Below are 114213 nucleotides of genomic sequence, written 5' to 3'. Positions count from 1 at the left end.
GATCGTCGACACCGATGAGGGCCCCCGCCCCGACACCACCCTGGAGTCGCTGGCTAAGCTGCGGCCAGTGGTGCGCGGCGGCGAGGTCGTGACCGCGGGCAATGCCTCCTCGCTCAACGACGGCGCCTCGGCTGTGTTGGTCGCCTCCGAACGCGCCATCGAGAAATACGGGCTCACCCCGCGGGCGCGCGTGGTCACCGGCGCCTCCGCCGGACTGGCACCCGAGATCATGGGGCTGGGCCCGGTCCCCGCCACCGAGAAGGTGTTGGCCCGTGCCGGCTGGTCCGTGGACGATCTGGGGTCCGTGGAGATCAACGAGGCCTTCGCCACCCAGTCCATCGCCTCGATCCGCCGGCTGGGCCTGGACCCGGAGATCGTGAACAACGACGGCGGTGCCATCGCCCTGGGCCACCCGCTGGGCTCCTCCGGTGCGCGCATCGTGATCACCCTGCTGGGCCGCATGGAACGCGAGGGAACCGACAAGGGACTGGCCACCATGTGCATTGGCGTCGGTCAGGGCGCCGCCCTACTCGTGGAGCGGGTGTGATGAACGTGACCGAGCTGAACCAGGACTTCACCGCACTGCGGGTGCTGCTCGATGACGCCCGCCCCGACCGCGTCGTCGTGCGCATGGACCGCCCGGCGGTGCGCAACGCCATTGACGAGACCATGGTGTCCGAATTCCACGCGCTGGCCGGCTGGTTGGAGCGCGAGCCGCGCATGCTGATCATTACCGGGACCGAGATGGAACACCCGAAAACCGGGAAGCGCCAGGGGATTTTCGCCTCGGGCGCCGACATCGGCCAGCTGCGGGAACGCCGACGCGACGACGCGCTGCGCGGGGTGAACTCGCAACTGTTCGACCGGCTGCACCGACTGCCGATGCCGGTGATCGCGGCCATCGACGGGTACGCCCTGGGCGGCGGGGCCGAGCTGGCCTACGCCGCCGACTTCCGCCTGGCCACCCCGCACCTGAAACTCGGGCAGCCGGAGACCGGGCTCGGCATCACCGCTGCGGCCGGGGCCATGTGGCGGCTCAAAGAGCTCGTCGGGGAACCAGTGGCCCTGGAGCTGTTGCTCGCCGGGCGCATTCTCACGGCGGAGGAAGCCCTGGACTTGCGTCTCGTCTCGGAACTACATGCCCCCGAGGAGCTGCTGGACGCCGCCCACGGGCTCGCCGACCGCATCGGCGCCCAGGATCCGCTGGCGGTGCGGTTGACCAAGCGGGTGTTCCACCTGCCGCGGGAGGCCCACCCTCACGTGGACGAAATAGCTCAGGCCATCGCGTTCGAGTCTGATGCCAAATTCGAGCGGATGGACGCGTTCCTCGCGAGGAAGTCCGCTCGTTCTACCGACTCAGGAGAGACCCGATGACCATCAAAACATCTGGCACTGTTCCCGCCCAGGTGGGGGTGCTGGGCGGCGGGCGTATGGGCGCCGGCATCGCCCATGCATTCCTGATCTCCGGCGCCAGCGTCGTCGTCGTGGAACGCGACGATGCTTCGGCAACCGCAGCGCGAGAGCGCATTGAGCGCGATGTGGCGAAGTCCCTCGAGCGCCAGGTCATCACGGGCTCGGCCGAGGAGTGGCTGGACCGGCTCACCGTGTCTCTGCAACACGCCGACTTTGGGGCGTGTGAGCTAGTGATCGAGGCGGTGCCGGAGGACTTTGACCTCAAGGTGTCCTCGCTGACCGAGGTGGAGTCGCACCTGGCTGACACCGCGTGGCTGGCTTCGAACACCTCGTCGCTGTCCATCGACCGGATCGCCGCTCGCCTGCGCCGCCCGGAGCGATTCTGCGGCCTGCACTTCTTCAATCCGGTTCCGGCCTCGAAGCTGGTGGAGATCGTCAACGGCGAGGCCACCGGTGAAGAACTGCGCGGACTGTCGGTGCAGTGGGTGGCGGGGATCGGCAAGACCCCGGTCGTTGTCAATGATGCACCGGGTTTCGCCTCTTCACGCCTGGGGGTGGCTCTGGGCCTGGAGGCGATCCGCATGGTGGAAGAAGGCGTGGCTGCGCCGGAAGACATCGACAACGCGATGGTGCTCGGATATAAGCACCCGGTGGGGCCGCTGGCACTGACCGACATCGTGGGATTGGACGTGCGGCTGGGCATCGCCGAATACCTGGCCGGTGAGCTGGGTGAACGCTTCACCCCGCCGCAGCTGATGCGCGACATGGTGGCCCGCGGCGAACTCGGCCGGAAATCGGGCCAGGGGTTCTACCGCTACGAGTGATCCAGCCTGGACTGGGTTGCTGGCGCGGCTACGTGGGCCGGGCGCGTTCCGGGGTGTGCAGCCGGGCGAGGACCTCATCAGCGGAGACCGGAGGGGCAGTGGGCCCGAAACGGCTGACCAGCACGGTCACGGCGAACGCGAACGGGATGCACCACAGGGCCGGATAGCGCAGCGGCACCGCCAACCCCGACTCCCCCGCACCCGGCGTCTGCGAGTCCAGGGCGATCCCGATCACCAGGGCCACCAGGCACATGCTGGCACCGGCGAGCATGCCCGCGAGCGCGCCCGTCGTCGTCAATCCGCGCCACCAAATGCCCAGCAGCATCACCGGGGCCAGGGAGCACGCCGTGAAGGTGAACACCATGGCCACGGAGCCGGCCAGGGCCAGATCACTGGTGAGACCAGTGAGGATGAGCGGGAGCACGATCGCGACCATCGCGCCGATCCGGAACCCGCGCACCGTGCCGCCGAAGAACTCCTGGGAGACCACCCCCGAGATCGAGACGACGAGCCCGGAGGCGGTGGACAGGAACGCGGCGAAGGCGCCCCCGGCCACGAGCGCGGTGAGCATATCCCCGGTGGCGCCGTCGAAGACCGTGGCCGGCAAGTGCAGAATGGCCTGGTCGCTGGAGTCGGCGGAGGTGGTGGGCAGCACGGCGCGGGCGGTCACCCCGAGCACCACCGGCAACAGGTAGAAGCCGACCAGCAGGGCCAGCAGCAATAGGGTGGTGCGCCGGGCCGAGGGACCATCCGGGTTGGTGTAGAACCGCACCAACACATGGGAGAGGCCGAGGGTGCCCAGCATGAGCGCGGCCACCAGGGAGAGAATGCGGTACAGGTGCGCCGTGCCGTCACCGCCGGGGCCCTCCACCAGCCCGGACACGAACACCGCGGAGGCGTCCGGCAGCGCGGGCGCGTCCAGCAACCCCAGCCGCAACAGGATGAACACGGTGGGGATCAGCAGCGCGGAGAGCTTCAGCCAGTACTGCACCGCCTGGGCAACGGTCACCGAGCGCATGCCCCCGGACATCACAATCGGGAGCACGACGGCGACGACGATCACCGGGCCCACCCACCCGGGCAGATCGGTGGTGGCGCGCAGGGCCAGGGAGGAACCGTGCAGCTGCGGCACAATGTAGAACCACCCGGTGAACACGACGATCATGGCGGTGAGCCGGCGCAGCGGGGCCGAGGGCAGGCGCAGGGTGACGAAATCGGGGATGGTATAGGCACCCGATCGGCGCAGCGGGGCAGCCACGAACACCAACAGCACCAGGAATCCGGCGGTGTAGCCCACGGGGAACCACAGCCCGTGGGTACCGTAGGCGAGGATCAGGCCGGCCACACCCAAGAAGCTGGCGGCCGAGAGGTACTCGCCGGCGATGGCGGAGGCATTCAGCCACGGCGGTACCCGGCGCGAGGCCACATAGAAGTCGCTGGTGGTGCGGGACAGCCGCAGCCCATACACGGAGATCACCCAGGTCACCACGCACACGACGCCGATCACGGCCAGGGAGATCGTCATGGGCGCTCCCCCGCGGTTCCGGCGGCAGCGGGGGCGGAATCGGGGCCGGTCTCACGGGCCCACCGCGCCTCGCGGGCCTCGGTGCGCCGCACGAACATCCACCCCAGCCCGAGGAGCAGTCCCGGCAGCACCGCCGCCGGAATCAGCCACTCCAGCGGCACGGACGCCACGGTCCACCGGTCGGCCGCGCCCGTCCCGATGAGCACCACGGTCAGCACGACGACGGCGAAAAACCCGCCTACAATGCCCACGGCCAGGCGCAGCTGGTGGCGGATCAGGGCGCGCAGTGCGGCGTCGTCGGCGTCCTCACGCAGATGCCCGCGGGTGGGGTCGAGCAGCACCTCGGTCAGGCTCGGCGCCCGGCGAGGACCCAGCACCCGCACCCGGTGGCCGCGCAGCGGGGCGAACACGTCGGTGGGCTCGGCGGGGTCGGCCGGGGCGAGTCGGGGCGGCAGCTCAGGCATCGGCGCCACCAATGTCGTCGCCTCCCCCGCGAGACCGGGCCCGCACCGTGAGCTCCTCGAGCCGCTCCCGCACCTGGGGCATCGAGCGTCGCGACACCTGAAGTTCCGCGGCCTCGGCTCCGTGCAGCTGCACCGACATCCGCCCCTGTCGGTGCAGGATTCGGCGCACATGGTTCAGGTTCACCGCGTGGGAGCGGTGGATGCGCATGAACCCCTGCTCCGCCCACTGGTGTTCCAGCTCGTTGAGGGTGATCCGCAGCAGGTAGGATCCGGTCTCGGTATGCAGCCGGGCGTAGTCCCCCTGTGCCTGGGCCCACCGGATCTCGGCGATGTGGATCAGCAGTGTGGAATCCCCCTGCAGCACCGCCACCCGGGTGTCTTCCTCGCCCGTGCCGTCCACCTCAGACCCGGCGCCGTTCGCACCCCCATACCGATCCGCCGCCACTTTCAGCAGCGCGGCATGCAGGCGCTCGGCCCGCACCGGTTTGAGCAGGTAGTCCCGGGCCTCCAGTTCGAACGCCTCCACGGCGGGCTGGGCATCCGCCGTCACGAAAATAATCTGCGGCGGGTCAGACGCACCGGAGCGCAACTGCCGGGCCAGCTCCAGCCCAGAGGGGCCGGGCATGTGAATATCGAGCAACACGACGTCGACGGGGTGGTCGGCCAGCACCCGCAACGCCGCGGTGGCGGAGGCTGCCGTGTGCACGGTGCCGGCGCAGGGCTCGTCGCGCAACATCCACTCGAGGATGGCGACGGCGGGGGCTTCGTCGTCGACGACGAGGATCTCCAGGGTGCTGGGCGCGTGTCGATGCGGGGTCATCCGGCGGTCACCGTCCTAAATTTCGGGATCCGCAGCCAGACGCGCATGCCGGCGTCCGGGGCGGTATCAATGGTCAGCCCGTGGTCGCCACCGTAGGCCTGGCGCAGCCGCAGGTCCACATTGCGCAGCCCGATGTGCGACCCCTCGGCCTCACCGCGCAGCACCTGTGCCATGTACTCCGGGTCCGCCCCCACCCCGCCATCTTCCACACTAATGACGGCGTGGGTGCCCTCATCGCGCACGCTCAGATGCACGTAGCCGACCTCATCGGTGTCCTTCAGTCCGTGCCGCATGGCATTCTCCACCAGCGGCTGCACCGCCAGAAACGGCACCTCCATGCCCAGCACTTCCGGGGCGATCGACAGCGACACCTGGATCCGGTCGGCGAAGCGGGCCTTCTGCAGCAGCACGTAACGCTCGACGGCGTCCAGCTCCTCAGCCAGGGTGGTGAAATCGGTGTCCGAGCGCAGCGAGTATCGGGTGAAATCGGCAAACTCCAGCACCAGTTCCCGCGCTCGCACCGGATCGGTGGGGATCAGCGAGGCGATCACGTTCAGGCTGTTGTAGATGAAGTGCGGGGAGATCTGGGCGCGCAGGCTGCGCAGTTGCGCCTCCACCAGGTGGTTGTGCGTGTCCTCGGCAAGCTTCCGGTAATGTTCCTCGGCGGACGTCTCAGCCTCGGCCACACCGACTGCTCCTGCGACGTCGGCGTCATCGGCGCCGTGCACCCGCCGAAAATGCTGCGCGGACCGGCGTCGTGTGAACACCAACAGCACGACGACGAGGATCAGCCCACCCAGCATCAGCAGGGCAATGCCGAGAGGAGTGAGCTGGATCATGAACACCATGGTAAGCCAGGAGCCCAGCTCACCGACCGTTCAGCGCCTGACGTCCACCGTTCACCGCACCACCTCACCAACGCGCTTCTCATTCACCCAAACCGTGCGGCAGTGTGGTCCACGTCACACCCATTCATACTCTCGCACGCGAAGGAGCAGTCGATGAGTTCAGCTCACGCCCCCACCTCAGGGCACGTTGACTATCAGGAGGTGCAGGCCCGGCCTCAGTTCCAGCAGCTACGGAAAACACACCGCAGCTTCGTCTTCCCGATGATGGCCATCTTCCTGATCTGGTACCTGGTCTACATCCTGTTAGCGGCATTCGCCCCAGAATTCATGGCCATCAAGGTCCTCGGCAACATCAATGTCGGCATCGTGATGGGGCTGCTGCAGTTCGTCAGCACCTTCGTCATCACCGGCATCTACGTGTCATTCGCCAACCGCAAGATGGACCCGCCCTCCACCGAGATCCGCGAGGAACTAGAGGCGGCCGGCGTCGGTCTTCCCGATGACGAGCCCGCCGCACCCGCACCGAAGGAGGGACGCGCATGAGCACCCTGACGACTCTCGCCTCCGGTCAGCTCCTGGCCCAGGAGGAAACTCTCAGCACCCATGTGGGCAACCCGTGGGCGAACATCGGCATCTTCCTGGTGTTCGTGTGCATCACCCTGTGGCTGGTGCTGCGTGCCTCGAAAAACACGAAAACCGCAGCGGACTTCTACGCGGGCGGCCGGTCCTTCTCCGGCACCCAGAACGGCGTGGCCATCGCGGGTGACTACCTCTCGGCCGCCTCGTTCCTCGGCATCGTGGGCGCCATCGCCATCTACGGTTACGACGGCTTCCTGTACTCCATCGGCTTCCTGGTGGCATGGCTGGTCGCCTTGCTCGCCGTCGCCGAGATGCTGCGCAACACCGGCAAGTTCACCATGGCCGACGTGCTCAGCTTCCGACTGAAGCAGCGCCCCGTACGCATCGCCGCCGCTGCTTCAACACTGGCGGTCTGCGTGTTCTACCTGCTCGCTCAGATGGCCGGTGCTGGCGCGCTGGTCTCCCTGCTGCTCGGCATCGACAGCCGGGCCGGCCAGTCCCTGGTGATCACCGTCGTCGGAATGCTGATGATCGTCTACGTGTTCATCGGCGGCATGAAAGGCACGACCTACGTCCAGATCATCAAGGCCACCCTGCTCATCGCCGGCACCGCCGTGATGACCGTGTGGATCCTGGCCCTGTTCGGGTTCAACTTCTCCGAGGTGCTCGGCCAGGCTGTGGAGGTCTCCGGTGAACCGGGCCTGCTCGAGCCGGGTCTGCAGTACGGGGCGGACTTCATGACCAAGCTGAACTTCATCTCCCTGGGCATCGCCCTGGTCTTCGGCACCGCCGGCCTGCCGCACGTGCTGATGCGGTTCTACACGGTGCCCACCGCCAAGGAGGCCCGCAAGTCCGTAGTGTGGGCGATCGTGCTCATCGGCGCCTTCTACCTGTTCACCCTAGTGCTCGGCTTCGGCGCTGCGGCCCTGCTCACCCCCGAGCAGATCAACAACGCACCGGGCGGTCAGAACTCGGCGGCTCCGCTGCTGGCCTACGAGCTCGGCGGCACTTTGTTGCTGGGACTGATCGCGGCCGTCGCGTTCGCCACCATCCTCGCGGTGGTTGCCGGACTCACCATCACCGCCTCCGCCTCGTTCGCTCACGACATTTACGGTCAGGTCATCAAGAAGGGCCAGATCGATTCGAAGGGCGAGGTCCGGGTTGGACGCATCACGGTGATCGTCGTTGGCTTGCTGGCGATCGCCGGCGGCATTGGCGCCCAGGGCCAGAACGTGGCGTTCTTGGTGTCACTGGCGTTCGCGGTGGCGGCCTCGGCGAACCTGCCGACCATCCTGTACTCGCTGTTCTGGCGCCGGTTCACCACCCGCGGTGCACTGTGGTCGATGTACGGCGGACTGGGTTCTTCAGTGGCGCTGATCTTCTTCTCGCCCGTGGTGTGGGGCGCTCCGACCTCGTTCTTCCCCGAGATCGACATGGCGCTCTACCCGCTCACCAACCCCGGCCTGGTGTCGATCCCCCTGGCCTTCTTCCTGGGCTGGCTCGGTTCGGTCACCTCCAAGGACAACGAGGATCCGGCGAAACAAGCCGAAATGGAGATCCGCTCGCTCACCGGCGTTGGCGCCGAGAAAGCGGTCGAACACTAGACCGGCCGCGAGGCCGATACGCAGGCCAGAGCCTGCATCACCTCAGCGCCCCCGCACGGATCCCTACCGTGCGGGGGCGCTGCCCTGTGTAGTTAGCGCAGTCCGCGCGGATCAGAACGTGAGGATCAGCGGGCGCCGGGGCGATCCTTCACGAAGTTCGTGATACGGGCGGTGCAGAGCCGGTCACCGTTTTCGTGCTCCACGATGACTTCGTGGGTGGTGAGGCTGCGTCCCAAATGAAGAGCCGTGGCGGTAGCGGTGACCAGCCCGGCGCGCGCGGACCGGTGGTGGGTGGCGTTGATATCGACGCCGACGGCGACCTTGCCCATCGAGGAGGCGTGGATGACGGCAGCCCAGGAACCGACCGCCTCGGCGATGGCGACCATGGCCCCGCCGTGCAACAGACCGAGGGACTGACGGTTGCCCTCGACCGGCATGGTGGCGACGACGCGCTGCGCGGACTGTTCGAAGACTTCCACGCCCATCTTCTCGTCGAGCTCGCCGAGGGTGATGGTCCACAGCGAGTGCTGGTCTGCTTCGCGGGGCGCTTCGGGCTGCAGATCAGCCACGGACACCCGCCGTCGTCGCGCTCACAAGGTCTGCCTGGGCGTCGGCCAGCGCGCGGGAATGCGGAGGCCGGTGCACGCCGTCGAGAATGCCCTCCGCCGGGTCTCCCCCGGTCTCGACGATGCGGTTCTCGGCGTCCACGTGCACCACCGAGGGCACGAAACTGCGCGCCTCGGCGTCCTCCATATGCGCGTAGGCGATCAGGATGACGAGGTCACCTGGGTGGATCAGATGCGCGGCAGCACCATTGATACCGACCACGCCCGAACCGCGATCACCGGCGATGGTGTAGGTCTCCAGGCGGGCGCCATTGGTGATGTCCACAATCGACACGAGCTCGCCCGGCAGGATCCCTGCGGCGTCGAGCAGATCCTGGTCCACCGTGACGGACCCGACGTAGTGCAGGTTCGCTTCGGTCACCGTGGCGCGGTGGATCTTCGCGTGGAACATGGTGCGCAGCATGAGGCATCCCTCTCGTAGACAGCGGGTCCATTCTAGCCGCCCCGGGTGAACGGTGCGCGGGTATCGCTCACAGCGTTGGCGCGGTCAGTGTGACGTGGGTTATGGTGAGTACATTACCGACCGATCGTTCAGAAACGTTCAGAAACGTTGCACCGTCCGGAGGGGACCCATGACCGCCACGCCGTCAACCACCACCTCGATCCTGCCCTCGTACCTCGCTGGCTCCTGGTGGACGCCGGAGAATCCGCAGCGCAGCACCGAGGTCCGCGATGCCTCCACCGGGGAGCTGATCATCCGGGTCTCCACAGACGGGATCGATCTGGCAGAGGCTATCGAGTACGGCCGCTCCGTGGGCCAGCGCACCCTCGGCGAGCTCACCTTGCACGAGCGCGCGCTGAAACTCAAGGAACTCGCGCTGTACCTGACCGAGCACAAGCAGGAGCTCTACGAGATCTCCTTCCGCACGGGCTCCACCCAGCGCGATCACTACATCGACGTCGACGGCGGCATCGGCACCCTCTTCACCTTCTCCTCCAAGGGTCGGCGCGAGCTGCCCAACGCGAATGTCATTCTCGATGGCGCCACCGAACCACTCTCGTCCGACGGTTCGTTCATCGGCACCCACGTACACACCCGCATGCCCGGGGTGGCCGTGCAGATCAACGCGTTCAACTTCCCCGTCTGGGGCATGCTGGAGAAGTTCGCGCCGTCTTTCCTGGCCGGCATGCCCTCCCTCGTCAAACCAGCCACCCCCACCGGCTACGTGGCCGAAGCCTGTGTACGGCTCATGCTCGATTCCGGGATCCTGCCCGAGGGCTCACTGCAGCTGATTTCCGGTTCGGCGCGGGATCTGCTGGACCACCTGGACTATCGCGACCACGTGGTGTTCACCGGCTCGGCCGCCACCGCCCAGTCGCTGCGCACCCACCGCAACGTCATTGAGGGCGGGGTGCGCTTCACCGCGGAGACCGACTCGCTCAACGCTACTATTTTGGGTGCCGACGCCGCCGAGGGCACCCCCGAATTCACTGCGTTCATCAAGTCCGTGTTCGTGGAGATGACGGCGAAGGCCGGGCAGAAATGCACCGCCATTAGACGGGTGATTGTGCCGCATAACCTCATCGAGCCCGTCGTGTCCGCGCTGACCGAGCAACTGGAATCGAAGATCGTCGTCGGGGATCCGCGCGCCGAGGGCACCACCATGGGCGCGTTGGCCTCGGTGGATCAGCAGCGCGACGTCGCCGCGGCTGTCCAGCGCCTGGTCGACGCAGGCGGCCGGATCCGCCTGGGCGGAGCCGGCCCGGTGGAATCCGACACCGACGCAGCATTCTTCCCGCCCACCATCCTGACGTTCGACGACGCCAACACCGCTGAAGTGCACTCCGTGGAAGCCTTCGGACCGGTAACCTCGGTGATCGGCTACTCCGGAGCGCCCGACGAAGCCGTCCGCCTGGCCGCGCTGGGCTCCGGCTCACTGGTCGCCACCGTCTGCTCCAACGACGCCGACACCGTGCGCGCCATCGCCACCGGCATCGCTGCCCATCACGGCCGCGTGCACGTGCTCAACCGCCAGACCGCCAAGACCTCCACCGGCCACGGCTCCCCCATGCCGCACCTGGTGCACGGCGGACCGGGCCGCGCCGGCGGCGGCGAAGAGCTCGGTGGCGTCCGCGCCGTCAAGCACTACATGCAGCGCACGGCCTTACAGGGCTCCCCCGATATGCTCACCGCCATCACCGGGGTGTGGCATGCGGGGGCTTCCGCTAACACCGTGACCCGCGACGACGTCGAGTCCGGCACCGGCGTTCACCCGTTCCGCAAATCCCTGGAGTCCCTGCGCATCGGCGACCAGTTCGCCTCCGAGTTGCGCACCGTGAAGCTGGAGGACATCCTCGAGTTCGCCGAGAAAACAGGCGACACCTTCTACGCACACACCGATGAGGAGGCGGCGACTGCGAACCCGTTCTTCCCACGCCGCGTGGCCCACGGCTACCTCCTCGTTTCCTGGGCCGCCGGATTGTTCGTGGAGCCGGCACCCGGCCCGGTGCTCGCCAACTACGGACTGGAGAACCTCCGATTCATCACCCCCGTGACCTACGACGACGCCGTCCGCGTCACCCTGACCGCCAAGCAAATCACTCCGCGCGTTACCGATGAATACGGCGAAGTCCGGTGGGATGCCGTGCTACACAACCAGAACGACGAGATCGTGGCGACCTATGACGTACTCACGTTGGTAGCCAAAACATGGCCGTCTGCGGCAGATTGAGCCCATGGCGACACTTCACGCCTCAGCTATTTGGGGCACCTGCACCGTGCGCCTCAGTGCGCGCCATCCAGTCCCAAGTCTCCTTCCGCGTCGCGCGCCAAGTGCAGACCGGGCGACTCGCTCAACGCCCCACCGGCAACGAGCGTTCGATAGATCCGCGCACATTTCAGGGTCCCACCACAACCACCTCCTCCTTACTGCACCCGCAGTCTCGCGCCGCTCACTGACACCGCGCGACTCCATCAGTAGATCAATAACCCTCTATATTACGCCGATCTGGCCCCTTACCTGCCCCGCTGACCACCCCCTGTGGACGACACGCCCGAACCTTCATGAAATCTGTGGATAATACGCCTGTACTATTTGGATTCGATGGTGTAGCGTTTCATCATCGAACCATTCGAGCGGCGACGGCGCAGGGAGGTGTACGCGGTGACGACGACGATCAACCAGGCTTCGCCTGCGCCCTCTACTCCGGGCACCGACCCCGAGAACACACCGCACCCGCTGACTGCGCTCGTCGAACTCAGCTTCGGCGACATGTTCGCCCGCACGCTGGGAGACCTGAATCTCGGATCCGCACTGGAGGCCATTCAGAAGGGGCTCGTCGCCGTCGCCGAACGCCTCACGAACCCCGATCTCGAGCGCGAGTTCACCCAGTTTGAACTGAATGAGAAGCTGCTGCCCGAGGTGCAAGAGCCCCTGGCCGTGGGCGATCCGCGCGCCACCCTGCCGGCGCTCATGAAGACGGCACAGCACCTCACCACCCTCGTTCAGGGGGTGCAGTCACGCCTGGATGGCACCATGGCCGATGCCTACCGCACTCCGGGGCAGAAGTTCAGCCTGCTCGGCATTCCCGAGGGGCGCGACGGCTACCGCGGTCCTGATCATCTGCTGCAAGACACCGTCGATATCTCCCCCGGGGAGGCTCGACGTCGCGCGCAGACGGCCCAGCATTTCCAGCCACATCGCCCCACAGTTCACCCCGATGACGGCGCTGGCGCCCCAGAACCGAACAGCCCTCAGGGCAGGTTGGCGAGGCTGTTCCCCCAGTTCACCGCAGCATTCCATGCCTCGCGGATCAGTCAAGCGCACCTGCATCAGCTCCTCTACGCGGTCAACGCCATCGACCGGCGGGCCCGCGAATGCGGCTACCCACGAGAAAAGCTCGAAGCCCGCTATCGGAAGCACGACGCCGAACTGACCGATAAGGCGCTCACTACCTCGTACACCGAATTCCAGCGCTTCCTCTATGCCTGGCGCACCGCCGTCATCACCGACATCACGCCTGACGCCGCCGCCACCTCCGAGGAGCACATCCACGCCCGCCGTGGCTTACACTTCACCGGTGAGGAGGGTGGGCTGAAGCTCTGGACGCTCGGCACTGACGACGAGGGCCATGAACTGCTCTCCTGCATCCGCGGAGCGGCCAACAATCCGCGCCAGCGCACCGAAGAGGCCGATCCGACTCTGGTTGTTTTCGACGACGACGATGCGGATTCCGATCGTATTCGTGACGGACGCACGCCCACTCAGCGCGCCCATGACGGCCTGCTCGCTGTGCTGTCCGCCGGGCTGCGCGTGACCGAAAACGGGCTGCCCGATCAGGGTGGCCAACGACCGCAGATCATCGTCACCGCCGGACTCACCGCCCTACTGAAAGTCGCCCACAGCTCCGGGCTGCTGCCCAACACTTTCAACACCGCGCTACTCGACGGCGGCTCCACCCGCGACCTGCTCATCTCCGCGGGCTACACCGGGCCCACCGGCCCTGGCATGCTCCGGCGAATGGTCTGCACCGCTGACATCACTACCGCGGTACTGGGAACCCAAGGTGAAGTGCTCGACGTCGCCATCGCCCGGCGCCATTTCAGCCTCAAGCAGCGCCGAGCCCTCACCGCCCGCGACGGCGGCTGCGCCGCACCCGGATGCACGTTCCCTGCGAGCTGGTGCGACGCCCACCACGTGAAGGAATGGTCCGAAGGTGGGCCCACCACCGTCGACAACGGAGTCCTACTCTGCAACCATCATCACCGCAGCGTGCACCTGGGCATGTGGGTCATCGAGATGCGCGACGGGATCCCGTGGTTCGCGCCCACCGCGAAGCTGCGGCCCGAATTTGCCGAGAAACCACCGGGATTCGGACCATCTAACTCCGGCTCATCCCCGCCGGTCGAGTCCCGGCGCAATACCTCCTGGGTACCGCACCCGGTATCGCATCGCGCCCTGGACACAGCCACGCGCCCACAACCGCCCCGCTCCACAACGCGACAGCGCAATCCGGCCCGCGAACAGGATCCAGACCCGCCGTTCTAGCGTTCCGCCAACACGCCGTCGAGGGCCAGGCGCAGGATCGATTCCTCAAGCTGAGCCGGTTCGGCCGCCGATTCGCCGGGCCGGTACCAGTCCACAATCGAATTCACCATGCCCAGCACCAGCCGGGCGATGCGCCGCGGTGGCTGCGAGGTCACCAGCGAGCCATCTTTCTGACCAGATTCCACGATCCGGCCGAAGCGCGAGGTGATGTCACGACGGCGCTGCAGCGCAGCAGTCTCCACCGGCGAATTTCCGCGCAACCGCAGCAGCAGGGTGACCTGCGGCATCTGCTCGATCAGCACCTGCACCGTCGAACGCAGCGCCTTCTCCAACCGTTTCGCCCCCGATTCGTCCAGCTGCTCGGCCTCGGCCAGCACCGCCTCGAGCGCGTCGAGGGCCTGACCGAGCGCCATCTCCAGGATCTCCTCCTTCGAGGAAACGTGATGGTAGATGGCGGACTTTGAGACACCCAGTTCGGCGGCGAGCATCCCCATCGACGTCGCATCGTAGCCATGCCGGTTGAAGGTCGCCACGCAGACGGCGACCAGGGTCGAACGGTCGTAGCCCGGACGGCCGCGCCGCGGAGCAGTCGTGGTGGTCATCGCCCTATCGTATATCCCGGCCTCATTTCCCGCCGTCGCGCAGGTCATAGACCCGGCGCAGCTTGCCGGACGACCGCGCCAGGGTCCCCGGTTCGGCGATGGTAATGGTGCAGGAGGAACCGATCTTCGTTTTGATCTCCTGCTGCAGCTTCTTCCCGCCCGCGGTGGCGTCCTCCACACTGGCGTCGTCGCGACGTTCGATCGTCACCGTCATCTGGTCCATCCGATTCGGCCGCGTGATCTCCAGCATGAAGTGCGGCGACAGCGTCGGAACCTGCAGTGCCAGCTCCTCGATCTGGGACGGGAACAGATTCACCCCACGCAAGATGATCATGTCGTCGGAGCGCCCGGTAATCCTCCCCATGCGCCGATGTCCGGGCAGGTCGTTGCCGGGAAGCAACCGAGTCAGGTCGTGGGTGCGGTACCGAATAATCGGCAGCGCCTCCTTGGTCAGCGAGGTAAACACCAGCTCACCGTGTTGCCCGGTTTCCAGCACCTCGTCGGTGAAGGGATCAATGATCTCCGGGCGGAAATGGTCTTCCCAAATATGCGAGCCCGCCTTCGTGTCCACGCTCTCCCCCGCCACCCCGGGGCCCATCACCTCGGACAAACCGTAAATATCGCAGGCGTCGATGTTGAAAGTCTGCTCGATTTCCCGCCGCATCTCCTCGGTCCACGGCTCGGCCCCCAACACCGCGGTGCGCAACGAGGTCTTCCGCGGGTCCAGCCCCATGGCTTTGAAACCGTCGGCAATCGTCAACAGGTAGGTCGGCGTGCAGAGAATGGCCTGCGGCTCGAAGTCGCGGATCATCTGCACCTGTTTCTCGGTCTGCCCGCCCGACATCGGAATCACCGCACAGCCGAGCCGTTCCGCACCATAATGCGCGCCCAACCCACCGGTAAACAGCCCATACCCGTAGGCGTTATGCACCTTGTCGCCGGGCTTGATCCCGGAATTGCGGAAGCAGCGCGCCACCAGAGTGCCCCACACCTGCAGGTCATTTTCGGTATACGCGACGACGGTCGGCTGACCGGTGGTACCCGACGACGCATGGATGCGCCGAATGTCCGCCATGTCGACGGCGAACGACTTGAACGGGTACGCCTTCCGCAGAAACTCCTTATCGGTGTACGGGAAGAGCCGCAGGTCCTCCAGCTGCTGGAAGTCCCTGGGATGCACACCGTGGTCATCGAACAACTCGCGATAGGCGTCCACGTTTTCGTAGGCGTAGTGCAGGGTCCACCGCAGTCGCTCAAACTGCAGCGCCTCGATCTCATCGCGACTCATCAGCTCCTCGGGGTCCGGCTGCGAGCGGTCAGCCGCGGGCGGCCCGGGAACAAAAGGTTGGGGAATGGAGCAGCCGGCGGGGCTGGGTGCGGACGTCATGACAAGAATCCTTAGTGCGAGTGGATAGGTGCGCGGCGGGCAGGCATCACTTCAGGCCCGGCGCTTGTTCGGGATAGTGCGGGACCGTCCCCGGAATTCGGCGACGAGGCCCCCCTCGTCGTCGGTGATCGTGATGTCGTAGATCCCGGAGCGCCCCGTGGTCGAACGACGGACGCCGACGGCGGTGAGCCGGGTGCCCGCCACGGGTGAGGAGATGAAGTTGATGTCCACTCCGGAGGCGACGGTAATGGTGGAGCCGTCGCCCCGCGGGTCGTTGCACGACCAGGCGAAGCAGGTGTCACCGAAGGCGAAGATCATTCCGCCGTGGGCGATCTTGAATCCGTTCAGCATCTCGTCCCGAAGCACCATGTGTGCCCGGGCGTAGCCGTCCGCGTACTCGGACACCTCGTATCCCAGCCATTCGGCCGCGGCATCCACACCGAGGGTGGGGTGATCATGGGCGCCAAAGGAGCCCCGCACCACCGAATCGGGGTCGATGCCAGCGGGCAGTTCTGGGTGCACAGCATTCAGGGCCGCGTCGGTCATAGGACACCTCCGGGGTGCGAGTCACGGATGGAATTACCGAACGATCATTAGGTAATCGTACTTTACCCTGTGAGTCAAGCCACATTCACGACGATGACGAACTTGACGCACCTCACCCGTCAGCATATCCTGAACGAACGGTCGGTAAATCCGATCGCCCGTCGTCATCATTGAGGTGAGCACCATGACCGCACCAGACCGTCTCGCCGAGCCCGCGGCCTCCGAGGAGGAGCGCGCCGGCCAGGACCATTTCGATCGCATCATCGCCGAGGACTCCCGTATCGAGCCCCGCGACTGGATGCCCGCCGCCTACCGCAAGACCCTCACACGGCAGGTCTCCCAGCACGCCCACTCCGAAATCATCGGCATGCAGCCCGAGGCCAACTGGATCACCCGGGCGCCGAGCCTGAAGCGCAAGTCGATCCTGATGGCGAAGGTGCAGGACGAGGCCGGTCACGGGCTCTACCTCTACTCGGCCGCCGAAACACTGGGCACCCCCCGCCACGAGCTCAACCAGCAGTTGCTGGAGGGCCGGGCCAAGTACTCCTCGATCTTCAACTACCCGGCCCGGACCTGGGCGGATATGGGTGCGATCGGGTGGCTCGTCGACGGCGCCGCGATCTGCAACCAGGTGCCGCTGTGCCGCGCCTCCTACGGCCCGTACGGCCGCGCGATGGTCCGGATCTGCAAGGAAGAATCGTTCCACCAGCGCCAGGGGTGGGAGATCCTTTATGAGCTCTCCCACGGCACCCCAGAGCAGAAGCAGATGGCCCAGGACGCCGTCAACCGTTTCTACGGCCCTGCCCTGCAGATGTTTGGCCCCCCGGACGGCGACTCCCCGCACTCCCAGCAGTCGATGGCGTGGAACATCAAGCGGTTCTCCAACGACGAGCTACGCCAGCGCTTCGTCGACATGATGGTCCCGCAGGCCGAGGCCCTGGGACTCACCCTGCCCGACCCTGATCTGAAGTGGAACGAGGAGCGCGGCCACTACGATTACGGCGCGCTGGACTGGAACGAGTTCAAGACGGTGCTCTCCGGGGCTGGGCCCTGCAACGTGCAGCGCATGCAGCGCCGTCGTCAGGCTCATGCCGAGGGGGCCTGGGTCCGAGAGGCGGCCGTCGCCTATGCCGCGAAAATGGCCGAGCGCGCCGCCGAGCAGACAGAGCAGACAGAGCGCACCGACCGCCAGCTGATCGGAGCCTGATCATGACCACTGACATCACCAGCACCGAGGGAACCACCGGCACCACCACCGAATGGCCGCTCTGGGAGGTATTCGTGCGTTCCTCGCGCGGACTCTCCCATGTGCATGCCGGCTCACTGCACGCCCCCGACGCCACCATGGCACTGCGCAACGCCCGCGATCTCTACACCCGCCGCAACGAAGGCACCTCCGTGTGGGTGGTTCCGTCTGCGGTCATCGCCTCCTCGGATCCGGATTCCAAGGGCGGCTACTTCGAGTCCGCGCAGGGCAAGGCTTACCGTCACGCCACCTATTACACCAAGTCTGAAGGGGTGAAGCACCTATGAGCTTCGCATCCCACGACTCCGCCACCAAGATTTCGGCTGGCTCCGCGATCAGCGCCGAGGAGATCGCCGCCTCAGGTGCCACTGCGGAACCCGACGTCGCCACCTACGCGCTGTATCTCGGCGATGACGCCCTGATGCTCGCACAGCGCCTGGGCTGGTGGATCGCCCGCGCCCCGGAACTGGAGGAGGACATCGCTCTCTCCAACATCGCCCTCGACCAGCTCGGCCACGCCCGGTTCTTGCTCACCTATGCGGGCACCGCCTGGGGCAAAACCGAGGATGACCTGGCATATTTCCGCGACGAGGAGGAGTTCCGTTCCTGCCGCCTCGTGGAGCAGGAGAACGGCGATTTCGGGCAGACCATCGCCCGTCAGCTGATCTTCTCGTACTACCAGCATGAGCTGTTCCGGCGTCTGGTGGACTCGAATGATGCCACGCTGTCGGCCATCGCGGACAAGGCGCTCAAAGAGGTGCAGTACCACCAGGATCACGCCGCCCAGTGGGTGCTGCGCCTCGGGATCGGCACCCCAGAGTCGCACGAGCGCATGCAGAAGGGACTGTACTACCTGTGGCCCTACGTGGATGAGCTGTTTCACGACGACGACCTCACCCGAGACCTGTCCGAACGGGGCATCGCGGTGCTGCCGTCGAGCCTGCGCGCGGACTTCGACCGTCGCATTGCTGAGCTGCTGGCCGAGGCGGAGCTGGAGGTCCCGGATCTGCCCGGTGCCTGGGGCGGGGACCGTTCCGGGGAGTTCAGCGAGCACCGCGGCCACATCCTGGCCGAAATGCAGGTGCTGGCCCGCCAGCATCCCGGCGCCACCTGGTAAAGAATTCCGAGGGGAGAGAGACCGATGACCACCGCCACCACGCTGCGACCCGCCGACGTCGACGCCGCCCGGGTGTGGGACGTTGCCGCCCGGGTGCCGGATCCGGAAATTCCGGTGCTCTCGATCGCCGACCTCGGGATCCTGCGCGCCGCCCGAGTGGAAGCCGACGGGACCGCCGTCGTCGTCATCACCCCCACCTATTCCGGCTGCCCCGCTATGGGCACGATAACCGAGGATGTGGGTCATGCCCTGCGTGCAGACGGTTATCAGAATGCCCGGGTAGAGCTGGTGCTGCAGCCGGCGTGGACCACCGACTGGATCACCGAGGAGGGACGACGCCGACTGGAAGAGTACGGGATCGCTCCACCGTCGGGCGCCTCGGCAGTGCGCCAGGGACCGGTGCTCATGGGGCTGAGCGTGAAGTGCCCGCGCTGTCATTCGCTCAACACCCGAGAGCTCACCCGTTTCGGCTCCACCGCCTGCAAAGCGCTCTACAGCTGCCGGGATTGCCTGGAGCCGTTCGACTACTTCAAGGTTCACTGAGGGGACCATCATGACTGAGACACTCACCAAACGCCGCGCCTCCTTCAATTCGCTCACGGTGTCCGAGGTGCGCAAGCTGACCGCCGATTCGGTGGAGGTCACCTTCGCGATTCCGGAGGAACTGCAGGACGACTACGATTATCTGCCGGGCCAGTACGTCGCGCTGCGGGCCACCCTCGACGGGCAGGAGGTGCGCCGGTCGTACTCGATCTGCACGGAGCCGGTGCCCGGGGAAATCCGCGTGGCTATTAAAAAGGACCTGGGCGGGATCTTTTCTACCTGGGCCAACGAGGAGCTCGCCGCCGGAGACACCCTGGAGGTCATGAATCCCCAGGGCGCGTTCACCTCGAAAATGCAGATCACGTCGATGAACGACGCCGAACAGCTGGCGGAGGCGGAAGTCGCGAAGAACCCGAACACCCACCTGGTGGCGTTCGCGGCCGGCTCCGGAATCACCCCGATCATGGCGATCGCGAAGGCGGTACTGGGGGCCTCGGCGTCGTCGTCGTTCGATTTGGTCTATGCCAACCGCTCCGCCATGGATGTGATGTTCGCTGAGGAACTGGGCGATCTGAAGGACAAGTACCCCTCCCGGTTGGCCATTCACCATGTGCTCTCGCGCGAGCAGCGCATCGCTCCGCTGATGTCGGGACGGATCGACGAGGAGAAACTCAACGAACTGCTAGATCAGATCATCCCGGTGGCTTCCACCGACGAGTGGTTCTTGTGCGGTCCCTTCGAGCTGGTGCAGATGTGCCGCGACACCCTGGCCGCGCGCGGGGTGCCTGCGGAGAAGATCCGGTTTGAGTTGTTCACCACCGGCAAGCCCGATCGCCCGGCCGGGCATCAGGGCCGGGCTGTCGTCGCCGACCCCGAGGGTGAGAACGTGACGATCGAGTTCAACCTCGACGGTCAGTCCTCCCGCATCGAATCACCCGCCTCGGCCCGGGAGACCGTGCTGAACGCCGCGCTGCGCGTGCGCCCCGATACCCCGTTCGCCTGCGCGGGCGGGGTGTGCGGCACCTGCCGCGCCAAGGTGATCTCCGGGGACTTCGAGATGGAGGAGAACTACGCGCTGGAAAAAGACGAGGTCGACCACGGCTACGTGCTGACCTGCCAGACCCGCCCCACCTCGGACACCCTCGTCGTCGATTTCGACGCCTGACTGGAGATCATCATGATCGAGCTGACACTGCACGACGACGCCGGATACGCCGAGGTCGTGCTCAATGCCCCGCAGAAGATGAATTCGCTGGACGAGGCCGCGCTACAGGAACTCTCCGAGGCTTACGCCCAGGCCGCCCGCGCGGTAGAGGCCGGGCAGGTGCGCGCCCTGCTGCTGCGCGGTGAGGGCCGCGGATTCTGCGCGGGCCGGGATATCTCGAACGTCACCCCCGCCACCGACGACGCCTACGGGTATCTCAGTGAACGGGTCACCCCGGTGCTGAAGCAGATGGCGGGGTTCCCGGCGCCGACCTTCGCCGCCGTGCAGGGGGCGTGCCTGGGAGTCGGCCTGGGGCTAGCGATCGCCACCGACGTCGTCTACGTGGGCGAGGGCGCGAAGATCGGCTCGCCGTTCGCGAATCTCGGCGCCACCCTGGATTCAGGCGGACACGCGCTGTTCACCGAGCGGCTCGGGGCGCACCGCACCCTGGATCTGATCTACACCGCCGAGCTGATGTCGGGGGCGGAAGCGGTGCGTTCGGGATTGTTCTCCCGTGCGGTGGATGACGCCGAGCTGCTGGACTTCACCCGCGCCACGGTGGCAAAGGTCGCCCGGGGCGCCACCGCTGCTTTCCTCGCGTCCCGCGAGCTGGTGGCCCAGGTGCGCGATCAGCGGATCGGACTGTGGGAGTCGGTGGAGCACGAGAACCGGCTGCAGGGCGAGCTGTGCGGCACCGAGGACTATGCCGAGGGGTTCGCCGCGTTCCAGCAGAAGCGGAAACCGGCATTCACCGGGCGCCCGCTGCGCTGACGTTCAGCCCAGCGGCCGCACGGTGAGCGCCTGGCTCACCGCACCCACCGGACCCTCGACGTCGTGGAGGACACTGTAGGTGAGCCCGTGGCCGGTGGCGCTCACCGGTTCGTCCGCCACCAGCTCCACTGGGGTGCGCGCCCAATAGTGCGCGCGCCCGGGACGGATCACCCGGCAGCTGATCTCCATGGGGTCGGCTACTGTCAGGGTGCCGAGAATGTCGAAGGAGATCCGGGTGATCGGCAGCGGCTCCTCGCCCGTGCCTGCGCCGCGCCGACTGTCTCGATCCGTCTCCAGCGCGTGGGTGAGCAGGCCGAACACCGGGGCGATGTGCTGCTCGGTCACGTTCCAGGCACCGGAGGTGTGTGGTGTGGGCTGGAAGGTGTGCGCATCGATGCGTTCGAAATAGCAGGGGCTCATCGGGGTCTCCTCAGAATTCTCGGGGCGATGTCCGGGGCCGGCGGTAGTCGTCGACGTCGCCGGTCGCACCGCTGGCCAGCAGGGCAGCGGCGTCATCGCGCATCTGCACCTTGCGCACCTTGCCGGTGACCGTCGTCGGGAATTCGTCCACGATCTTCACGTACCGCGGGATTTTGTACCGGGCCAGCTGGCCATCACAGAACGCGTGCAGCGCCTGGGCGGTCAGCGGTTCGGCGCCTGCGCGCAGCCGCACCCACACCATCACCTCCTCACCGTATTTTTCATCGGGCACACCGATCGCCTGGGCATCAATGATGTCGGGGTGGGTGTACAGGAACTCCTCGATTTCGCGCGGGTAGATGTTCTCGCCGCCGCGGATCACCATGTCCTTGATGCGCCCGGTCACGCGCACGTAGCCTTCCGCATCCATGGTGGCCAGATCACCGGTGTGCATCCACCCCTCGGCGTCGAGTGCTTCGGCGGTCTTCTCCGGCTCGCCCCAGTAACCGTCCATCACCAGGTAACCGCGGGTGCACAGCTCCCCGGTCTCGCCCACCGGCTGGATCTCCCCGGTGGCGGGGTCGATGATCTTAACCTCGGCGTGCGGGGACACCCGGCCCACCGTGCCGACCCGCAGCTCCAGGGCATCGTCGGGTCGGGTTTGCATGGACACCGGTGAGGTTTCGGTCATCCCGTAGCAGATGGTCACTTCCGCCATGTGCATGGTCTCGATCACCTGGCGCATCACCTCGGCGGGGCAGGGCGAGCCGGCCATGATCCCGGTGCGCAGAGTGGAGAGGTCATAGTCGACGACGGTTTTTTCGCCGTCCAGCTCCAACTCCGCGATGAACATGGTGGGGACCCCGTACAGGCTGGTGCAGCGCTGCTGCTCGACGGTGTCCAGCACGGCACCGGGGTGGAAGACCGGCCCGGGAATGATCATGGCCGCCCCGTGGGAGGTGGCCGCGAGGTTGCCCATCACCATGCCGAAGCAGTGGTAGAACGGCACCGGGATGCAGATGCGGTCTTCCTCGGTATACCGGCAGATCTCGCCCACGAGGAATCCGTTGTTCAGGATGTTCCGGTGCGTGAGGGTCGCGCCCTTGGGGAAGCCGGTGGTGCCGGAGGTGTACTGGATGTTGATCGGGTCGTCCGGGGACAGTTGGGCGGCGGTCGCGTCGAGGCCGGCGTCGTCGGCCTCCACTTCGGCGACCTGGCGCCAGGAATCCTCCCCCATGATGATCGTGTGCTTCAGCGCGCCCAGGTTCATCTCGGCGCGGGCCAGCATGCCGGGGTAGTCCGCCGTGGGCTGGGCATCGGCGGCGACGACGACGGTGATCCCGGACTGTTGCAGCACGTATTCGAGCTCATGCTGCCGGTATGCCGGATTGATGTTGACCATGATCGCGCCGATTTCGGCGGTGGCGTATTGGGTGAGAGTCCATTCCCAGCGGTTCGGCGCCCAGACGCCCACTCTCTCCCCGACCTCCACGCCGGCGCGCAGTAGCCCGGTGGCCAGGCGGCGGACATCGCGGCGGAACTCGGTGTAGCTCCAGCGACGCCCGGCGGCGACGTCGACGAGCGCATCCCGGTCACCGAAACGCTGGACGGTGGCGCGGAGGTTTTCGCCGATGGTCTGCTCGATCAAGGCCGGTTCGGTAGGTCCGACGTCGTGGGACATCGTGAGGTGGGTCTGGGGTGTGGTCATGGGGCACTCCCGCCGCTCGGTTCAGTTACTGAGTTGTAACTCGATTCCGCCTCGAACCTAGCAAAACGTGACCTAGCTCACAAGGTCCCGGGCGATGGTGTCCCGCAGCACTTCGGAAGTACCACCGAAAATCGTGAACAACCGCACCGCCAGATAAGCCTTAGCCACCGGGTATTCGAGGATGTAACCGTACCCGCCGTGCAGCTGCAGGCACTGGTCGATCAGCTCTTTCGCCCGCTCGCTCGCCCACATTTTCGTCTTCGATGCGTCCGTCAGGCTCAGCTCGCCGTCATTAAACCGGGTGACCGCTTGCGCCACATAGTGCTGAGTCACCTCGAGAGAGACCTGCATGTCCGCCAGCCGGAAGCGGGTGTTCTGGAACTCATCCACCGACCGGTCGGACACCTGCCGCTGACTCACGTACTCCCGGGTGGCGCGCAGCGTCTGGGCGGCCAGCGCCACAGAAGACGTGGCGACGGCAAGCCGGCCCTGCGGTAGCAGCTCGTGCACGTAGCGCAGCCCTGCCCCGAGCTCCCCGATGAGGTTCGCGCCCGGAACCCGCACCCCGGTGAAGAACAGCTCTGCGGTATCCGAGGCGGTGAGACCCATTTTTTCGAGCGGGGAGCCGACGTCGTACCCTGCCGTTTTTTCGACGAAGAACAGGCTGAACGAGTTTGCGCCGCCGCGCTCGGTGGGACTGGAGCCGTCCGTGCGGGCCAGCACCAGGGCGGCATCGCCGGTGATCCCGTTGCCGATGAACGTTTTCTGCCCATCGAGCACCCAGACCTCGCCGTCGGGCACGGCTTTCGTGCGTACTCCGCGCAGATCGGAGCCGCAGCCGGGCTCGGTCCACGCCACCGAGGTCACCAGCGAGCCGTCCACCATGCGCGGCAGCCACCGGCTCTGCTGTTCATCGTTTCCGTAGCGCAACAGGGCGGGCAGCACCCAGTCGTCATGCAGGTGGAAGGCCAAGCCCACCGATTCGTGCCCGGCCCGGCAGAGCTCCTCGTCGAGCACCATGCGGAACCGGTAGTCATTCAGTCCCATGCCGCCGAACTCCTCGGGCACGGCCAACCCCAGCAGCCCCTGCTCTCCGGCGGCGGTCCAGAGGGATCGGTCCATGCGGTGCGCTTTCTCCCAGTCGGCGTAGTGGGGGGCGACCTCGCGGGCGGAAAACTCCCGGGCGAGCTCGCGGAACTCCTCGTGCAGTTCTTCGTAGAATCCGGCAAACATGCTGCCTCCTTCGCGGTTCGGGTTCGGGTGCACTGCGGGTTCGGGCGCGGGTGCGGCCGGGTCACAGCCGGGCGGACACCGCGGCCTGGGCCATCTTGATCAGGGCGCGCTGGCTGTCGGCGCGACGTCGCGGATCCACCCCGGGGCCATACCGGGATTTCAGCGAGTGACTGGTGGAATTGATCAGCCCGATGACGCCGTGCACGCGGGTGTGCAGCTCATCGCGGGAATCTTCAGGATGGAGAGCAGCCAGCGCTGCCGACCAGTGATCCAGATACTCGCGCTGCATGCGACGCACCAACCGCCGGTCCGCCTCGGCCAGCCGAGCCAGGTCTTGGTCCTGCACCCGGATCACCTCGGGGTTCCCGAGCGCGAACTCGACCTGAAACTCGATCAACGGCCGGGCCCGCGCCGACACGTCGGGCACCGAGGCGCGAATGTCCTGCGCCCCGGAGAGCAGTCGTTCACTGACCCCGAGCAGCAGCTGTCCGAGCAGATCCTGCTTGCCCTTGAAGTGCCGGTAAATCGCCTGCCCGGTCACGCCAACCTCGCTACCAACGTCGTCGAGGGACACCGCATCGTAGCCGCGCGCCCCGAAGAGCACCCCGGCGGCATCGAGCAGATCCTGACGACGCTGATTCTTCTCCGCCTGACGACGGGTGGCGGGTGCACTCGGCCTGGACAAATGTGATCTCCCTCACTAGCCTGGATTTCAGTGAGTCATCATTAACTGGATGTCCACCATCGTACCCGACCGGGGCACCACCGAACACCCCGCCGAACAACTCACCACCAGCCCGAGATTCCCAGGGAGGCCGCATGGAGACGCTGCCCAGCACCGTCGACCGGCACAGCGACACCTTCGCCCAGCGCCGCGAGCACAACGGCCAACTGCGCGCCGAACTCACACAGCGGCTGGGACGCGCCGCCCTCGGCGGACCAGAGAAAGCACGACGGCGTCACCAGGAGCGCGGCCGGCTGTTGCCCCGGGAACGTGTGAACCGGCTGTTGGATCCGGGCAGCCCGTTCCTGGAGCTGGCCCCGCTGGCCGCGGAGGAGATGTACGACGGCGCGGCCCCGGCGGCCGGGCTGATCACCGGGATCGGGCTGGTGCACGGCCGGCTGGTGATGATCGTCTGCAATGACTCCACCGTGAAGGGCGGCACCTACTTCCCGCTCACCGTCAAGAAGCACCTGCGCGCCCAAGAAGTGGCCGCCGAGAATCGGTTGCCGTGTTTGTACCTGGTGGATTCCGGCGGCGCGTTCCTCCCCATGCAGGACGAGGTGTTCCCGGACCGCGACCACTTTGGCCGGATCTTCTACCACCAGTCCCAGCTCTCGGCCCGCGGCATCCCGCAGATCGCCGCCGTCCTCGGCTCGTGCACCGCCGGCGGGGCGTACGTGCCCGCCATGAGCGACGAGACCGTGATCGTGCGCAACCAGGGGACCATCTTCCTGGGCGGCCCGCCCCTGGTGAAAGCGGCCACCGGCGAAGTGGTCACCGCCGAAGAGCTCGGCGGCGCCGTCGTACATACCGCCCAATCCGGGGTAGCGGATCACCTCGCCGAGGACGACGACCATGCCCTGCAGATCGTTCGCGACATCGTCTCCACCCTCCCTGCCCCCGGCCCGCGCGCCTGGCAGCGTCAGGATCCGCTCCCGCCGCGGCTGCCGGTCGAGGACCTCGACGGCATCATCCCCACCGATGTGAACCAGCCCTTCGAAGTACGCGAGGTCATCGCCCGGATCGTCGACGACGGCGCCTTCCACGAGTTCAAGCGCGACTACGGCACCACCTTGGTCACCGGGTTCGCCCACATCGACGGGCACCCGGTGGGCATCGTCGCCAATAATGGCATCCTGTTCTCCGAGTCCTCCCTGAAGGGCGCGCACTTCATCGAGCTGTGCGACCAGCGCGGGATTCCGTTGCTGTTCCTGCAAAACATCTCCGGGTTCATGGTGGGCCGGGATTACGAATCCGGCGGCATCGCGAAAAACGGGGCAAAAATGGTCACCGCCGTCGCCACCACCCGGGTTCCGAAGATCACGGTGATCATCGGCGGCTCATTCGGGGCCGGCAACTACTCGATGTGCGGGCGGGCCTATTCCCCCCGATTCTTGTTTATGTGGCCGAACGCCCGGATCTCCGTGATGGGCGGGGAACAAGCGGCAGGGGTGCTCGCCACCGTCAAGCGCGACCAGCTCGAGGCTGCGGGTGAGACCTGGAGCGACGACGACGAAGCCCGATTCAAAGACCCCATCCGGCAGAACTATGAGGACCAGGGTCAGCCTTATTACTCCACCGCACGGCTCTGGGACGACGGAATCATCGACCCGTGCGACACCCGTCGTGTGGTGGCGATGGCGCTCGAGGCCTGCGCCCACGCACCCCTGCCCGACCCCGGCTTCGGCCTGTTCAGGATGTAGCCCCCATGACACGTCAGACTCCGACCCCGCACCCGACCACGATGTTTGACACCGTGTTGGTGGCCAACCGCGGCGAGATCGCCTGCCGGGTGATCGCCACGCTGCACGCGATGGGAATCCGCGCCGTCGCCGTGTATTCGGACGCCGACGCCGACGCCGCCCATGTGCGCCTCGCCGATGAAGCGGTGCGGCTGGGTCCGGCACCGGCCGCCGAGTCCTACCTGAACATCGAGGCGGTGCTCTCCGCCGCCCGCGTCACCGGTGCCCAGGCGATCCATCCCGGCTACGGGTTCCTCTCCGAGAACGCCGAGTTCGCCCGCGCTTGCGCCGAGGCCGGGGTGGTGTTCATCGGCCCGGACGTCCCCGCACTCGAGGTGATGGGCAGTAAGATCCGCTCCAAGAACCACGTCGCTGAAGCCGGTGTTCCCGTGGTGCGCGGCGTGTCCGAGCCCGGGCTGAGCGACGCCGAACTGATCGAGGCGGTCAGCAATTTCGGCACCGAGATCCGCTACCCGCTACTCATCAAGCCCTCCGCCGGTGGTGGCGGCAAGGGTATGCACGTGGTCGAGCGCCCCGAGGACCTGCCCGACACTCTGCTCACCGCGCGTCGGGTGGCCCTCGCTGCCTTCGGGGACGATTCCCTGCTGATCGAGCAGCTCATCCGCTCCCCGCGCCACATTGAGGTGCAGGTGCTCGCCGACGCCCACGGTGCGGTGATCCACCTCGGTGAGCGCGAGTGTTCGCTGCAGCGCCGGCACCAGAAGGTGATCGAGGAGGCGCCGTCGCCCCTGCTCGACGCCGACACACGACGCCGCATCGGTGAAGCTGCGTGCAATACCGCGCGCTCCGTGGACTACCGCGGGGCCGGTACCGTCGAGTTCCTGATTTCCGATGAGGACCCCGGCACGTTCTACTTCATGGAGATGAACACCCGCCTGCAGGTGGAGCACCCGGTCACCGAGGAGGTCACCGGGGTCGACCTGGTGGAACAGCAGGTGCGCATTGCCGCCGGTCAGCCGCTACACCTCACCCAGGACGACGTGGTGCTGCGCGGGCATTCCGTGGAGGCCCGGGTCTACGCGGAGGTGCCCGAGGCGGGGTTCCTGCCCAGCACCGGGGAGATCCTCGCCCTGCACGAACCTTCCGGGGCCGGAGTGCGCGTGGATTCCGGTCTGCGCATCGGCTCGGTGATCGGCACCGATTACGACCCGATGCTCGCCAAGATCATCGCCACCGGGGAGGATCGCGGCCAGGCGCTGGCCCGGCTGCGGCGCGCCCTCGAGGAGACCGTGGTGCTCGGTGTGGAGACCAATATCTCCTACCTGCAGCAGTTGCTCGACGACGACGATGTCCGCGCCGGCCGACTCGACACCACCCTGATCGAGCGGCGGCTGCCGGCTCTGGTGTTCCCCCGCCCGGATGAGCACACCGCGCGCCTCGCGGTGGAGGCGGCGCTCACCGAGAACCAGGCGGGCGACGCCATATGCCACAACTCCGCCTGGCGCACCGACGGCTGGCGCGCCACCGGATCTGTGCCCACCAACTACCTGGTCACTCATCGGGCACCCGAGGGCGATCTCACCACCATCGCGGTGCCGCACCTGTCTGACCCGGCCACCAGCCCCGGTGACATCGTTCCCGGAGCCGTCACCACAGCCCGGCAGCGCACAGTCGTCGCCTCCCGAGCCCCGGAGGGCGCCGTCGTGTGGGTGTCCACCCCGGGCTTCACCGGCACCGTCACCGTGGCCGACCCGCACGCCCAGACTCTGGCCCGGCTATGTCAGCGCGAGGCCGAACTCACCGAAGCCGCCCCGGAAATCACCGCGCCACTGCCCGGCACCGTCATCGAGGTTCACGCTGACCACGGCGCCAAGGTTGAGGCCGGGGCTGCACTGGTGACCATCGAGGCGATGAAGATGGAGCACCGGCTCACCGCCCCGCTGCCCGGCGCCGTCACCCTGAACGTGCGTGTGGGCGAGACGGTCAAGCTCGGCCAAGTCCTCGCCGTCGTCGCTGCCTCAGACCAACCAGACCACACAGAAGATCCCGAGAATGTCGAGGAGACTGCATCATGAGCCACCAGCTCAGCGACGAAGAACAGGCGCTCGTAGAAGCGGTGCGCGAATTCACCCAGGAGGTGGTCGCCCCGGTCTCGGCCCGGCATGACGCCGAGCACAGCTTCCCCTATGAGGTGATCTCCCAGATGGGCGAGATGGGGCTGTTCGGACTGCCTGTCCCGGAGGAGTACGGCGGTCAGGGCGGGGACTATTTCGCCCTCTGTCTGGCACTGGAGGAACTGGCGAAGGTCGACCAGTCCGTGGCGATCACCCTGGAAGCCGGCGTCTCCCTCGGCGCGATGCCCCTGCTGCGCTACGGCACCGAGGAGCAGAAGCAGCGCTGGTTGCCGGCCCTGGCCGCCGGTGAGCAGCTCGCCGGGTTCGGCCTCACCGAATCCGAGGCCGGCTCCGATGCCGGGGGCACCCGCACCACCGCCCGCCTCGAGGACGGCCACTGGGTGATCAACGGGACCAAGGAGTTCATCACCAATTCAGGCACCGACATCACCTCGCTGGTCACGGTCACCGCCGTCACCGGGGAGACCACGCGCGACGACGGCAGCGTCAAAAAAGAGATCTCCACCATCCTGGTCCCGGCCGATACCCCCGGATTCACCGCCGAACCGGCCTACAACAAGGTGGGCTGGAACGCCTCCGACACCCACCCGCTGACCTTCGACGACGTCCGTGTCCCGGAGGAGAACCTGCTCGGGGTGCGCGGCCGCGGCTATGCGAATTTCCTGGGCATCCTCGACGAGGGTCGCATCGCCATCGCAGCCCTGGCCACCGGGGCCGCGCAGGGATGTGTGGATGAGGTGGTCCGCTATGCCCGCGAGCGCCACACCTTCGGTAACCCCATCGCCTCCTACCAAGCGGTGTCCTTCAAGATCGCCCGCATGCAAGCCCGCGCCCACACCGCCCGGCTGGCTTACTACGACGCCGCCGCCCGCATGCGCGCCGGGCTGCCCTTCAAAACCGAAGCCGCCATCGCCAAGCTGGTCGCAGGAGAAGCCGCCATGGACAACGCCCGCGACGCCACCCAGGTGTTCGGCGGCTACGGATTCATGAACGAATTCGTCGTCTCTCGCCACTACCGCGACTCGAAGATCCTGGAGATCGGCGAGGGCACCACCGAGGTGCAGCTGATGCTGATCGCCCGCAGTCTGGGGTTGGACTCATGAATCACGACGCCGCACGCCCGGTCATCCAGCAGCGCGGCCTCTACGTCAACGAGCTCCAGGTCGGCGCCCTCTACCGCCACGCCCCCGGGCGCACCCTGACGGAAGCCGACAACGTCTCGTTCACCACCATGACGATGAACACCCAGTCGTTGCACCTGGACGCGCACTGGGCCGCATCGCAACCGTTCGGCCAGCCCTTGGTGAACTCGATGATGACCCTGGCCATCATCGTGGGCGCCTCCGTGGCGCAGCTGACCCAGGGCACCATCGTGGCGAATCTCGGATTCGAGGAGGTCCGCTTCCCGCACCCGCTCTACCACGGCGACACCCTGTACTCGGCCTCCGAGATCCTCGGCACCCGCACCTCGTCGTCTCGGCCCGGTCAAGGGATCGTGCGTATCCGGCACACCGGGGAGAATCAGGACGGCGTGCTGGTGGCCGAGTGCATTCGCTCCGTGCTGATCTGGGAGTCCGAAGCCGCCCACCGTTCCGGGAGCACCTCATGACTATTGGGTCCACTCCGCCACCGTTCACCCTCGGCCCCAGCATCCTGTTCTGCCCGGCCGACCGTCCCGAACGCTATGCCAAGGCCGCCGACCGCGCCGATGCGGTCATTGTGGACCTGGAGGACGCGGTCGCCCCCGCCGACAAGCCCGCCGCCCGCGGGCACCTGGTCCGCCACCTGGCTACCCTCGCCGAAGACGCCGCGCTGCTCGAGCGCACCATCGTCCGAGTCAACCCGGCTGGGGATGCGACGCGCGCTGAGCTCGACGCCGACCTGCAGGTGCTCGCCGGCACCGGGGTGCGCCACGTGATGCTGGCCAAAGCTGAATCCGCCGACGACGTCGACAAGGTCGTCCGGGCGCTGGGCCCGCGCGTCGGCATCATCGGGCTGTGCGAAACCCCTGCCGGGATCACCCGAGCAGACCAGCTTGCCGCCCATCCCTCGGTCACCGCCCTGATGTGGGGGGCGGAGGATCTGGTCGCGGCCCTCGGCGGCAGCTCCTCACGCCACAGCACCGGCACCTACCGGGATGTCGCCCGCACCGCCCGGTCCCTGGTGCTGCTCGCCGCCGCCACCCACGGCACAGCCGCCATCGACTCCATCTATGCCGATCTCACCGACCTGGACGGGCTGAGCGCTGAAGCCGAGGACGCCGCGGCCAGCGGTTTCGCCGCCAAAGCCTGCGTTCACCCCAGCCACGTCGCCCCCATCCGCGCCGCCTACACCCCCACCGACGCCGAGCTCGAGCACGCCCGCGCCCTGCTCGCCGAAGTGCCCCAGCACACCGGGGCCTTCCGGTTCCGCGGCGCGATGGTGGACGCCCCTTTGATCCGCCACGCCGAGCGCGTCGTCCAGCGCGCCGAACGTACCGAAGGAGAGACCTCATGACCGCCCTGCACCTGATCGTGTTGGTGAAGTGGGCCCCGGACGCCCAGCAGGCCCGCCACCTCACCGACTCCCACCACATGGACCGCGGTGAGGGCATTCTCTCCGAGCTGGACGAATACCCCCTGGAGACCGCCCTGCAACTGCGCGAAGCCCTCACGTCCCCTGACGCCGCCGACTCCGCGCCCACCGTGCGCATCACCGCACTCACCATGGGTCCCGCCGGTGCCGCCGCGGCCGTGAAAAAAGCGCTTCAGATGGGCGCTGACGACGCCGTGCACCTCAGCGATTCTGCCCTGACCGGAGCCGACGTCGCTGCCACCTCGCTGGCCCTGCGCCACGTCGTCGAGACCCTTTCGTCCACGACCGAGGAATCGATGCAACAGCTGGTGCTCACCGGCATGGCCTCCACCGACGGCGAGACCGCAGCGGTGCCCGCCCAGTTAGCCGAGCGCTTGGGCTGGACACTCGTCACACGCACCACCGAGGTATCACTGGACCCTGCTTCCGCCACCCTCATCGCGGTCCGCCACACCGAGACCGAGACCCAGCGGGTCAGTGCTCTCCTACCTGCCGTCGTCACCGTGACGGACCAGGCGAACACCCCGCGCTACCCCAGTTTCAAGGCGATCATGGCGGCGAAGAAGAAACCCTCCGAGACCTGGTCACTGTCCGATATCGGGCTCGACGCGGCCGAACTCACTAACCGCGTGCAGGTGCTTGAGGCCGCACCTCGTCCGCCGCGAGAAGCCGGGCGGATTCTCACCGATGAGGGCGACGGCGCCGCCGTCACCGAGCTGGTCGAGTTTCTCTCCGCCCGCCGGCTGATCTGATCCGACTGATACCTCTCACCGAGCAGGAGTACCCGCGATGTCACCGAATTCTGCACCCACCGTCCTCGTCGTCCTGGATCGGATCGGCGCCCCGTTGCGCTCCACCGATCAACAACTACTCGCGCTGGCCCACACCGTGGCCGGATCCCCGGAATCGGTGCACGTCCTTACCGCTGCCGACGCGGACACCACCCGCAACGCCCTGGATGGCCTACACCTGGGATCCGTATTCTGCGCGGATACTGACAGCAACGCCCACGACGCAGCGGTGCCGGCAGAGCAACTCGCCGACCTGATCGAGCACGCAGCGCGCCAGACCGGAGCCACCGTGTTGCTCGCCTCCGATGCGGGCGAGGTCTCCGATGCGCTGGCCCGCGTTGCTGTGCGCCTGGAGGCCGGGCTGATCACGCACGCGGTCGGAGTGGACGCCGCCGAGGCCGGGATCAGCGTACAGAAGTCGGTGCTGGCCGGCGCCTACACCACCCGATGCGCCGCAGAGTCAACCGTGTGCATCACCGTGAAACCCAACGTCGTCGCCGTGCCCGAGACCGGGCTGCCTGCCGGAACCACCCCGAAACCACAGCCGGTGGAGGTACCGGTCTCCGGCCCACGGGTCACCGTGATCGAGCGGTCTCCGGTAGAGTCCACGGGACGCCCGGCCCTGACCGAAGCTGCCGCCGTGGTGGCCGGTGGCCGGGGGCTGAACGGGGACTTCAGCCTCGTCGAGCAACTGGCCGATGCTCTCGGCGCCGCGGTGGGCGCGTCCCGTGCCGCGGTTGATGCCGGCTGGACGGAGCACGCCGCACAGGTGGGCCAAACGGGCGCCACCGTCTCGCCGCAGCTGTACGTGGCTCTGGGCATCTCGGGTGCACTGCAGCACCGGGCCGGAATGCAGACCGCGCAGACTATCGTCGCCATCAATAAGGACCCGGACGCCCCGATTTTCGAGATCGCCGACCTCGGCATCGTCGGAAACGTGACCTCGGTGGTGCCCGATCTCGTTCAGAGATGCGAAAAGGCTCGTCAGTGAACCGCTCACGAGTCATATCCCATCACTAAGCCCGGACCGAGGGACTCCGTGAAGCGAAACAGCGCGTCAGCCAACCGCTGACGCGCTGTTTCGCTTCGCTGAACCGCTCACAGCAGCAAGGCGCGCGGGTCTTCGAGGGCGCCGCCCAGGTCGGCGAGGAATTGGGAGATCGCGACACCGTCCACCACCCGGTGATCGGCCGAGACCGACAGAGTCGCGACATCGCGCACGGCCAGCTCGTCGTCGACCACCCAGGGGCGGCGCTTGATCTGGCCCATCGCCACGATCGCCGATTCGCCGGGATTGATAATCGGAGTGCCCGCATCCACCCCGAACACCCCCACATTGGTGATCGTGATGGTCCCGCCCCGCTGGCATTCAGGGGTGGCCTTGCCCGCCCGCGCGGTCTCGGAGAGCTCGGTGAGTTCTCGGGCCAGTTCGGTCACGGTCAGCGCGTGGGCGTTCTTAATGTTCGGCACAAGCAGCCCACGGTCGGTGTTCACGGCGATGCCGAGGTTCACGTGGCCGTGCACGGTAATGAATTCCTCGCCCCAGCTGGCGTTGATCTCCGGGGTGCGTCCGACCGCCCAGCACACCGCGCGCGAGAGCAGGGTCAGCGGTGAGACCTTCACGCCCTCGGGGAACACGCCCTGGGACTTCCACACTCGGATCAGCTCCACCGTGGCGGTGACGTCGACGTCGAGGAACTCGGTGACGTGCGGCGCCGTGAAAGCAGAGGCAACCATGGCATGGGCAGTGGCCTTGCGCACCCCCTTCACCGGGATCTGGCGGGTCTCGCCCAGCGGCGATGCTCCGACCGCTGTCGTTGCACCCTGACCGGCAGAGTCACGTGCGGAGCTGGCCTCCAGGTAGGCGAGCACGTCTTCGCGGGTGACGTTGCCGACTGGCCCGGTCGGAGGTACCAGCGTCAGGTCCACTCCGTGGTCCTTGGCGAGTTTGCGCACCGGCGGCTTCGCCAGGGCGAGACCGGTAGCCGCAGGAGATTCCGGCGCTGCCTCCGCTGTCGTCTCAGTGACCGGAGCGGGTGCAGGTGGAGCATCAGCCCCGCGCTGAGCACGACGGCGAGCCCGGCGCGACGTCGAGGCCCGGGTGCCGTAGCCGACGAGGGTGGCCCCGCTGGATTCAGACTCGGACTCGGATCCGGGCTGCGCCTCCGAATCAGATGCCGTCTGCCCTGCTGACTCCGGCGCGGGTTCATCCGCCCCACCGTCCGTGCGGAATTCGATGATGGGGGTGCCGACCGTGACCGTCTGCCCGGCCTCCACCAGTAGTTGCTGCACCCGCCCGGCCGTCGGGCTGGGCAGCTCCACCACCGATTTGGCGGTCTCGATCTCCACGATGATGTCGTTCACGCCGATCTCATCACCCGGATGCACGGTCCAGGCGAGAATGTCGGCTTCGGTGAGACCCTCTCCCACATCGGGGAGGCGGAACACGGTGGTGGTCATAGCGGGATGGGCTTCTTTCCGTCGTTGTTAGCTTCGGGCCGTTGTCAGTAGTCGAGAACCCGGTCGATGCCGTCGAGCATCCGGTCGGCGTCCGGAATGTAGTGGTGCTCCAGCCGGGCCGGCGGATACGGTCCGTGCGGAGCACCCACGCGTAGCACCGGCGCGTGCAGGTGGTAGAACGCCTGCTCCTGGATCCGTGCGGCCAGCTCGCCGCCGAGCCCCAAGAACACGGGGGCCTCATGGGCGACGACGACGCGGCCGGTGCGCTGCACGGAATCGACCACCGGGCCCAGATCCAGCGGCGAGACGCTGCGCAGGTCTACCACCTCCACCGAGGTGCCCTCTTCGGCTGCGGTCTCAGCGGCCTCCAGCGCAGTGGGCACCAGCGGTCCATAGGTGACCAGCGTGACGTCGGTGCCGGGCCGGGCGATCACTGCGCGGTCCCCCGGTGTGGCCGAGGCCGGGTCCAGATCCACCTCACCCTTCATCCAGTACCGGCGCTTGGGCTCCAGAAAGATCACCGGGTCGTCGCGGGTGATCGCTTCCTGAATCCCCCAGTACGCGCTGTGCGCGTCCGAGGGGGCCATCACTCGCAGCCCGGCGTGCTGGGCGAACGCCGCCTCGGGTGATTCCGAGTGGTGCTCGGGCGAGCCGATGCCCCCGCCGAACGGAATCCGGATCACCATCGGGATCCGCAGGTGCCCGCCGGTGCGGTAGTGCTGTTTGGCCACCTGGTTCACGATCTGGTCGTACGCGGTATAAGAGAACGCATCGAACTGCATCTCCACCACCGGCCGGAATCCGCGGGCGCACAACCCCACCGCGGTGCCGATGATGCCGGATTCGGCCAGCGGCGTGTTCATCACCCGCTGCCCGCCGAACTCCTCGTGCAGCCCGTCGGTAATGCGGAACACCCCGCCGAGCTCGGCCACGTCCTCACCGAGAATGAGCACCTTCTCGTTGTCGGCCATCGCCTGGCGCAGCCCCCGGTTGATCCCGGCGGCCAGCGTCATGGTCGTGGCGGACACGCTCGCTTCAGCGGTCGTGTCCGCGGTGGCGGTGGTCATGCTCCCTCCTCCACGGTCTCACCGAAGCTATTCTCATAGGCGCGGAACTCGGCGCGCTCCTGCTCCACCAGCGCGTGCGAGTCGGCGTAGATGTGGTCGAAAAGGGCATCCAGTCCGGGGGTCTCCAGGCTCAGGCAGGCCTCGCGCACCCCGGCGCCCCACTGCTCGGCTTCGGCGTCGAGCACAGTAAAGAAATCCTCGTCCGCCGCGCCGATCTCCAGCAGGTGGCGGCGCACCCGCTCCAGCGGATCGGCCCGTTTCCAACGCTCGACCTCCTCGGCGGAGCGATAGCGGGTCGGATCGTCAGCGGTGGTGTGCGCGCCCATCCGGTAGGTGTAGGCCTCCACGAACAGCGGTCCGGCCCCGGAACGCACCCGGTCCAGCGCGAATCGAGACACCGCGTAGCTGGCGAGCAGATCGTTGCCGTCCACGCGGATGCCGGGAATGCCGTATCCCTCGCCGCGGCGGTAGATCGGCGACGGTGTTTGAACCTGCTTGGGCACCGAAATCGCCCACTGGTTGTTCTGGCAGAAGAACAGCACCGGTGCCTGGAACGAGGCGGCAAAAGTGAGCGCCTCGGCCACATCCCCCTCCGAGGTCGCACCATCACCAAAACACGTGACGACGGCGACGTCGGAGTCCACGTCCCCGGTACCCGCAGCCCCCTCCAATTTCACGCCCATCGCGTAGCCGGCGGCGTGCAGGGTCTGGGCGCCGATCATGATCTCGTAGGCACTGAGGTTGTGTGCGTGCGGGTCCCAGCCGCCGTGGCTGACCCCGCGGAAGATCCGCAGCAGGTCCCGCGGGGCGAGCCCGCGCTGCAGGGCCACCCCGTGCTCGCGGTAGGAGGTGTAGGCGAAATCCTGGGAGCGCAGCCCCCGCCCGAGGCCCACCTGCGCGGCCTCCTGGCCGAGGCACGGCGCCCACAAGGCCAGCTCGCCATGGCGCTGCAGGGCGGTGGCTTCCTGGTCGAACCGGCGCAGCAACACCAGGTCGCGGTACATCTCCCGCAACTCGGCGTGGCTGAGCGCGTCAGCGATTCGCCCGAACACCCCGCCGGTATGCCTGTGCCCCTGCTCATCGAGCAGCTGGACGAACGTCGTGCCCTGGTCCGAGGTCCGCAGGTCGTCGCCGTCGTGGCCAATGATCGCCTCACGCAGTTCGTGGCTGATGCCGTCGTGTTGCTGTGCATGCAGAGTCATGTCGCCCCTCACCATAGTGGTGATATATCTCCGGTATGATGTGATCTACATTACATTTTTCGAACCGTCGAGACAAGACCCCTAGGATCGACACAGGCGCGCCGATGCGCCGGGCAACCACAGGGAGAACCAGTCATGACCACCTCAGGGATCGACCGCGCGGCCCCCGCCCGCCGTGGCGCCGAGCGCAACCTCAGCGCCACCGACCGGGTGTATTTGGCACTGAAGGAACAGATCCTCACGGTCCACCTCGCCCCCGATTCGGTGGTGCTGGAACAGGATCTGGCCGAGGAGTTCGGGGTGTCGAAGACCCCGGTGCGCGACGCGCTGCGGCTGCTCGCCCACGAAGGCTGGGTGACGATCATCCCCCGGCGCGGCTACCTGGTGCGCTCACTGCGCCTGGAGGATGTCACCGAATTGTTTGCGCTGCGGCAGATGATCGAGCCACCCCTGGCCGGCCAGGCCGCAGAGCGCGGTACTCCGGCACAGAAAGCTCAGCTCGCCGAACTGCTGGACCGGCAGAAAGAGGAAACCGACCCGGAGGCGGCGTTCCAGACCGCGGTCGCCTTCCACCTCAAGATCGCGGAAATGGCCCGCAATTCCCGTGCCGAGAAGGTGCTGCGCGATCTGCTCGAGGAGCTCTACCGCATCCGCAACATGCTGCCCTGGCTCGACGCCGCCATCCAGCAGCCCGACGAGATCATCGGCCACGGCGGCATTCTGCAAGCCATTCTCGACGGCGACGCCGAACAGGCAGTGCACCGCATGAATCAGCACTCGCGGGAGTCCCTGGTGCAGAAGTTCCAGGGGCTGAGCTCCCTACGGTGAGCTTGAGTGACGGCTAGCGGTAGACCCCGCGCAGCGTGACCAGCACCAGGTACTCCTCGGCAATCCAGCAGACCTGCCGTCCACCCGGGATCCGCGCCCGGGTCAGAATCCGCGCCCGCTCCAGCTCCGCGAGGGCCCGCTGGGCTGCCGTCGACGAGATCCCGTGGTGCTCGCGCACCGATTCCACCGTCACCACCGGATCGGCCGGCAGCCGCCGCAGCATCTCCAGCAGCACCGAGTCGGCCCGGGGCACCACCGGCGAGCGCCCGTCCTCCGCCCGCGAGGCCAGCAGGCGCTCGGTAAGCGCTCCCCGCAGTGCCTCCACCGCGGCGTCGAGCTCCAGCGCCAGCCGCGCACTGTGTTCCAGCGCCGCGCAGAAACTCTCCAGCCAGTCCTCGACTCCTTCCGGGCCGCGGCGGAACCGGTGCATACCGCGCTCGAAATCCGCCAGCGGGCGGGCGAATCCGGTGCTCACCGGAAGCAGGGTCCAGCGCAGCACCCCGGTGCGGCGCAGCAGCGCGTGCAACACGACTCTCGCGGTGCGGCCGTTGCCCGATTCAAACGGGTGCAGCGAGTCCAACTGGGCGTAGCTGATCGCGCATCGCACTAACCCGCTGCCCTCAGTGCCCGACATGTAACGGGCCACCTCATCCATCAGTCCGGGCAGCCGGTCGGCGGGGGCCGGTGCCACCGCCACGCCGTCGCCGACCTGCCCGGAGCGCACCAGCCAGCTGGGCTCGTGGCGCAGCCCGGGCGCTTCCGGTTCAATCCGGTCGTGCAGCGACACCAGATCGGACACCCCAATCCGACGACTCGGATCCCCCAGCGACTCGACCGCGTCTCGGGTTGCCTGCATCACCCGGATCGAGGTCAGCACCTCTGCGTTGATGCCGGCGGCGCTGCGGGAGAACACTTCCGCCACCATCACGTTCTGCGGTCGCACCCAGACCCCATCCACCCAGGTGGACCAGCCGCCCTCACCAGCGGCCACGAGCCCCTCCAGCCCCCTCCCCCGGTCCCCGATACGCTCATCGGCGCGTGCCACGGCGACGGCGGTACGCTCCAGCCGGTCGCGCGTCCGGTCGGAGAACGACGATGTGCCGTGCATTCAACCACCTCGTTCCCCGTGCGTTCACCTCGAAAACCCCTCAAAAACACTTTAGCCGCCCCAGCCGGGATTTAGTTCGTGTCCGGGGTGCGCCAGCCCCCGGCACCCGGCCTACACTCGGGCCCATGTCTTCCATCAACACCCCCACCGCCGCACGCACCAGCCTGCCCACCGGTGAGGACATCGTCCAGTCCCTGCCCTGGCGGTGGCGCGCCCAGGGACGGATCTTCCTCATCGGCGGGCTCGGCTTCATGTTCGACGCTTGGGACGTCTCCCTCAACGGCGTGCTGATCCCGCTGCTGCGTGAGGAGTGGGCACTCACCGCCGGGCAGGCAGCCTGGATCGGCACCGCCAATCTCATCGGCATGGCCGTGGGCGCGTTCTTCTGGGGTACCGTGGCCGACCGCATCGGCCGCCGCTCGGCCTTCGCCATCACCCTGTTGGTGTTCTCCATCTTCACCCTGGCCGGGGTGTTCACCGGCGACATCGTCTGGTTTGCCATCTTCCGGTTCCTCGCCGGCTTCGGTCTCGGCGGGTGCATCCCCGTCGACTATGCCCTGGTCGGCGAGTTCACTCCGCGCAAACAGCGCGGCACCGTGCTCACCGCCATGGACGGGTGGTGGCCCATCGGCGCCGCTCTGTGCGGGTTCGTCTCGGCCTGGCTGGTGGCCACCTGGGGCGACTGGCGTCTGCCGCTGCTGGCCATGATTCTGCCCGCACTGCTAGTGTTCTTCGTCCGCCTCTGGGTGCCCGAGTCTCCCCTGTTCCTCCTGCGTCAGGGGCGCGACGCCGAAGCCCGCAAAGTCATCGACCAGCTCGTCCGCCAGACCGGCGCCGAGCCGCGTGAGTACGTGTTGCCCCCGGTCCCCGAAGCGCCGCGGATGACCGTGCTCGCCCTGGCCGATCAGCTGATCCGGCTGTGGCGCTATTCCTGGCGCACCACCCTGGCCATCTGGTGCCTGTTCCTCACCATCATGTTCGTCTACTACCTGGGCCTACAGTGGTTGCCGACCTTCATGATCGACGCCGGCTTCGAACGGACTCAAGCGTTCCTCACCACCGGCGGCATGGCTGCCATTGGCCTGTTCGGGGTCATCCTGGCCGCCTGGCTGGTGGAGAAGACGGGGCGCCGCTGGCTGCTGGGTGTCTCCGCCGTCGTCTCCTCCGCGCTGATCACCGCGCTGGCCGCGTTCCTGCACGTGCCCTCCGCCGTGCTCCCGCTGGTGCTGGTCTACGGGTTCGTGGTGCAGGTGGCCATCCCGGTGCTCTACGCCTACGCCTCGGAGCTCTACCCTACCGAGCTGCGCGGATCTGGGTTTGGCTGGGCGTCCGCGGTCTCCCGGATTTCCGCGGGTGTGGGCCCGCTGCTGTTCGTCACCTGGATGGTTCCGGCGCTCGGACTGACGACGTCGTTCGCTGTGGCCGGAGGCCTGGTGCTGGTGGCGGTGGTCCTCATGTTCTGCTTCGCCCCGGAGACCGCAGGAAAGAAACTGACCCTGACAGGAGAGTGATCGAACCTCCGCGATGACGGGCGCGTGGCGGATTATTCACCGAATTCCCAGACACGCTCCCGTTCCATACCGCTGATCGCCGCTGTATCGTTAGACGCGTTTTGACGAGTGCGAGGAGCACACCAACTCATGGTGACGATCAACCACGAAGTCCAGACCAAACCCCGCCGGACCGGCGGACAGAAATTCTTCGCTGTTGTGAGTCTCGTGCTCTTTATCGTCGCCGGCTGGCTGTTCCTGTCCCCGACGTCCTATTCCCTGATGGAGGATGCTGGGACCGTCACCTGTGGACCGCTCGGCTTCGGAAACTCCGATATTTCGCCCGACTTCACCCAGAACGAATCGAACCTGGAGGCCAGAGGTTCCTGGATCGAGACGACCTGGCCGAGCCTGGATCTCGAGAACAACGAGGATCCCGCGTACACCCCTGAGCGCATCGAAAGCATCCAAGAAGAGACGAATACTGCGCTGCAGGATCAGTGTGTTCCCACGCGCCAATCCCGGATGGCGACACTGACAGTGACCCTGAGTCTCGCACTCGGCGCACTCATCTTGGCACGACGCACCCGCTAGAGGATCGCGGCCCTGACATAGAGACGCGGGGCACCACAGTGATGAACTGTGGTGCCCCGCTTTCGTGGCTCTTCGCATTTAAGGGGGTAGATCAGCGTTGAGCTCGAGGTTGGGCGTGGCGGTCCGTGGATAAAGGTCGAGGCCTTCCGATGATGGAAGTTCCTACACCGTCCATCCGAAAGACCTCGACATGTCCCAGCATAAGTTCTCAACCCCTGACCTGACGAAATTTTGCCGACTCAACGAACTCGGCCTCGAAGCCACCGGCCAGCACCTGACCCGAGGCAGGGCCGTGCTGGAATGTCGACGGGTTGATCCTGACCCGTGGTGCCAACAGTGCGGGGCTGAAGCGATCTCTCGTGGAACGATCTCTCGGCGTCTGGCTCATGAGCCCTTCGGGCACCGACCCACGACACTGTTGGTCCGGGTCCGTCGCTGGCAGTGCCTGCATTGCGGGCATCAGTGGCGTGAAGATCTGAGCCAGGCAGCGATCCCACGATCAAAACTCTCCCACCGAGGGACCCGGTGGGCATTGGAAGCGATCGTGATCGATCACCTCTCCATCTCTCGAGCTGCTGCAGGGCTGGGCGTGTCCTGGCATACCGCGAACAACGCGATCCTGGCAGAAGGCAAACGACTATTGATTGATGATCCGGCCCGGTTCCAGGATGTGAGCACTATCGGGGTCGATGAACACGTCTGGCGCCATACCCGGTACGGAGACAAGTACGTCACCGTGATCATTGATCTGACACCGATCCGTTCTGGTACCGGACCAGCCCGGTTGCTAGACATGATCGAGGGACGCTCGAAACAAGTCTTCAAGTCCTGGCTGGCCGGCCGCCCCGAGGCCTGGCGGAAGCGCGTTGAGGCGATCGCGATGGATGGGTTCTCAGGGTTCAAGACCGCCGCTGCGGAGGAAGTACCCCACGCGAGTGCGGTGATGGACCCGTTCCATGTTGTGCAACTCGCCGGGCATGCCTTGGATGAGTGCCGGCGCAGGGTCCAGCGTGTCATCATGGGCCGGCGTGGTCGTTCCGGGGATCCGCTTTATGGTGTTCGCCGGGTTCTGCACACTGGAGAAGTCCTGCTCACGGAGAAGCAACGTGACCGGCTTGATGCGGTGTTCGCTGATGAGCGTCATGTCCAGGTGGAAGCCACTTGGGGTGTCTATCAACGCATGATCGCCGCCTACCGCCACCCCGAGCCGGGCCAGCGTGGGGAGTTGATGAAGAAACTCATCGCCGACATCAGTGCCGGTGTACCAGCGCCGTTGACAGAGATCCGGAAGCTGGGGCGTACTTTGAAAAGACGTGCGGTTGATGTTCTGGCGTATTTTGATCGTCCTGGCACCAGCAATGGACCTACTGAGGCGATCAATGGTCGACTCGAGCACTTACGTGGAACAGCCCTAGGATTCAGGAATCTGAGGAACTACATCGCCAGAAGTCTTCTCGAAGCCGGTGGATTCAGACCCCTGCTACCCCCTTAAATGCGAAGAGTCGCTTTCGTGTGGGGACCGGATCCTTCCGTCAGGCTCACCCCTCGGGGTTCTAGTCCTTGCCGGGATCCGTCTGACCGGACTGACCGTCGGTCTTCGGCTTCCAACCATCCTGGGCGCGGCGCCAGACGCTGCGCACCGGATGCTCGTCACGTTTCGGTTTCTCCGGTTTCGTCTGGCCCGGCTTGCGGTCGAAGGCACCCTTGCTGCGCGTCAGGCGGTAGTCGATGCGCTCATCGACCTGCGGGCCGAAGTGCACGCCGAAGTCCTTCTTCAGCATACGGCTCAGTCGCTTGTACCGGTCCTGCAGCACCTGTTCCTCGCGCCGTTCCTGATCGGCACGCAGGTTGCGCAGCGTCGCCCAGCACATCAGCAGCAGGATCACGCTGAACGGCAGCGCTGTCGCCAATGAGGCAGCCTGCAACGCCTGCAGTCCACCGGCGAGCAGCAGGCCGATCGCCAGGGCGCCCTCCAGCGCGGAGAACAGGATACGCGACCAAGTCGGCGGGTTCGGGTGACCACCGGAGGCGAGCATATCGATCACCAGCGAACCGGAGTCCGAGGAGGTGATGAAAAAGATCGCCACGAGGATGATCGCGAGGAACGAGAAGATCGTCCCCAGCGGCAGCCCACCCAGCACATCGAACAGCGACATGTCGGCCGCGAATTCTGCTGGATCTTCCGGAACGAGGTCGCCGTCGCCGTAGAGCTGGCGGTGAATACCGGTACCACCCAGCACCGCGAACCAGATGAAGCCGACAATGGACGGCACCAGCAGCACGCCGGTGATGAACTCGCGCACGGTGCGTCCGCGGGAAATGCGGGCGATGAAGATGCCGACGAAGGGCGCCCAGGAAATCCACCAGCCCCAGTAGAACAGAGTCCACGCCGAGGCCCAGGTGCGACCTTCCTCACCGGTGTAGGCAGCGACGTCGAAAGTCATGTTCATGAAGTTCGCCAGGTAGGCACCCAGCGACTCGATGAGGTTCTGGAACAGGAACAGGGTGGGTCCGAGCATCAGCACGGAAATCAGCAGGATGCCGGCCATCGACAGGTTGATGTTGGACAGCCATTTCATGCCTCGTCCCACACCCGAGACCACCGAGATGGTGGCAATGAAAGTGATGACGACGATGAGGATCACCAGCAACAGGTTGTCCGACTGGTCGACGATGCCGATCGAGGTCAGGCCGGAGCCGATCTGCTGCACGCCAAGGCCCAGCGAGGTGGCGACACCGAAGATCGTGCCGAAGATCGCCAGCACGTCGATGACGTCGCCGGCCCAGCCTTTGACCTTGTCGCCGAGCAGCGGCTCGAAGACCCAGCGGATGGACACGGGACGTCCACGCCGGTGGATCGTGTAGGCCACCGCGAGACCGATCACGGCGTAGATGGCCCAAGGGTGCAGACCCCAGTGCACGAAGGTCTGCGCCATGGCGAGCTTGGCGAGATCTGCCTCGTCGCCTTCCCAGCCGGGCTTCGGGTCGATGGTGGCGTAGGTGAGCGGCTCGCCGACGCCGTAGAACACCAAGCCGATGCCCATGCCGGCGGCGAAGAGCATGCAGAACCAGGTCAGCACGCTGAATTCGGGGCGGTCGTCATCGCGACCGAGACGGATCTTGCCGTACTTGGAGAAGCAGATGAACAGGGAGAACCCGATGAAGAACGCGATGGCCAGCACGTAGTACCAGCCCAGGTGCTCGACGATCCATCCTTGAATGCCCTGCAAGACCTCGTCGGTAGCTTCGGGCAGGAACATGCCGGCCAGGGCAATGGCGGCCACAATGGTCATGGCGGGCCAGAACACTCGCGGAGTGATGTTGCCCTTGCCGAGCTTTACGCCCTGCCGACGCAGCTTCTCGGTGATCTGCTCGTCGGTGTCGTCTTCCTCGATCTGGAGGTGAGCCGGGAGCTCTTCGACGCGGTGCACCTCAGGCTCGGTATGCGCCTCGGTCTCGGGCGCAGCCGTCGTCGTCGCTCCGGTGTCGATGGCGGACTCACCGTCGCCCGGCGGGGACTCGCCAGGGTCTGTGGATTCGTACTCAGATGTGCTCATACTTCTCTTCTTTTCGGTCGATATCGCATTCGCGTTTCAGCCAACGAATCGTTGTGATAAGAATTCAACAGTACGTAATCATTGAAACAGCCTCAAAGCGACCTGTCATTGATCCATTCCCCTCGAGGAGCTCTTTCGCCGCGCGCGATTGCATATCGCTCCTCACAGGCGTAAGGTTTTTCAGTTCCCCTCCCATACTTCTCGTCTCTTGAGGTGTACTGTGTCTTCTTCCGCCGAATCCCGCTCGATTCAGACCGATGCGTCCGCCTTGCCGGCGGGCGTCAGCCGGCTGATCTCGCTGCTGGTGGCCGCGGCCTTCGTCGTCATCCTCAACGAGACGATCATGTCGGTGGCGCTACCGGACCTGATGGCCGAATTCGAGGTACCCGCGGCGACCGCGCAGTGGCTGACCACCGCGTTCATGCTGACCATGGCCGTGGTCATCCCGATCACGGGTTGGCTGCTGACCCGGCTGAACCTGCGTACCGTGTTCATCATCGCGATGTCCACCTTCACGGCCGGCACGGCGATCGCTGCCGCGGCCACCGCATTTGAGATGCTGGTGACCGGGCGCGTGGTCCAGGCGGTCGGTACCGCCATCATGATGCCACTGCTGATGACCACAGTGCTCAATGTGGTGCCGGCGGATCGCCGAGGCCGCACCATGGGCGTGATCTCCATTGTGATCGCGGTGGCCCCGGCCATCGGCCCGACGGTGGGCGGGGTCGTGCTGGATGCGCTGACGTGGCGCTGGATGTTCCTGCTGGTGCTGCCGATCGCCGTGCTGGCTCTGGTACTGGGCGGGATGATGATCCGCAACGTCACCGAAACCAAGCCGGTGCCGCTGGATGTGCTCTCGGTGGTGCTTTCTGCCGTCGGTTTCTCCGGACTGATCTACGGTCTGTCGTCCATCGGCGAGGCGGCCACCGGGCACGCGATCATCGCACCCTGGATTCCGGTGGTGATCGGTGCCGTTGCGCTGTTGGTGTTCACACTGCGGCAGCTCTCGCTGAAGGATTTCGCACTGCTGGACCTGCGTGTGTTCTCGGTAGGCACCTTCACGATGGCGCTGCTGCTGATGCTGATCTCGATGATGTCGCTCTTCGGCACCATCATCCTGTTGCCCATTTATATGCAGCAGGTACTGGGCCACACCACCCTGGAGTCCGGTCTTGCGCTGTTGCCAGGTGGGCTGCTGATGGGTGTGCTCGGCTGGTTCGTGGGCCGGGCCTTCGACCGCATTGGTGCTCGCCCGCTGGTGATCCCGGGTGCACTGCTAGCGTCCAGTGGCCTGTGGCTGATGACCCTGTTCGCGGAGAACACGCAGCTGTGGATGATCGTCGGTGCGCACTCGGTGCTGACCACCGGGCTGGCGCTGCTGTTCTCCCCGCTGATGACCACCGCTCTGGGCTCTCTGCCGCCGCGGCTCTACCCGCACGGCTCGGCACTGATGTCGACGCTGCAACAGGTATCCGCCGGTGCCGGCACCGCCCTGTTCATCACCGTGATGACGGTGGCCACCATGGTGGGCGCCGGCTCAGGCCAGGATGCCGTGACCGCTCAGATGAGCGGAGTCCACAACGCGCTGGTGATCGGGGCGATGATCTCGCTGGTCACCATCGTGGGGGTGTTCTTCCTCCGCAACGGCGCGCAGACTCAGGCCCCGGCCGCAGAGGCCGACGACCTGGCGGAGGCCGAAGAGGCCACGGAAACGCACTGATCCGGACGCGGATTCGCGTCCAACACCACCGACAGCAGGCGGGAGAGTTCCGCGCGCTCGGAGTCGTCGAGCACCGCGAAGAACTCCTCCGCCTGTTGTTGTCTCTGGCCGCGGACCTCGACGTAGAGTTCGTGCCCCTTCTCCGTGGCGGTAACCCGGGTGGCCCGCCGGTCCCGCGGGTCAGTCCCGCGTTGCACCAGGCCTTTGGCCTCTAACAGGTCCACCACCTCGGTCGCCGACCGCGGCGCAATGCGCAGTCGCTCCGCCACCTCATTTAGCCGCATCCCCTCCGGGTGCGTGTCGCGGTCGTGCCCCGCAGCATCGACGACGTCCACCGCATGGCGACCCGAGCGCACCACGGCGACCAGGGCACGGAACTGGTGCGGACTCAGATCGTAGGGGGCCAGCTCGGCGGTCCACCGACGACGCAGGCGATGGTTGATCGCATGCAGTTGGTCCGCTAATTCGGGGAGCGGGGAAACGTCAGACATGCCCTCAGTCTAGCCCGAGTTTTGCGCAGTAACCTCTTTATGAGGTAACCTCAGCAATGTTGGATTGCGAAAGGAGTCATCATGGCCTTTCCTTCACCCCCTGCCGGAGGCCCTGCGCGCGGCCCGGCCAAAATCAACCCTGATGACCGGAAGCAACTGAAGCAGTATCCCGTCTCCCTGCGGCGCATCGCCGGCCTCTTCTCCCCGCACCGCGGCACCATCGCTGTCGTCGTCGCATTGATTACCATGTCTTCTGTCATCACCATCGCCCAGCCATTCTTGTTGCGCGGCGTCATTGACGACGCCCTGCCCAACCAGGATGTGCCGCTGCTGCTGTGGCTGGCCGGGGCCATGATCGCTGTGGCGGCGGTGACCGCCGTCATCGGCGTCATTCAGACCTGGATGTCCACACAGATGGGTCAGCGGGTGATGCACACGCTGCGAACGAAGCTCTTCACCCACCTGCAGGCGCAGTCGCTGGGATTCTTCACCCGCACCCGCTCCGGCGAGGTGCAATCCCGGCTGATGAACGACATCGCCGGGATGCAGTCGGTGGTCACCTCCACTGCGACGGGCGTGGCCACCAACCTGACGACGGCGGTAGCCACCTTCATCGCGATGTTCGCCCTCTCCCCCACCCTCACACTGATCTCCCTGGTGGTGCTGCCACCGGCGGTGCTGCTCTCACGCCAGGTCGCGCTGCTGCGCCGATCCATCACCGATGAGCGCCAGAAGGCCCTGGCCGCCCTGCACACCCAAGTCGAGGAGGGGCTCAGCGTCTCCGGGGCCCGGCTGGCCAAAACCCTGGGCACCACCGACCGCGATGCGGCCCGGTTCACCGAGACGTCCCAGCGGCTGATCGGCCTGGAGGTGCGCAGTCAACTGGCAGGGCGGTGGCGGATGGCCACCATGCAGATCGTGTTCGCGGCCATTCCTGCAGTGATCTACGTGGCGGCCGGGTTGCCGGTCACCTCGGCCGGCATGACCATCGGCACCGTGGTGGCGTTCACCGCCCTGCAGGCCCAGGTGTTCCGCCCGATGATGGGCCTGCTGAACATCGGGGTGCAGTGGGTCTCGGCCATGGCGTTCTTCTCCCGGATCTTCGAATACCTCGACCTGGTCCCGGAGCTGACCCCGCCGGAGCGGCCGGTGGAGCTCGACGCCGAGACACTGCGCGGCGACGTCGACTTCCGCGACGTCACCTTTGCGTACGATTCCACCCCGGTGCTGGATCGGATCAACCTGAGTCTGCCGGCGGGACAGACCGTTGCCGTCGTCGGTGCCACGGGTTCCGGAAAATCCACTCTGGCCGCCCTGCTGCCTCGGCTCTACGCACCGCAGTCGGGAGCAGTAACGATCGACGGCGTCTCCGTGAGCGACCTGGCTCCAGACTCCCTGGCCCAGCTGGTGGGGGTGGTCTCGCAGGAGACCTACCTGATCCACGCGAGTGTCCGCGAGAACCTGCTGCTGGCCCAGCCTGACGCCACGGACGCCGAGGTGTGGGCGGCACTGGACCATGCCGCACTGGCCGAGACCATCCGCGCCCTGCCCGAGGGGCTCGACACCGTGGTGGGCGCGCGCGGCTACCGGTTCTCCGGAGGCGAGCAGCAGCGCCTGGCCATTGCCCGCACGATCCTGCGCAACCCGCCGATCCTGGTGCTCGACGAGGCCACGTCCGCCCTGGACAACACCACGGAGGCCCACGTGCAGGCGGCGCTGGACCGGCTGGCCGAGCACCGCACCACCCTGATGATCGCCCACCGCCTGGACACGGTGATGACCGCCGACCGGGTGGTGGTGCTCGACGCCGGGCGGATCATCGAGTCGGGTGCCCCGGCCGAGCTGTTGCAGCGTGACGGGGCCTTCGCCGCCCTGGCCGCACATAGCACCGCCGTCGACGACGAGCTGGTGTCCTGACCGGGCCGGGTTGCTAGGGTCTCAGCATGAGTGACTCAGCTGGCACGGTATCTCCACAACCATTAGTGGACCTGGAGCTGTCCACCGAGGACCGGGTGCTGTGCATCGTCGCGCATCCGGACGATATGGAGTACGGCACCTCAGCTGCCGTGGCCCGGTGGACCGCGGCCGAGATCCCGGTCAGCTACCTGTTGCTCACTTCCGGTGAAGCCGGCATCCGTAACCTGCCTCCGGAACAGACCGGACCGATGCGCGCCGAGGAGCAGCGCCGCGCCTGTGCGGAAGTCGGCGTCGAGGATCTGCGCATCCTCGACTTTCCGGACGGCATGCTCGAACCCACCCTGGAGTTGCGCCGCGCCATTGCCGCCACGATTCGCGAGCTACGACCCACCGTTCTCGTGACCATGGGCTGGGCGGAAGAAGTCGCGTGGGGACTCAATCAGGCGGATCATCGCGCGGCCGGGATCAGCGTGCTCGATGCCTTGCGCGACGCCGACAACCCCTGGGTGTTCCGCGACCTGGCGGAAGAACAGCACCTTCCCGCCTGGCACGTCGGGTCACTGCTGGTCTTCGGAGCCGAGCACCCCACCCACCGGGTGGAGGTCACCGGCGAGCCCCTGGAGCGCAGCATCCGCTCCTTGGAGGCCCACCGCGGCTACCTTAATGCCCTGCCCGATCACCCGGATCCACGCGCCATGCTCACAGAATTCACGCTCGACGACGACGCGACCGCGCGCACCGGGTCCCCGGTGCACGCGGTCGTCTTCCGCTGCTATCCGATGTAGTCCAGGGGCCGGGGCCTAAGCTGGTGGGGATGAGAGCTGAGGATTACGAGCCGAATTCCGACCATTACCGCGTTGCCGTGGCGGCACGACACGGGCGGGCCCGGCTATGGCTCCCCTATGTGGTGACCCTGGTGATGCTCGGCGCCGTTTTCGTGTGGGGCGCGGTGATTTATGACCAGCTGCCCGAGTTGATGCCCACCGGGTGGGGACCCGATGGCGAGGTGCGCGGCTGGACCGAGAAGAGCTTCGGCTCGGTGTTCACCACGGCGATCATCGCCTCCGGGCTGTTCATCCTGATGGCCGCTCTCGGCGCGATGGCCCCGATGATGAGCCCGGGCTCCCCCGATCTCTCCGCGTGGGAACTTCTCCGGTTGACCGCGGGCCACCGTGGCATCACCGAATATCTGGGATGGGTGACCGCGCTGATCACCCTGATGATGGTGGGCTTCAACGCACAGTCGTGGCGTCTCGCAGCCTCGGACGGAACATGGTCGGCTCCCGTCACCATGTTGCTGGTCGTGGCCCTGGTGGTGGCGATATTCGTCATCCTATCCCCGGTGTTTCGGTCACACCTGCGCTGGGCGGATCGCACCGCGGAGCAGCTGGGGATCCACCCCACGGAGGAGGAGGCTGCCGAGGATGCGCTGTGGCTGCCGTCGGGACTGTACAACGACCCGAGCAATCCGGCGATGATGGTGCCGAAACGTGAGGGCTACGGCATCGGAACCACGGTGAACGTGGGCTCGCGCAAGGGACGGATCGCGGTGATCGTTTTCGCCGTCGTCATCATCGCCCCGCTGCTCATCATCGGGTTCACCATGTAGACGACTCACGCTCGACGACGAGAACCCGCCCCCGGCGAGGTATCCGTCGCTCGAATTCTCTTCTGCGGTGACTCACCGGCGTGACGATAAGGTGGTCCGATGGCACGAGAACCGTCCGAAGAGTACACCACAGCGGTGTTGGACCTGGTGGCGCAGATCCCCAAAGGGCGTGTGATGACCTACGGGTTGATCGCTGAAATCGTCGCCGAGACTCTCCACCGCGGTGGGCCGCGCCAGGTCGGACACGTTCTCGCTCGAGGTCCGGGCGTCGATTCCTCGGGCGCGACCGTGCCATGGTGGCGCGTCGTCAACGCCGCCGGCTCCCCGCCGCAGCACCACCGCGAGACCGCCCTCGCACTGCTGCGCGATGAAAAGTGCCCGCTCACCACCGATGGACAACGCGTGCGGGTTCGTCGGGCCGTGTGGTTCCCTGAACTCGACGTCACCACGGCCAGCAGTAGGCCACCGCGGCAAGGCTGACCACGACTCCGGCGACGACGTCGACCGCCCGCAGCCGCACGGGACGGTAGACGGTGCGCGGTTTCAACCCGAACCCACGGCTCTCCAGCGAGGTGGCAATCCGTTCCGAGCGCCGCAACGCCACGATCAGCACGGTAAACGCCAATCGGCCTGCCTCTCGGACCCGCAGTTTCGGCGCGCGTCCGTCGCTCAACTGCACCCCGGTGCCACTGCGCATCAGCTGCGCAGCCCGGATGGTCTGCCATTCCCGCGGCAGATCCAGCAGTAGCTGATACCCGGCCAGCACGGCGAAGGTGATGGGCGCGGGTAGTCGTAGATTCTGGTTCAGCGAACGCATCAGCTCCACCGGGGCCGTGCTACACAGGAACAGGATTGAGGCCACCCCGATTGCCAAGGTGCGGCCGGCCAACGCCAACCCGATGAGCACCCCGTTGTCGCGGGTGAATACATTCACCAGAAACAAACCCAGCGCGAAGGCAATAAACGGGACGTGCGCCAGCGCCAGCCAGCGCCATGGCACCTTGCCGAGGGTGAGCGCTACCGCCACCAGCCCCAGCCAGAGCGCTGCTGGTCGCCACGGGTCCCACACCATCAGCAGCGCCAGCGACGCCACGAACAGGGTCACGAGTTTCACCGACGGGTTCCACCGTGTGAGCACTCCCGGTTTCACCAGGGTGGAAGGGTGCACAATGCGCAACCGCTTCACCGTCTGTTGTTGCTGCGTCATGATCGCACCCCCGTGTCCTGCGAGACGTCGACCCCAGGGAGGCGCAGCACTCGGCTGGCCCAGGCCGCAGTGAGGTCGTCGTCGTGAGTCACCACCACGACGGCGCCGCCTGAAGCCGCGTAGGCGGCCAGCTCGGTCATCACCGCCACCGTGCTCGCCCGGTCCAGACCGAACGTCGGCTCATCGGCCAGAAGTACCGTGGGCTCGTCACGACGGCGCACCGCCAACAGTCCCAGAGCCACCGAGAGTCGCCGCTGCTCCCCGCCGGAGAGCCGGAACGGGCTGAGCTCGAGCAGGTGCTCCAGCCCGAAGAGCCGCGCCAGCTCGGCACCGTGGTCGTCGTCCCCGAGCTCGTCGCGCACCGTATGGGCCAAAAACTGGTGCTCCGGGTTTTGAAACACCATCACCGGGACCACCCCGGTGAGCTCACCCGAGTTTCCACCGGCCCGACCAGGGCGTAGCGGAACCAGGCCCGCGAGCGCGGTGAGCAGGGTGGTTTTACCAGAGCCGTTGGGCCCGCGCACCACCACCCGCTCCCCCGCCCGCACGGTGAGATCCAGTCCCCCGAATACGGGGAGAATCTCCGGGTCATGCGGGTCCGGCTTGACGGTCAGCCCGGTGGCGCGCAGCAACTCCGATGGCGCCGGCTGGGCCTCGGGGAACGTCCCGATCGTGGCACCCGGAACCCAAACGCCACCGGCGTCCAACCGGTCTGCGTGTTCCTGCAACAGCTGATCCGTGGGGCCATCGGCCAGAATCCGTCCGGCTTCCATGACCACGGTGCGCGGCGGCAGTCCCGGCCCGCCCGATTCTTCGGCCAACTCGTTGAGTCGGTGCTCCACCAGAATCAGGGCGCCGTCGTCTCCGGTCAGCCGGGTGAGCAGTTCCATCACCTGGGCCACCCCGGCACCGTCGAGCATCGAGGTCGGCTCGTCCGCCAACACCAGCCGCGGTCGTGCCGCGAGCGCGGCCACCGTGGCGATCCGCTGAAGCCACCCACCCGAGAGCGTCCGGGTGCGCTGATCCTTCAGGTGCCCGGCACCCACCTCGTCCAGCACCTCCGCAATCCGCCACCCGATCTGTCCGGGCTTCATCCCGTGGTTCTCCAGGGTCAGGGCGATCTCGTCCTCCACCGTCGGCAGGCAGATGCTGGCGTGCGGGTCCTGTGGCACGGTGCCGATCATCCGCGTCAACTCGGCTACCGTGGAGCCCAACACCGGCGCCCCGTTCACCAGGCATTCCCCGCTCACGTCCAGGGGCACCGAGTGCGGCACCACCCCGCGGATCGCATCCAACAGGGTGGATTTCCCGGCTCCCGAGGCACCCAACAGCAGCACCCGCTCGCCCGGCGCCACACTGAGGTCGATGTCCTCCAGCAGCACCCGGCCGCTGCGCGGATCCACCGCCGTGAATCCGCGCAGCTCGACCAGATTCTCCATGGACGTCATCGCGCACGCCCGATGGCGTAGTTGTCCACGACGCCGGTCGCTTTCACCGCGCGCACCAGCACCCAGGCCAGAATCCCACCCAGAATAATTCCGGAGGCGCACTGGATCCCCAGACGCAGCAGCAGAATGTCCTGCCCGAACCAGCCCGAGCGCAGGGCCGAAAACCAGAACACGAAAAACGCACCGCAGAGCCCGCTGAACGCGTAGCGGCTGATCCCGAAACGCCGGTAGCCGCCGAGGGCAAACGGCAGCTCCGAACCCAGCCCCTGCAGCAGACCGGTAATGAAGAGCATCGGCCCCACCGGAGAACCCAGAAAAACGAACTCGATGGTGGCGGCCAGCACCTCCGCCAGAATCCCCGATCCGGCCTTGCGCGTGATCGCCACCGCCAACGGCGCCACCAGCAACCAGGTTCCGAGCATCACGTGTCCCGCCAGATCACCGGCGGGACCCATCAGCACAGCTAGTCCGTTCCAGGCCTGGACCAGCGCCCAGTAGATGAACCCGAACACGACGCCCAGCACCACCACCATCACCAGGTCTTTGAGCTGCCAGCGCCACGGGCTGTCATAGGGGTTGGTCACGCGTGCGCCTGCCCCAACAGATTTCTGCTGTGTTGAGCTCATCGGGCACCCGCCCATCCCGCACTCGGCGAATCCAGCGAAATGCTCACGTGGCTGACCACATGCGGCACCTGTTCACCCACCCGACCCCAGGCGTTGACCACCAGCGCCAGCACCTCGGCTAGGTCCCCGCGCAGCACGGTGGCGTAGTGTTCGCTCACGACGTCGATGCCGCTGGATTTTGCCGCCTCGATCGCAGCCATGATGGGCTCCATGTGCGGCAGACCGTCGTCGGCCAGGGGGTACAGCGACCAGGCTGCGACGGCGGGCAGTCCGGTGAGTTCCAGGTCGACGCGCGTCTCCGCCGGCATCTCTCCGGGCACCAGCTCACAAGCGGCCTCCCCCGGGCAGCCCCGAGAGAGCAGCAGGTGGCTGGTCAGATGCGCCCGCCCGGAAGCACGGGACGCCGCAGCGATCAGGGTGGTGGCGTACTCGGCGAGCTGCTGGGCTGCGGCTCCGGAGCGCACGCCCACGTAGGTAGAGACCTCCCCGGTCTCGATCACCAGGTTCTCGAGGATGCCGCGCTCCCGTGCCGCCGTCGTGGTCTCCTCCAGGGCGGCGAGGATCACGTCCACGAAGGCATCGGTGTGGGGGTGGATGCTGATGCGCATCCCGATCCCGATCTGCTCGGGGGTGAGTGTCTGGCCCGTCACGGTGGGCACCTTTCCGACCACCGGAACTCTGACATAGAGCTAACGGACCACTCCCTACGCCAGTACGAACTGGATCAGGTGGATTCGGGTCTGCGGCATCTCCGCACTCTCAGCACCAGTATCGGTGCACCCCGGGGTCTACGATCCTCTACCTTAGTGCCTGCACGACGGCGTTGACCAGTGCTTTCGCACCATGCACACACCAACCTGGTCATTCATCCAGGTCAGATTCCGTCGAAAGTTCGACCAGCTTCCTCGAAAAGTGGAGACCGCGACTTCTCCCACCGTGGAAGCGATTCAGCGAGCGTGCGCCACGTCAGTTCCCGAACAATGACGGAATAGTGATGAGCGATCTTCTCGCGATTCTTGGCCGCGTCACTCCAACGGACCCCAGGAGGTGCTGTAGCACCCAGCGCGACAAGCGTCGTAAAGGCCTCACCGATGTTCATCATGACTGACTCCCCCGCTTCTTGTGCGATTGGATCTTCGTCGTAAGCCGCCTTGCCGTGAACGACCATCGACGCCGATACAGACAAACATCGCTGAATATGCAGAAGCTCTTTGACCACTCTGACCTCCATCAAACCAAGACCTTGTCTCGAAGAATGTCCTGGTCGAGATGCAGGTCCAGTCCGCGGTAGCTCACGATGTCGGAGATGTCTGCGTCGACGGGCGGTTGAACCAGTAGATCAAGGTCTGACGCGGGCCGATCATCGCCGCGATGAGCTCGCTCAGGCGGGCCCCGTCGGTGCGTTCTCGGGCAATCTGGTAGCTGATGGCCGGCTGGCTGCGACGCAATCGCGCATGCTCTGCGTGCCGCAGTGCCTCGTCATACTCCAGCTACAGCGTCATAACACAATTTAATCACCCCGAAATCAGGGCGACCATGACCATCGACATCACCAGCGCCAACGGGGCACAATCGGTGGGAGACACACCCCCGAGGTCCCAGGAGTACCATGAGCCCGTCCCGTCCCGCACCAGCCCATCCAGCCGTCGCCTCCTTCAGGACGATCGTGGGCCGCGCGCACGTGCTCACCACCCCGCGCGCCACCGCCCCCTACGTGAAAGGCAACCGGTTCGGCTCCGGTCGGGTGCTCGCGGTGCTGCGCCCCGGCACCCTCACCGAGATGTGGCGCGCCCTGCAGGTGTGCGTCGAGCACGGCCTCGCCGTCATCCCTCAGGCCGCCAACACCGGACTCACCGGCGGCTCCGGTCCGGCAGACCAAGGCGACGATCGCGACGTCGTCGTCTTCTCCACCCTGCGCATCAACGGGATTCACCTCCTCCACGACGCGCGTGAGGCGGTGAGCCTGGCCGGGGCCACCTTGATGGATCTCGAGCAGACCCTGGCCCCGCACCATCGTGAGCCGCACTCCGTGATCGGCTCGACCTCCATCGGCGCATCGGTGGTGGGCGGCATCGCCAACAACTCCGGCGGTAGCCAGGTGCGCAAGGGGCCAGCGTTCACGGAACACGCCGTCTACGCCCGGGTGACCGAGGCGGGAGAGCTTGAGTTGGTCAATCACCTCGGCATCACTCTCAGCGAGGATCCCGAAGAGCTGCTGGACGCCCTGCAGCAGGGACGGTGGGATCCGGAGGACGTTTCCCCCGCTCCAGAGGACACCCGCGCCACCGGCTATGCCGATCACGTGCGGCAGATCGCGCCCAGCCCGGCCCGGTTCAATGCGGACCCCACGTTCCTCAAGGAGGCGTCGGGCAGCGCTGGGAAGATCATGATTTTCGCCGTGCGCACCCGCACCTTCCCGCGCGAGGAGAACACCGCCACTTTCTACATCGGAACCAACAGCCCTGCCGAGCTGGAACGACTGCGCCGCGAGATCCTGGCGTCCGAGAATCAGCTGCCAATCTCCGGGGAATACATGGGCCGCGGCGCCTTCGACCTGGCCGCGGAGTACGGCAAAGACACATTCATGGGACTGAAGCACGCCAGCAGCCGTCAGGTGCGGCGCCTGTTCGCGCTGAAGAGCTGGGCCAACGGCGTGTTCGCCAAGCTGCCGTTCTTCGGGCCCACCACCGCCGACACCATCGCCCAGAAGGCTTTCGCTCTGTTGCCTCAGCAGCTGCCCCAGCGACTGCTCGAGTATCGCGAACGCTTTGAGCACCACCTGGTGATGGTGGTCAGCGGTTCGGATCGCGAGGCGACGACCGAGCTCCTCAGCAGCTTCTTCCACGATGCCGAAAATCTGGGCGCATTCTTCGAGTGCACTCCCGATGAGGCCCAGTCAGCGATGTTGTTGCGTTTCGGTGCCGCCAGCGCCATGACCCGGTACTTCAATCTGAATCGCAAGCGCTCCTCCGACATGATCACCTTCGACGTCGCCCTGCGTCGCGACGACGAAGACTGGCTGGAGGTCCTGCCCGCCGAGATCGCCGACCAGCTGTCGGTGAGCTCCTATTACGGGCACTTCTTCTGCCACGTGCTACACCAGGATCACGTGGCGAAGAAGGGTGTGGACCCGGTGGCGTTGAAGAAGCAGATGACGGCGCTGCTCGAGGCCCGTGGGGCGGCGATCCCGGCCGAGCACAACTACGGGCGTCTCTACGAGTTGCCCTCGGAGCTGGAGGAGCATTTCCGCGCCCTCGACCCGACCAACACGTTCAATCCGGGCCTCGGCGGTACCTCGCCGCACCGCGACTGGGCCCGGTGAAATCGGTAGCCAGGTCCGGTGAAATCGGCAATGGACGGGGACATCACGTTACGTGGATCACCGGACCATGACGCGCTGATCTGAGAGTATGCACTCATCACACCTGCAGACGCTCAAGGAGAGACGATGACGCACCCGGTTCCACCCAGCACCGATACCGGCGCCCCGGCCCCACCGGCATCGCGCGACGGCGAAGACCGTTCCGCACGCATTGCGGTCACCCTGTTCCCGGCGATCATCATCGTCGCGTTCCTCATCGGTTTCCTCTTCCCGGCCCAGACCGCGCCGCTGGCCCAGTACACCTCGGTGGCACTGGGGATCATCATGTTCGCCATGGGGATCACCCTGACCCTGCCCGATTTCGCCCTGGTGGCCAAGCGACCGCTGCCCGTGCTGCTCGGCGTGGTGGCCCAGTACGTGATCATGCCCAGCATCGCGGTGGCCCTGGTCTTCGTGTTCCAGCTGCCGGCCGAGCTGGCCATCGGTGTCATTCTGGTGGGCTGCGCCCCGGGCGGCACGTCGTCGAACGTCATCACCTATCTCGCCAAGGGCGACGTGGCGCTGTCGGTGACCATGACCTCGGTCTCGACGCTGCTGGCCCCAATCTTCACCCCGCTGCTGACCCTGTGGCTGGCCGGAACGCTGCTGCCGGTGGACGCCGGGGCGATGGCGATGTCCATCGTGCAGATGGTGCTCATCCCGATCGTGGCGGGACTGCTGGTGCGCTGGCTGCTGCGCTCCTGGGTTGCCCGGGTGCTGCCAGCGCTACCGTGGGTGTCCGTGCTGGGCATTTCCTACGTGGTGGTGGCTGTCGTCTCCGGCTCGGCGGACAGCATCGTGGAAGCCGGGCTGCTGGTGCTGCTCGTCGTGGTGCTGCACAACGCTTTCGGCTACATGCTCGGCTACGTCGCGGCCCGGCTGTTCCGCTACCCGGAGCGGGTGGCACGCACGACGGCGGTGGAGGTCGGCATGCAGAACTCCGGTCTCGCCGCCACGCTGGCCGCCGCACACTTCAGCCCGGTGGCGGCCCTACCGGCCGCGGTGTTCAGCGTGTGGCACAACATCTCCGGCGGTTTATTGGCGCTGTTCTTCCGCGCCCGCTCCGCCCGCCAGGAAAAGGCGGCAGCGCAGCAGCCCACCGTGCAGAGCTAACGCGGGCTGTTCCGCAGTTCCGTGGTCACTTTCTGAATGCTCACGAACCATTTTTCAACGTCCGGATCGATTTCTCTGAGTACCGTTCGCATGTTCTCGAACTGTTTGCGAACATTGCCCTTGTTAAGAAGCGGTTCAAGATGCGCGACTCGGTTCCGGAGTCTATAGATACCGTCAATGGACTTCACGAGTTCAGCGGGGCTCCGCTCCAAGTACGGAAACGCGTCTTTGGTTGCTTCTTCCCAAAGCAGCTTGCGCCCGGCGTCTTTGTCAGGCAAGAGAAAGCGCCATGTTCCGAACGACAACTGCGCCAGTAAGTCAGCATGAGCTACAGGGCGCTTTTGCTGGCGAACAGCTTGTTCAGCGCGCCTCCGGGAAACATCAAGTTCTTTCGCGCGAACGAGTCTTGTCAATAGTGGGGCCGGGTCAAGAAGCCATTCGGAACGTAATGGTGATCCAGTTCGAGAATTGATTTGAGTGGCGTTCCAACGGCATAACTGCTCATCGATAGCGTTGCGGAGCACAACCTCCACAACGTGCAACGCCTGATACACCGCACCAGATAATTCAATGTTCCACTGGTAGAGGCGGATTGCGTTCTTACGGTGGCCCTTCTCAGCAGCCAGATAAGGCGTGAGTCGCATTGCGGTGAGGTGTGGTTCAAGAGTGTCGTACAACAGCCGTCTCCGCTCAATCGACCTGCTCGCAGATTCCGCGTATACTTGAGGGTGAAAGCAGGGGCAGGTCTCCCTGTTAGATTTTTACCAGAGGTCCGGCGGTTTTCACCGACCGGGCCTCTGGCATATCCACGACCCCTCGACGTCCCGACGAAGAATCAGCTAGCCCAGCACCAACGGCAATCCCCACAGGGCCAACAGGGTCACCAGCACGAACCCCACCGCGTTCATCCAGAGCCCGGTGCGCACCATGTCACGGATCTCCATCGACCCGGTCGCGAAGACGATCGCGTTCGGCGCCGAGGCCACCGGGAGCATGAACGCGCACTGGCAGGCCTGGGTGACCATGATCGCGAAGATCACCGGGTCGTGGCCCAATCCCGCCGCCACACCAGAGACCAGCGGCACGAAGGTGGCGATGGTGGCCATCGATGAGGTGAACTCGGTGAAGATCAGCACCAGAATCACCACGATCGGGGCCAGCACCCACACGGGCATCCCGCCGAGCACGCCGAGGGATTCCCCGATCCAATCGGCCAGCCCGGAGCCGGTGACCTGAGCCGAGAGCGCCAGACCGCCGCCGAAGAGGATCAGCACTCCCCAAGGGGTGCGCAGCCCGGTGTCCCAGTTCATCAGCATCACTCCGCGCCGGGGCGACGCGGGGATGAGGAACGTCGTCATCCCGCCCATCATCGCGATCACCGCGTCGGTGGCCCACGGCTCCTCGAACAGCACCGGCACCAGGATCCAGGCCAGAGCCGTCATCGCGAAGACCACGCTGATCCCCACCTCGCCGGCGCTCATCCGGCCCAGCTTCGCCAGCTCGCGGGCGAAGAGTTCGCGCCCGCCGGGCAGATCGTCCACCTCCGGCCGCCACAGCCACTTCGCGATGACCAGCCAGCCGAGGAACAGGAACACCACCAGCAGCGGCATCCCGAACAGCATCCACTGCAGGAAGGTGACCTCGTAGCCCAGCGTGTCGCGAATATACCCGACGACGAAGATGTTGCCCGGAGAAGCGATGATCGTGCCGAAGGCGCTGAAGGTGGCCGAATAGGCAATCGCCAGCATCAATCCGATGCCGAACCTGGAGTGCTTGCGCTGATCCGCCGCGGCGTTGTCGGCGGTGCCGTCGGTGTCTGCTCCCCTGCCCCGCCGCGCTTCCTGCTCCACGAGTGCCACGAGCGAGGTGCCCAGCGGCACCATCATCAGCGCGGTGGCGGTATTGGACACCCACATGCCCAGCACGGCGGTGGCGATCATCAGCCCGGCGATCATCCGAGTGGGCCGGGTGCCCACCGCCAGCACGATCAGCAACGCGATGCGCCGGTGCAGGTTCCAGCGCTGAATCCCCAGCGCCAACAGGAATCCGCCCAGGAACAGGAAGATGATCTGGTTCGCATAGGAGCCAGCCACCTCTTCCATCGCGGACACCCCGAACATCGGAAACGCCACCAGCGGCACCAGGGCGGTCACCGGCAGCGGCACCGCTTCGGTCACCCACCAGGTGCCCATCAGCACGACGACGCTGGCGGTCACACGCGCGTCGAGCTCCAGGGATTCCGGCAGGGCCAGCCCGCTGAGCACCGCCAAGGCCAGGCCTAGGGCCAGCCCGGTGAAGCGCACGGTGCGCGCCCGCTGTCCGGGGCCGGCGTCGAGCTGGCCCTCCGAAAGATCGTGCAGGTCAGTGGCCCTCATGGGTGTCCCCTTCGGTCTGGATGCGCGAAAACCCTTCGAGCCTACCCAGGTCGGTACCCGAACGCTCACCCGTGTCCTCCGGGCGACTCCTGCCGTCATGTTCGAGTGCGGGAATGGCCGACGTCGTGAACAATGGGAGGAGATCACCCCACGGAAGGATCCACATGGCAGAGCACCAGTTCGGTTTCCGCACGCGAGCACTCCACGCCGGGGCCGTCCCCGACGCCGTCCACGGTTCGCGCGCCGTCCCGGTTCACCAGACCACCTCCTACGTTTTTGAGTCGGCCGACGACGCCGCCAACCTGTTCGCCCTGCAGAAGTACGGCAACATCTACTCCCGCATCGGCAACCCGACAGTGGCAGCCTTCGAGGAGCGCATGGCGTCTCTGGAGGGCGGGATCGGCGCGGTCGCCACCGCTTCCGGCATGGCCGCCGAATTCGTCACCTTCGCCGCCCTCGCCGGCGCCGGGGACCACATCGTGGCCTCCTCCCAGCTGTACGGCGGTACCGTCACGCAGCTGGATGTCTCCCTGCGCCGCTTCGGCATCGAGACCACCTTCGTCAACTCCACCGAAGCCGCTGACTTCGAAGCAGCCATTCAGGAGAACACCAAGGCGGTGTACACCGAGATCGTGTCCAACCCCAAAGGCGACATCGTGGACCTGCGCGGGCTGGCTGACGTCGCGCACGCCGCCGGAGTGCCGCTGATCGTGGACTCCACCCTGACCCCGCCGTACCTGATCCGCCCCTTCGAGCACGGCGCAGACATCATCATCCATTCCGCCACCAAGTTCCTGGGCGGCCACGGCACCACCCTGGGCGGCGTCGTCGTCGAGTCGGGCCTGTTCCCCTGGGACAACGGCAAGTTCCCGGCCATGACGGAACCGGTGCCCTCCTACGGTGGCGTGTCCTGGTGGGGCAACTTCGGCGAGTACGGCTTCCTCACCAAGCTGCGCTCCGAGCAGCTGCGCGACTTCGGCCCGTCGCTGGCACCGCAGTCGGCGTTCCAGCTGATGATCGGCATCGAGACCCTCGCCCAGCGCATGGACGCCCACCTGGCCAACGCCCAGCGTGTTGCCGAATGGCTCGAGGCCGACGAGCGCGTGGCCTACGTCAACTACGCCGGGCTGCCCTCCAGCCCGTTCCACGAGCGCGGCAAAGAACTGCTGCCGCTGGGCGTGGGCTCCGTGTTCAGCTTCGGGGTGAAGGGCGGCCGCGCTGCCGGCGAAGAGTTCATCGCGAACCTGCAGCTGGCTAGCCACCTGGCCAACATCGGCGATGCCAAGACCCTGGTGCTGCACCCGGGATCCACCACACACCAGCAGCTCACCGCAGAACAGCTCGAGCAGGCCGGCATCCCCGAGGACATGATCCGCATTTCGGTGGGCATCGAGGACGTCGAGGACATCCTGTGGGATCTCGACCAGGCCCTCACCGCTGCCGTGAACGCCGACGCTTCCACCCACGACGACGAGGAGGTCTCCGCATGAGCACCGCGATTCCCGACCGCACCTGGACCGGCCCGTCCGCCCCGCAACGACTGGACATCCTGCGCCGCACGAAGTCCATCGCCATCGTGGGCGCCTCGGACAAGCCGGCCCGCGCCTCGTACTTCGTAGCTACCTACCTGCTGAGTTCCACCACCTACGACGTGTACTTCATCAATCCGATTCTGGCCGAGAAGGGCGGAACGATCCTGGGCCACCAGGTGTACCCCTCACTGGCGGATCTGCCGGTCGTGCCAGACCTGGTGGAGGTGTTCCGCAAAGCCGAAGACACCCCCGGCATCGTGGAAGAATCCCACGCCGTCGGTGCCAAGACCGTGTGGCTGCAGCTGGGCATCTGGAACGAGGACGCCGCCCATCTGGCCGAGAGCTACGACATGGACATCGTGATGGACCGCTGCGTGAAGATCGAGCACGCTCGGTTCCACGGTGGTCTCAACCTCGCCGGATTCAACACCGGCGTCATCTCCTCAAAGCGCCAGCAGCTGGACCGCTGACCGAACCACGTGAGGACAAGAACGGAGCCCCGGTGGTCGATCGACCACCGGGGCTCCGTCTATTCATCACTCACACCTTGAAGAGGTAGTACCTACTCTAAGAATCGAACCTGGGACGGGGCTTGGGTTCGGCTGTTCACTGCCTGCCAATGTCCGGCGATGGCCGATTCGTCAGTCCGGTATGGTCCTGCGTCCGGGTTCACGCATGAGCAGAGCCCCGAGGTCTATGGACCGTCGGGGCTCTGCCTGTTCATCACTCACACCTTGAAGAGGTAGTTACCACTCTAAAGATCGATGCTGAGCACCACCATTGGTTCACCTGGAGAACGAGGGTGAGATTCCTGAGAGAAGCGTGGGAACGATGAACGGTGGGCGTCTGCAGGGCAGACAATCACGCCGCAAAACCCGCCAGCAGTCCGGTCTGCACGTGGCAGTTTCGGTAGCGGAAGATCGCCTGCCCGCGCTCGATCACGAACACCCCGTGGGTGAGCTTAAGGTGCCCGCCGCCGTGCTCCAAAAATTCGCCACTCAGCCCGGTGGCCGCTTCCGCCACGCCCTGAATGTGTTCGGATGAGTATAGGGTCTTCGCCCGATCCACGGTGGGCCAGAGCTACTCCGCAAAGATTCCGAGCTGGTCGCTGACATTTCCCTCGGCTAACCAGAGATTGGCCAGGTGTTCGGCGGCGTCGAAGGAGTGGACTGAATCAGTGACGTAGCAAACAACGATGCGGTTGAGTAGCCCGGCAGCACCGATATATTCCGCTTGATCACGAAACTCGATCTCGGGGTGCGCACCCGGCGGGGAGCAACGGGCCCAGACATGACTGCGGGTCGTTGATGATTTCTCATCAACGACCCGCAGTACTCACTCACTCACACCTTGGAAGAGGCAACTCCAGTCTAAAAACACCAAGGTGTGCACAGGCTGATGTAGGGCTGGGACGGACGTCAGAAAATCTGGCGAGTCCCCTGGACGCCTCAGCCGGCATGGTGCCCGTGGCGGCGCCTCCGCAGGATCAGGATCGCCGCACCGACCACCAGCAGCAGGACCGCGAGCGCCGTCATCATCAGTGCGCCGCTGGATCCGGTGGCAGCCAGATCGCCGCGGTCCGAAGCGGACACGTCATCAGCGCCGGGGTCCGTGGCGGAGGGCTCCCCTGGATCACTCGGCGCCGTCGAAGGGGCCTCGGTCGGTGTCGGCGTCGCCGTCGGATCGTCCGTGGGATCCGACGAGGCCGAATCCGTCGGGTCGGTCGATTCGGCTGAATCAGTCGGGCTAGGCTCAGCTGTCGCGGTTGGGCTCGGTTCCGGATCGACCGGCGCCTCGGCTGCACAGGCGAAGCTGTCCGCAGACTCCACGTCACCGTCAACGTAGTACGCCACGTCGGGGTAAGCACACAGCGGGCGGCTGCGCTCGGTGGACCACTCGGCTGGCAGCGAGGCGTTCTCCGGGTTGACCCAGGCCGCCAGCTGCTCCGGACGGTTTTCTTCCTCAACCCAGGAGATCAGGGCGGCCAGCGAGTTGTGCTGATCGGTGGAGGGTCCGCCGCGGACATGGGCCATGCCGGGGATTTCAAAGTAGCGGATCGACTCTGCCGCAGCACCCTCGAGTTGGGCGTACCAGTCAGCGGTGTCCTGCATGGAGAACACTCCGTCGGAGGCGCCGTGCATGACGATCATTTTGCCGCCCTGCTCTGCCAGATCCTGGTAGGTGAGATCCGGCGGCGTCATGAACTCCATGGAGCTCTCCTGGTAGACCTCGCTGGAGGCGTAGAGGGAGCTATCGGCCTCATCGATATCGACACTGAACACGAAGTCGCGCAGCTGGGGCAACTCTGGGGCGTAGGGCGGCGAGGAGAAGATGTAGCCCAGCGCAGCGGAGTCACGGGTGATCGGTGCGTTGAACTTCCAGTCGGCCCAGTTCGCATCGGCCAGCCCCGGATCGTACGGGAAAGAAGAGTAGATCGGGTCACCGGTGGAGGTGGTGGCACCGGCGAAGACCGTGGTGACGACGGCCTTCTGCTCGTCGGTCAGGCAGGTGCCGTCGCGATCGGCTTCACAGGTGGGCACGTGCTCGCTGACCGAGAAGGTGTCCTGGCAGTCTGATTGCGCCTGGACCATGCCGTCGGCGAGCCCGTCGAGGTCGTCACATTGTTCCAAGATAGCCCCGGCGAGCAGCTCGCGCTCTTCCGTGGTGAGCGCGGTGGACAGGTCGGCCTCGTCGGTGGCCACGGTGATCCACTGTTGCGCACCCCAGATCTGGGCGGTAGCCGCTTGGGGCAGATTGAACCCGGGGGCGATGGCGAGGAAGCCGTCGTAGTCCTCGGCATAGCGGGAGGCGGCGACCATGGCGTGTCGACCGCCGTTGGACCCGCCGCCGAAGTACGAATAGGCGGGAGCTTCACCGTAGGCGTCTTCGATCAGCTGCCGGGCCATCGGGGTCAGGGTACCGACGGCCTGGTAGCCGTAGTCGAGGCGTGCCTGCGGATCCAGCCCGAAGGTCGGATTCTGCGCGCCGCTGTGTCCGGCGTCGGAGCTGATCACGGCCATGCCGAGCTGCAGGGCGCTCTCGCTTCCGCCGACGGCGCCCAGTGCAGGGGTGACCGCACCGTCGAGACCGCCGTTGGCCTGGTAGAAGTACCGGCCGTCCCAGTCGTGGGGCAGTCGCATCTCGAAGCCGATGGCGTAGGTTTCACCGTCGACGTCGCTGACGCGCTCGTTCATCCGTCCGGTCACCAGACAGTGCGCATTAACCGGGGAGCCACGGTGCGAGAGCTCGCCCGCGGCCACCGCCTCCACCGCTTCGATGGTGGTGTTCTCGAATTCGAACTCGACCAGAGCTGCGCAATCCAGGTCGGAGGTGGGAGCGTTGTCGGTGGGGGTGGCGCCGGCGGGAGACAAAGCTGCGGCGGAAATGATGCCCGTCAGGCCCGCGGCGAGGAGCCGACGGAGGCGTCGAGGGCGTGCAGAGAATGGCATGGCGAATCTTCCTTCTACAGGAGCAAACGAGTGCTACCACGCCCAGGGGCCTTGTGAGCCACATCACAAGCGGGTAACGGTCGCCATGTTACTCAGGGCTCTTGATTCGGCCAATAATTTGCAGTGACAACGATCGGCAGAGAAGATGCCTTGACGCGAGCCGAAACTTAAAGGAATAGGGCCCCGGTCTCGACTGCGTGAGGGGAACGCATATTGTCGAGGCCGGGGCCCTGTCATCACTCGCACCTTGATGAGGTACTTACAGCCTAAGGGCCCGGGAAGCCAAGCACCAGGGGTTAACCTGAAAGAACCCTGTGAATTCTGCTTAGGTCACCCTAAGCGCTATTTAGCAAATTCACGTTTCCTTAATAACCTGTGCCTAAACAAGGCTCTGACCTGGAGCGATGCCGTGGCGTCGAGAGATGGCCTTCCGCCCTTGAGTCGCACCGTGCGCTCTCACCCTCCCCTCACGTCCAGCGGATAGAGTCGTAAACGTGAACACTCTTGCGCGCAGCCCCGGACATGTTTCCGTGGTGGGATCCGGCCCGAACGGACTCACCGCCGGCGCCCTGTTGGCGCGCGCAGGATGGGACGTGCAGATCTTTGAGCAGTCCCCCCACCCCGGTGGCGCAGCGGCGTCGACGACGTCGATCTTTGGCGACGGCGTGGTGGTGGACCAGGGTGCAGCCGGGCATCCCTTCGGCGTCGCGAGTCCCGCATTCCGTGAACTGGAGCTGACGAATCACGGCCTGGAATGGTTGCACCCCGAGTTCCCGATGGCACACCCGCTACCGGATACACCCGCCGCACTGCTGAGGCAGAACCTCAACGCGACGGCGTCGGGGCTGGGCGAGGACAAGACTGCGTGGACGCGGCTGCACCGCGGACTGACCGAGCACATCGGCGATCACGTGGAGAATCTACTGGCGCCGATGCTGGGTTGGCCGGCACATCCGCTACGGTTGGCCGGGTTCGGCCCGCTGGCGCTGCCGCCGGCGACGGTGACCGCTTCGATGTTCCGAACCCCGGCAGCCAAGGCGCTCTTCATGGGTTCCGCGGCGCACGCGATTGCACCCCTGCAGCATCCGTTCACCAGCGCGTTCGGCGCCCTGTTCGGCGCACTGGGGATGACCTCGGGCTGGCCGGTGGCCCGCGGCGGCACCGGCGCGGTGGTGGATGCGTTGGTGCGAGTACTCGAGACGCACGGCGCCCGACTGCACCTGAATACCCCGGTGTCGGATCTACGCGAGCTACCACCGGCGGACGCCGTCGTGCTGAACCTGACCCCGGGGCAGGTCATGCAATTAGGCGGCCTCCCCGATCGCGGGCTCAGCCGCGGCACCCGCCGTCGTCTCTCCAGCTGGCGCTACGGCACCGCCGCCTACAAGCTCGACTTACTGCTGGACGGGCCGTTGCCGTGGCGGGATGAGCGTGTGGCCGGAGCCGGCACCGTGCATGTGGTGGGCAGCCCGGAGGACCTGGTGGCCGCAGAGCGCGAAGCCGCACGCGGCCGGTTGGCGCGCCGCCCCTTCGTGATGGTGTGCCAACAGCAGGGCGCCGATCCGACGCGGATGCCGTCCGGCGCCCGGGCCGGCCAGACTGTTGTGTGGACTTACGCCCACGTGCCCCACGGTTACCGCGAGCAACGCCCGGGTGAAGTGGCCGAGCTGATTCTCGACCAGCTCGAGCGTTTCGCCCCCGGCACCCGCGACCGCATTGTGGCCCGGCATGAGGTGAGCCCGGCCCAGCTCGAGGCGTGGAACCCAAACCTGGTGGGCGGGGATATTGCTGGAGGGTCCATGACGGGACTCCAAGCCCTGCTACGCCCGGGACTGACCGCGGAACCGCACCGGCTCGGCGAGATACCGGGCGGGCCGCGACTCTACCTCGCTTCGTCGTCCACTCCTCCGGGTGCCGGCGTCCACGGGATGCCCGGACTGTGGGCCTCCCGTGCGGTGCTGGCCGATCACACCAACTAACTCAGTCGATACACGCGGCCCCTGGGGCGATAACCTGGTCAATGCCCGATCACTGTGATTCCATGAGGTGCATCACACACACCATCGGACGGCACACCACGCCGTCCGCCGCACCGCAGGAGGATCCCCCATGCCCACCGCTGAGACGGGCCCCAGCACCACGACCACCCGTAAAGAGGGCACCGTCATTTCGCGGGCCATGCGCCCCATCAATCACGTCGTCGAGCGCTTCATCCCCTCGGCGCTGGTGTTCTCCATCCTGCTGACCTTCATCGTCGCGATTCTGGCGCTGATCCTCACCGATACGGCACCCGGAGACCTGGTGGTGTATTGGGGCGACGGCCTGGCCGGACTGCTGGATTTCATTACCCAGATGGCGCTGATCTTGTTGCTGGGCCACATTCTGGCCAACACCGGACCGGTGCGCCGAGGACTGGCGTTTTTGGGTAGCGTTCCACGCACCGAGCTGACCGCTTATGTGTTCGTGTTCTTCGTGGCGGCCGTCGCCAGCCTCATCACCTGGGGACTGGGTCTGGTGGTTGGCGGATTGCTGGCACGTGAAGTCGCCTACCAGGGCCGCGAGCGCGGGCTGCAGCTGCACTTCCCCATGCTGGTGGCCGCCGGGTTCGCCGGGTTCGTTGTCTGGCACATGGGTTACTCCGCTTCGGGCCCGTTGACGGCGGCGACCGAGGGCTCGTTCCTGCAGGAGTCGCTGGGCGGAACCCCACTGCCGATCACCGAGACGGTGTTTTCGCTGTGGAACATCATCGCCGCCGTGGTGACCGTGCTGGTGGTGGGCCTAGCGCTGTATCTGGTGGCCCCACGCAAGGGCGACAAGATCAATCAGCTCTCCGTGGATGCCCGCGAAGCCATTGAAGACGGGCAGGAAGAAGTGGTCACCCCGGCCGACCGCCTGGACGCTAGCCGCATCGTGACCCTGCTGCTGGGGCTGATGCTGGTGGCCTACCTGGCACTGCATTTCGCTGGCGGCGGCACCCTCACCCTGAACACCGTGAACTGGTCGTTCCTGGCGCTGATTCTGCTGCTGGTGCGCAACCCCTTCGAGCTGATCCACCTGACGAAGAACGCGGCGTCGAATGTGGGCGAAATTCTGTTGCAGTTCCCGCTGTACGCGGGGATCCTGGGACTGATGGTCGGCTCCGGATTGGTACAGATCTTCTCGGATATGTTCGTGCAGATCTCGACGCCGACCACGTTCGGTGTGCTCGCATTCCTCTCCGCCGGGCTGGTGAACTTCTTCGTGCCCTCCGGTGGGGGCCAGTTCGCCGTACAGGGGCCGATCATGCTCTCTGCGGGCGCCGAGCTGGGCGTGGATCCGGCCATCACCGTGATGGCGGTGTCTTACGGCGACCAGTGGACGAACATGATCCAGCCGTTCTGGGCCATCCCGTTGCTGGCGATCGCCGGACTGAAGATGCGCGACATCCTGGGCTACACCACCATCGTGCTGATCGCCTCCGGGGTGGTGTTCGGGGCCACGCTATTCATCGTGTCCCTGTAATCAGGAGCGCAGGTCCTCGACGTCGGTGCGGCGGTTCTCCAGCAATGGCAGGAATTCCCGCACCTCGTCGAGGCGCTCCCGGTCCACCTCGGCGGTGGCGATGGCCTCGGTCTCCTCATCAAGGGTGGCCACGGGCAGTGCCAACGGGTCAACGATGCCCGAGTACCCGATGGTGTTGTTGCTGCAGGTTCCGGCAGCCACGACCCACACGGTGTTCTCGACGGCGCGCGCCTTGAGCAGGGTCTTCCAGTGGTCGATCTTGTGGTCGCCTTTGAACCAGGCGGCCGGCACCAACAGCGCGTCAGCTCCACGCACCGCCAACGCCCTGGCCATCTCGGGGAAGCGCAGGTCGTAACAGGTCATCAGCCCGAAACGCAGCCCACCCAGCTCGACCACAGTCACCCCGGCGTCCCCGGGGGTAATTCGGTCGGATTCCTTGTGTTTGAACGCGTCGTAGAGGTGCAGCTTGCGGTAGGTGCCGGCAATTCGGCCGTCGGCGCCCAAAGCGACCAGCGTGTTAAAGGGCCGCTCGGAGTCGGAGGGCTCATAACCTCCGGCGACCAGCGCGATATCGAGCTCGGCGGCAATCTCGCCGAGCCCTGAGACGAAGAGCGACCAGCCCCCGGCCACGGCTTCCTCCAGCGGGCCATCCACGTGGCGCACCGTGAACATCGACTCTTCCGGCAGCACCAGCAGCTCGGCGTCGTCGTCCACCGCGCGCTCGGCCAGGGATCGGATCGTCGCCAAATTTTCGGCCACGACGCCGGTGGGGCTGAACTGTCCAACACTGATGCGCATGCTGCTCCTCGGATCGTCGATGTCAGTCCTACTCTATCCACCTCGACGTCCAGCACGGCACCCCTGTCGACTGCGGTCCACGTCGTCATAGAATGTCTTAAAGGTGCCGCTTCAACAGTTGAACCAGATTGCACTTATGATCTGACCATGACTCACTCTTCACCTCGTCTCCAGCACGTTCTGGGGACTGTGGCACTCGTGTGCGCGCTCGCGGTTTCCACCGTGGTTCCGGCTCAGGCAGCCGTGTCTTCTGCTCCACTGTCGGCCTCGACATCCACCCCTGTTTCCTCCACCACGGCCGAGCCCGTGACCGTCTCCGTACAGGGCAACACCGTGCTCGGTCAGACCCTCTCCGCTCGGGCTGAGGCTCCTTCCGGCAGCACGTATCAGTGGCTGCGCGACGGAGCGGCCATTTCTGGCGCCACGTCCACCTCGTACCGCCTCGTTCACGCCGACGTGTGCAAGCGGATGTCGATGCGGGTCACCCCGCCCGCCAACTCTGGCGCGGACACCACGACGAGCGCGGAAACCGAGCGCGTCGGCTACCCCGTCTCCGCCGTCGTCGCTCCGACCGTTTACGGCACCGCCACCGTGGGCAAGACCCTGACCGCCCGGACCGGCACCTGGCCTTCCGGCACCAAGCTGAGCTACCAGTGGCAGCGCAACGGCTCAAACATCGCGAAGGCGACGTCATCGTCCTACAATCTCACCGCTGCAGACCTGGGCAAGAAGGTCACCGTGCGCGTCACCGGTAGCATCGCCGGTTGTTTCACGCACCAGGTCTCCAGTGCCGCTGCCGGTTCCACGACGGTCAAGGGTGCAGCCCTGGCCGCTGCCACCCCGGCCATCATAGGCACCGCCGCGGTGGGCAAGACCCTGACCGCCCGCGTCGGTTCTTGGACCTCCGGCACCAGCTTCAGCTACCAGTGGCTGCGCAACGGCAAGCCCATCGCCAAGGCCACCAACCGCACCTACAAGGCGACCGCCAAGGATCACAACTCCTCCCTTTCGGTGAAGGTCACGGGCAAGAAGTCCGGCTACACCACCGTGTCGAAGACCTCGTCCAAGACCAAGAAGACTGCCGGCGCCAAGCTCGCCACGTCCACACCGACGATCGTGGGCACCGCCATGGTCGGCCGCACCCTCAATGCTCGGGTGGGCTCCTGGACCTCCGGTACCAGCTTCAGCTACCAGTGGCTGCGCAACGGCAAGCCCATTACCAAGGCCACCAAGCGCACCTACACCCTGACCGCAAACGACCGGGGTAAGGCCCTCTCTCTGAAGGTCACGGGCAAGAAGACCGGCTACACCACCACGGCGAAGACGTCTGCCAAGACCAAGAAAGCAGCGGCCGGAACCCTCAGCGGAGCCACCCCGCGCATCACGGGGACCACCACCGTGGGCAAAACGCTCACCGTCACCCGCGGGACCTGGACGAAGAGCACCACGCTCAGCCAGCAGTGGCTGCGCAACGGCAAGCCGATCGCCAAGGCCACGGGCACGAAGTACAAGCTGACCTCCGCTGACGCCGGAAAGCGCATCTCGGTGCGGGTCGCCGGCAAGAAGGGCGGCTACACCACCCTCACCAAGACCTCGGCGCGCACCGCTGCGGTGAAGGCGGCCCCGAAACCGAAGGCGGCCGCCAAGAAGAAGGCGACGACTTCCAGCCGGATCACCGCTTCCGGCAAGAGTTGCCCGGCGAGCCATCCGATCAAGGGCAACCGCCCGACCGATGGCACCGATTGGAAGTACCACGTCCCCTCGGGCGCGTTCTATTCACGCACCACCCCGGAGGAGTGCTTCAAGACGACGTCCGCCGCCGCGGCAGCCGGCTACCGCGCTTCGAAGCGCTAAGGCCCTTCGGTTCAGCCTGTTTCCGGAGCCGAGGACTGGTCGCCGCCATCGATCGACAAGGCGGCGGCCGCCGGCGGCCACGTGGCCCCCGTCCATCCCCACAATTTGGTCCGCGTCGACCACCGTGGAAAGGCGGTGAGCAATGGTGAGCACCGCTCCGAGGGGAGCCTGGCGCTGAATGTTTTCGGCTGGTGGCTGCAGCCTTTCGACGACGCCTCCGGAACGGAATCGACAGACACTGCATCGGAGACTGACGATCTCTACGACCCGGCAATCGACGCCGTGGTAGCCCGCGGTCACAACGACGGTTCCATCGACCCTCAGCTACCGTCGGTCTGGATCAACACCCTGCTGTGGTCGATGCTGTATTCGGTGAACGCCCTGTACCAGCATGCCCCCATGACTTTGGGAGAAGCGCGCGCATCTGCTGCGCACGATGGAAAAGTCCCTGCGCTCCGCCTGAAGGGGTGCCAAGGATTCTTCGCATTCTTGGTCAGAGGCGAGCCTCAACGGGTGGCGACATCTTCGTCTCCGGTTAATGATCAGCTCACCTTTTGCGACATACTGTCTGCTCATGACCACACCAGCGGCAACCTCTCCCCCGGCCACCAGCGAATCCAGCTGGCCAGTACCAGACCGCACCACCAACCTTGTCCTGACACTGTGCTGGGCCACCATCTTGGCCGAAGGCTATGACGTCGGCGTCTTGGGTGCGGTGATGCCCTCATTGATGGCATACGAACCGTGGGGTTTGGATCCCCTGCAGGCCGGCGCGCTGGGCTCAGCCGCCCTCTTCGGCATGATGATCGGCGCGATGCTCATCGGCAGCCTCTCCGACCGTCTCGGCCGTAAGAAGATGCTCATCACTGCGGTAGCCATCTTCACCACCACGCAGCTCGGAGCCGCACTGGCCCCCACACCCGAAATTTTCGCGCTGTTCCGCTTCCTGGGCGGGCTTGGCATGGGCGGCCTGATTCCGGTCGCCGCCGCGCTCACCATCGAATACTCGCACCCGAAGAAGCGGTCACTGAACTACGGTCTGATGTATTCCGGGTACTCACTTGGCATTCTGGTGGCGGCGCTGATCGCACTGGCCACCGTGGAGCACTTGGGCTGGCGCTGGGTGGTGGGCTTCGGGTCGATCCCCGTCCTACTCATTCCGCTGCTGCTGTGGAAGTTGCCGGAATCGTTGGAAACCCTGGTCGCCAAAGACAAGCATTCTGAAGCCGCCTCTCAGGCGAAACGACTGGGCATCGCCCCGTTCCGGGTTTCCGATTGGAGCGTGGCCACCGAGTCAGGCGAGAAAGCGAACTGGAAGAAGTCCTTCTCCGTGATGTTCTCCGGCCCCTTCGCCCTGGCAACGGTCGGTTTCTGGATCGCCCTCTTCTGCGGCTTGTTGCTGGTGTACGGACTGAACACCTGGCTGCCTAACATCATGCAATCGGCCGGCTATGAGCTGGGTTCTTCACTCACGTTCCTCGCCGTGTTCTCGCTGGCTTCAGCCATCGGTGGGGTCTTCATCGGAGGCGCCGCTGACAAGTGGGGTAAGAAAATCATCCTGGTGACGTTTTACCTTCTCGGTGCACTGGGCATCCTGATGCTGATGTTCCCGAACGGCATCGTCATTAACTACCTCTTCGTGGCCGTCGCCGGCGTCGGCACCATTGCCACCTCACTCGTGCTCACGGGCTGGGTGGCCGACTACTACCCGCCCTACGCTCGGGCTACGGCCACCGGATGGGCGCTGTCCTTCGCACGCATCGGCGCGATTGTTGGGCCGCTGTTGGGAGGCTGGATCGCCTCTCTCGAGTTGCCCTTTGAGTGGAACTTCATCGTGTTCGCCATCGTCGGCGCGATGGCCGCCCTGTTCGTCGCGATGATCCCCAAGAAGGCAAAGACGCACCAGCACGTCTGAGCTGGCCGGTCGAGGTTAGGCGTTCTCTGCCAGGGCCAGCACCCGGGTGGGGCTACCGGTGCCACCGGTGATCGGTAGGGGTGCCACCACGAGCATCGCACCGGTCGGCGGTAGCTGATCGAGGTTCTGCAGCGAGGTGATGCCGTACTTGTCGTTGCCCAAGAAGTGATAGTGCACCGGGAACGGCGGATCCAGTTCCGCACCGCGTCCGGCGTCGATACCCACGGTTTCGACACCGACGCCGGACAGCTTGGTCTCCGTGGCTAGCCACAGTGCTGCCTCGGCGGAAATTCCGGGAGTGTGAGAACCGGTCTCGTCGGCATTCAGAAAGGCTTCTTGGTCCTGAGAGTAGCGGTCCCAGCCGGTGCGCAGCAGCAGCCATCCATTCTCCGGCAGGGGTCCGTATTCGGCTTCCCAGGCTGTGACATCGTCAGTCTCGAGCAGAAAGTCGGGGTTCTCGTCCACCTGCTCGCTCACATCGATCACGACCGCGGGTCCCATCAGACGCTCGACCGGGATGGTCGAGACGTCGTGTCCTTCGCGACCCGAAATCCAATGGATCGGTGCATCAAGGTGGGTGCCGATGTGCTCACCAGTGTGGATGTTGTGGTGCTTCTAGAAGGGCCCGGGATCGTTGTAGGCGCTGACCTCGTCCAGGCTGAAGTCGATGAGATTCTCGAAGGGCTCCGGGAGCCGCAACGTCGGGGTGGAGGGTGAGAGCTTGTTGGTGAGATCGATGACGCGGATGGAGCCATCGGACAGGCCAGCCATCAAGGAATTCAGTGTGGTCATGACGTTTCCTCTAGGTGAAGGAGTAGGACGGTGTCGGTCGGTCGTGTCAGTGCCCTTTGAAGGCTTCTTTGAGCCACCAGGAGCCGCCATCACTAGCGATCTTCGCGTCAATCACGAAGGGACCCTGAGGGTTCGAAGCCACCCAGTGCTCGAGCGGTTTCAGATCATCAACGGAACGAACGGTGATAGCTTCGGCTCCGAATCCGCGCGCAATGGCGGCGATGTCGGTGTCGGGGAACGTCACCGCGCCCATGTCCTGGTCCGGCCCGAAGTGATGGACTTCTGCTGAGTAGGAAGCATCGTTGTAGACCACGGTCACCAGGGGAAGACGCAGGCGAACTGCGGTCTCAAGTTCCTGAACCGACATCAGGAAACCACCGTCTCCGGTACCGAGCACGGGCATCCGTTGCGGTTGGGCCAGGGCTGCGCCGATGGCGGTGTAAAGCCCGAGACCGATGGCTTGGAACGCTTGGGTGAAGCAGAACCCAAATTCGTCGGGGACGTCGAAATACTGGCTCGGGTAGCCCATGAAGTTGCCCGAATCGATGCTGACGATCCGCTCGGCCGGAAGCATGTTGTTCACCGCTTTGCTCAGTTCGCGGGGGTCGATGGCGGAGCCGTCCTCCCCCAGGTCCTCGGTCTGCACGTCCTTCCAGCGGGCGCCGTTGCTGATCTCTTCACGGACCGCCTCAGTGCGGTAGCGGATTCCACCGTGGTCGCGCAGACGGCTCAGCAGGGCCGCGGCGGTGGCTGCGGAACTGCCGAGCACCGGGATCTGCACGGGACGGTGCGCGCCCAGAGCTGAATCTTCAATATCGATTTGGGCGACCGTCGTATCGGCTCCGATCAGGTTCCCGTGGCGCGTGGTCCACATGTTCAGCGCCGATCCGAAAGCGACGATCAGATCCGCGCCGGTAATCAGGCTGGCCGTCACAGGCGACGAGAAGCCGCCGGAGATCCCCAGGTCGAAGTCATCCTCGTTGAACAGCCCTTTCGCCACCGCCCCGGTGGCCACCAGCGCGCCCACGTGGCGGGCCAGCTCGAGAATCTCGTTCTTTGCCGTCCGCCCACCGCGTCCGGCGATGAAGACGGGACGCTCGGCGCGGGCAATAGCGTCCGCGAGCGCGGTGAGCTGTACTTCCGAGGGAACGACTTCTGCCCGGGGTTCCACGGTGAGCTCGGGAACTTCGCCGACCGCTTCAGTGGCTTGCACATCCAGTGGCAAGTTGAGCACCACGGTGCGGCGCTCCCGCACCGCGGTGCGAAACGCTCGCAGAGTATCCGCAATGGCGGACTCGGCCGAATGGATGCGCTCCGGAGTGGCCGTCAGGGACCGGGTGTAGTCGCGCTGGTCCATCGCGAAATTCGAGTGAATCTGGTGCGCAACCGTCTCCGCGGCCAACACGATCATCGGGGTGCGCGATTTCGCCGCCTCACCGATGCCCGTGCCGGCGTTGGTCAGCCCGCATCCTTGATGGACCGACACCACCCCGACCTTACCGCTCATTCGCGAGTAGGCATCGGCCATGGTCGCCGCTCCACCTTCGTGGCGGGTGGCGGTGAAGGGCACACCGGCAGCTCGCAGGGCGTTGGTGACGGCGAAATTGCCGCTGCCCACCACACCGAAAACGTGCCCGACTCCCAACCGAGCCAGGAACGTCCCGACCTGTTCGGCCACTGTCACCATGTGCGCTCCGATCAACGATGCTGAGACAACCGGACCAGACCGGGTGCGTGCGAAAGGTCAGCCCTCGTCGACGACGAGGTCGCGGATCTGGACCACTTCGTCACGCCCCGGGCCCACGCCGATAGCGGAGATCCGGGTGCCGGAGAGCTCCTCCAGGGCCAGCACATAGTCGCGGGCGTTCTGCGGCAGGTCCTCCAGGGTGCGGGCGCCGGAGATATCCTCGGTCCAGCCCGGGAAGGTCCGGTACACGGGCTTGGCATGGTGGAATCCGGTCTGGGTCATCGGCATCTCATCGTGGTGCACGCCGTCGACGTCGTAGCCCACACACACCGGGATCTCTTTGAGCCCGGTGAGCACATCGAGCTTGGTGAGGAAGTAGTCGGTGAAGCCGTTCACGCGGGATGCGTAGCGGGCCATCACGGCGTCGTACCAGCCGGTGCGGCGCGGGCGGCCGGTGTTCACACCGAATTCGCCGCCATTGATGCGCAGTTGCTCACCGATCTCGTCGAAGAGCTCCGTGGGGAACGGGCCGGCACCCACGCGGGTGGTGTACGCCTTGACGATGCCGATGGTGCGGGTGAAGCGGGTCGGGCCGATGCCCGCCCCCACCGAGGCGCCGCCGGCGGTCGGGTTCGAGGAAGTCACGAATGGATAGGTGCCGTGGTCGACGTCAAGGTAGGTGGCCTGACCCCCCTCCATCAGCACCAGCTCGTCGCGGTCGAGCGCGTCATTGAGCAGGATGGTGGTGTCGACCACCATGGGGCGTAGCCGCTCGGCGTAGGAGAGGAAGTATTCGGCGATCTCGTCCACGGTGATGGCGCGGCGGTTGTAGAGCTTCACCAGCAGCTCGTTCTTCTGGCGCAGCGCCCCGTCGATCTTCTGCCGGAGGATGGACTCGTCGTAGATATCTTGGACGCGAATGCCCAGTCGGGCCACCTTGTCCTGGTAGGTGGGGCCGATGCCGCGGCCGGTGGTGCCGATGGCGCGCTTGCCCAGAAACCGCTCGGTGACCTTGTCGAGGGTCTGGTGATACGGGGCGACCAGGTGCGCGTTGGCCGAGATCCTCAAGTGGGAGCAGTCATGTCCTCGGGCTTCGAGGCCGTCGATTTCTTCGAAGAGCGCCTCGAGGTTGATCACCACGCCGTTGCCGATCACCGGGGTGGCGTTCGGGGACAGGATGCCAGCGGGCAGCAGCTTCAGCTCGAACTTCTCACCGCCGACGACGACGGTATGACCGGCGTTGTTGCCGCCGTTGGGCTTGACGACGTAGTCGACACGGCCACCGAGCAGATCGGTTGCTTTACCCTTGCCTTCGTCGCCCCACTGGGCACCGACGATCGCTATTGCTGGCATTGACTATCTCTCCCTTTGGGCCGCACGGGACGCCGTTTCGGCGACCTCACGGTCCTCGACATGCGAAAGCCCTCGAGACGAAAGCGCCCGAGGTCTCTCAGAACTCGATTTTACCAGTGGTGGCCGACACATGCTGGCTCACACGTAACCCCGACGTGCAGCCTCCTCCAGGGCTTCCTGCCGACTGGACGCCCCGAGCTTGCGGTAGGCGGAAGACAGCTGCGTTTTGATGGTGTTCACCGACAGGAACATGGTCCGTGCCATTTCCGTACGGTCCATGCCCCGGGCCAGGGCCCCGATAATTTCGCGTTCGCGTTCTGTGAGCTGCGGGCGCACCTGGGGCGGGATCTCCGTGCCACGGCGGATTCCGCGCAGGCGGGCACGGCGTTCGTCATCGAGATCGAAGATGCTGGTGATGTCTTCTTCGGACGCGCCCATCACCCACAAGTACAGCGTGACGAACAGCGGCATATCGCTGGGCAGGCGCCCGTCGAGCGATTCGGCCGCATCGGTTCCGTCAGCGATGTGGTCGGCATAGGCACGCAGGACGTCGATGGTGGTGGCGGGCAGCAGAGCATCGTCGTCGCGCATCGCGGGTCCGGGCAGGCGCACCCGGCGCACGGAATCAAAGTCGCCGAGCGCCATTTGTGCGGCGGTGCGCGCCGCGAGCATCACCGTTGCCCGGCGGGCGTCGATGTGGCGCGTGAGGTCGATGACTTTTGCGTGGGAGCCTTCCATCAGCAGGTACACCACTTCGGCGCAGTCGAGGAGCTGCGCCCAGGTGCCCTGGTCGTTTCCACGGGTAGGAGCATAATCCCGCAGCAGGCGGCGGGCGCGCACCTTGTCGCCAAAAATGGATTCATAAACGACCGTGAGAAAAGCACTGAAGGGCCAGAGCTCACCGGATTGCGCGGTGGGGGCGAAGTCATCGAGCACGGCGTGCAGCCGTTCGCCGTCAAGGTCCCACAGCGCGTCGAATCCCTGGGCCAGCAACACCGCGTCGTGACCGGCCCGAGTAAAGTATCCGCCGGCATCCTCCAAGTTCAGTGCCGTGAGCGCCCCCACCATGGTTTGGCCGGGGAAGAGCATTTCCAGCGAGGACTGGACCAGCCGCAGTTGGGCCAGGCATTTCTGCCGCAGTTCGCCGAATCCCTGAGCCGCGCTGATGTGAATGGCGCGGCGGTAACAGTTCAGCGCACGCGGGCCGTCTGAGGTGAGCAGGAACGTGTATCCGAGCTGCTGCCAGATCAGGGCCAACTCCGCGTGACGCAGCTTCGAGGAGTTTTCGGATGGCGCCGCTTCGTACTGCAACAGCTCGGCCAGCTCGACGGCGTGCTCATGTGCCCGTTCGGCCGTGCCCGTTGTTCTGGTGACCAGAAGCACGAGCAGCCGCGACAACAGGGGCGAGATGCCCTGTCCGGCAATGTCCCGTTCCTCAGCATCAGCGCTGGCGAAAGCGGAGCGGAAACGTTCGAACACCGACTCGTCGCTCCCCGAGAAGGCTCCGGCCAGAAAGGCGCCGAGATGCTGGACATCCATGCGCGAGGCCGAGACGGACCCGTTGCTGAAGTACGTCCGGAGGTTCCCCAAGAACCGTTCCTCATCGTCGATGGCCGCAATCGCCCAGTACTCGAGGATCAGTGCGGTGCCGGTGTCTACAGCGTGCCATTCGACGGCGCGAGTGATGGCTTCATTCCATCCGCCTCCTGCGGCCAGGGCCATCAGGGCATCATGTCGGTAGTTCATGCCCAGCTCAGGATCGACCGTTCGCATCCGACTGCGCAGCGCCTCGGCCATCATCGGGGGCATGGCCCACCAACGGCCGGAGGGCTGATCATCATGCATCGTCGTCGTGTCAACGCGACGAGCCAGACCGAGATTTTCCAGCACCTGTGCCGACTCGATGCTCATGTGCCTCGTCGTGCTCAGTTCCTCGCAGACCGTCCGATTGAAGCGAGGAATATAGGCCAGCTGGAAAATCAGCTCACGACCGGCCAGTGGTAGCGGGCGCACCCAACGTGACATGGCCAAAGCGCAGGCGCGCATCAACGGGAACGCTGAATAGCCTGGGTCCTCCCCACGACGGCGCCAGATGCGCACCGCGGCCGGCCAACCGAGGGTGGCGTGGAAGCACTGCTGGCCGAGATCGGCATCACCCAGCATCTCGGTAAGCTCAGATGCGGTGAAGTATAGCGACTCGGGGAACAGGATCACCGTGTCATCTCGCGAATAGAGCTTTTCGGAGGATTCCACCGCCACAGCGGCGATGGTCACGATGAAGGCGATGCGCGCCTTCGGCAGGGCGTCGAGCAGCTGCTCCATGTGGTGGCCGGTGATCCCGGTCTGTTGGGTGTGCAGCACGAGAGCGCCGGGATACTGATCCACGAGCGATTCTTCCACGGTCGAGCCCGTGTCTGCCAGAAATGAGACGATAGCAGGATCTTGAACATCCACCGGCTCCAGCGGTGCGCTGGCATTCAGCCATGCCTCAACCACCGGCTCGAAGTCACTGCCTTCCGGCGCATTGAGACACAGCACGCGGGCGGATGAGGATATCTCCGCCAAGACGCGCTCCACACGGAGGTCGGTCTCACGGTCCACTCAGTCAACTACTTCCGGGATTGCGCTCGGAGCAGGTGTTCTTTCCTTGGTATTGTCTCCCGCCGTAGGAACACCCTCGTGGTCCTAGAGTATTCCGTTCCCTTCAGATCTGCAGATTTGTGTCCGTCGTCATGTGGATGGTGGCGCGAAGAATTCATCCGCCGTCGCATTGGGGTGCTGTGCGAGCGGAGTTACTTGCACCTTCATATAGGGGAACATCGGGAACCCTTGGAAGATCGCGTGTAGCTCGTCGTGACCGTCGACGTCGTAGATGGAATAGTTCGCGTACTCCCCCACCACGCGCCAAATCCCTTTCAACACGCCGCGGCGCTGAAGGTCCGCGGAGTAGCTTTTCTCCTGGGCTTGGTAGTCAGCTTTCGTCTGCGCATCCATGGATTCAGGGAAGCGCACGTCCATCCGGGCAAGAAAAAGCATGGGTGTCCTTTCGTTGAGGAAACGTGTGGTGTCGGCGATGTCGGAATTACAACGAGATACCGAACACCATGGGGACCAAGGTGTACATGACCACCATGATCAAAGCCAGGGAGATCAGGTTCAGCCAGAGACCAGCGCGGACCATCTGCTTGATAGTAATCTCTCCAGATCCGAAGGCCACTGCGTTTGACGGGGTTGCCACCGGGAGCATGTAAGCGGAGCAGACGGCCAGGGTCACCGCGATGGTCATGAACAGTGGATCGATACCCACACCGATGGCCACGGCACCGAAAATCGGCAAGAACGCCGCGGCAGTAGCCGTATTGGACGTGAGCTCGGTGAGGATCAGGCCGACAACGATGACGGCGACGATGATCACCCACGACGGCATAGCAGTCAGACCGCTGACCTGCTCGCCGACCCACTCGCTGAACCCGGTAGCCGTGAACATGGCAGACAGTGAGAGGCCGCCGCCGAAGAGCAACAGCAGCCCCCAAGGGATTTCCTTGGCCGCAGACCAGCGCAGCAGCGGGGCGCCGGTGCGGTCGTCACGACGACGCTGGGCGGGCACCATGAAGCACGCGATGGCTGCGGCCATGGCCACTTGGGCATCGTTGATAGTGCCCAGGAAGCTCACGTTATCGGCGACCCACGGGATCTCGGCGATGAAGGGCACGCATATCCAGAAGAAGATGGCACCGGCGAAAATCCAGGCCACCCGGCGCTCGGGCGTCGTCATCGAGCCGAGCTTGGCCAGTTCGTCGCGGATCAGCTCGGACCCGCCGGGCAGAGTATTGATTTCGGGACGGTAGACGATCTTAGTGAGCGCGATCCAGGCGATGATCAACATCACCACGGCCCAGGGCACACCAATCAGCATCCAGGTGCCGAAGGCCATATCGAAGCCGTGCGACTCCATCAGGTACCCCTTCATCAGCGCCATGGGCGGCTGGCCGATCAAGGTGGCAGTGGAGCCGATGGTCACGCCATAGGCGACACCAAGCAGCAGCGAGGCGGCGAATTTGCGTCCTGCGGCATTCGGGTCGATCTTCCGCACCAGGCTGAGGATGGACACAGCGATGGGGACCATGATGACGGCGGTGGCGGTATTGGACACCCAGGCGGAGATGAACGCGGAGGCGATCATCAACCCCAGCACGATCTGCGAGGGTTTGGTGCCCACCAGACGGATGGTCAGCAGCGCCACGCGCAGGTGCAGGTTGGATTTCTCGGTGGCCAGCCCGAGGATCACGCCACCCATTACCAGGAAGACCACAGTGTCGGCGTAAGGTGCGGCGACTTCGCCCATCGTGGCCATGCCGAACAGCGGGAACAGCACCAGCGGCAGCAGCGAGGTCACCGGGATGGGCGCGGCCTCGGTCATCCACCAGATCGCCATCCACAGGGCACAGCCGGCCACGGCACGCCCTTCGAAAGCGAGCGAGCTCGGCAGGACCAGTGCCAGCACCAGCCCTGCCACCGGGCCGAGCGCGACCAGCCACCAGTTGCGTTTACTGGCGCGGTCCAGCGCATCAGCCTGTTCCGGTGTGGCCGTGGCCGGAGCCGTTGACGACTCGTGAGTGCTCGTCTGCACGATGAATCCTCCGTGAGGGTGTGTGACGTCACCATCGGTGACCCGACTCACTCTAGGCCCGCTCATCAAGATCCAGAAGTACATGTATTGACACATTTGAGATGCTGTAGATATGAATCACTGCAGAACAGGTCTTTCACACCGCCGCCCTCCCGCTCATACGCTGTTGCTGTCTGCGCTACACGCGTCGACGTCGAGCATTCATCCACACCGTTCCACCACAGCAGAGGAGGTAGCACCATGGAGCTGAGGCATCTGCGCTACTTCCTGGCCGTGGCGGAAGAGAAGCATTTCGGCCGCGCCGCCGAGCGACTGCACATGGCCCAGCCACCGCTGTCGAGCCAAATCAAGCAGCTGGAAACGGAGCTGGGCACCACCCTGTTCGAGCGCACCACCCGCAAAGTGGAGCTCACCTCGGCCGGCATCCTATTTGTCGATCGCGCCCGCCAAATTCTCGCCGACGTCGAGGCCGCGGCGTCGGATGTGGGCGAGATCGGCCGCGGAGCCGCCGGGGTGCTGCGCATCGGCTTCTCGGGCACTGCAACATACCGACTGATGCCGGAAATTGTGCGGCTGGCCCGCGAGCAGATGCCGCTGGTGCGTCTCCAGATCTCCGGGGAAATGCTCACCCCGCAGATGGAGCAAGCCCTGCTCGACAACCGGCTGGACGCCGCCGTGCTCCGACCGCCGGTTCAGTCGGCCGAGCTGAGCCTGGACGAGTTCGAGCAGTCGCCCCTGGTGGCGGTGCTACCGCTGAATCATCGCCTCGCCGGCTCCACGGAACCGCTCAGCATTGCGGATCTCGCCCACGACGATGTCGTCAGTTATCCGCGAGGCTCCTCCGTGTCCTCCGTGGTGGCCGAGCTAAGCCGCCAGGCCGGATTCCGCCTCCGCATTGTTCAGGAAGCCACCGAAACCTCCACGCTGATCGCCCTGGTCTCGGCCGGGCTCGGCGTCGCGTTCGTACCCGGCAGCGCCTCGTTACCGCTGCATTCCTCCATTGCCCTGCGCCCGCTGAGCGAAGAGATCACCCTCGGACTCGGCACGGCATGGAAGCCCGGCGCCGCCACCCCACTGCTGAACTCCTTCCTCGGCCTGGCCCGCACGGCCTCGGAGAACCTGCATGCCCACGACCGTCCCCCATCCGCATCCGAAACACCCCCGGAGACCCCATGATGATCACCGCCGTCGAGGCCATCCCCTACGCGATCCCCTACACGCACCCGCTGACATTCGCTTCAGGTTCGGTGGCCACCGCCGACCACGTGCTGGTGCGCATCCATACCGATGAGGGTCTCATCGGCGAGGCCGACGCCCCACCACGCCCCTACACCTACGGCGAAACCCAAACCTCGATCGCGAACGTAGTCCAAGACCTCTTTGCCCCCGAGATGATCGGCTTGGACCCCCTGGATCGGCAGAAGGTGCACGCCATCATGCATCGCACCATCCACAATCAGGTAGCCAAGGGGGCCGTCGACATTGCGCTGTGGGACCTGGCGGGCAAGGCGTTCGGGGTGCCGGTCCATAAGATGCTCGGCGGGTGGACCGATTCGTTGCGCGTCTCCCATATGCTCGGGTTCAAGCCGGCCGAGGAACTGTTGGAGGAAGCCCATCGCTTCGGCGAAGAGTATGGGATCACCACCTTCAAGCTCAAGGTCGGCCGCCGCCCGCTGCACCTGGACATCGAGGCGTGCCGGGTGTTGCGCGAAGGTCTGGGCGACAACGTCGAGATCTACCTCGACGCCAACCGCGGCTGGAGCGCCAACGAGGCCATGGAGGTGCTGCGCCGGACCGACGGCCTGGGGCTCACCCTGTTGGAAGAGCCCTGCGATGCCAAGGAGGCGATGAGCCGTCGCCGTCTCGTCGAGCGCTCCCCCATTCCGGTGGTCGGCGACGAGTCGGTACCCACCGCCGGGGATGCCTCGCGCGAACTGCTCTCCGGTGGCTGCAACGCCATCTGCATCAAGACCGCCCGCTCCGGATTCACCGAGGCCACCGAGATTCTGGGGCTGTGCACCGGCCTGGGCGTGGACGTCACTATGGGCAACCAAATCGACACTCAGGTGGGATCGATGGCCACCATCGCCTTCGGCGCCGCACACCGCGCCACCGCAGCACGGGCCGCGGAGCTGTCGAACTTCCTGGATATGGCCGATGACCTGCTGGCCCATCCATTGCAGATTATCGACGGGCGCATTGCCGTGCGCGACCTTCCCGGCGTCGGAGCGCCCATCGACGAGGACAAGCTCAACCGCTACCGCACCGACCGCTAAACGGTTCCTGGGCGCGTCTCGGTCTAACTGAACAGCCCCTCCACGGTCGACCCTGGAACCTGGGTTTCCATTGGAAAGACCGCCGATGAGTTCCCAGATGTGCCGTTCACCGCCGTCGCCGTGAAGGCAACCAGCTCCAACGCAGAGTCGGTTCCGTCCGCGGATCTCGATATGGCCGAGGAGATCACCTCAGATGAGGACCGCCTCACCTGATCCCCCTCCCGCTAGTGTTGCGCCCCTGCCCCGTGCCGGGGCGTAGCCGTGCCTCGTCCGTGCACCCACCAATAGACGACGACGCCGACCACGGCCAGCACGGCGCCCGCGAGAAACAGCCCCGGGTATCCGGTCAGCGCGATCAGCGGGCCCAGCACCACCGGGCCGATGGCAATGCCGCCGTCGAGCATCAGATAGTGCGTGGAGGTGGCAATGGCCACCCGATCCCCGGACACCCGGTTCACGCCCACCACCTGCAGGCACGGCAACAGTCCCCCGAAGCCGATGCCGGCCAGCACGGCAGACACCACCACGGCCCACCACTGCTGCGACACGGCCAGCAGCACCAGGGCGCCGGCGAACGTCAGAATCGTCGCCGGGATCACCGCATTGTCCCCGCGGGTGTCCTGTAGCCTGCCCGCCACCAGGCGCACCAGCATCATCACGACGGCGAAAATCATGAAGAACACGGTGGCAGCCAGCGCCCGGTCCTCGAGCACCAAAAACGGCGTCAGGTACGTCATGATCATCGAATAGCCGCCCGAGCACAGCAACACCACCAGGGCAATGGGCAGGGCCTGCGGGTCGATCAGGTCACGGCCCCGGATCCGCCACATGCCGGCCCGTTCCACGGCGGTGATGCTCCGCTCGGGCACCCGCATCAGCGCCAGGCAGATCAGGGTGAGTAGCGAGCAGCCGCCCACAAAAGCGAACATCCACACCGGGTCCAGGTACAGACTCATCGGCACCGCGACCAGAGGACCCACCGCCGTGGCGATGGTGGCGGACAGGCCGAAATAGCCGAGCCCCTCGCTGCGCCGTGCCGGCGGAATTAACGAGATAGCGACGGCGGTAATGGCGGTCGACGCCGTCCCGAAAGCCGCACCGTGCAGCAACCGCACCCCCAGCAGCGCCGGATAGCTCAGCGCCACCGGGTAGAGCAGGCTACACAGCAAGAACACGGTCAGGGCGATGAACAGCGTGCGGCGTCGTCCGATGACGTCGATGAACTTGCCCAGCGCCATCCGCACCACGGCCGCACCCAGAATGAAGGAGCTGGCCGCGAAGCCGGCGGCGGTCTCGGAGACGGCGAACAGGCGCACCGCGTAGAGCGCCATGTAGGTCATCAGGGAGATGAAGACGATGGAGATGCCCAGCTGCACGCCGTTGGCCAGCAGATAGCTGCGGCCGAACAGGCGGGCACCGGACTCCGTCGCTCCCTCATCCCGCGTCACCATTCGTTGACAATATCAACAACGGTGAGCTGAGTCACTCACAAGTAAGTCAGTGACGCGCCTCGATGGCGGCACTTGCGCTCGGGTCAGAGTCGTTGAGGAAGGTGGTAATGCGCTGGACCTCTTCGGATTCGCCGATCGCGGCTGCGGCACGGCCCAGTGCGTAGAGGGCGCGCAGGAAGCCCTGATTCGGCTCGTGTGAGAACGGCACCGGACCGGCACCGCGCCATCCCGCTCCGCGCAGGGCATCGAGTCCGCGGTGGTAGCCCACCCGCGCATAAGCGTAGGAGTCCAAGGTGCGCCCCTCGTCCCAGGCGTCCTCGGCGAGCATCGCCCAGGCCAGCGACGACGTCGGATGCTTCGGCACGATGTCCTCGGGCAGGTCGCCGGCCTCAATCTGTGCCAGCACCTCGGGCTCTTCGGGCAGCAGGGTCGGTTCGGGCTCCATCAGGTTCTTGCCGATGATCGACATCAATGCTCCTTGGTCTTCACGGGTATTCAGGGGCGGATTCACCGGACAGTCTATCGGCGTAGCACTTACTGGCCCTCTTCGGTCAGAGCGATGTCGCGCCAGGCGTCGCGCCGGTCACCATCAGCCGAGGTGTCTTCGGCGAGCGCGGTGATCAAACGATCGAGCTCCTCGGTATCGTAGGGCGGCTCGGAGTCGCCCTCGCTGGACTCATAACCAAAGGTTTGCACCACCATGGAGGATGCGTCTTCGGAGCAGGTGATGTAGGTGTGGGTGACCAACGTTTCCCCCTCACCCAGGGTCCCGGAGTTCACGTACTCGCTGATACCCTCTTCGTCTTCGCGCAGGGCTTCACCCGCCGCCACGGGCGATTCACATTCCGCCAGTGGCGTTTCCTGGTCATCAGCCGTGTACACCTGGGTGCTGCCCGAGCGAATCTCGGCCGGATTCACCCCGGTGGTGAATGAGCACCCGAATCCCTGGGCTCCGGACATCTCGGGCTCGGCCGGGCGCAACTGCACCGGTCCCATATCGGCAGCATCCGTCGTATTGAGGTGCTGGGCAGAGAAAGTCAGCAGGTCGTCGCCCCACATCTCGTCCAGGCAGGCTTGCACCGCGGGCTGTTGCAGGGACTCCCCCATCAGCTCAATGACCGCATGCGGGTCCGCATCAGCAGCAGGCCCGTTGGACTCGGAGGAACTTCCCGCCGACGCCGTCCCCTCGGCCGTTGGTTCCATCACCGCCGAGGGGTCCTCCTCGATCCCCGAGCTGCAGCCCGCGAGGGCGAAAACGGCGACGGCGGTCAGCGCGAGACCACGCAGCGCGCGTGACTCGATCGTGCTCAGTGACATGGGGTCCTCTCTGCATTCGGCATCGGCCGGAACCACTACTGATTCCGAACCTCCGGCCAGGATAAACCCGGACGCCCTCGTGAGACGGACATGTAAAAGATCCGCGGAAATTTTCTCAGGTCGACCAGACGTGTCAAAACCCTTGCCATGTTTCTCAGAGCTGGTCGAGGGTGAGCACCGGGATCACATGGTACGCCGGCTCCTCATAGGGGTGTCCGGCCAACATAGCCTCGACGATCTGGCGCGCGCGGCTGCGCGGTGCAACCACCTCGATTCGGTCTTCCGCCACTTGCTCTGGCTCCCCCACGGCACCGATGGTCGGCTGGGCACCGGCCAGGGGCGTGAACCGGCCGGTGCCCGAGGTGGACCAGGAGCATCCGCGGTAGTCACCGATGCGCCCTGCGCCGGCCTCATCGAGCACGCGGCGCACGGCGTCGGAGTCATGGTGGGGCACATAGACCACGATGACGACGAGAGGTTCTGCCATCACTTCCCCAGTTTGGACAGGATGGCCGCGAGCGCGGCGCGGGTTCCGGTGGTCAGCGTGGGCTCGATCTCCGGGGCGAAGAACGGCGAGTGGTTCACCGGCACGTCGGGGGCGTTCAGGGTGTCCTGACTGTGCCCGCCGAACATCCAGAACACGCTGGGCACCTCGATGGCCTGGGCCAGAGCACCAAAGTCCTCGGACCCCATCAGCGGTGCCACCTCGGTGACGGCATCCTCACCCAGCTCGGACCGCAGTGCGGCCATCACCTGTTCGGTCTCCTCCGGGTCGTTGTAGTTGCGCGGGAAGGCCGAGATCTCTTCGATGATCGGTTCCGGCGCTCCCGACACCGCGGCTTCTCCCACGATGATCCGCCGAATCGCCCCCAGCACCGTGTCGCGCACCTCGGGGTCGAGGGTGCGCACGTTCAGCGAGAACTCGGCGGTGGCCGGGATGATGTTCTCCTTCAGTCCCGCGTGGAACGTCCCCACGGTGACGACGGCGGACGCCCGCGGGTCCACCTCGCGGGACACTACCCCCTGCAACCGCGTGATGATGTGCGCCCCGAGGACGATAGGGTCGATGGAGTCCTGGGGTTGCGAGCCGTGGGAGCCTTTGCCGCGCAGGGTCACCTTCCAGGAGTCCGCCTGCGACATGGCGTCCCCCACGGAGTAGGTGATGGTTCCTGCCAGACCGGGCATCACGTGCTGGCCGTACATCACTTCAGGCCGAGGGGCCTTGTCCCAGAGCCCGTCTTCCACCATGGCTTTCGCCCCAGCGGCCGTTTCTTCGCCGGGCTGGAAGATGATCACCAGGGTGCCCGACCAGGCGTCGCGTTGAGCGGCGAGCACCCGCACTGCGGTCACTGCGGTGGCTATGTGGGTGTCGTGGCCGCAACCGTGCATCACCGGCACCTCGGTGCCATCCTCCAGGGTGCCGCGGGCGGTGGAGGCGTACTCGACGCCGGTGTCCTCGGCGATGGGCAGCCCGTCGGTGTCGGCGCGGAAGCCGATGACCGGCCCCTCGCCGTTGCGCAGGATTCCCACCACCCCGGTGCCGCCGGAGCGGAAGTGCTCGATGTCGAGCTCGTCGAGGATCCCCTCAAGACGCTCGGCCGTGGCATGCTCCTGCATCGACAGTTCCGGGGCAGCATGAAGCTCGCGGTACAGCTGATGCATGTGATCGATCAGCGTGGAATCAATTGCGGGAAGCGGGCTCATCGTTCGGTGACCTCCTGGTCGTGGTGACGGGTTGCGGGGGCATCTACATTCTCGTTCTCGGCGTCGGCCGTGTCTGCGGTCGAGGAACGGGTGCGCAAGAACCAGGCCAGTGCGGCGGTCGCAAAGACCACGATGAAGGTCCCGTAGAAGGCCATCGCCGGGAACACCGGGATGAGCACGAACGTCATCACGGTGGCCAGCACGAAGGCGATCACCGTGGTGCGGGGCGCTTTCTGCGAGACGATGGCCTGGATCAGCACCCCGCCGAGCACCGACGGCACGATGAACGACTGGATGACGCCGATGACGTCGGCCGGGATGATGCTCACCACCCAGGTGCCGAGAATGCCGACGAAGATCAGCAGCGAGAGCAGATGGACGACGACGGCGCCGCTGATCGCCATCAGCGCGGCCAGCTCTCCGCGCCGCGTGCCGGCTTTCGCGCCCACGGTGGTCTGCGCCATCATCGCTGCGGGCAGCAGCTTGTTGGAGATGTTGCCGATCATGAACACCTGGTACATGGCGGACTGGCCCAGGATCGGAAAGTAGGTCAGCGGCTCCACGATCCACAGCACACCGAACACCGCGGCCACCGCGAGGAACGCGGTGAGAATGCGGGTGGTGTTGAGATCGAGTCCGGCGAAGAACACCAGGTACAGCGGAGCCGACAGCGAGACCATCAGCCCGATGATCATCGTGATCCGGCCCCAGCGGGCGGTGGTGCGATCGAAGGTGGCCAGCGCGGGGCTGGACTGTTCAGCGGAGAGTGTCATGGGGAATCATCCTTGAGAAGTTCAGGGAGCCGGCGGGCTCAGGCCGCGGGGAACCACTGGAGCTGGGTGCTGGTGTAGGCCATGGCCAAACCGGCGATGATGGCGAAGCCGAGGGACCATTCGCGGATCCAGCGCCGATGCAGGCGGGCAGAGAGGAACAGGCAGATACCCACCACCAGAGCAGAGGTGATGAAGGCGATCACGTGCGTGCCCGACTTGGGCAGCTCCGCGAATCCGAGGCTGAAGAAGGCGCCCAGCAGCGCCGCTCCCGGGATAATGGTCATCACCAGCGGGCTGACCTGGCGCATCTTGCTGTCGCCGCGCTTGAGGATCGGGGTGAGGATCAGGGTGCTCAGAATCCACATGGCCCCGCCGAGGCTCATGGCAGTGAACGCGACGGCGAACACTTCCTGGGTGTAGGTCGGCCCGCCGAGCTCCGCGCCCATGGTGCCGGCCGCAATGGCGGCGGCACCGGTCTCAAAGGAGACGGAGCCGATGAGGCCGATGCGCATCAGGGTGGCCGGGGTGCCGAAGATGGCCAGCAGGGCGACCGCGACCAGCGCTACGGCCAGGGAGGGGCCGATCGAGGTGATCGCGCCGGTGCGGAAGGAGGTGCGCAGATCGGCCGAGGACATCCCGACCTCGGGGGCGACTTTGCGTGCGGCGCGCACGTAGATCAGGGTCTGGACGATGATCACGGCGAAGACGCCGAAGGCCAGCACCCACAGCAAGGGCGTATTGGCCAGCGCCAGCACATTCGTCGAATCGGCGTTCGTGGCAAGGGTCATGGGAGGCTCTTCCGTGTTCGGAGAATATGAACAAGAACGTTGCGAGCCCCTCTGTTGCTAACCTGAGAGATTGGCGGCTGAGGATGGGCCGCTTGCCCCGTCGGTGAGACGCGTTCAACGCGCCTGCTCTCCAGAGTCCGCACGGTCGCTACTGTCCGGGTGCCTGAGAGTTTTTCGGGCAATTGCTCCTTCGGCGCCCCTGCTCAACAGCAGGGATCTCTCCAGCAGCGATGTGGCGGATTGATGATCAGCATACACCGAATTATGGCGTGCGTCACACAATTATTTTTCCGCTGATAATCCGTACCACACCAGCGGATACCCTCGTTGGCGCAAAATCCAAGATAAACAGCGAGGTCGAGAGCCCGTGACGAGCCCCCGACCTCGAGAATCTATTATTTCAGCGCAATGTTCAGCGGACGTCAGGATCCTGTTTCTTGGTCTCGGCAGAGAGCTCCTCGGCACGGCGCAGCCAGTCGTCATGCTTCTGCGCCTGGTCGTCGCGCTTCTGCGCACGGATCTCGAGACGTTCGAGCCGGGCCTCCAGCTCGGCACGGACGTTATCGTCCCCACCAGCACCAGCCTCGATCGCTCCGGAACCGACCTGGGATTCCAGTTTCTTGACGCGCTTCTTCAGCTTCTCCAGCTCTTCGGAGGAACCGCTTCCCGGTAGATCACGGCCGGTCAGCGTTCCGACCACCATCGTGATACCCCAGACGATGATCGCCACAATGGCGATCCAGGCAAACCAAGGAATCATGCCCATCGTCGATCCACCTACTTACTTGATGCTCTTGCCGGCCGAGCCCAGGTTCTGGCACGCCTCGACGATGCGTGCAGCCATAGACTCTTCGGCCTTGGCACCCCAGGTGCGCGGATCGTAGAGTTTCTTGTTGCCGACTTCGCCGTCGACCTTCAGCACACCGTCGTAGTGGGTAAACATGTGCGCCACCACCGGACGGGTGAAGGCGTACTGGGTATCGGTGTCGATGTTCATCTTGATCACACCGTAGGAGACGGCGTCGGCGATTTCCTGCTCGGTGGAGCCGGAGCCGCCGTGGAAGACCAGGTCGAAGGGGCGATCCTTGCCCAGCTTGGCACCGACCTCGCGCTGGATCTCGTCGAGGATCTCCGGGCGCAGCTTCACGTTGCCGGGCTTGTAGACGCCGTGCACGTTGCCGAAGGTCAGCGCGGTCAGGTAGCGGCCGTTTTCGCCGGAACCGAGGGCCTCCACCGTGGCCATGCCGTCCGCCACCGAGGTGTAGAGCTTGTCGTTGATTTCGTTGGCCACTCCGTCTTCTTCGCCGCCGACCACGCCGATCTCGACTTCGAGAATCTGGTGGTTGTCACGGGTGCGGGCCAGCAGATCCTGGCCGATGCGCAGGTTCTCTTCCAGCGTCTCGGCCGAACCATCCCACATGTGCGAGTTGAAGAACGGGTCGCGGCCAGCCTTGACCTCGGCCGCGGAGGCCTCAAGCAACGGCATGACGAAGCCGTCGAGCTTATCCTTGGGGCAGTGGTCGGTGTGCAGGGCAATGTTGACGTCGTAACTCTTGGCCACTTCGCGGGCGAAGGCCACCATGGCCAGTGAGCCGATGACCATGTCCTTCACAGACGAACCGGAGAAGTACTGCGCGCCACCGGTGGAGGCCTGGATGATGCCGTCCGAACCGGCCTCGGCGAAACCGCGGATCGCCGCGTTGAGGGTCTGGGAGCTGGTGACATTCACCGCCGGATACGCATAACCGCCGTTCTTGGCGGAATCGATCATCTCTGCGTACTTGTCCGGGGAAGCGATAGGCATGGAGGTCTCCTTGATCAGATCGTCGACGATTCCTTGTCAGTCTATCCAGAGGAGCCCTCAATGTAGACCGCTCCGGTGTCCGCGACGCCAGATCCAGATACCCGATACCGAACGACGCAGGTAGACGCGAACGTGACTTGTCGGTAGCGTCGGGGACATTGTGTCGTGAGCTGCGTCACATCTACGCCGGAGAAGAGGTTCCCTGATGCCCCCACACATCCAGCACTCTGCCCGCACGAACAGACGCGCCCGCTGGCGCACACTGGCCGGAACGGCGGCAGCCTTCGCGCTGATCGCCACCGCGCTGCCCACCGCACAAGCGGATGAGGTTGTCTCCGACACAGAGGCGCCCCAGGATGCCACGGCTCCTCAGCCGGACGCCGCAGCACCGGCCCAGCCAGCACCTCAGATGCTCGACACCGATGGCCCTGACGCCCTGCCGTCCGCGTTCTATGCGCAGCCGGAGACCCTGCCCGCCTCACCCGGCGAGCTGATTCGCCAGGAAGACGCCGACTTCTTCCTGGGCCCGACTCGCGCCGTCCGGCTGGGTTCGTCCGCCACACGCATCATGTACTCGTCCACCACCTCCCACGGCGAGCTGGTCGGCGTCACCGGCACCGTGCTCGAATCCAAGAGCAGCTGGCAGGGAGAGGGCCCGCGCCCGCTCGTCACGTACGCCGTCGGCACCCAGGGCGCAGCCAATCAGTGTGCCCCCAGCGTTCAGGGCGAATCAGGGACCAACTACGAGTCCGCCGCGGTCAACGCCTTGCTGCTGGCCGGCTACAACGTGGTCGTCACCGACTACATCGGTCTCGGCACCGCAGGCGTTCACACGTACATGAACCGTCTCGACCAGGGACACGCTGTGCTCGACGCGGCGCGCGCCGCCACGCAGGCGGGCATTGACACCATCGACGCCGAGTCTCCCGTTGCCGTGGTCGGATACTCCCAGGGCGGTGGCGGCGCGGGTGCCGCCTCGGAGCTGGCCGACGACTACGCTCCGGAGCTGCCTTTGACGGCTGCCGTGGTTGGAGCACCCCCGGCTGATCTTCAACAGGTCGCGGCGAAGATCGACAACTCTATCTACTACCCCTTCCTCGTGTTCGCACTGGAGGGATTCAGCGATCGATACGGCATTGATCGCAGCAGCATCCTGAACGAAGACGGCGAGCAGCTTTTCGATGAGATCGCGTCCAAGTGCACCCTGCACGCACTCTTCTCCAGCACCCCCGTGGATTCGACGACACTGACACAGGATGGTGCGTCCTTCACCGAGGTCGCCCAGCGCGCACCCTTCGACGAGATTCTGAACGCCCAGAAGCTGGGCATCGACGCGGCTCCGGCGGTGCCGACGCTGATCAACCATTCCCTGACCGACGACGTAATCCCCTACCGCACAGGACGAGAACTAGCGGGACGCTGGTGCTCTGCGGGAACTGAGGTCACTTTCCATCATTCGCTCATGCCGACTCATCTTGGTGGATATGCGGGGTCGTTCGTTCCGATGCTGACCTTCTTGAACCGTCAGTTCGCTGGGAAATCCTCGTCGAATCACTGCTGGCAGTTCTGATGATCCGACGCTGAAAGGTGGCTCAAGGCCGCGGTCCGTGATGCGATGAAGTTATGGAGACCGTTGCCGGCAATACTGACGCCACATCGCACAGCTCCCAGCACCGGCATCCGGCACTGACGGTCACGATGTTGATCGTATTCCTGCTGGTTCCGCTGCTGGTGGGCTTCGTCGGCAGCCTGCTCACCGCAGACCAGGTCGACGGCTGGTACGCCTCGGCCAATCAGGCCCCCTGGACGCCGCCGAACGCGGTGTTCGGTCCCGTCTGGACGGCGCTGTACCTGACCATGGGTTTCGCAACCTGGCTCGTCTGGCTTCGCCCGGCGTCGTCGGGACGCCGCACCGCGCTGGCCTGGTTCATCATTCAGCTGGCACTCAACGCGGTATGGAGCCCCACTTTCTTCGGCGGCTATCCCCTTCTGGGTGCCGCCGCCCTGTGGCTCTCGTTCGCGATCATCGTCGCCCTGCTGGTCGGTCTGGTGATGACGATCCGCAGTTTCTGGAACGTACGCACCCTCGCCGCGGTGCTGTTCCTTCCCTATCTGCTGTGGGTGACCTACGCCAGCACGCTCAATCTGTATATGGCGATCTTCAACTGAGGGGCTAGGGACCTCCGGGGATCTCGGCGTGCTGTCGAACCCAGGAATGCATCGCAATGCCGGCAGCGACCCCGGCATTAATCGATCGAGTGGAGCCGAACTGGGCAATCGACAATGTAGCCACCGCACCCTGGTGAATCTCCTCTGAAAGCCCCGGACCCTCCTGGCCGAAAACCAGCACGCACCGCTCTGGGAAGGAATAGGTTTCGATCGGCACCGAGTCCGGGAACAGGTCCACGCCCAGCACGGGTAGGTTCTCGGCCTTGGCCCAGCGCAGGAAGTCCGCCACAGTCGCGTGGTGGTGCACGTGCATGTACCGGTCGGTGACCATGGCCCCGCGCCGGTTCCAGCGGCGGCGACCGATGATGTGCACCCCCGCGGCGTTGAAAGCATTCGCCGCACGCACGACGGTGCCGATGTTCATGTCGTGCTGCCAGTTCTCGATCGCCACGTGCAAACCATGGCGTCGCGTGTCCAGATCGGCCACGATCGCGTCGAGTGACCAGTACCGGTAGTGATCAAGGACGTTGCGCCGGTCTCCCTCGCGCAACAGCTCAGGATCCCAGTGGTCCCCTTCGGGCCACGGTCCTTCCCACGGCCCCACCCCGACTTCGCGGGGCTCAGCCTCCTCAGGCATGCGGACGGTCAGACAGTGCCCATGCGGCACCGGAAGCCACCCCGGTCACGGTCAGCACGGCAGGCCACGCGCCGATCTTCTTGGCCAGCGGGTGCGAGAGGCCGAAGCCGAGCAGGTACACCGCCGACAGTGCGGCGGTGGTGCCAGCACCGCGCTTTGCGGCCCAGGTGCGCCCGGCGTACACACCGGCAGCACCGAGGACCACACCGCCCAGAGCGCGCACCTTGGTCACACGAGCGGCGGCAAATCCGCCGATCAGTCCGGCGATCACCACCGGAGCGGTGTCGACAGTGTCGGCAGCGGGCAACAGGCTGGTGTCGTTCTTCTCAGTCATGATTTCAGCCTATCTCTTCAGTCCAGACCGAGGTCGGACTTGGAGTAGGCGAACAGGTAGGGCACCCCGGCTTCATCGGCGATGCGCTCGGCAGCACCGGTGTCACGGTCCACAATCACCGCCACGGCTTGGATGTCGCCGCCAGCAGCGCGCACCCCTTCTACCGCAGTCAGTGCGGAACCGCCCGTCGTGGAGGTGTCTTCCAGCACGACGACTTTGCGTCCGTCCACACCCGGGCCTTCAACCTGGCGACCCATGCCGTAGGACTTCTGCTGCTTGCGCACCACGAACGCGTCGAGCTCGCGCCCGGCCGCACCCGCGGCGTGTAGCATCGAGGTGCCCACCGGGTCGGCGCCCATGGTGAGCCCCCCGGCGGCTTCGAACTCAATGCCGGCCTCGTCGAGGAGGTTTAGCATGACCCGACCCACCAGCGGCGCAGCTTCGTGGTGCAGGGTGATGCGGCGCAGATCGATGTAATAGTCGGCCTCTTTGCCGGAAGAAAGCGTGACCTTGCCACGCACCACGGCCAGCTCACTGATCAGCTGGCGCAAGCGTTCACGGTCGGCGGCATGGTCGTGCACGGCGGAGTTCTCAGTAGTCATAGAACCATCCTAAACTCCCCTCGATCCTGCGTCCTGATCTACGGGCTTACACGAGCGCGGGCGGGACCCGGCCTCATCGGGTTAGACTATTGGCCAGATCACCGCAACCGGTTGCAAGCCGTTGTGCTGTCCTGTCTGCACCTTTGAGAAAGGCAACCTTATGAGCACTGTGTCCGAGTCCTACCTGGTCGGCCTCATCGGCGACGGCATCACCGCCTCGCTGTCCCCGCCCATGCACGAAAAGGAAGGACGCGAGCACGGACTGCTCTACCTGTACCGCCCGGTGGATCTGACCGCCCTCGAGCTGAGCCCGGAGCACGCCTCCCGCCTGCTGAAGACCGGCGTCGAGCTGGGATTCAACGCCTTCAACATCACTCACCCGGTCAAGCAGCTCATCATGGAGCACCTCGATGAGATCGACGACGACGCCCGCGCCCTGGGTGCGGTGAACACGGTGCTGATCCGCGATGGCAAGACCATCGGCTACAACACCGACTTCTCCGGATACACCACCGGGCTGGAGCACAACCTCGACAACCCCGACTACGGCAACGTGGTGCAGCTGGGCACCGGCGGCGCCGGAGCCGCCGTCGCCTATGCGCTACTGCGCGCCGGGGCCGAAAAGCTCACGCTGATCGACCTCGACGCCGATCGTGCCCGCGAGCGCGCCGAAGCCCTGCAACAGCTGTTCCCGCAGCAGCAGGTCGTCGCCGTCGAGCACGGAAATTTGGAGACCGCCCTGAAAGACGCCACCGGCTTCGCCCAGTGCACCCCGGTGGGCATGAACATCCACCCGGGCCTGCCCGTGGATCCGACCTGGCTGCCCGAGAACTCATGGGTTTCGGACGTCATCTACCTGCCCCGCAACACCGAGCTCATCGAGGCCGCACGCGCCCGTGGCCTTCAGGTCGCCGACGGCGGCGGCATGGCCGTGGGTCAGGCAGTGGACGCGTTCAAACTGATCACCGGCATCCTCCCAGACCAGGCTCGGATGAACGAGCACTTCCAGCGGCTCTCCGCCGGACAGCAGGGTTAGTCCACGCCTCCGGTTTGCCCAGTACGATGGCAGAAGCAGCCACCAGGCCACACGCCGAATGAGGAGTACGATGCGCACGTCCATTGCAACCGTCTGCATTTCCGGATCTCTGGAAGAGAAGATGCGGGCCGCCGCGGAGGTTGGCTTCGATGGCGTCGAGATCTTCGAGCAGGACCTGATGACCTCGCCACTCTCCCCCGAGCAGGTGGTGGACCTGGCTCGGGAGCTCGGCATCACGCTGGACCTCTACCAGCCGTTCCGTGATCTCGAGGGTGTGAGCGAAGAGGTCTTCGCCGAGAACCTGTACCGCTTGGAAGAGAAATTCCGGCTGATGCAGCGCCTCGACATGGACCTAATCCTGATCTGTTCCAACGTCGGTACGGCCACGGACTGGAACGACGACGTCGCTATCGACCAGCTCGGCCGCGCCGCCGACCTGGGTGCGAAGTACGGCATCCGGCTCGCCTACGAAGCGCTGGCGTGGGGGCGCTATGTGAACACCTACGAGCACGCCTGGTCGCTGGTTGAGCAGGCCGACCGCCCGAACCTGGGCGTGTGTCTGGATTCGTTTCACATCCTCTCCCGGCGCTCGGACCCCTCGGCGTTCTCCACCATCCCGGCCGAGAAGATCTTCTTCCTCCAGTTGGCGGATGCCCCCGAGATGATGATGGATCTGCTCTCCTGGTCGCGCCACTACCGCAACTTTCCCGGCGAGGGTTCCTTTGATCTGGTGAACTTCATGGTGGAGCTGACCCGCGCCGGCTACACGGGCCCGGTGTCTCTGGAGATCTTCAATGACGTCTTCCGCCAGACCGACGTCGTGCGCACCACCCGCGATGCGCTGCGCTCCCTGGTGTGGCTGGCCGACGCCACCTGTGCCGCCCTGCCGGCCGCTGGCATCGATCCGCAGTCCGAGGCCAACACGATGGCGCTCGAGGCCCTGGAGCCGGTGGCCGCACCGACTGGCTGGGACTACGCCGAAATCAAGGCGGAAGAGACCGAGGAGATCGCCACCCTGCTCACGCAGCTGGGCTTCACCGATCGCGGCATGCACCGCACCAAGGATGTACGGCTCTTCGCCTCCGGCGACGCCCGGATTGTGCTCAACGAGCTGCCGCTGGGCGTCTCCGGCTCGGTGATCGCCGGCCTGGGCTTCCAACTGCCCGACCCGAAGACCTCGGCCGACCGAGCCCGCCACCTGCAGATCCCGCCAGCCCACCGCGCCAACCGCGCTGACGAGATGGTGCTGCGCGGCGTCCTCGCCCCCGACGGCACCGAGGTGTTCTTCGCCCCCGAACAGAACGGCTCGGCCCCCGGCTGGCTCACCGAGTTCGGCGATCCGGAGCAGCCGGTCGGCGAACACGAGCTGGTCACCGGACTCGACCACGTGAACCTGGCCCAGCCGTGGCAGCACTTCGACGAAGCGATCCTCTTCTACACCGCGGCCCTCGGCCTGGGCACCCAGCCCCCGGCCGAGGTGCCCTCTCCGCAGGGGCTGGTGCGCTCTCAGGTGATGCGTACGGAGGACGGCACCATCCGCCTGCCGCTGAACATGGTGCCCCAGGTGCTCGATGTTGCCCCAACCCACAACCAAGGAACCGAGCGGGTACCCACCGGCAGCCACGATCAGATGCGCCGCTCCGCCTACCCGCAGCACCTGGCCTTCGCCACCGATGACATCGTGTCGCTGGCCCGCAATGCTGCCGCAGCCGGCCTGCGATTCCTGCCGGTCCCGGACAACTACTACGAGGATCTGCAGGCCCGGTTCCGGCTCGACGAGAAGTTCATGGACACCCTGCGTGAGCACCACCTGCTCTACGATCGCGACGATGAGGGCGAGTTCCTACACTTCTACACTCGCACCATCGGCACCGTGTTCTTCGAAGTGGTGGAGCGGCGCACCGGCTACAACGGTTACGGTGCACCGAATGCCCCGGTGCGCATGGCCGCCCAGTACGCCATCGAGCGCTACTGATCGAGCGCCACTGCGAGTAGCCTGGCTCGATGACCACGCACTATTACACCGCGACCAGCCTCGACGGCTTCATCGCCAGCAAGGATCATTCTCTGGACTGGCTGTTCCGGCAGGAGTTCGACCCCGAGGGACCCATGGGGTACCCAGGCTTCATCAAGAACATCGGAGCGCTGGTTTTGGGTGCCTCCACTTATGAGTGGGTGCGGCAGCAGCAGGACGAATGGGTCTACGAGGAACCAACATGGATCTTCAGCCACCGGGACCTCCCGACCCCTAAGGGCAAGGACGTGCGCGTCGTACAGGGTGAGATCAATGAGGTGTTCCCGCAGATCGAGGCATCGGCCGGCGACAAAGACATCTGGGTGATGGGTGGCGGTGACCTGGCCGGCCAGTTCGCCGATGCCCAGCTCTTGGACGAGGTGTGGGTGCAGTACGCGCCCGTCACCCTCGGGACGGGCGCGCCACTGCTCCCACGCCAGTTACAGCTGGACTTGGTGGATACCGTGCAGAACCGCAGTTTCGTCTGCGCCCGGTATCAGGTCAATTACACGGCGGTGTAGCCACCGTCCACCAGGTGGTAGCTGCCGGTGATGAAGGATGCTTCCTCCGACAGCAGGAAGCGCACCAGCGTAGCCACCTCTTCAGCGCGGCCCAGGCGACCCAACGGGTGCTTCGCGATCAATGCGGAACGGAACTCCTCCGGCAGCCCCTGCAGCAGCGGGGTGTCAATGTAGGCCGGGCCCACGGAGTTCACGCGCAGACCCTGCGGCCCATACTCGGCGGCCGCGTTCTTTGTCAGGCCCACCACACCGTGCTTAGCGGCGGTGTAGGCACCGTTGCCCAGTGCCGCCACGGTGCCGTGGATGGAAGCCATATTCACGATCGAGCTTTCCGTCGCGCCTGCCTCCAGCATGGCCGGGATCTGGTAGCGCATGCCGTAGAGCACCCCGTTGAGGTTGATGTTGATGACGTTGTTCCAGTCGTCAATGTCCACCTCGCCCGCGGGCGCCTGGGCGCCACCGATGCCGGCGTTGTTCACCGCGTAGTTCAGCTGCCCGAAGGTCTCGACCGTAAACTGCACGGCCTTTTCGTTGTCCTCGGGCAGAGCCGTATTGGCTTGCACGGAAGCGGCTTCGCCACCGGCTTCCTTGATCTCGGCCGCCACACGCGCAGCGCCTTCGAGGTTCAGGTCAGCGACCACGACCTTCACGCCGCGCGCGGCGAGATCCTTGGACACGGCCTCGCCGATGCCCGATCCGCCGCCAGTCACGAGTCCTACTTTGCCTTCGAATGCCATTGCGCTGCCTCCTGAGAAAAGGTTGTCATCGCGCCGCTGCACCTGCGTCGATACGATGGGGCCATGAGCGACGTTGAAAGGGATCATCACCATCATGACGAAACATCGAGATAGTGATACCTCTAAGCCTAGCCAGGTCTTCGGTTTTGCGGAATACGGGTCGGACAGGGTCGCACAATTCTTCACCGTCTCTTCACCTCACCCGGATGCAGACCAGGTGCTCGTCGACATGACGGCCTCGGGGGTGAACCCCGCCGATATTAAAGTCCGCAACGGTGAGCGCCAAGGCTCGGTCCCAGTGGAGTTCCCGATGGCGATGGGCCGAGAAGCGGCCGGAGTCGTCTTAGCGGTGGGCGACAACGTGTCTCATGTGGCGCCGGGCGACCGAGTGTTCGGGGCCGCAGCCGCTGGCACGGGCACCTTCGCGGAGCGGGTGTTGCTCTCTTCCTCCAGCACCGCACACATCCCGGACGGGGTCAGTGACGCGCAAGCTGCCTCCATCCCGGTCTCTATCGGCACCGCTTACGACGCCCTCGATGAGCTTGAGCTACCGGCCGGATCGACCCTGCTGGTGCTCGGTGCCGGCGGTGGCGTGGGCACCGCCGCCTGCGGGCTCGCCGCACTACGAGACGTGCGTACGATCGGTGTGGCTTCGAATGAAAAGAAAGAATTGGTCGAAAAGTTACGAGCCACCCACATCGAAAAAGGCGACGGGTGGATAGAGCGGGTGCGAGAGCTGGCACCCGAAGGAGTTGACGCCATCATCGACGCGGTCGGCGGCGAAACGCTGCGCGAGGCCTCCACGTTGCTCAAAGCTCCGGGGGCGATCCGATCGGCAGCGGATCACCAAATCGCGGCTGACCTAGGCGGATCCGCTGTTCAGCGGCGGCGCACCACGCCCATTTTTGCGGAGATCGCAGAACTGATCAATCGAGGTTCTTTTAGCCCCGTCATCTCAGCCTCCGTCGACCTCGCACACGCCGCTAAAGCCGTGGCTGTCGTGGAGTCTGGCCACGCCGTGGGGAACGTGGTGATCACGCGTGGCGAGTGAAAGATGAGAGTTGTCTCATAGTTCACTCATCGTTTACTCACAGTTTTATTCCAGAGTGGCGTCATCGAGATCCAAAAGGAGAGAGATCATGTCACTCATCATCGCCATCGCCACCGACCTCATCGCCATCACCATCCTGGCGTACGTCCTATACTTCCGCCGACATCGCCGGAAGGATCTGTTGTTGTCCTACGTGGCACTGAATATCGGCGTCCTCGCCGTCACGGTGGCGCTGGGCTCCGTGGAAGTCGGCATCGGACTCGGTATGGGCTTGTTCGGCATCCTCTCCATCATCCGCCTCCGGTCGGATCAGATCACCCAGCAGGAGATCGCCTACTACTTCACCTCATTGGCCCTTGGCCTGCTGGCCGGCCTGCACCCTGAGCCCATGTGGATCACCCCGGCGCTCTCCGCGCTGGTCCTGACCGCGATGGCCGTGCTGGACTCCCCGCTGGTAGCGCCCACGACGCATCGGCTCACGCTCACCGTGGACCGTGCCATCATCGATCATGACGAGCTGGTCAGCTACCTGAAGGATCTATTCCACGCTCAGCATGTACGCGCTGAAGTGCTCGACATCGACCAGGTGCGCGACACCATGCTGGTGGACGTCCGCTACAAGGTGAAGCCCGGTGCCGCTGCCACGTGTGTGGACCAGCCCGCCCGTGCATCGCGAGAGTCCATCGGAGCCTCCCGTGCCGTGGACACGGGCCGCAACCACACAGTGCACGCCACCGCACACCAGGGGGCTGTCCGATGAATGCGGCACCAGACACGATGACGTCCACGAGTCCACTCATCGACGAGATTGATGCACAGCTGGATCAGCTGGCACCCATCACGCTGGATGAGATCAACACCGAGGCACGGTTGATGACCCGCGTGGACCGGAAGTACTTCCTGCCTCGCGAGCTGTTCTCCGACCTCATCGACGCCACCAGCGACGATTTTCGGGTGTTGACCATCGAGGAGAAGCGGCGGTTCATGTACCGCACCGTCTACTTCGACTCCCCCGAGTTTCGTTTCTTCCGCGACCACGTACAGCGGCGCCGTCACCGGTTCAAGGTGCGCACCCGCACCTACGTGGATACCGGCACTTGCCATCTTGAGGTGAAATCCAAGGGCTACCGAGGGCAGACCGTGAAACAGCGGATTGACCACCCCATCGAAGACCCCTGGAACCTCACCGAAGCCGGCACGGAGTTCATCGACTCGATCGTGGCGGGGGCTCCGGGGCAGACCCTACTGTCCGAGCAGCTGCAGCCGGTGCTGGAGACCATCTACGACCGGATCACCCTGTGCCACGACGGACAACGGCTGACCTGCGACTTGGATATTCGCGCGGTGAATGGCGACGACAGTCACGTCGGGCCGCAGGATGTGCTGGTGGAGACGAAGTCCGAAGGCGGCAGTGGACTCTGGGATCAGCTGCTCAAGGAAGCAGGCATTCGCCCGCACCAGGTCAGCAAGTACTGTGTGGCGGCTGCCCTGCTCTACCCGGAGCTTCCCAGCAACCCGTGGGCTCGGACCATCGACCACTATTTCCGGGCGGCTGCATAGAGGTCGGTTTTCACGCTCACGACAGGAGTGCCTGCGCGATCACCGGCGCAGGCACCCCCGTTTGCTCAGATCGTGGGTATGCTCAGTCACCCGCGCGATGCGTCGGTTCCCCACGATCAGCCATCCGACTTTCTGCATCCTCACCGGCGTCAACAAGATCAACGTCAGCATCAACCGCAGCCCCATAGCTGAAGTCGTATCCGGAGGCAGACTTATCTTCGCGAGGTGGATCGATAGTCGTCGTCTTGTCCACCGTGGGAAGGTGATTCAAGAAATACTCCCGAAGGTGTTCATCACACACGTAGAGGAAGGTTCCTCGGATTCCGCGACTCATCAATACCGCGTAGATGTTCTGTACGTAAGCGAGAATGTCCTCATCCGAGTAAACGATGCCGCGGGCTCGGTTGTTCTCCACGCCCTTTTTGTCGAAGTATTCATTGCGGTCAAAGTACACACGATTCGTCGTTGGATCCATGCGGAGGTCTCGTCCGATGATCACGCCAGCATAGTTGAGGTCGTAGCCCTGAACCGTATGGATAGACCCGACTTCAGCCAGAGACTTTTCACTGCTGATCCAGTCGGCTGTTGTCGTGTTCCAGCGGAGCTTGACGCCATCCTCGACGATGTCATAAGCGTCCTTTCGGTTCTTGGATTTCCAATTCCAGGCATAGCCCGCGACGACTCGAGCCAACCCGAATTTGGAGTCACGGTCTCGAATCAGCTGAACCAAGGTGCGCAAGTCGTTGACGATACCCAGCTCATACTCTCCAAAGTCGTAGTCATGCGAATCGGGCAATCGTCCATGGAGGAGATCTCGGACGAACCCGAGATAGTCTGCACCAGCGCGGACTCGCATCTGAGTCTCGAGCTCATAGAACCGCTGGTCAGTTTGTGCCTTGTTCACCAGTCCACGCACTACTTCGGTAGGAATGTCAGCAGGTCGCACCGCTTGCGCTTCATCCATCAAGAGGATCCGATGTCGCGATTGACTCTCAATCCAGTCCAGTTGGGTGATGTTTGGATTGTCTTCACCGAATAGAGAAAGGTTGATGTCTTTGAAGAGTTTGTTCTGCGGCCCTGATGGCTGATTAGCACGGTGATTCAACCGATGGGCTTCATCTACGATCAACAGGTCATACGGCGAAGTCGCCTGTCCGACCTGGAACGGTGAAAGCACCATGACGTTATCGAGGTCGGGCGTGTTCTTGAATACTTTGGCCACCGACTTACGAAGCGAAATCTGCGGAATCACCAGTCCCACGGTAAAGCCGTTCAGCAGTTTCCGGTGTGCGTCCGTGAAGAACTCGGAGAAGATCGTGTCACTATTCGGAGCTTCATCAGGATCGTAATGCTCGAGATCCCTCAGAAGCTTGATCAAATAGATCGCAAGCACGGTCTTACCTGTTCCGGCCTTGCCCTGGATCACTGCAGTGCTCTCGCCGCCAGACTTCAGATCTTCCAAGAGACGCTCAACGATCTCGGACCCGATAATCGCCTGGTCTTGCGTTGGTGCTTTGAACGGAGAGAGTTTGTAGAGGTCGAGATTTCTGATCTCTTGGACGCTGCGGGTGAAAAAGTCGCGCTGTCGCAACTCGTCGAAGATCTCGTCGAATCGCTCTAAGTATTCGACCCGGTTGAAGTAATCGGAGTCAACGATCCCTTCATTCCGGTTGAGTACGCTGAATTTTCCGTCCCCGGCAAATAGCCGAATGAGGAAAGACTCGAGATCCAGTGCAGCCGACTTGTTGAAGCCATCATCGATGATGACATGCACCTGGGAGAGCCGACGCTTCTCCTCATGCTGGTGATGTTTCCGTAGTCGGGAGATCGCGTTGCGCGTCTCGCCAACATAGATCTGATTGTCGTTGTTCAGCGTATAGACGACAGGCCAGTTCTCTAGCTTTGAGCGCGAGAGCTCTCCTGGAGCTTGGGTGGTACTAGTGCTGGTGACGATGCGCTGGAGTCTATCCGGAACGATTTCAAAGCCGGTCATATTTGGTGCTCCGCCCTCTCGCCTTAGCCACCGGATATTTACTACGAGTGGTTTCCAGCTTCTCCAGAATCAGCTCTTCCGGAGAACGACCAATTTTCGCCGCCAGCAAGTACGCGTAGGTCAATACATCAGCCAATTCACTCGCCACAGCATCCTGGTCCCCGACTTCGCTCCACTGGAAGCACTCCAACAGTTCCCCGGCTTCTACTGCTACGGATTTGGCGAGATGGTCGGGGCGATGGAATTGCTCCCACTCACGTTCCTTCGTAAACGCCGACAGGGATTCCAACACCTGCGCACTCGACCATTCCTCACTCATACCCTCATCCTAAGCAGGTATTGCATCGCCCTGAGTTGAATCACTCGTCGTCTTAGGCCAGCTCGTTGGAAAGGTGGTCGAGGTTCGCGGTGCCCTTCTTCCAGTAACCGTCGACATCAACCTGATCCTTAGGCAGTCCAATTTCACGGCACAGATAGCGGCGGATCGGCTTCAGTGCGGGGGCCGAGCACGCCCAGTTCGGCACCGGGCTGAGCGTCGCGGGCCCAGACCCCGGCCACCCCGTGATCATGCACCACGAAGTCGATGGTTAGCTCGTGTGCTTCAGCGTCGTAAGCCCGCACGGTGTAGTCCCAGTACAACGGATCCCCAGAGCCTTCTGGGATGGTCCGCCCTTTCTCCGTGATGGTGGGAAAGACCAGGTCCCCGGTTCCCGGGTGCGGGAAGAAGAGCTTCACGTGGTCGGTGCGAAGGACGACACTGCCTGTTGATCTTCCCACCGTGGGGGTCGTGTGTGACGTCCGCCCGAATAGTGTGACTGCCACGGCGACGTTGGTTATCTTGTCCTACCCCTCGGCCTACACTCACCGCGTCCCCGATGTTCTCTCGAACGGATTCGCCATGGCTTCCTCCTTCCTCTCTCCCTCAGCCGGTCTGGATTTCGTCGCCGTCGACTTTGAGACAGCCAATCCCGACCCGTCCTCGGTCTGCCAGGTGGGTCTGGCACGGGTGTCCCGGGGCCAGATCGTGGCCACCGACAGCTGGTACGTGGTCCCTCCCACCGGGCCCGACTCCTTCGAACCGAGTTTCTCGGCCCTGCACGGCATCACCGCCGAGACCGTCCGCCGCGAAGGGTTCTCCTGGTACGACTCGCTGGATCACCTCCACCGGGTGACCCGCGCGCTGCCGCTGGTCGCGCACAACGTCGCCTTCGACCGCACGGTGTACCGCAAGGCCAGTGAGGCGATGGGCGTCCCCGCACGCGACGCCGACTGGTATGACACGGTGGTCCTGGCCCGGCGCCACGTCCCCGCGGCAAATCATCGACTCGACACCGTGGCACGGGCTCTGGGGCTGCCCTCATTCCACCATCACGAGGCGGAAGCTGATGCGGTGACCTGCGCCCACATCGCGCTGACCATCGCCGCCCAGCGGGAGGTCACCAGCGTCACGGACCTCTGGGCGGAACCGTCCCGGTCGTGCGCACCGCAGCCGGGGTGACCCCGCGGTGACGTCATCTGAGCGGCTTCGGCACCGATGAGGCCGCCACGCCGTCACGAACGGTCGTCATCGAGGGACTTATGAGCGGGCTCACGGCGGCGTCGTCGTGGAAAATCACCACAGTTCGACGGAATCATGCCGGACTGAAGCTCAGGTGAGGGCAGCCTCAGCACGCCGGATCGGGGCCGCGAATGCCACGAAGCGGCGCGTGTTGCCATCCGTGAATCGGCGAGATGATCCCAGCGGAGAAGTCCTTCACAGTGGGGTGCATGACCACCCCGTTGAGCGTTTTCGATCTGACCCCGGTTCCCGCCGGTGCCACCGCGGCCGATGCGGTGCACCACAGCCTGGAACTGGCGCGACGTGCCGAGCGCGCCGGATACCACCGGCTCTGGTACGGCGAGCATCACCTGAATCCGGGCATCGTCGGGACCTCTCCCGCACTGTTCATCGCGCTGGCATCGACGGTCACCTCGACGCTGCGCTTGGGCTCGGGCGCGGTGCTGGCCGGGCATCGCAGCGCGCTGTCGATCGCCGAGGAGTTCGCGGTGTTGGAAGCCGCCGCGCCCGGAAGGATCGATCTGGGACTAGGCCGGGCGGGACTGCGCTCCGCGCCGGGAGCTGGTGAGTCTGCGCCGGCGGCGCGCGAGGATCGTTGGACCGAGGAGGGTCTGCGGCTGCCGGCGGCTCCGGATCTGAGCGGACTGTTCTCCTCCCCTCGGTTTGCTGCTCAGCGTGCGTTGCTGAACCCGCCGCCCGAGACGCTACCGACGTACTCCGAGTTCGTGGACCAGTTGCAGGACTTCTTCGCGCGTCGCGCCCGGGTCGATGGCGTGGAGCTGAATGCGGTGCATGCCTCGGTGGAGGCCCCTCAGTTGTGGATTCTGGGCAGCTCGCCCGGGGAATCGGCGCAGATCGCCGCCGAGCGCGGCCTGCCCTTCGCTGCGAACTACCATGTGGCACCCACGCAGGTGCTCGAGGCGATTGAGCACTACCGGACGCGCTTCCGGCCGGGGGTGCTGTCGGCGCCGCACGTGCTGGTCTCGGCGGAGGTGCTGGCGGCGGAGACCGAGGCAGAAGCCGAGCGGCTGGCCCGCGGCTACGGAGCCTGGGTGCATTCGATCCGCACCGGCTCCGGCGCGATCCCGTACCCGGCGCCCGACGACGAGCTGGCCGCACCGCTCACCGGTGCCGACGCGGCGCTGGTGGCGGACCGGGAGGCCACCCGATTCGTCGGCGACCCGGAGCAGGTGGCCCAGCGGCTGGGGGTGCTGCGCGATGCCACCGGAGCCGACGAGCTGCTGATCAGCACCATCACCCATGACCCGGATGCCCGCATCCGCAGCTTCGAGCTGCTGGCGGAGTCCTGGTCGACGACCGCACTGACCCCCACCACGGCGAGCCTGTAGGAGAGTTCCCATGACCACGACGCAACCGTCCACCTCGGCGAGCTTCCGCTTAGGCGTGGCCCTCAAAGACACCGGCTGGTCCGACACGGCACCGGCCTCCACGGTCGACCCGTCGGGCTGGCTGCGGCAGCTGCGTACCGCGGAGGAGGCCGGGTTGGCGTTCGCCACCCTGCACGACGCGTTCCGCTTCGAGGGTGCGCCCCGCCTCGACGCTGCGCTGCTGGGCTCCTGGCTGGCCGCGGGCACCGAGCGCATCGGCATCATCCCGACCGTGACCACCACCCACACCGAGCCGTTTCACGTGTCGAAGGCGCTCGCCACCCTGGACTACATCGGCACCGGTCGGGCCGGCTGGCTGGTGGAGGTCTCGCCCACCGCCGAGGAAGCTCAGCTGTTCGGCCGGGACCGCACCGATCTGGCGCCGTCGACCCTCTACGCCGAGGCGCAGGAGGCGGTGGATGTGGTGCGCCGACTCTGGGACAGCTGGGAGGACGACGCCGAGATCCGCGATGCCTCCACGGGCCGGTTCATCGACCGGGAGAAACTGCACTACATCGACTACGAGTCGCCCCGGTTCTCGGTGAAGGGACCCTCGATCACCCCGCGTCCGCCGCAGGGTCAGCCGGTGGTGGCCTATGCCGGGCACACCCCGGAGCACATCGGCGCGGCACTGGACGGCGCGGACGTGCTGTTCGCGGCCCCGAGGGATCTGCGGGAGGCCGAGGCGATCATTCAGTGGGTGCGCCGCACTGAGACGGCCGGCGGCTCCCCGCGCACACCGCTGGTGGTGTACGCGGATGTGCCTGTGCGGCTGGGCAGTAGCACGACCAGTTCCACGGCGGGCACCGTTGAAGACTGGGGCTTCGGCGAGGTGCTGACCTCGGTGGAGCGCACCGCGGAGCGGCTGCAGGAGTTGCGGGATCTCGGATTCGCCGGGGCCCGGCTGCTGCCGGCCGTCCACGACACCGATCTGGCGGCGGTACGCGATGACCTGGTTCCGGCCCTGCGCCAACTCGGGCTCTTCACTGAGGATGAGCCCGCCACGCTGCGCGACGTCTTCGGACTGGGCCCAGCCGAGAACCGGTACGCGCAGTCCGCCGTCGACACTGCTTCCGCCCCCACCACGACAGGAGTCCTCTCATGACCGATATTCCTCAGGTGATCCTCGGCGCGCACTTCCCCGGCGTCAACCACACCACCGTGTGGAGCGACCCGGCCTCGGGGAGCCACATCCACTTCGATTCCTTCGCCCGCTTCGCCCAGGCCGCCGAGCGCGGGAAGTTCGACTTCCTGTTCCTCGCCGAGGGGCTGCGGCTGCGCGAACAGGGCGGACACATCCACGACCTCGACGTCGTAGGACGTCCCGACACCCTGCCGGTGCTGGCCGGACTGGCCGCGGTGACCCAGCATCTGGGGTTGGCCGGGACGATCAACGCGACCTTCAACGAGCCGACGGAGGTCGCCCGCCAGTTCGCTACCCTGGATCATCTCTCCGCCGGACGGGCCGCCTGGAACGTGGTGACCAGCTCGGATGCCTTTACCGGCGAGAACTTCCGCCGCGGCGGCTACCTGCCCCGCGATCAGCGCTATGTGCGGGCCGAAGAGTTCCTCGACGCCGCCCGCGCCCAGTGGGACTCGTGGGAGGCACCGGCGGGTGAGACAGCGGGCACCGAGCCCGCACCGTTCCAGGTGTCCTCCACCCAGTTCGAGATTTCTGGTCAGGTGACGTTCCCGCGCCCGCCGCAGGGCCACCCGGTGATCTTCCAGGCTGGCGATTCCGCCGCGGGACGCGACTTCGCTGCCCGCAACGCCGACGCCGTGTTCACCCGGCACGGGACCCCTGAGGCCGGGCGCGCTTTCTACGCTGACCTGAAGTCGAGGGTGGCCGCGGCCGGGCGCACCCCGGAGCACGTGAAGGTGCTGCCGGGCGCCACCTTCGTCGTCGCCGACACCGATGCCGAAGCGGTGGAGCTGGCCGACCACATCCGCCACCAGCAGGTCAGCGGCCAGACCGCGCTGCGGCTGCTGGAACAGGTGTGGAACCGAGACCTCTCCGGGTACGACCCCGACGGCCCCCTGCCCGAGATTGAGCCCGAGACCGGGGAAACGACCATCATCCAGGGCCGGGCCCGCCACGTGGACGACCCGCATGAAGCCGTCGCGAAGCTGCGTCGGCTGGCCGAGGAGCACGGCTACAGCCTGCGCGAGACGGCGATCGCCTCCCAGGCCCGTCAGAGCTTTATCGGCTCCCCGCAAACCGTGGCCCACCAGATCATCGACGCGGTGGCCACCGGCGTCTCCGACGGATTCATCCTCGTCCCCCATCTCACCCCCTCCGGGCTGGACCCCTTCGTAGACCGGGTGGTGCCGCTGCTCCAGGAGCGCGGCGCCCTGCGCACCGACTATCCGGAGCGCGCCACCCTGCGCGACCTGCTGGGTCTGCCCACCCCCATCACGCTGAAAGAGAGCACCGCATGAACACCCCCATTCCACCCCGCTCCCTCCGGCGCTCCCGCGTCGCCCCGCTCGCCCTGCTGACCGGCGCCGCGCTCGTCCTCGCAGGCTGCAGCGGTTCCGCCGGCGCCGGATCAGCCAACACCGACGCGGCCGAGGCCGGGGAGCCCGTCCACGGCGGCACCCTGCGGATCGCGGTCGGCTCCGACGCGGGCTGTATCGACCCGCAGCAGGTGGGCAACAACGACTCCATCTACTCGACCCGCCAGCTGGTGGATTCGCTGACCGACCAGGATCCGGAGACCGGGGAGATCGTGCCCTGGCTGGCCGAGGGCTGGGAGATCAACGAGGATGCCACCGAGTTCACCTTCACCCTGCAGGAGGGGGCCACCTTCTCCAACGGCGACCCGGTGGATGCCGAGGCGGTGGCCGCGAATCTTGACCGCGGCATCGAGCTGGGGGCTAGGGCCTCACTGATTACGTCGTATCTGGAAGGGTACAGCGGCACGGAGATCATCGACGATCGCACCTTCACCGTGACCTTCGACGAACCCTCCGCCCAGTTCCTGCAGGCCACCTCCACCCACACCTTGGGCATCCTGCACCCTGATTCCGCGGCGGCCAGCGATGACGAGCGCTGCACCGGGGTGATCGGTTCCGGGCCGTTCGTGTTGGAGAACTACTCTCCGAATGAGGGCAGCACGTTCACCGCCCGCGAGGACTACGACTGGGGCTCCTCGGTGTGGGAGAACACCGGGGCACCCTATGTGGACGGCATCGAGTTCAGCATCGTCCCCGAATCCGGGGTGCGCGCAGGATCGCTGCAGTCGGGCCAGGTCGACCTGATCGGCAACATCGCCCCGCAGGACGCCGCCCAACTGACCGGTGTGGGCGCCCAACTGCTGGACCGCACCAACCCCGGCATCGCCATGGGACTGCGGCTCAACCACGACCACGAGTTCCTCTCCGACCCGCTGGTGCGCGAAGCCATCACCCGCGGCATCGACCGTGAGGAAATCGTCGACGTCACCCAGGTCGAAGGCACCCCGACCGCCACCAGCGTCCTTTCCTCCACCACACCCGGCTACACCGACCTCAGCGAGGCGCTCGAGGGCGACGACGAAACGGTGGAATCCCTGCTCGCCGAGGCCGGATTCGAGCAGGACTCCGAGGGGTACTGGGAGCGCGACGGGAAGCGACTGAGCTTCGAGATCCTCTGGTTCAACGTGGCCGCTTCCAATTCCGCCACCGTTGAGCTGATCCAGCAGCAGCTGGCCGGCCACGGCATCGAGGTCACCCTTCAGGAGGGCCAGGTCGCCGACTGGCAGAACAAGCTCAACGAGGGCGACTACGACGCGAATCTCAGCAACATCACTCGCGCCGACCCCGACATCCTGCGCTCCGAGTACCACACGGATCTGAAGAACCAGTCGCGCCTCGAGGCTTCCGAGCTCGACGAGCTGCTCGACGCCCAAGCGTCTGAGGGCGACGAGGAGGCGCGCAACGAGATCGTCGCCGACGCCCAACGCACCATCGTGGAGAACTACCGGCTGGTGCCGGTCTACGACCTCACCACCGTGCTGGCCGCCGGGGAAAACGTCCACGGCGTCCACTTCGATTCCGGTTCCCGGATCCACCTGAGCAACACCTGGATCGAGGACTGATCATGACCCGCTACATCGGCATCCGCGTGCTGCTGGCGCTGGCCGTGGCCTGGGCGGCGTACACGGTGACCTTCGTGATCCTGTACCTGATCCCGGGCGACCCGGTCTCCGCCATGGCCGCGGGCGGCATGGACGGCGGCACCGCCTCGGCAGAGCGGCTGGAGGCGCTGCGCGAGCAGTACGGGTTCAACGACCCGTTGCCGGTGCAGTACGCCACCCACCTGCTGGCGGCGGTGCGCGGGGACTTCGGCGTCTCGGTGCAGACCGGTCAAGACGTGACGACGGCGATCGGACAGGTGCTGGCCCCCACCGCCCAGCTGGCCTCGGCCGCCCTGGTGCTGGCACTGCTCCTGGGCGGCGGGCTGGCTGTCGCCGCCAGCTACACCCGCTCCGCCCGGCTGCGCGATCTGCTGCTGAGCCTGCCCCCGGTCTCGGTGTCGCTGCCCACCTTCTGGGTGGGGCTGTTGCTGATCCAGCTGTTCAGCTTCCAGCTCGGGCTCTTCCCCGCGATGGGCGACGACGGAATCGACGCCCTGGTGCTGCCCGCACTCACCCTGGCGCTGCCGATCGGAGCGATGATCGCCCAGGTGCTGGCCCGCTCCCTACTGGAGGCTTCCGGAGAACCGTACGTGGTGACCGCCCGGGCCAAGGGCATCACCCGGGGCGCGGTGCACACCGGGCACGTGCTGCGCAACGCTCTGCTGCCGGCGCTGACGATGGTCGGACTGATCGCGGGGAACCTCTTGGCCGGGTCCGTGATCGTGGAGACCGTGTTCGCCCGCCCCGGGGTGGGCCAGCTCACCGTGCAGGCGGTGACGCTGCAGGATCTGCCGGTCATCCAGGGGGTGGTGGTGCTCGGCGCCGTCGTGTTCATCGCCGCGAACCTGGCGGTGGACCTGCTGCTGCCCCTGGTCGATCCGCGGGTGCGCGTCGGCCACTCGTACGCCTGAGCGCTGCCTGACCGAACGAGACGAACTGACGAAAACGAGGACATCATGACTTCCACCGTGACACCCCCGGGCACGCCGCCGATCAGTGCGCCGACCGCGCTGGCGCCGGCGGCCTCGGTGCCGGCTGCACCGGTGACTGAACCCGGCTCGACCGGTCCGCGCGGCCGCGCCGGACTCGGCCGCGGCAGCCGGCTCTCTGGGTTGCTGCGCAGGCCCGGGCTGGTGCTGAGCGTGCTGTTCCTCGGCCTGGTCGTGTTGGCAGCCTTCGCCCCCGGAGTCCTCGCACCCGGCGACCCGTACACCGGCGACACCGCCAGCGCGCTGCAGGCGCCGAGCGCTGCGCACTGGTTCGGCACCGATCACCTGGGCCGTGACCTCTACACCCGGGTGGTGCACGGCACTGCACTGTCGCTGCGCACCGCGCTGATCGCCGTCGTCATCGCGTTGGTCTCCGGCGGACTGTTCGGGGTGACCGCCGGATTCCTCGGTGGCTGGGTGGATCAGACCATTATGCGAGTGGTGGACGTGCTGCTGGCCATCCCCTCGCTGCTGCTTTCCCTGGCCCTGGTCTCCGCGCTGGGGTTCGGGTCCACGAACGTGGCCATCGCGGTGGCGCTGGGCTCGGTCGCGACGTTCGCCCGCATCGCCCGGTCCCAGAGTCTGCGGGTCTGCCAGTCCGTGTACGTCGACGGCGCCCGGTCGCTGGGCTCACGCTGGTACGTCACCCTGGTCCGGCACGTGCTGCCGAACTCGACGGGGCCGATCATCGCTCTGGCCGTGCTGGAATTCGGCACCGCCATCCTCTCCGTCTCCGCCCTGAGCTTCCTCGGCTACGGCGCACCGCGCCCGGCCCCGGAATGGGGCTCGCTGGTGTCGGAGGGGCGGAACTACCTGGCCGCGGCGAGCTGGCTGACCCTGCTGCCCGGGCTCGTCATCGCCGCCACCGTGCTCGCCATCAACAGCATCGCCCGCGCCCTTCCGTCCACGGTACGGACCTGAGAAGACCTGAGAGGACCTGATCATGACTGCTCTAGCAACCACCCGCGCTTCTGGCTCTGCCGCAGGATCTACCGCGACCGAGCGGCTGGTCGTCGTCCGCCAGTTGCACGCCGACTACGACACACCCCGCGGCCCGGTCCCCGCCCTGCGTGGGGTGGACTTGCAGATCCAGCGGGGCGAGATCACCGCGGTGGTGGGCGAGTCCGGTTCCGGGAAATCCACGCTGGCGCACGCGCTCATCGGGCTACTGCCCGCCAACGGACGGATCGTCTCCGGAGCGATCTCCTTCGGCGATCTCGACCTGCACGGGCTCTCCGAGCGTCGGTTCCGTGCTCTGCGCGGAACCCGGATCGGCCTGGTGCCGCAGGACCCCACGGTGTCGCTCAACCCCGT

At 65.6% G+C, this 114213-nt stretch carries 107 protein-coding genes, 1 pseudogene and 2 riboswitches (2 of these 110 cut by a window edge); of the genes and pseudogenes, 55 read left to right on the top strand and 53 right to left on the bottom strand.

Annotated elements, in window-relative coordinates:
- The 3 genes in view from P8192_RS02335 to P8192_RS02325 are tightly spaced (each overlapping or abutting the next) and all read left to right on the top strand, a layout consistent with a single transcriptional unit that may run on beyond the window.
- On the top strand, window positions 1-547 hold the 3' portion of the coding sequence (locus P8192_RS02335) for a thiolase family protein (RefSeq protein ID WP_278158184.1). The gene continues 692 nt to the left of window position 1, outside the view; 547 of the gene's 1239 nt are visible here — the last part of the coding sequence; the start codon falls outside the window, past its left edge; it ends in the stop codon at window positions 545-547.
- A complete protein-coding gene (locus tag P8192_RS02330) occupies window positions 547-1374 on the top strand; it encodes an enoyl-CoA hydratase/isomerase family protein (protein ID WP_278158183.1) in 828 nt (275 codons plus the stop codon). Before P8192_RS02335 ends, P8192_RS02330 begins: the two co-directional genes overlap by 1 nt.
- A complete protein-coding gene (locus P8192_RS02325) occupies window positions 1371-2237 on the top strand; it encodes a 3-hydroxyacyl-CoA dehydrogenase family protein (protein ID WP_278158181.1) in 867 nt (288 codons plus the stop codon). Before P8192_RS02330 ends, P8192_RS02325 begins: the two co-directional genes overlap by 4 nt.
- A 28-nt stretch (window positions 2238-2265) precedes the next feature.
- Here the strand turns inward: P8192_RS02325 and P8192_RS02320 are convergent, their stop codons facing one another.
- Genes P8192_RS02320 through P8192_RS02305 form a run of 4 tightly spaced genes read right to left on the bottom strand, consistent with a single transcriptional unit; the run spans window position 2266 to window position 5885 of the window.
- Window positions 2266-3762 carry a cation acetate symporter gene (locus tag P8192_RS02320; protein ID WP_278158179.1) on the bottom strand — a complete coding sequence of 499 codons (1497 nt, stop codon included), beginning with the start codon at window positions 3760-3762 and terminating at the stop codon, window positions 2266-2268.
- Window positions 3759-4226: a hypothetical protein gene (locus tag P8192_RS02315; protein ID WP_278158177.1), complete on the bottom strand. Its 468-nt coding sequence runs from the start codon at window positions 4224-4226 to the stop codon at window positions 3759-3761. The genes P8192_RS02320 and P8192_RS02315 overlap by 4 nt, the downstream gene beginning before the upstream one ends.
- Window positions 4219-5046 carry a LytR/AlgR family response regulator transcription factor gene (locus P8192_RS02310; RefSeq protein ID WP_278158175.1) on the bottom strand — a complete coding sequence of 276 codons (828 nt, stop codon included), beginning with the start codon at window positions 5044-5046 and terminating at the stop codon, window positions 4219-4221. Before P8192_RS02310 ends, P8192_RS02315 begins: the two co-directional genes overlap by 8 nt.
- Complete coding sequence (locus P8192_RS02305; RefSeq protein WP_347403421.1) at window positions 5043-5885, bottom strand: sensor histidine kinase; 843 nt, start codon at window positions 5883-5885, stop codon at window positions 5043-5045. The genes P8192_RS02310 and P8192_RS02305 overlap by 4 nt, the downstream gene beginning before the upstream one ends.
- 162 nt (window positions 5886-6047) lie before the next feature.
- Here P8192_RS02305 and P8192_RS02300 point away from each other — a divergent pair, with 162 nt between their 5' ends.
- The gene (locus tag P8192_RS02300) at window positions 6048-6437 is read left to right on the top strand and encodes a DUF485 domain-containing protein (RefSeq protein ID WP_270106335.1); all 390 of its coding nucleotides are present in this window, start codon (window positions 6048-6050) and stop codon (window positions 6435-6437) included.
- Window positions 6434-8077: a solute symporter family protein gene (locus P8192_RS02295; protein WP_278158174.1), complete on the top strand. Its 1644-nt coding sequence runs from the start codon at window positions 6434-6436 to the stop codon at window positions 8075-8077. Before P8192_RS02300 ends, P8192_RS02295 begins: the two co-directional genes overlap by 4 nt.
- Before the next feature lie 125 nt (window positions 8078-8202).
- Here P8192_RS02295 and P8192_RS02290 read toward each other — a convergent pair whose 3' ends face one another.
- Window positions 8203-8562, bottom strand: a complete 360-nt coding sequence (locus tag P8192_RS02290) for a PaaI family thioesterase (RefSeq protein ID WP_278159703.1) — start codon at window positions 8560-8562, stop codon at window positions 8203-8205.
- Window positions 8563-8638: 76 nt separating this feature from the next.
- A complete protein-coding gene (gene panD, locus P8192_RS02285) occupies window positions 8639-9106 on the bottom strand; it encodes an aspartate 1-decarboxylase (protein WP_278158173.1) in 468 nt (155 codons plus the stop codon).
- Between the two features lie 169 nt (window positions 9107-9275).
- Between panD and paaZ the strand changes: the two genes are divergently transcribed.
- Both paaZ and P8192_RS02275 read left to right on the top strand, forming a co-directional pair.
- On the top strand, window positions 9276-11375 hold the full coding sequence (gene paaZ, locus P8192_RS02280) for a phenylacetic acid degradation bifunctional protein PaaZ (RefSeq protein ID WP_278158171.1): 2100 nt from the start codon (window positions 9276-9278) through the stop codon (window positions 11373-11375).
- Window positions 11376-11807: 432 nt separating this feature from the next.
- Window positions 11808-13691, top strand: a complete 1884-nt coding sequence (locus P8192_RS02275; protein ID WP_278158170.1) for an HNH endonuclease signature motif containing protein — start codon at window positions 11808-11810, stop codon at window positions 13689-13691.
- Here the strand turns inward: P8192_RS02275 and P8192_RS02270 are convergent.
- The 3 genes from P8192_RS02270 to P8192_RS02260 are packed head-to-tail and all read right to left on the bottom strand — an operon-like array spanning window position 13688 to window position 16163.
- Window positions 13688-14293 carry a TetR/AcrR family transcriptional regulator gene (locus P8192_RS02270; RefSeq protein ID WP_278158169.1) on the bottom strand — a complete coding sequence of 202 codons (606 nt, stop codon included), beginning with the start codon at window positions 14291-14293 and terminating at the stop codon, window positions 13688-13690. The genes P8192_RS02275 and P8192_RS02270 overlap by 4 nt on opposite strands.
- Window positions 14294-14315: 22 nt before the next feature.
- The gene (locus P8192_RS02265) at window positions 14316-15680 is read right to left on the bottom strand and encodes a phenylacetate--CoA ligase family protein (protein WP_278158168.1); all 1365 of its coding nucleotides are present in this window, start codon (window positions 15678-15680) and stop codon (window positions 14316-14318) included.
- A 51-nt stretch (window positions 15681-15731) separates the two neighbouring features.
- On the bottom strand, window positions 15732-16163 hold the full coding sequence (locus P8192_RS02260; protein WP_431521156.1) for a hotdog fold thioesterase: 432 nt from the start codon (window positions 16161-16163) through the stop codon (window positions 15732-15734).
- A 247-nt stretch (window positions 16164-16410) separates the two neighbouring features.
- Here P8192_RS02260 and paaA point away from each other — a divergent pair, with 247 nt between their 5' ends.
- From paaA to P8192_RS02230, 6 genes are read left to right on the top strand one after another with little or no spacing between them, the layout of a single operon-like run.
- On the top strand, window positions 16411-17433 hold the full coding sequence (gene paaA / locus P8192_RS02255) for a 1,2-phenylacetyl-CoA epoxidase subunit PaaA (RefSeq protein WP_278158165.1): 1023 nt from the start codon (window positions 16411-16413) through the stop codon (window positions 17431-17433).
- Window positions 17434-17435: 2 nt separating this feature from the next.
- Window positions 17436-17759: a 1,2-phenylacetyl-CoA epoxidase subunit PaaB gene (gene paaB / locus P8192_RS02250; protein ID WP_270106344.1), complete on the top strand. Its 324-nt coding sequence runs from the start codon at window positions 17436-17438 to the stop codon at window positions 17757-17759.
- A complete protein-coding gene (gene paaC, locus P8192_RS02245) occupies window positions 17756-18589 on the top strand; it encodes a 1,2-phenylacetyl-CoA epoxidase subunit PaaC (RefSeq protein WP_278158162.1) in 834 nt (277 codons plus the stop codon). The genes paaB and paaC overlap by 4 nt, the downstream gene beginning before the upstream one ends.
- 24 nt (window positions 18590-18613) lie before the next feature.
- Window positions 18614-19132, top strand: a complete 519-nt coding sequence (gene paaD, locus P8192_RS02240; RefSeq protein ID WP_278158160.1) for a 1,2-phenylacetyl-CoA epoxidase subunit PaaD — start codon at window positions 18614-18616, stop codon at window positions 19130-19132.
- Between the two features lie 10 nt (window positions 19133-19142).
- Entirely contained in the window at window positions 19143-20297 is a 1155-nt protein-coding gene (gene paaE, locus P8192_RS02235; protein ID WP_278158159.1) for a 1,2-phenylacetyl-CoA epoxidase subunit PaaE, read from the top strand.
- A gap of 12 nt (window positions 20298-20309) precedes the next feature.
- Window positions 20310-21107 carry an enoyl-CoA hydratase/isomerase family protein gene (locus tag P8192_RS02230; protein WP_278158158.1) on the top strand — a complete coding sequence of 266 codons (798 nt, stop codon included), beginning with the start codon at window positions 20310-20312 and terminating at the stop codon, window positions 21105-21107.
- 3 nt (window positions 21108-21110) lie between these two features.
- On the opposite strand, the gene P8192_RS02225 is transcribed toward P8192_RS02230, so the two are convergent.
- The 4 genes from P8192_RS02225 to P8192_RS02210 form a co-directional block, all read right to left on the bottom strand.
- Window positions 21111-21527: a hypothetical protein gene (locus P8192_RS02225; RefSeq protein ID WP_278158156.1), complete on the bottom strand. Its 417-nt coding sequence runs from the start codon at window positions 21525-21527 to the stop codon at window positions 21111-21113.
- 10 nt (window positions 21528-21537) lie between these two features.
- Complete coding sequence (locus P8192_RS02220) at window positions 21538-23235, bottom strand: AMP-binding protein (protein ID WP_278158154.1); 1698 nt, start codon at window positions 23233-23235, stop codon at window positions 21538-21540.
- Window positions 23236-23307: 72 nt separating this feature from the next.
- On the bottom strand, window positions 23308-24468 hold the full coding sequence (locus P8192_RS02215; protein WP_278158152.1) for an acyl-CoA dehydrogenase family protein: 1161 nt from the start codon (window positions 24466-24468) through the stop codon (window positions 23308-23310).
- 61 nt (window positions 24469-24529) lie between these two features.
- Window positions 24530-25153: a TetR/AcrR family transcriptional regulator gene (locus P8192_RS02210; protein WP_278158150.1), complete on the bottom strand. Its 624-nt coding sequence runs from the start codon at window positions 25151-25153 to the stop codon at window positions 24530-24532.
- A gap of 134 nt (window positions 25154-25287) precedes the next feature.
- Between P8192_RS02210 and P8192_RS02205 the strand changes: the two genes are divergently transcribed.
- The 7 genes from P8192_RS02205 to P8192_RS02175 are packed head-to-tail and all read left to right on the top strand — an operon-like array spanning window position 25288 to window position 33386.
- Window positions 25288-26895: a carboxyl transferase domain-containing protein gene (locus P8192_RS02205; protein WP_278158149.1), complete on the top strand. Its 1608-nt coding sequence runs from the start codon at window positions 25288-25290 to the stop codon at window positions 26893-26895.
- Window positions 26896-26900: 5 nt separating this feature from the next.
- Entirely contained in the window at window positions 26901-28970 is a 2070-nt protein-coding gene (locus tag P8192_RS02200; protein ID WP_278158147.1) for an acetyl/propionyl/methylcrotonyl-CoA carboxylase subunit alpha, read from the top strand.
- Window positions 28967-30133, top strand: coding sequence for an acyl-CoA dehydrogenase family protein (locus P8192_RS02195; RefSeq protein ID WP_278158145.1), 1167 nt, complete (start codon window positions 28967-28969; stop codon window positions 30131-30133). Before P8192_RS02200 ends, P8192_RS02195 begins: the two co-directional genes overlap by 4 nt.
- On the top strand, window positions 30130-30639 hold the full coding sequence (locus P8192_RS02190) for a MaoC family dehydratase (protein ID WP_278158143.1): 510 nt from the start codon (window positions 30130-30132) through the stop codon (window positions 30637-30639). The genes P8192_RS02195 and P8192_RS02190 overlap by 4 nt, the downstream gene beginning before the upstream one ends.
- Window positions 30636-31526, top strand: a complete 891-nt coding sequence (locus tag P8192_RS02185; RefSeq protein ID WP_278158141.1) for an HpcH/HpaI aldolase/citrate lyase family protein — start codon at window positions 30636-30638, stop codon at window positions 31524-31526. The genes P8192_RS02190 and P8192_RS02185 overlap by 4 nt, the downstream gene beginning before the upstream one ends.
- Before the next feature lie 5 nt (window positions 31527-31531).
- Entirely contained in the window at window positions 31532-32356 is an 825-nt protein-coding gene (locus P8192_RS02180) for an electron transfer flavoprotein subunit beta/FixA family protein (RefSeq protein ID WP_278159701.1), read from the top strand.
- Window positions 32357-32393: 37 nt separating this feature from the next.
- Window positions 32394-33386, top strand: a complete 993-nt coding sequence (locus tag P8192_RS02175; protein ID WP_278158139.1) for an electron transfer flavoprotein subunit alpha/FixB family protein — start codon at window positions 32394-32396, stop codon at window positions 33384-33386.
- Window positions 33387-33493: 107 nt separating this feature from the next.
- On the opposite strand, the gene P8192_RS02170 is transcribed toward P8192_RS02175, so the two are convergent.
- Genes P8192_RS02170 through P8192_RS02160 form a run of 3 tightly spaced genes read right to left on the bottom strand, consistent with a single transcriptional unit; the run spans window position 33494 to window position 37124 of the window.
- Window positions 33494-34855 carry a dihydrolipoamide acetyltransferase family protein gene (locus P8192_RS02170; RefSeq protein WP_278158137.1) on the bottom strand — a complete coding sequence of 454 codons (1362 nt, stop codon included), beginning with the start codon at window positions 34853-34855 and terminating at the stop codon, window positions 33494-33496.
- Between the two features lie 44 nt (window positions 34856-34899).
- Window positions 34900-35922: an alpha-ketoacid dehydrogenase subunit beta gene (locus P8192_RS02165; RefSeq protein WP_278158135.1), complete on the bottom strand. Its 1023-nt coding sequence runs from the start codon at window positions 35920-35922 to the stop codon at window positions 34900-34902.
- A complete protein-coding gene (locus P8192_RS02160; protein ID WP_278158133.1) occupies window positions 35919-37124 on the bottom strand; it encodes a thiamine pyrophosphate-dependent dehydrogenase E1 component subunit alpha in 1206 nt (401 codons plus the stop codon). The genes P8192_RS02165 and P8192_RS02160 overlap by 4 nt, the downstream gene beginning before the upstream one ends.
- 135 nt (window positions 37125-37259) lie before the next feature.
- Between P8192_RS02160 and P8192_RS02155 the strand changes: the two genes are divergently transcribed.
- Window positions 37260-37952 (top strand): GntR family transcriptional regulator, encoded by a 693-nt coding sequence (locus P8192_RS02155; protein WP_278158131.1) that lies wholly within the window; start codon window positions 37260-37262, stop codon window positions 37950-37952.
- 13 nt (window positions 37953-37965) lie between these two features.
- Here the strand turns inward: P8192_RS02155 and P8192_RS02150 are convergent, their stop codons facing one another.
- A complete protein-coding gene (locus tag P8192_RS02150; RefSeq protein ID WP_278158129.1) occupies window positions 37966-39060 on the bottom strand; it encodes a Fic family protein in 1095 nt (364 codons plus the stop codon).
- Between the two features lie 125 nt (window positions 39061-39185).
- Between P8192_RS02150 and P8192_RS02145 the strand changes: the two genes are divergently transcribed.
- The 3 genes from P8192_RS02145 (at window position 39186) to P8192_RS02135 (ending at window position 42636) form a co-directional block, all read left to right on the top strand.
- Window positions 39186-40571: an MFS transporter gene (locus P8192_RS02145; RefSeq protein WP_278158128.1), complete on the top strand. Its 1386-nt coding sequence runs from the start codon at window positions 39186-39188 to the stop codon at window positions 40569-40571.
- 129 nt (window positions 40572-40700) lie between these two features.
- Window positions 40701-41144: a hypothetical protein gene (locus P8192_RS02140; protein ID WP_278158126.1), complete on the top strand. Its 444-nt coding sequence runs from the start codon at window positions 40701-40703 to the stop codon at window positions 41142-41144.
- A gap of 190 nt (window positions 41145-41334) precedes the next feature.
- Entirely contained in the window at window positions 41335-42636 is a 1302-nt protein-coding gene (locus P8192_RS02135; protein ID WP_278158124.1) for an ISL3 family transposase, read from the top strand.
- A 61-nt stretch (window positions 42637-42697) separates the two neighbouring features.
- On the opposite strand, the gene P8192_RS02130 is transcribed toward P8192_RS02135, so the two are convergent.
- A complete protein-coding gene (locus P8192_RS02130; RefSeq protein WP_278158122.1) occupies window positions 42698-44701 on the bottom strand; it encodes a BCCT family transporter in 2004 nt (667 codons plus the stop codon).
- A 220-nt stretch (window positions 44702-44921) separates the two neighbouring features.
- Between P8192_RS02130 and P8192_RS02125 the strand changes: the two genes are divergently transcribed.
- Window positions 44922-46421, top strand: coding sequence for a DHA2 family efflux MFS transporter permease subunit (locus P8192_RS02125; RefSeq protein WP_278158102.1), 1500 nt, complete (start codon window positions 44922-44924; stop codon window positions 46419-46421).
- Here P8192_RS02125 and P8192_RS02120 read toward each other — a convergent pair.
- Window positions 46358-46912, bottom strand: coding sequence for a MarR family winged helix-turn-helix transcriptional regulator (locus P8192_RS02120; RefSeq protein ID WP_278158100.1), 555 nt, complete (start codon window positions 46910-46912; stop codon window positions 46358-46360). The two genes, P8192_RS02125 and P8192_RS02120, sit on opposite strands and share 64 nt — an antisense overlap.
- An 81-nt stretch (window positions 46913-46993) precedes the next feature.
- On the opposite strand from P8192_RS02120, the gene P8192_RS02115 reads away from it, so the two are divergent.
- The 4 genes from P8192_RS02115 (at window position 46994) to P8192_RS02100 (ending at window position 50918) form a co-directional block, all read left to right on the top strand.
- Entirely contained in the window at window positions 46994-48829 is a 1836-nt protein-coding gene (locus tag P8192_RS02115) for an ABC transporter ATP-binding protein (protein ID WP_278158098.1), read from the top strand.
- Window positions 48830-48855: 26 nt separating this feature from the next.
- On the top strand, window positions 48856-49614 hold the full coding sequence (locus P8192_RS02110) for a PIG-L deacetylase family protein (protein ID WP_278158096.1): 759 nt from the start codon (window positions 48856-48858) through the stop codon (window positions 49612-49614).
- A 29-nt stretch (window positions 49615-49643) separates the two neighbouring features.
- Window positions 49644-50438, top strand: a complete 795-nt coding sequence (locus P8192_RS02105) for a DUF1648 domain-containing protein (protein WP_278158094.1) — start codon at window positions 49644-49646, stop codon at window positions 50436-50438.
- Between the two features lie 99 nt (window positions 50439-50537).
- Window positions 50538-50918: an MGMT family protein gene (locus tag P8192_RS02100; protein WP_278158093.1), complete on the top strand. Its 381-nt coding sequence runs from the start codon at window positions 50538-50540 to the stop codon at window positions 50916-50918.
- On the opposite strand, the gene P8192_RS02095 is transcribed toward P8192_RS02100, so the two are convergent.
- From P8192_RS02095 to P8192_RS02070, 6 genes are all read right to left on the bottom strand, one after another.
- A complete protein-coding gene (locus P8192_RS02095) occupies window positions 50881-51645 on the bottom strand; it encodes an energy-coupling factor transporter transmembrane component T family protein (protein WP_278158092.1) in 765 nt (254 codons plus the stop codon). The two genes, P8192_RS02100 and P8192_RS02095, sit on opposite strands and share 38 nt — an antisense overlap.
- On the bottom strand, window positions 51642-53084 hold the full coding sequence (locus tag P8192_RS02090; RefSeq protein ID WP_278158090.1) for an ABC transporter ATP-binding protein: 1443 nt from the start codon (window positions 53082-53084) through the stop codon (window positions 51642-51644). The genes P8192_RS02095 and P8192_RS02090 overlap by 4 nt, the downstream gene beginning before the upstream one ends.
- 5 nt (window positions 53085-53089) lie before the next feature.
- Window positions 53090-53677, bottom strand: coding sequence for an ECF transporter S component (locus P8192_RS02085; RefSeq protein ID WP_278158088.1), 588 nt, complete (start codon window positions 53675-53677; stop codon window positions 53090-53092).
- A gap of 38 nt (window positions 53678-53715) precedes the next feature.
- On the bottom strand, window positions 53716-54369 hold the full coding sequence (locus P8192_RS02080) for a YkoF family thiamine/hydroxymethylpyrimidine-binding protein (RefSeq protein ID WP_278158086.1): 654 nt from the start codon (window positions 54367-54369) through the stop codon (window positions 53716-53718).
- A gap of 33 nt (window positions 54370-54402) precedes the next feature.
- Window positions 54403-54513, bottom strand: a riboswitch (TPP riboswitch).
- A gap of 80 nt (window positions 54514-54593) precedes the next feature.
- Window positions 54594-54938 carry a HepT-like ribonuclease domain-containing protein gene (locus tag P8192_RS02075; protein WP_278158084.1) on the bottom strand — a complete coding sequence of 115 codons (345 nt, stop codon included), beginning with the start codon at window positions 54936-54938 and terminating at the stop codon, window positions 54594-54596.
- A gap of 73 nt (window positions 54939-55011) precedes the next feature.
- Window positions 55012-55167: a hypothetical protein gene (locus tag P8192_RS02070; RefSeq protein ID WP_278158082.1), complete on the bottom strand. Its 156-nt coding sequence runs from the start codon at window positions 55165-55167 to the stop codon at window positions 55012-55014.
- A gap of 161 nt (window positions 55168-55328) precedes the next feature.
- Between P8192_RS02070 and dld the strand changes: the two genes are divergently transcribed.
- On the top strand, window positions 55329-57041 hold the full coding sequence (gene dld / locus P8192_RS02065) for a D-lactate dehydrogenase (protein ID WP_278158080.1): 1713 nt from the start codon (window positions 55329-55331) through the stop codon (window positions 57039-57041).
- Window positions 57042-57167: 126 nt separating this feature from the next.
- Window positions 57168-58193, top strand: a complete 1026-nt coding sequence (locus tag P8192_RS02060; RefSeq protein WP_278158078.1) for a bile acid:sodium symporter family protein — start codon at window positions 57168-57170, stop codon at window positions 58191-58193.
- On the opposite strand, the gene P8192_RS02055 is transcribed toward P8192_RS02060, so the two are convergent.
- Window positions 58190-58870, bottom strand: a complete 681-nt coding sequence (locus P8192_RS02055) for a hypothetical protein (protein WP_278158076.1) — start codon at window positions 58868-58870, stop codon at window positions 58190-58192. The two genes, P8192_RS02060 and P8192_RS02055, sit on opposite strands and share 4 nt — an antisense overlap.
- Before the next feature lie 162 nt (window positions 58871-59032).
- The gene (locus P8192_RS02050; protein ID WP_278158074.1) at window positions 59033-60568 is read right to left on the bottom strand and encodes an SLC13 family permease; all 1536 of its coding nucleotides are present in this window, start codon (window positions 60566-60568) and stop codon (window positions 59033-59035) included.
- Window positions 60569-60732: 164 nt separating this feature from the next.
- Here P8192_RS02050 and P8192_RS02045 point away from each other — a divergent pair, with 164 nt between their 5' ends.
- Entirely contained in the window at window positions 60733-62058 is a 1326-nt protein-coding gene (locus P8192_RS02045) for an O-acetylhomoserine aminocarboxypropyltransferase/cysteine synthase family protein (RefSeq protein WP_278158072.1), read from the top strand.
- A complete protein-coding gene (locus P8192_RS02040) occupies window positions 62055-62570 on the top strand; it encodes a CoA-binding protein (RefSeq protein ID WP_270106394.1) in 516 nt (171 codons plus the stop codon). The genes P8192_RS02045 and P8192_RS02040 overlap by 4 nt, the downstream gene beginning before the upstream one ends.
- 391 nt (window positions 62571-62961) lie before the next feature.
- On the opposite strand, the gene P8192_RS02035 is transcribed toward P8192_RS02040, so the two are convergent.
- Both P8192_RS02035 and P8192_RS02030 read right to left on the bottom strand, forming a co-directional pair.
- Window positions 62962-63123: a hypothetical protein gene (locus P8192_RS02035; RefSeq protein WP_278158071.1), complete on the bottom strand. Its 162-nt coding sequence runs from the start codon at window positions 63121-63123 to the stop codon at window positions 62962-62964.
- A 425-nt stretch (window positions 63124-63548) separates the two neighbouring features.
- Window positions 63549-65549, bottom strand: a complete 2001-nt coding sequence (locus tag P8192_RS02030) for a tannase/feruloyl esterase family alpha/beta hydrolase (protein WP_278158069.1) — start codon at window positions 65547-65549, stop codon at window positions 63549-63551.
- A gap of 494 nt (window positions 65550-66043) precedes the next feature.
- Here P8192_RS02030 and P8192_RS02025 point away from each other — a divergent pair, with 494 nt between their 5' ends.
- Both P8192_RS02025 and P8192_RS02020 read left to right on the top strand, forming a co-directional pair.
- Window positions 66044-67528: a phytoene desaturase family protein gene (locus tag P8192_RS02025; RefSeq protein ID WP_278158067.1), complete on the top strand. Its 1485-nt coding sequence runs from the start codon at window positions 66044-66046 to the stop codon at window positions 67526-67528.
- 130 nt (window positions 67529-67658) lie between these two features.
- Window positions 67659-69050 carry a short-chain fatty acid transporter gene (locus P8192_RS02020; protein ID WP_431521129.1) on the top strand — a complete coding sequence of 464 codons (1392 nt, stop codon included), beginning with the start codon at window positions 67659-67661 and terminating at the stop codon, window positions 69048-69050.
- Here the strand turns inward: P8192_RS02020 and P8192_RS02015 are convergent, their stop codons facing one another.
- A complete protein-coding gene (locus tag P8192_RS02015) occupies window positions 69051-69848 on the bottom strand; it encodes a carbon-nitrogen hydrolase family protein (RefSeq protein WP_270106399.1) in 798 nt (265 codons plus the stop codon).
- Between the two features lie 147 nt (window positions 69849-69995).
- Here P8192_RS02015 and P8192_RS02010 point away from each other — a divergent pair, with 147 nt between their 5' ends.
- Together P8192_RS02010 and P8192_RS02005 are read left to right on the top strand one after the other, a co-directional pair.
- Window positions 69996-71702, top strand: coding sequence for a hypothetical protein (locus P8192_RS02010; protein WP_278158065.1), 1707 nt, complete (start codon window positions 69996-69998; stop codon window positions 71700-71702).
- A 574-nt stretch (window positions 71703-72276) separates the two neighbouring features.
- Window positions 72277-73617, top strand: a complete 1341-nt coding sequence (locus P8192_RS02005; RefSeq protein ID WP_278158064.1) for an MFS transporter — start codon at window positions 72277-72279, stop codon at window positions 73615-73617.
- A gap of 15 nt (window positions 73618-73632) precedes the next feature.
- Here P8192_RS02005 and P8192_RS02000 read toward each other — a convergent pair.
- The 6 genes and pseudogenes from P8192_RS02000 to P8192_RS01975 form a co-directional block, all read right to left on the bottom strand.
- Window positions 73633-74409, bottom strand: a pseudogene (locus P8192_RS02000) (cyclase family protein).
- 46 nt (window positions 74410-74455) lie between these two features.
- Window positions 74456-76096: a thiamine pyrophosphate-binding protein gene (locus tag P8192_RS01995; RefSeq protein ID WP_278158062.1), complete on the bottom strand. Its 1641-nt coding sequence runs from the start codon at window positions 76094-76096 to the stop codon at window positions 74456-74458.
- Window positions 76097-76153: 57 nt separating this feature from the next.
- The gene (locus tag P8192_RS01990; RefSeq protein ID WP_270106404.1) at window positions 76154-77449 is read right to left on the bottom strand and encodes an adenylosuccinate synthase; all 1296 of its coding nucleotides are present in this window, start codon (window positions 77447-77449) and stop codon (window positions 76154-76156) included.
- Window positions 77450-77587: 138 nt separating this feature from the next.
- On the bottom strand, window positions 77588-80014 hold the full coding sequence (locus P8192_RS01985) for a helix-turn-helix transcriptional regulator (RefSeq protein WP_278158061.1): 2427 nt from the start codon (window positions 80012-80014) through the stop codon (window positions 77588-77590).
- 165 nt (window positions 80015-80179) lie between these two features.
- Window positions 80180-80485, bottom strand: a complete 306-nt coding sequence (catC, locus tag P8192_RS01980; RefSeq protein WP_278158060.1) for a muconolactone Delta-isomerase — start codon at window positions 80483-80485, stop codon at window positions 80180-80182.
- Window positions 80486-80531: 46 nt separating this feature from the next.
- Window positions 80532-82079: an SLC13 family permease gene (locus P8192_RS01975; protein WP_278158058.1), complete on the bottom strand. Its 1548-nt coding sequence runs from the start codon at window positions 82077-82079 to the stop codon at window positions 80532-80534.
- Window positions 82080-82319: 240 nt separating this feature from the next.
- Here P8192_RS01975 and P8192_RS01970 point away from each other — a divergent pair, with 240 nt between their 5' ends.
- Both P8192_RS01970 and P8192_RS01965 read left to right on the top strand, forming a co-directional pair.
- Entirely contained in the window at window positions 82320-83255 is a 936-nt protein-coding gene (locus P8192_RS01970; RefSeq protein ID WP_278158056.1) for a LysR substrate-binding domain-containing protein, read from the top strand.
- Window positions 83252-84355 carry a mandelate racemase/muconate lactonizing enzyme family protein gene (locus tag P8192_RS01965; RefSeq protein ID WP_278158054.1) on the top strand — a complete coding sequence of 368 codons (1104 nt, stop codon included), beginning with the start codon at window positions 83252-83254 and terminating at the stop codon, window positions 84353-84355. The genes P8192_RS01970 and P8192_RS01965 overlap by 4 nt, the downstream gene beginning before the upstream one ends.
- Window positions 84356-84579: 224 nt before the next feature.
- Here the strand turns inward: P8192_RS01965 and P8192_RS01960 are convergent, their stop codons facing one another.
- The 9 genes from P8192_RS01960 to fbaA all read right to left on the bottom strand — a co-directional run bounded on the left by P8192_RS01960 (window position 84580) and on the right by fbaA (window position 92207).
- Window positions 84580-85806 (bottom strand): MFS transporter, encoded by a 1227-nt coding sequence (locus P8192_RS01960; RefSeq protein ID WP_278158052.1) that lies wholly within the window; start codon window positions 85804-85806, stop codon window positions 84580-84582.
- A gap of 46 nt (window positions 85807-85852) precedes the next feature.
- On the bottom strand, window positions 85853-86275 hold the full coding sequence (locus P8192_RS01955) for a DUF3151 domain-containing protein (protein WP_278158050.1): 423 nt from the start codon (window positions 86273-86275) through the stop codon (window positions 85853-85855).
- A gap of 65 nt (window positions 86276-86340) precedes the next feature.
- Entirely contained in the window at window positions 86341-87123 is a 783-nt protein-coding gene (locus P8192_RS01950) for a hypothetical protein (protein WP_278158048.1), read from the bottom strand.
- 154 nt (window positions 87124-87277) lie between these two features.
- Window positions 87278-87610, bottom strand: coding sequence for a hypothetical protein (locus P8192_RS01945; protein WP_278159699.1), 333 nt, complete (start codon window positions 87608-87610; stop codon window positions 87278-87280).
- The gene (locus tag P8192_RS01940) at window positions 87610-88827 is read right to left on the bottom strand and encodes an amidohydrolase (protein WP_278158046.1); all 1218 of its coding nucleotides are present in this window, start codon (window positions 88825-88827) and stop codon (window positions 87610-87612) included. Before P8192_RS01940 ends, P8192_RS01945 begins: the two co-directional genes overlap by 1 nt.
- Window positions 88824-89600, bottom strand: a complete 777-nt coding sequence (locus P8192_RS01935; RefSeq protein ID WP_278158044.1) for a hypothetical protein — start codon at window positions 89598-89600, stop codon at window positions 88824-88826. Before P8192_RS01935 ends, P8192_RS01940 begins: the two co-directional genes overlap by 4 nt.
- Before the next feature lie 38 nt (window positions 89601-89638).
- A complete protein-coding gene (locus P8192_RS01930) occupies window positions 89639-90388 on the bottom strand; it encodes a DUF5058 family protein (RefSeq protein ID WP_270106432.1) in 750 nt (249 codons plus the stop codon).
- A 141-nt stretch (window positions 90389-90529) separates the two neighbouring features.
- Window positions 90530-90623, bottom strand: a riboswitch (glycine riboswitch).
- 177 nt (window positions 90624-90800) lie between these two features.
- Window positions 90801-91154: a hypothetical protein gene (locus P8192_RS01925; protein ID WP_270106433.1), complete on the bottom strand. Its 354-nt coding sequence runs from the start codon at window positions 91152-91154 to the stop codon at window positions 90801-90803.
- 15 nt (window positions 91155-91169) lie between these two features.
- On the bottom strand, window positions 91170-92207 hold the full coding sequence (gene fbaA / locus P8192_RS01920; RefSeq protein ID WP_278159697.1) for a class II fructose-bisphosphate aldolase: 1038 nt from the start codon (window positions 92205-92207) through the stop codon (window positions 91170-91172).
- Window positions 92208-92397: 190 nt separating this feature from the next.
- Between fbaA and P8192_RS01915 the strand changes: the two genes are divergently transcribed.
- A complete protein-coding gene (locus tag P8192_RS01915; RefSeq protein ID WP_278158042.1) occupies window positions 92398-93762 on the top strand; it encodes an alpha/beta fold hydrolase in 1365 nt (454 codons plus the stop codon).
- Between the two features lie 53 nt (window positions 93763-93815).
- Window positions 93816-94361, top strand: coding sequence for a TspO/MBR family protein (locus P8192_RS01910; protein WP_278158040.1), 546 nt, complete (start codon window positions 93816-93818; stop codon window positions 94359-94361).
- Between the two features lie 4 nt (window positions 94362-94365).
- Here P8192_RS01910 and P8192_RS01905 read toward each other — a convergent pair whose 3' ends face one another.
- The 3 genes from P8192_RS01905 to pyrE are packed head-to-tail and all read right to left on the bottom strand — an operon-like array spanning window position 94366 to window position 95934.
- Window positions 94366-94998 carry a TrmH family RNA methyltransferase gene (locus P8192_RS01905; protein ID WP_270106437.1) on the bottom strand — a complete coding sequence of 211 codons (633 nt, stop codon included), beginning with the start codon at window positions 94996-94998 and terminating at the stop codon, window positions 94366-94368.
- On the bottom strand, window positions 94991-95332 hold the full coding sequence (locus P8192_RS01900; RefSeq protein WP_278158038.1) for a hypothetical protein: 342 nt from the start codon (window positions 95330-95332) through the stop codon (window positions 94991-94993). Before P8192_RS01900 ends, P8192_RS01905 begins: the two co-directional genes overlap by 8 nt.
- Before the next feature lie 17 nt (window positions 95333-95349).
- The gene (gene pyrE, locus P8192_RS01895; protein WP_270106439.1) at window positions 95350-95934 is read right to left on the bottom strand and encodes an orotate phosphoribosyltransferase; all 585 of its coding nucleotides are present in this window, start codon (window positions 95932-95934) and stop codon (window positions 95350-95352) included.
- Window positions 95935-96094: 160 nt separating this feature from the next.
- On the opposite strand from pyrE, the gene P8192_RS01890 reads away from it, so the two are divergent.
- The 3 genes from P8192_RS01890 to P8192_RS01880 all read left to right on the top strand — a co-directional run bounded on the left by P8192_RS01890 (window position 96095) and on the right by P8192_RS01880 (window position 99505).
- Complete coding sequence (locus tag P8192_RS01890) at window positions 96095-96970, top strand: shikimate dehydrogenase (RefSeq protein ID WP_278158036.1); 876 nt, start codon at window positions 96095-96097, stop codon at window positions 96968-96970.
- A 70-nt stretch (window positions 96971-97040) separates the two neighbouring features.
- Window positions 97041-98945 (top strand): bifunctional sugar phosphate isomerase/epimerase/4-hydroxyphenylpyruvate dioxygenase family protein, encoded by a 1905-nt coding sequence (locus P8192_RS01885; protein WP_278158034.1) that lies wholly within the window; start codon window positions 97041-97043, stop codon window positions 98943-98945.
- 29 nt (window positions 98946-98974) lie between these two features.
- Window positions 98975-99505: a dihydrofolate reductase family protein gene (locus P8192_RS01880; protein ID WP_278158033.1), complete on the top strand. Its 531-nt coding sequence runs from the start codon at window positions 98975-98977 to the stop codon at window positions 99503-99505.
- Here P8192_RS01880 and P8192_RS01875 read toward each other — a convergent pair.
- A complete protein-coding gene (locus P8192_RS01875) occupies window positions 99490-100242 on the bottom strand; it encodes an SDR family NAD(P)-dependent oxidoreductase (protein ID WP_278158031.1) in 753 nt (250 codons plus the stop codon). The genes P8192_RS01880 and P8192_RS01875 overlap by 16 nt on opposite strands.
- A 94-nt stretch (window positions 100243-100336) precedes the next feature.
- On the opposite strand from P8192_RS01875, the gene P8192_RS01870 reads away from it, so the two are divergent.
- From P8192_RS01870 to P8192_RS01860, 3 genes are all read left to right on the top strand, one after another.
- On the top strand, window positions 100337-101293 hold the full coding sequence (locus tag P8192_RS01870; protein ID WP_278158029.1) for an alcohol dehydrogenase catalytic domain-containing protein: 957 nt from the start codon (window positions 100337-100339) through the stop codon (window positions 101291-101293).
- 88 nt (window positions 101294-101381) lie between these two features.
- The gene (locus P8192_RS01865) at window positions 101382-102053 is read left to right on the top strand and encodes a DUF4956 domain-containing protein (protein ID WP_278158028.1); all 672 of its coding nucleotides are present in this window, start codon (window positions 101382-101384) and stop codon (window positions 102051-102053) included.
- Complete coding sequence (locus tag P8192_RS01860; protein WP_278158027.1) at window positions 102050-102853, top strand: polyphosphate polymerase domain-containing protein; 804 nt, start codon at window positions 102050-102052, stop codon at window positions 102851-102853. The genes P8192_RS01865 and P8192_RS01860 overlap by 4 nt, the downstream gene beginning before the upstream one ends.
- 82 nt (window positions 102854-102935) lie before the next feature.
- On the opposite strand, the gene P8192_RS01855 is transcribed toward P8192_RS01860, so the two are convergent.
- The 4 genes from P8192_RS01855 to P8192_RS01845 are packed head-to-tail and all read right to left on the bottom strand — an operon-like array spanning window position 102936 to window position 105623.
- Window positions 102936-104846: a DUF2075 domain-containing protein gene (locus P8192_RS01855; protein ID WP_278158026.1), complete on the bottom strand. Its 1911-nt coding sequence runs from the start codon at window positions 104844-104846 to the stop codon at window positions 102936-102938.
- The gene (locus P8192_RS01850; protein ID WP_278158024.1) at window positions 104833-105165 is read right to left on the bottom strand and encodes a nucleotide pyrophosphohydrolase; all 333 of its coding nucleotides are present in this window, start codon (window positions 105163-105165) and stop codon (window positions 104833-104835) included. The genes P8192_RS01855 and P8192_RS01850 overlap by 14 nt, the downstream gene beginning before the upstream one ends.
- Before the next feature lie 52 nt (window positions 105166-105217).
- Entirely contained in the window at window positions 105218-105370 is a 153-nt protein-coding gene (locus P8192_RS14480) for an SIP domain-containing protein (RefSeq protein WP_431521128.1), read from the bottom strand.
- A complete protein-coding gene (locus tag P8192_RS01845) occupies window positions 105309-105623 on the bottom strand; it encodes a siderophore-interacting protein (RefSeq protein WP_278158021.1) in 315 nt (104 codons plus the stop codon). The genes P8192_RS14480 and P8192_RS01845 overlap by 62 nt, the downstream gene beginning before the upstream one ends.
- A gap of 121 nt (window positions 105624-105744) precedes the next feature.
- On the opposite strand from P8192_RS01845, the gene P8192_RS01840 reads away from it, so the two are divergent.
- The 8 genes from P8192_RS01840 to P8192_RS01805 all read left to right on the top strand — a co-directional run.
- Window positions 105745-106344 (top strand): exonuclease domain-containing protein, encoded by a 600-nt coding sequence (locus P8192_RS01840; RefSeq protein ID WP_278158020.1) that lies wholly within the window; start codon window positions 105745-105747, stop codon window positions 106342-106344.
- A 269-nt stretch (window positions 106345-106613) separates the two neighbouring features.
- The gene (locus tag P8192_RS01835; protein WP_278158018.1) at window positions 106614-107753 is read left to right on the top strand and encodes an LLM class flavin-dependent oxidoreductase; all 1140 of its coding nucleotides are present in this window, start codon (window positions 106614-106616) and stop codon (window positions 107751-107753) included.
- A 10-nt stretch (window positions 107754-107763) separates the two neighbouring features.
- Window positions 107764-108897 carry an LLM class flavin-dependent oxidoreductase gene (locus P8192_RS01830; RefSeq protein ID WP_278158017.1) on the top strand — a complete coding sequence of 378 codons (1134 nt, stop codon included), beginning with the start codon at window positions 107764-107766 and terminating at the stop codon, window positions 108895-108897.
- A complete protein-coding gene (locus P8192_RS01825) occupies window positions 108894-110231 on the top strand; it encodes an NtaA/DmoA family FMN-dependent monooxygenase (protein WP_278158016.1) in 1338 nt (445 codons plus the stop codon). Before P8192_RS01830 ends, P8192_RS01825 begins: the two co-directional genes overlap by 4 nt.
- Window positions 110228-111871 (top strand): ABC transporter substrate-binding protein, encoded by a 1644-nt coding sequence (locus P8192_RS01820; protein WP_278158015.1) that lies wholly within the window; start codon window positions 110228-110230, stop codon window positions 111869-111871. Before P8192_RS01825 ends, P8192_RS01820 begins: the two co-directional genes overlap by 4 nt.
- A 2-nt stretch (window positions 111872-111873) precedes the next feature.
- Window positions 111874-112821, top strand: a complete 948-nt coding sequence (locus P8192_RS01815) for an ABC transporter permease (protein WP_278158014.1) — start codon at window positions 111874-111876, stop codon at window positions 112819-112821.
- A 45-nt stretch (window positions 112822-112866) separates the two neighbouring features.
- Complete coding sequence (locus P8192_RS01810; protein ID WP_278158013.1) at window positions 112867-113820, top strand: ABC transporter permease; 954 nt, start codon at window positions 112867-112869, stop codon at window positions 113818-113820.
- 22 nt (window positions 113821-113842) lie between these two features.
- Window positions 113843-114213, top strand: partial view of a dipeptide ABC transporter ATP-binding protein gene (locus tag P8192_RS01805; protein ID WP_278158012.1) — the beginning only. The gene runs 1318 nt beyond the window's last position; only the first 371 of its 1689 coding nucleotides appear in the window; it begins with the start codon at window positions 113843-113845; its stop codon lies beyond the right edge, outside the window.

It is taken from the genome of Citricoccus muralis (assembly GCF_029637705.1).
Lineage (GTDB): Bacteria > Actinomycetota > Actinomycetes > Actinomycetales > Micrococcaceae > CmP2.
Note: the sequence above shows the minus strand (reverse complement) of the source record. Positions and strands in the feature narration are given on the sequence as shown.

Coding starts and splice junctions, on each gene's coding strand:
- P8192_RS02330 (WP_278158183.1), top strand. CDS start 547: ATGAACGTGACCGAGCTGAACCAGGACTTCACCGCACTGCGGGTGCTG.
- P8192_RS02325 (WP_278158181.1), top strand. CDS start 1,371: ATGACCATCAAAACATCTGGCACTGTTCCCGCCCAGGTGGGGGTGCTG.
- P8192_RS02320 (WP_278158179.1), bottom strand. CDS start 3,762: ATGACGATCTCCCTGGCCGTGATCGGCGTCGTGTGCGTGGTGACCTGG.
- P8192_RS02315 (WP_278158177.1), bottom strand. CDS start 4,226: ATGCCTGAGCTGCCGCCCCGACTCGCCCCGGCCGACCCCGCCGAGCCC.
- P8192_RS02310 (WP_278158175.1), bottom strand. CDS start 5,046: ATGACCCCGCATCGACACGCGCCCAGCACCCTGGAGATCCTCGTCGTC.
- P8192_RS02305 (WP_347403421.1), bottom strand. CDS start 5,885: ATGATCCAGCTCACTCCTCTCGGCATTGCCCTGCTGATGCTGGGTGGG.
- P8192_RS02300 (WP_270106335.1), top strand. CDS start 6,048: ATGAGTTCAGCTCACGCCCCCACCTCAGGGCACGTTGACTATCAGGAG.
- P8192_RS02295 (WP_278158174.1), top strand. CDS start 6,434: ATGAGCACCCTGACGACTCTCGCCTCCGGTCAGCTCCTGGCCCAGGAG.
- P8192_RS02290 (WP_278159703.1), bottom strand. CDS start 8,562: ATGGGCGTGGAAGTCTTCGAACAGTCCGCGCAGCGCGTCGTCGCCACC.
- panD (WP_278158173.1), bottom strand. CDS start 9,106: ATGCTGCGCACCATGTTCCACGCGAAGATCCACCGCGCCACGGTGACC.
- paaZ (WP_278158171.1), top strand. CDS start 9,276: ATGACCGCCACGCCGTCAACCACCACCTCGATCCTGCCCTCGTACCTC.
- P8192_RS02270 (WP_278158169.1), bottom strand. CDS start 14,293: ATGACCACCACGACTGCTCCGCGGCGCGGCCGTCCGGGCTACGACCGT.
- P8192_RS02265 (WP_278158168.1), bottom strand. CDS start 15,680: ATGACGTCCGCACCCAGCCCCGCCGGCTGCTCCATTCCCCAACCTTTT.
- paaA (WP_278158165.1), top strand. CDS start 16,411: ATGACCGCACCAGACCGTCTCGCCGAGCCCGCGGCCTCCGAGGAGGAG.
- paaB (WP_270106344.1), top strand. CDS start 17,436: ATGACCACTGACATCACCAGCACCGAGGGAACCACCGGCACCACCACC.
- paaC (WP_278158162.1), top strand. CDS start 17,756: ATGAGCTTCGCATCCCACGACTCCGCCACCAAGATTTCGGCTGGCTCC.
- paaD (WP_278158160.1), top strand. CDS start 18,614: ATGACCACCGCCACCACGCTGCGACCCGCCGACGTCGACGCCGCCCGG.
- paaE (WP_278158159.1), top strand. CDS start 19,143: ATGACTGAGACACTCACCAAACGCCGCGCCTCCTTCAATTCGCTCACG.
- P8192_RS02230 (WP_278158158.1), top strand. CDS start 20,310: ATGATCGAGCTGACACTGCACGACGACGCCGGATACGCCGAGGTCGTG.
- P8192_RS02225 (WP_278158156.1), bottom strand. CDS start 21,527: ATGAGCCCCTGCTATTTCGAACGCATCGATGCGCACACCTTCCAGCCC.
- P8192_RS02220 (WP_278158154.1), bottom strand. CDS start 23,235: ATGACCACACCCCAGACCCACCTCACGATGTCCCACGACGTCGGACCT.
- P8192_RS02215 (WP_278158152.1), bottom strand. CDS start 24,468: ATGTTTGCCGGATTCTACGAAGAACTGCACGAGGAGTTCCGCGAGCTC.
- P8192_RS02205 (WP_278158149.1), top strand. CDS start 25,288: ATGGAGACGCTGCCCAGCACCGTCGACCGGCACAGCGACACCTTCGCC.
- P8192_RS02200 (WP_278158147.1), top strand. CDS start 26,901: ATGACACGTCAGACTCCGACCCCGCACCCGACCACGATGTTTGACACC.
- P8192_RS02195 (WP_278158145.1), top strand. CDS start 28,967: ATGAGCCACCAGCTCAGCGACGAAGAACAGGCGCTCGTAGAAGCGGTG.
- P8192_RS02190 (WP_278158143.1), top strand. CDS start 30,130: ATGAATCACGACGCCGCACGCCCGGTCATCCAGCAGCGCGGCCTCTAC.
- P8192_RS02185 (WP_278158141.1), top strand. CDS start 30,636: ATGACTATTGGGTCCACTCCGCCACCGTTCACCCTCGGCCCCAGCATC.
- P8192_RS02175 (WP_278158139.1), top strand. CDS start 32,394: ATGTCACCGAATTCTGCACCCACCGTCCTCGTCGTCCTGGATCGGATC.
- P8192_RS02170 (WP_278158137.1), bottom strand. CDS start 34,855: ATGACCACCACCGTGTTCCGCCTCCCCGATGTGGGAGAGGGTCTCACC.
- P8192_RS02165 (WP_278158135.1), bottom strand. CDS start 35,922: ATGACCACCGCCACCGCGGACACGACCGCTGAAGCGAGCGTGTCCGCC.
- P8192_RS02160 (WP_278158133.1), bottom strand. CDS start 37,124: ATGACTCTGCATGCACAGCAACACGACGGCATCAGCCACGAACTGCGT.
- P8192_RS02155 (WP_278158131.1), top strand. CDS start 37,260: ATGACCACCTCAGGGATCGACCGCGCGGCCCCCGCCCGCCGTGGCGCC.
- P8192_RS02150 (WP_278158129.1), bottom strand. CDS start 39,060: ATGCACGGCACATCGTCGTTCTCCGACCGGACGCGCGACCGGCTGGAG.
- P8192_RS02145 (WP_278158128.1), top strand. CDS start 39,186: ATGTCTTCCATCAACACCCCCACCGCCGCACGCACCAGCCTGCCCACC.
- P8192_RS02140 (WP_278158126.1), top strand. CDS start 40,701: ATGGTGACGATCAACCACGAAGTCCAGACCAAACCCCGCCGGACCGGC.
- P8192_RS02135 (WP_278158124.1), top strand. CDS start 41,335: ATGTCCCAGCATAAGTTCTCAACCCCTGACCTGACGAAATTTTGCCGA.
- P8192_RS02130 (WP_278158122.1), bottom strand. CDS start 44,701: ATGAGCACATCTGAGTACGAATCCACAGACCCTGGCGAGTCCCCGCCG.
- P8192_RS02120 (WP_278158100.1), bottom strand. CDS start 46,912: ATGTCTGACGTTTCCCCGCTCCCCGAATTAGCGGACCAACTGCATGCG.
- P8192_RS02115 (WP_278158098.1), top strand. CDS start 46,994: ATGGCCTTTCCTTCACCCCCTGCCGGAGGCCCTGCGCGCGGCCCGGCC.
- P8192_RS02110 (WP_278158096.1), top strand. CDS start 48,856: ATGAGTGACTCAGCTGGCACGGTATCTCCACAACCATTAGTGGACCTG.
- P8192_RS02105 (WP_278158094.1), top strand. CDS start 49,644: ATGAGAGCTGAGGATTACGAGCCGAATTCCGACCATTACCGCGTTGCC.
- P8192_RS02100 (WP_278158093.1), top strand. CDS start 50,538: ATGGCACGAGAACCGTCCGAAGAGTACACCACAGCGGTGTTGGACCTG.
- P8192_RS02095 (WP_278158092.1), bottom strand. CDS start 51,645: ATGACGCAGCAACAACAGACGGTGAAGCGGTTGCGCATTGTGCACCCT.
- P8192_RS02090 (WP_278158090.1), bottom strand. CDS start 53,084: ATGGAGAATCTGGTCGAGCTGCGCGGATTCACGGCGGTGGATCCGCGC.
- dld (WP_278158080.1), top strand. CDS start 55,329: ATGAGCCCGTCCCGTCCCGCACCAGCCCATCCAGCCGTCGCCTCCTTC.
- P8192_RS02060 (WP_278158078.1), top strand. CDS start 57,168: ATGACGCACCCGGTTCCACCCAGCACCGATACCGGCGCCCCGGCCCCA.
- P8192_RS02050 (WP_278158074.1), bottom strand. CDS start 60,568: ATGAGGGCCACTGACCTGCACGATCTTTCGGAGGGCCAGCTCGACGCC.
- P8192_RS02045 (WP_278158072.1), top strand. CDS start 60,733: ATGGCAGAGCACCAGTTCGGTTTCCGCACGCGAGCACTCCACGCCGGG.
- P8192_RS02040 (WP_270106394.1), top strand. CDS start 62,055: ATGAGCACCGCGATTCCCGACCGCACCTGGACCGGCCCGTCCGCCCCG.
- P8192_RS02030 (WP_278158069.1), bottom strand. CDS start 65,549: ATGCCATTCTCTGCACGCCCTCGACGCCTCCGTCGGCTCCTCGCCGCG.
- P8192_RS02020 (WP_431521129.1), top strand. CDS start 67,659: ATGCCCACCGCTGAGACGGGCCCCAGCACCACGACCACCCGTAAAGAG.
- P8192_RS02015 (WP_270106399.1), bottom strand. CDS start 69,848: ATGCGCATCAGTGTTGGACAGTTCAGCCCCACCGGCGTCGTGGCCGAA.
- P8192_RS02010 (WP_278158065.1), top strand. CDS start 69,996: ATGACTCACTCTTCACCTCGTCTCCAGCACGTTCTGGGGACTGTGGCA.
- P8192_RS02005 (WP_278158064.1), top strand. CDS start 72,277: ATGACCACACCAGCGGCAACCTCTCCCCCGGCCACCAGCGAATCCAGC.
- P8192_RS01995 (WP_278158062.1), bottom strand. CDS start 76,096: ATGGTGACAGTGGCCGAACAGGTCGGGACGTTCCTGGCTCGGTTGGGA.
- P8192_RS01990 (WP_270106404.1), bottom strand. CDS start 77,449: ATGCCAGCAATAGCGATCGTCGGTGCCCAGTGGGGCGACGAAGGCAAG.
- catC (WP_278158060.1), bottom strand. CDS start 80,485: ATGCTTTTTCTTGCCCGGATGGACGTGCGCTTCCCTGAATCCATGGAT.
- P8192_RS01970 (WP_278158056.1), top strand. CDS start 82,320: ATGGAGCTGAGGCATCTGCGCTACTTCCTGGCCGTGGCGGAAGAGAAG.
- P8192_RS01965 (WP_278158054.1), top strand. CDS start 83,252: ATGATGATCACCGCCGTCGAGGCCATCCCCTACGCGATCCCCTACACG.
- P8192_RS01960 (WP_278158052.1), bottom strand. CDS start 85,806: ATGGTGACGCGGGATGAGGGAGCGACGGAGTCCGGTGCCCGCCTGTTC.
- P8192_RS01955 (WP_278158050.1), bottom strand. CDS start 86,275: ATGTCGATCATCGGCAAGAACCTGATGGAGCCCGAACCGACCCTGCTG.
- P8192_RS01950 (WP_278158048.1), bottom strand. CDS start 87,123: ATGTCACTGAGCACGATCGAGTCACGCGCGCTGCGTGGTCTCGCGCTG.
- P8192_RS01945 (WP_278159699.1), bottom strand. CDS start 87,610: ATGGCAGAACCTCTCGTCGTCATCGTGGTCTATGTGCCCCACCATGAC.
- P8192_RS01940 (WP_278158046.1), bottom strand. CDS start 88,827: ATGAGCCCGCTTCCCGCAATTGATTCCACGCTGATCGATCACATGCAT.
- P8192_RS01935 (WP_278158044.1), bottom strand. CDS start 89,600: ATGACACTCTCCGCTGAACAGTCCAGCCCCGCGCTGGCCACCTTCGAT.
- P8192_RS01930 (WP_270106432.1), bottom strand. CDS start 90,388: ATGACCCTTGCCACGAACGCCGATTCGACGAATGTGCTGGCGCTGGCC.
- P8192_RS01925 (WP_270106433.1), bottom strand. CDS start 91,154: ATGGGCATGATTCCTTGGTTTGCCTGGATCGCCATTGTGGCGATCATC.
- P8192_RS01915 (WP_278158042.1), top strand. CDS start 92,398: ATGCCCCCACACATCCAGCACTCTGCCCGCACGAACAGACGCGCCCGC.
- P8192_RS01910 (WP_278158040.1), top strand. CDS start 93,816: ATGGAGACCGTTGCCGGCAATACTGACGCCACATCGCACAGCTCCCAG.
- P8192_RS01905 (WP_270106437.1), bottom strand. CDS start 94,998: ATGCCTGAGGAGGCTGAGCCCCGCGAAGTCGGGGTGGGGCCGTGGGAA.
- P8192_RS01900 (WP_278158038.1), bottom strand. CDS start 95,332: ATGACTGAGAAGAACGACACCAGCCTGTTGCCCGCTGCCGACACTGTC.
- pyrE (WP_270106439.1), bottom strand. CDS start 95,934: ATGACTACTGAGAACTCCGCCGTGCACGACCATGCCGCCGACCGTGAA.
- P8192_RS01890 (WP_278158036.1), top strand. CDS start 96,095: ATGAGCACTGTGTCCGAGTCCTACCTGGTCGGCCTCATCGGCGACGGC.
- P8192_RS01885 (WP_278158034.1), top strand. CDS start 97,041: ATGCGCACGTCCATTGCAACCGTCTGCATTTCCGGATCTCTGGAAGAG.
- P8192_RS01880 (WP_278158033.1), top strand. CDS start 98,975: ATGACCACGCACTATTACACCGCGACCAGCCTCGACGGCTTCATCGCC.
- P8192_RS01875 (WP_278158031.1), bottom strand. CDS start 100,242: ATGGCATTCGAAGGCAAAGTAGGACTCGTGACTGGCGGCGGATCGGGC.
- P8192_RS01870 (WP_278158029.1), top strand. CDS start 100,337: ATGACGAAACATCGAGATAGTGATACCTCTAAGCCTAGCCAGGTCTTC.
- P8192_RS01865 (WP_278158028.1), top strand. CDS start 101,382: ATGTCACTCATCATCGCCATCGCCACCGACCTCATCGCCATCACCATC.
- P8192_RS01860 (WP_278158027.1), top strand. CDS start 102,050: ATGAATGCGGCACCAGACACGATGACGTCCACGAGTCCACTCATCGAC.
- P8192_RS01855 (WP_278158026.1), bottom strand. CDS start 104,846: ATGACCGGCTTTGAAATCGTTCCGGATAGACTCCAGCGCATCGTCACC.
- P8192_RS01850 (WP_278158024.1), bottom strand. CDS start 105,165: ATGAGTGAGGAATGGTCGAGTGCGCAGGTGTTGGAATCCCTGTCGGCG.
- P8192_RS01840 (WP_278158020.1), top strand. CDS start 105,745: ATGGCTTCCTCCTTCCTCTCTCCCTCAGCCGGTCTGGATTTCGTCGCC.
- P8192_RS01835 (WP_278158018.1), top strand. CDS start 106,614: ATGACCACCCCGTTGAGCGTTTTCGATCTGACCCCGGTTCCCGCCGGT.
- P8192_RS01830 (WP_278158017.1), top strand. CDS start 107,764: ATGACCACGACGCAACCGTCCACCTCGGCGAGCTTCCGCTTAGGCGTG.
- P8192_RS01825 (WP_278158016.1), top strand. CDS start 108,894: ATGACCGATATTCCTCAGGTGATCCTCGGCGCGCACTTCCCCGGCGTC.
- P8192_RS01820 (WP_278158015.1), top strand. CDS start 110,228: ATGAACACCCCCATTCCACCCCGCTCCCTCCGGCGCTCCCGCGTCGCC.
- P8192_RS01815 (WP_278158014.1), top strand. CDS start 111,874: ATGACCCGCTACATCGGCATCCGCGTGCTGCTGGCGCTGGCCGTGGCC.
- P8192_RS01810 (WP_278158013.1), top strand. CDS start 112,867: ATGACTTCCACCGTGACACCCCCGGGCACGCCGCCGATCAGTGCGCCG.